Raw genomic sequence first — 115,343 nt, 5'->3', positions numbered from 1 at the left:
TCAAGGCCAAAGAGATGGTGTCTTCAAATAGTTCTTCTTAAATAAACGTAATTATTCAGCATGCATCTACTGGAGGATTGTGTGACAAAATATATCTTCATTACAGGAGGGGTTGTTTCGTCCTTAGGGAAAGGGCTGTCCGCAGCCGCGATCGGAAATCTTCTCAAGGCGAGAGGGCTGACGGTCACTTTTTTGAAGCTTGACCCCTATATCAATGTCGATCCGGGAACGATGAATCCCTATCAACATGGAGAGGTCTTTGTCACAGACGATGGCGCCGAAACCGATTTAGACCTAGGACATTATGAACGATATACCTCCATTACAATGTCAAAAGAGAATAATTATACGACCGGAAAGATCTATTTTAATGTGATCAAGAAGGAGCGGCGCGGGGATTATCTCGGCGGGACAGTTCAGGTCGTCCCGCACATTACCAATGAGATCAAGCATTCCATCACCGCAGTTGCGAAAGGAAATAAAAACAAAGTCGATGTCGTCATCGTTGAAATCGGCGGCACCGTCGGTGATATCGAAAGCCTCCCTTTTCTCGAGGCAATTCGCCAGTTTCCATTTGATGTCGGGAGAGAGAATGTCCTCTACATCCATCTGACCCTAGTCCCCTATATCAAGGCGGCGGATGAATTGAAAACAAAACCTACCCAGCACAGCGTCAATAAAATGAGAGAAATCGGTATACAGCCGGATATCCTTCTCTGCCGAACAGATCGCCCACTCTCCACTGATCTAAAGAAAAAGATTGCCCTCTTCTGCAGTGTTGAGCTCAGTGCGGTGATCACAGCAAGGGATGTTGACAGCATCTACGAGGTTCCTCTTGTATTTCATCAGGAAAAACTTGATGAAACGATCGTTCAAAAGCTGGGTTTGAATACGCCGAGCCCTGACTTAAGACGGTGGAAAAGGATTGTCCGTGTGGTCACAAAGCCAAAAGGCCGGGTTCGCATTGCCTTGGTCGGAAAGTATATTGATCTAAAGGATTCGTATAAGAGTCTCTATGAATCTTTAATCCACGGAGGAATCGGAAATCAGCTTGGCGTCGATATCGATTGGATCGACAGTGAAGCCCTAGAAGGGAAACGAGTCGATCAGACTCTAAAGGACTGTGATGGAGTCCTTGTGGCAAGTGGCTTCGGCCACCGGGGCGTCGAAGGGAAGGTATTGGCCATTCGGTATGCACGGGAGAAAGAGCTTCCCTTCTTTGGAATCTGCCTCGGAATGCAATGTGCTGTTATCGAATTTGCCCGCAATGTTGTGGGTTTGAAAAATGCGAGTAGTGCTGAATTTAATCCTAAGACACCCCATCCCGTGATCGACTTACTTCCGGAACAGCGTCATCTGGTGGATAAAGGGGCGACAATGCGCCTGGGTGCCTATCTGTGTCATATACAAAAAAGGACCCGCGCCTATGGGATATACCGGGAAAGAGCCATCTCGGAAAGGCATCGGCATAGATATGAGTTCAATAATCTATATCGCGATCAGATGGAAAAGGGCGGGATGGTTTTTGGAGGTCTCTCGCCGGACGGAAAGCTAGTCGAAATACTTGAACTTCCAAACCATCCCTGGTTTGTCGCAGTCCAATTTCATCCTGAATTCAAATCGCGTCCCGATGCCCCTCACCCTCTTTTTAAGTCTTTTATCAAGGCGGCAAATCAATTTCTTATTCAACGTCATTCAAATAAAACGGCCGTCAAAAAGACCCGACGGAACAATGAAAGGAAAAAATGACGAACGCGTTCGGTGTTGGTGAAATAAATCTAGGAGATGGGCCGTTCTTCCTTATTGCGGGCCCCTGCGTGATCGAAGATGAAGATCTGGCATTAAAGACGGCGGAAGCCATTGCCCGGATTGCGAAACTTCACCGGATGCCCTATATCTACAAGTCGTCTTACGACAAGGCCAATAGAAGTGCTTTTTCATCTTTTCGAGGTATCGGCATGGATCAGGGTCTCAAGATCCTCCAAAAGGTCAAATCAGAAATCGGCATTCCCGTTCTTTCAGATGTCCATACCGCTGAGGAGGCGACTGTGGCGGCGGAAGTTCTGGACATCCTTCAGATCCCAGCATTTTTATGCCGACAAACCGATCTACTCCTTGCTGCAGGGAAGACCGGGCGGGTGGTTAATGTGAAAAAAGGGCAATTTATGGCTCCCTGGGATATGATTAATGTGGTTGAAAAGTTGGAATCTATCGGGCATAAGAAAATTATGCTGACCGAAAGGGGAAGCACTTTCGGGTATAATAATCTTGTAAGTGACATGCGTTCACTCGTCATCATGAGAGAATCGGGATATCCGGTTATATTTGACGGAACACACAGCGTACAATTGCCGGGAGGGGGTGGAAAAGTTTCATCTGGACAAAGGGAGTTTGTCGCACCACTCTCCAGATCTGCCGTTGCGACGGGATGCGACGGCCTCTTTCTCGAGGTTCATCCGAGACCCGACACGGCCCCATCCGATGGCCCCAACATGGTGGATTACTCGGAGTTAAATATCGTTTTGAAAGATGTACGACGCATTCTCGATGCGCTCATTGAACCCTAACGTAAAACTTTAAGTTTATCTTGTTTTACTTCGGGTATTGGCAAGAGGCGTAACCACAATACAACTTTCAAGTTAAGGATTCGAGTACCGCAGGAACGCTCCCATGAGTAAAAGAGAAGCAACCTCGCATGAGTGAAGAGAAAATGGACATCAGCATAGAAGAAGGCCGACGGGTCATTCGCATCGAGGCAGAAGCCCTTTCCGCCCTTGAAAAGAGGATAGATGGTCACTTCGTTGTCGCGGTTAAGTTCTGCCATGATTGTAAAGGTCGGGTGGTGATCATCGGCATGGGGAAATCGGGACACATCGGCAAGAAAATAAGCGCAACCATGGCGAGTACCGGGACTCCTGCCTTTTTTCTTCATCCCTCTGAGGGAATTCATGGCGATCTTGGAATGATCTCCAGAGATGATGTTGTATTGACTATTTCCAACAGCGGAGAGACAGAAGAGATTCTTCGCATCCTCCCTGCCATTAAACGTCTCGACCTGAAGTTGATCACCATGACGGGCAAGATCGACTCAAGCCTTGCAAAGGCAAGTGATATCGTTCTGGATGTTTCCGTTCGGGAAGAGGCCTGTCCTCTGGGCCTGGCCCCGACGGCAAGTACCACAACGGCCTTGGCCATGGGGGATGCCCTGGCCGTTGCCCTTCTTCAAATGAAGGGCTTCAAAAAGGAAGATTTTGCTTTTTTCCACCCCGGAGGTTCTCTGGGTCGAAATCTTCTTTTAAAAGTTATGGATGTCATGCATACGGGAGAAGAGATTCCGACCGTTCAGGAAACGACACCGATGCGGGAAGTTGTGCTGGAAATGAGTGCAAAGAAGTTGGGAATGACAACCGTTGTCACAGAGAAAGGAACTTTCTCTGGGGTTGTGACCGATGGAGATCTAAGAAGATTGATCAAGGATGTGAATCGTGGGCAGACAGATATATTTTCATTACCTGCCGCACAGGTGATGAATGCGTCCCCAAAGACCATCCTGTCAGAGGCTTTGGCCGCGGAGGCCGTTCACAGAATGGAAATCTTTTCGATTACCTCACTGGTTGCCGTCGATAAAGAAGGTCTTATGAAGGGGGTCGTCCATCTGCATGACCTCCTTAAGAAAGGCGCCGCTTAGATTGAGCAAGGACCTCATCGAAAAGGCAAAACAGATCAAATGCCTCTTGTTGGATGTCGATGGGGTGATGACAAATGGGATGCTCTACTTTGACGAGAACGGGAAGGAAATAAAAGGTTTTTCTATTTATGATGGTTTGGGGATTGCCCGGTGTCGTAATGCCTCTATTCTGGTCGCGATTATCTCAGGACGTCACTCCAAAGTCCTCACGTGGAGAGCGAAAGAGCTCCGGATCGAAGACGTCTATCAGGGGGTTCGTGATAAGGTGAAGGCCTATCAACAAATTGCGAAAAAGTATCAATTAGAAAAAGAATCAGTCGCTTTTATTGGCGATGATCTGATTGATCTACCCTTGCTTCGGCAGGTTGGACTTTCTGTCGCAGTGGCCAATGCCGTTGATGAGGTCAAAAAAAGGGTGGATTGGGTCACTCAGCGCCGGGGAGGAGAGGGCGCCGTGAGAGAAGTCGTCGACTTTATTTTATCTGCGCAGGGTATTCATTGAAAGTCTCAAATAAAATTACACGTTCCATTGTCTTTCTTGCCTTGCTGGCCGTGTCTGGGACAACCAGATTTCTTCCGTGGCGTTTGGGTGTACAGTTTGGCGGGCTGCTGGGAAGAATCGCATTTTATCTGCTTCGCCGAGAGAGAGGACGGTCCCTTGAGGGCTTGCGAATTGCCTTTGGTCGGGACAAATCGGAGAAAGAATTAAATAAGATCGCACGACGGAACTTTCAAAACCTCGGAAAAGGCCTCATTGAGATTCTGAACTTTCGGTATCTGACGCTCCGGCGGATTGAGTCACTCGTTACAATTGAGGGAGAGGAATACCTTAAAGAGGCAAAGTCGAACGGAAAAGGAACGGTCCTCATCACAGGTCATATTGGTAACTGGGAGCTGATGGCAGCGGCCCTGTCGCTCCGGGGCTATCGCCTTCATGTCATCGCGGCCCCGCTTTACGATCCCAGAATTGATGAGTTGATTATTCGCCTTCGTTCGAAGTTCAATATTGAGACGATTAGCCGGGGAAGCCCTTCATCATCCAAGAAGATATTAGGCGTCTTGAGAAAGAAGGAAATCCTTGGATTATTGATTGACCAGGATACACAGGTCAATGGGGTCTTTGTGAATTTCTTCAATCAGAAGGCTTACACGCCCGCGGGCGCCGCGCAACTTGCCTTAAAGAGCGGGGCGGCGACAATCACCTGCTTTGTCACACGGCTACCAAACGATCGCCATAAAATCACGATCAACAAACCGATCACGCTTGTCAGAAGTGATGACAACAAAAAGGATATTGAAGTGAACACCGCGATATTTACAGCGAAGATAGAAGAACATATCAAGCAATACCCTGAGCAATGGGTCTGGATGCACCGGCGCTGGAAAACACAACCTCCGGCAGCCAAAGGATAAAGCATGAACCTTCCAAATTCACTTACAATAACACGGGTTCTCCTGATTCCTTTTTTTATCGGTTTTTTCTATCAAAGTACTCAGCAGAGTTCCCTTATTGCGGCTGGCATATTTTCAATCGCCTCGATCACCGATATACTTGATGGATATTTTGCCAGGCTTAGATCAGAAGTTACGCAATTCGGAAAATTCCTTGATCCCGTCGCGGATAAACTTCTAATTCTTTCAGCGCTGATCCTTCTCGTGGGGGATAATCGGGTTTCAGCCTGGATCGCCATTGTTATTATAGGCCGAGAATTTGCCGTGACCGGATTTCGTGCGATCGCTTCATCTGAGGGAATCGTTATCGCTGCCGAGAATCTGGGGAAATATAAGACCGCCCTTCAAGTTATTGCGATCATTTTATTGATCATCGATTTCACCTCTGAAATATATCATGAAATCGGCCTGTTGCTTCTTCTGGCTTCGATGGTCCTTGCGCTCTATTCTGCCATGCAATATTTCGTTAAGTATGGACGGAGTTTGAATATTTTGAAGGTGAAATGAACACCTGGATTGCGGGATTTGGGATGGCTCTTTCCGCATATCTTGTTGGAGCAATCCCTTTCGGCCTCTTGTTTTCAAGGAGCATAGAAGGTGTCGATCCGCGAGAGAGGGGAAGCGGAAATATTGGCGCAACCAATGTGTTGCGTGTCGTCGGAAAAAGGGCGGCTGCCTTGACTCTCGTATGTGATATCCTGAAGGGGGCGGTTCCGGTTGCGGTGGTCCGGTATTTTGGAATGGGTGAGGAGATTCTTCTCATCGTGTCGCTGGCAGTTGTCCTGGGACATATCTTTCCCATTTATCTTCGGTTTAAGGGAGGGAAAGGCGTTGCAACCGCTTTCGGGATGTTTCTTGCCCTCTCTCCTCAAATTGCATTTATCGCAGCTATCTTCTGGTTGGGCGGTTTCCTCTTGTCGAAATACGCTGCCGTTGCCGCTTTAACAGCTTTTGGCGTGCTCCCCTTCATATCTTTTTTCTTAACAAAGGAACCGATGTTTATCCTGTTTGCATCAAGCATTTCCTTGCTTGTCTGCATCCGACACAAGGATAATATCCGGCGACTGATGAATGGAACTGAAAAAGAGGTGTGACAATTGAAGAACCCCGTCCTAGAAAGGCGAGGATTACACCCGCTATGCGTATTCAGCAGCCCATTCTTTCCCTTCATGGTAGCGTTTCTTGGTGCTCGAATCCCCACGGCTCGACACGTAAGTAGTGGTTTTCGCTCCTCACGCCTTGCCCTTAAGAAAAATAGTGGCATACTGGTTATAGTCAGAAAGAGGTGTAGAAATCAAGATTCAACAACTGAAGTCAAAAACAATCAAAAACCTTGTTAAAGTTCCAATTGCATTGGGCTTCTTGATACTTGCGGCACTTTCTCCAGTTGAGACAACTGCAGCAGACTCGCGTCCCATTAAAGTACTCTTTCAGAAGAACCATCTTGAATCATTAAGAAATGACCGTGGATTGGAGCGATCCGACCTCGCCTCAAAATATCTTATGTATCAGGCCGATGCGGCAATGCGGCAGTCTAATGTGGATGAGGCAATCCGTCTTGGAAAGTCGGCTGTCGAAATATCACCCGAATCTCCCGAACCTCATTTCTTTCTTTCAAGGGCCTACTGGGCCAAGAATAACATGGACATATCAAACGTTCTTTCTCAATACCTTTCAGGGCTACGTCTTGTGCCTCAAGATTTCTGGTCCTTGTTATCTGTCGTGGAAACCGTCATCCTCCTGTTTCTGATCTCATTCCTTTTGAGTGTGGGGATCTTTATATTTTATTCCGCTTATGCCTACGGTGCACTCTGGGTTCACCAGATATCAGAAAGTACAAAGGGGGTTCTTCATCCTGTTTCAGCGGGGTTCATTTTTTTTGTGATACTCATATCCCCCTTCCTTCTTGGAGTCCCGCTCTTGTGGTTTGTTCTTTTTTCCTTTTTACTTTTTTGGAGGTTCTACCTGCGCTCAGAAAAATGGACAGTTGCACTGTTCCTCATCGGTCTGGGGGGATTATCATGGCTCATCCCATTTTCACTAACATTTATTACGGCAAAACATGACCTCCTTTTAAACGAAATGGTCCGGAATTATCAATCTGATTATTTTTGGCTATCACCCTCTTTTGATCAAAAAAATATGGACTGGAAGGGTCTGGCTTTGCTCGCCGCCTATGAGACCCAGGAAAATAACTATAAAAGGGCAAAAGAACTTTATGAGGATGCCCTCACTTCAAATCCCAGGTCATCGATGATTTTAAATAATCTGGGGAATATTTTTTTCTATCAAAAAGAATATGAACAGGCCATCAACTATTACAAACAAGCGATTGAGTATTCTCCAAAACTTGTTTCTTCATACTATAATATCAGTCAAACCTATCGGGAAATGCTTGCATTTGATAAAGGGGAGCGTTTCTATAAAGAAGCCGTAGATATCGATAAGACGTCTGTTAAGCGATTCTCTCAGAGGGCAGCAAGGTATCCGGCATTCCCAGTGATCAACGAGAGATTTTCAGAGACAGATCTCTGGAAAAAGGTTTCAGAAGAGTATAAAGCCGACAGTCAGGAGGCTGAAATAATCTGGCGGGGATGGGCAGGTGATATTCCATTAAAATATGCTCCGCTCATTTCTATTTTTTGGTTTATCGCATTGACCCTGTCCGCCACTATTTTCAAAAATTTTGCTTCAGTCCACCCCTGTGCCTCCTGTCATAAGTCGATCTGCCGTAATTGTCAAGAGAAGATATTCAGCTACTATGTTTGCAAGGGATGCGGCCACCAATTCAGGTCGATCAAGAAAAAAAGCGACTTCATCATTATCGAAAAAGCCGTAAAAAAAATTCCGAGGAAATTCTATCCTTTTTTCCTTCTCCCGGGCGGGGGGCACCTTTCCATCCGAAAATCGGGGAGAGGGGTCATTTTTCTAAGCCTCTTTTTCTTTTTGGCAAGCTACCTAGGGTTAGCTGATTCTTTTTCCCCAATAGCACCCTGGACCCTTGAGGGAGCCAAGTGGGTATGGGTTCCGTTCGGTCTATTTTGCCTTTATCTTGTATCCCTTTATGATCTAAAGCGGTCCTGGAGTAAGCGCTTATGGCCTTAGAAGGAAAAATACAAGAGTTTGAACTCTCTGAAATTTTTCAGATGATTCAACACCAAAAGAAGGAGGGGATTCTTGCGCTCGTGAAAGGAAAGGACGGGGTGCTCGTCCAATTCAAAGAAGGCCGTATTATCAGGGCTTTGGATGCCGAAGAGGAAGACGCCCTTTTGAATCTTCTACTGAAAGCCGAACAAATCAATCTGGAAGACGTGAAGACCGCTCTTGATGAACAAAAAAGAATCAAGCGAACCCTGGCCGAAACCCTGATTTCTCTCGATATCATTTCAGCCAATCAATTAAAGCGGATAACACGTCTTTACACGGAAGATATGGTTTTCCAACTCTTCGAATGGAAAACGGGAAAATACAAGTTTGAAGAGAAAAAAGTCTCGTATACACCCGATCTTGTAGAACCCATGAGCATCGAATTCACTTTGATGGAAGGGGTTCGCCGAGTAGACGAATGGCCGCGCTTCCTCAAGACAATCACTTCTCGCCAGAGTACTTTTGAAGTGACACCGGCCTTTTCAGTAAAAGTGAGCCAGAAATCTGATCAGAAGGCTGATGAAGAGACCTCTTTTTTATCTCTCAAAGATTCCACTTCCGAGGAAGATGGGGGGGAGTCATCATGGCTTCTTACGCAGGTCAGTCATAACCGAAATATCCAGGAAATGATAGATTTGGCAGAAATGGGAGCCTTTTCTGTCTATAAAGGCCTTGTCGATCTTCTATCTCAAGGAAAAATAAAGAAAGTCGTAAACCATGAGGTCAAGGTTGTATCAGGAGCTCGTTCGGTAAAAGATATTGAGCGTCGTCAGCAAATCATGAAGATCGGCGCTGGAGCACTCGTCATTGCATCAATACTCTTCTTGGTGACGCTTTCTTATCCTTCCATCCAGACGACGTTTCTTGGCGCAGATCAATCGATTCAGGAGGTCAGGAAATTAAGGGCCTGGAACGGAATATATTTGATACGCCATCAACTGGAGATCTATCGCTTACGAAAAGGCCATTATCCGACCACACTGCAGGAACTCTTTCGCGAGAAAGAAACGGTAAAGAGGGGAATCGATCCTAGAATATGGCATTATCGCCTTAGTGGTGATCAGGCTGAAAATTACCAAATCGACCCCATGTAGTTTACATAATATACATTATCGGACCCTATAAATGATTGAAGGAATCCAAAAAATAAGAAAAGATATCAGGCTTGTTCTGGCGGGACTCCGGGAAGCGACTGTCACTGTCGCGGACCACGTCAGCAGCCATGTTAAGACCATGAAAACGACGATGGATGCGCGTGATCTCGAAGGGAAAATCAAAAAGGAACAGGCCATTCTTGGCAGAAAGATCTACGAACATCCCGACACAAGCCTCGACACCCTGCACAAAGAGAAGGAAGTTAGAGACCGCGTTGTTGAAATTGAGAAAATGCATAAAAAACTTGAAACCATCGAAGGAAATGTCCCCCCCCTAGAGGCACTTCAAGACTTTGAGCGGCTTCTGATCAGATCTGAATTTGCCATCCAACAGATTATCGTCCCTGAAGAATTCACCGGCACCGGAAAGACTATCCGAGAGTTGGCCTTTCCTTCCCAGATGTTAATCTTCTTCATTAAAAAAAGGGGGAAAACAGAAATTGCTCAAGGAAAAACGGTTATTGGTGCTCGAGATGAGATTACATTCCTCTGTGATAAAGAAAATATAAATAAATACAGGCTTTTCTGGAAGAAAACCTAATCTATATCTTTATATTTTGTGGCACTTGAAATTTCTTCCATCAGTTCCTCTTCTGTAATAACACCCTTCTTAACCAGGACAGTCACCAGCGCCTCAAGATGAGAAACCTCGTCCGGAACATCCGATTTCTTCTTTTTCGAGGTATGGGGCTGGGTCTCAGTGAAGTGTTCTCCCCTGGGAATGGTCTTGGAGGCGATTCGGGCAACAATGATAATGATTATAATCCCGAGAAATACTGCGGTTAATATACCCATTCAATTCCTGTAAAAATAAGGGATCAAAAGGTCATCCATTAGATTTAGGGCCAAAGATTCCTTTGCGCTCCCTTTTGGAATAAAAATTTCAAGCTGTCCTGAACTGTTGATGATCATATTCCCGTTTTCATTTTTCCCTTCGGAATAATTTTCTTTGATTCCGCTAAAAATATGTCCCTTCAATTGGAGCTTGAAATATTTTTTATTTTTAAGCACTTCAAGGCCTAAATTAGTAATGGCATTCCCGAAATGGTCAAAATAAATGATTTTTCCTGTCAGACCGAGTCCTAAGCGCTTCGGAAAGAGTTCATGAATACATTTGTAATCTGAGATCTTCCGACCCAGCTCTTCCGGCTGCCTTCCATTCGCAAGCAAGGCGGCCATCGGTGCGAAATGATCCCGTCCCGCAAAAGTCGGACTTTTCTTAAATTGAAAGACGGCTGTATCCAGGATTTCAAAAACACGACTCCCCTCTCCCTGATAGAGATAGGTCAACACCCCATTGTCCGGAGCGATAAAGAACTGCCCCTCCTTAACGACGATCAGTTTTCTCCGTCGGGTCCCGACCCCTGGATCGACCACGATCAGGTGAATCGTGTTTCGAGGGAAGTTTCGATAGGTTTCTTTAACGATGTAGGCGCCGCTGACAATATCATGGCGGGGGATATCATGTGTAATGTCAATGATACGCGCTTCTGGAACCTGGGACAGCAGGACGCCTTTCAGGCTTCCGACAAAGTAGTCCTGCGTTCCAAAATCAGTCGTTAAAGTGATTGCTGGTCTCTTGTCCCGCGGCTTTACGTTTTCCGGCGACCCGTGATTACTCGAATGCAATTTTGAGTATTTCATATTCGACTGTCTTTACCGGGGTCTTTACCTCGACATAATCTCCGACTCGATGGCCGATCAATGCCCGTCCAACCGGTGACTGAACTGAGATCTGTCCATTCGATAAATCAGCCTCATCCTGACCAACAAGCGTATATTTTTTCTTTTCATCCGTCTCAATCGCAAGAAGGTAGACCGTGACCCCAAAGACCACCTTTTCATTTGAAACTCTGCTGGTATCAATGACCTCTGCGTTCGCCAATTTACTCCCAAGTTCAAGGATCTTTCCTTCGACAAAAGCCTGCTTTTCCTTGGCAGCAGAATATTCCGCGTTCTCGGAAAGATCGCCATGCGCCGCAGCCTCCGCAATCGCAGTAATCACACTCGGGCGTTCCACTTTTTTTAGCCGATCCAATTCTTTCTGCATTTGTTCATGACCTTTTGGGGTCATTGGTACTTTCACATTATCCTCCTGATTCTCGGTAAATATTCCTGATGATATTCTTGAAGTGTTTTCACAGTGAGGACACCTTCTTCACGAAGGGCTTCTATACCACACACTGCGGCTCGGGCACCCGCGATCGTCGTAAAATAAGGCGTGTTATGTTGAAGTATGGTCTGGCGGATAGAATAGGAATCGATCTGAGAGGCCTTATCTCCGACGGTATTAATCACCATGTCGATTTCTCCATTCTTCAGGAAGTCAACGATATGTGGTCTCCCCTCTTTTACTTTCTTGATGGTTTCGACCCTCAGGCCTTTCTTATCCAGGTAGGCTGCCGTACCCCCCGTTGCGGTAAGTTGAAAACCCAATTCGCTGAGCCGCATTGCGATTGGCGCGACGGCAGTCTTATCGTGATCTTTTACGCTGATAAAGACCTTGCCCTTGAGCGGAAGCAGATTATCAACAGCGGCCTCTGCTTTTGCATAAGCCCGACCAAAATCCCGATCGATCCCCATCACCTCACCCGTGGACTTCATCTCCGGGCCTAATATGGAATCAACATTCAGTCTTTTAAACGGAAAGGCCGCTTCTTTCACGGCAACATGTTTCATGGGCTGTTTTCGATCCAGTACGCCTTCTTCACGAAGCTTTCCGCCCAGGATTACCCTTGTGGCGATCTTGGCCAAAGGGAGACCGATCGCCTTACTGACGAAGGGAATGGTTCTGGATCCTCTCGGATTAACCTCCAGAACATAGACTTCTTTGTCTTTGACCGCAAACTGTATATTCATTAAACCGATGACGGAAAGCGCCTTTGCCAATACGGTCGTTTGATGTCGAATGATCTCAATGATTGATGCGTCAAGGGAAAATGGCGGTAAAGAACAGGCGGAGTCGCCCGAATGGACACCGGCCTCCTCAATATGCTCCATAATTCCGGCGACAAAGACATCGCTTCCATCTGAGATGGCATCGACATCAATTTCAACCGCATCTTCCAGGTATTGATCTATTAAGACCGGGTGCTCCGGAGAAACCTTTACCGCATGAGACATATAATACTTTAGACCCGAAGGGTCAAAAACAATCTCCATCGCCCGACCGCCGAGCACATAAGAGGGACGGACCATGACCGGATACCCGATGGCCTCCGCCGCCGCTTCCGCCTCAGAGAGTGTCCGGGCCAGGCCACTTGGTGGTTGTTTAAAACCAACCTCTTCGAGTAATTCTTTAAATCGTTCCCTGTTCTCAGCCCGGTCGATGGCATCCGGCGAGGTTCCCAAGATACGGACCCCCGCTTTTTCCAAGGGAACCGCCAATTTCAAGGGGGTTTGTCCCCCGAACTGAACGACCACCCCGAGCGGTTTTTCCCGCTCAATAATATGGAGGACATCTTCAAAGGTCAAGGGCTCAAAATAGAGCCGATCCGAGGTATCGTAATCCGTACTGACTGTTTCAGGATTGCAGTTGACCATGATACTTTCGTAGCCTATTTCTTTTAAGGCCATCGACGCATGAACACAGCAGTAATCAAATTCAATCCCCTGTCCGATTCGGTTTGGACCGCTCCCCAGGATAATCACTTTCTTGTTTTCAGTCGGTGCCGCTTCACATTCATCGTCATAACTTGAATACAGGTAGGGAGTATGGGCCTCAAACTCGGCCCCACAGGTATCCACCCGCTTATAAACCGGAATGATTCCTTCCTGTCTCCGCCATTTTGAAATCTCTTTTTCAGAAATATCAAGCAACGTACTGATGCGGCGGTCCGAAAAACCGGATTCTTTGGCCAGGCGAATGAGTTCCGGTTTTAGGCCCTCCTTTTTTAAGCGCTCTTCGAGGTGGATGATCTGTTCTATCTGATGGATAAACCAGGGATCGATTCGCGTCAGGGTATGAATTTCTTCAAGCGGCATCCCCAATCGGATCGCATCCCCAATCTGCCAGATGCGATTGAATGTCGGCCTGCTCAAGTGCGCTTTTAAATCAAAACCGTCCCCGTTCATTGACTCGAAATGGGGTTCCATGCTGTCGCGGCGGATTTCCAATGACCGAAGGGCCTTCATCAGGGCCTCCTTAAAATTTCGTCCGATGGCCATGACCTCTCCGACCGATTTCATCTGAAGCGTTAAGACTGGATCGGCCTTTGGAAATTTCTCAAACGCAAACCGGGGAATCTTGACGACCACATAATCGAGCGTGGGTTCAAAGGAGGCCGGCGTGACCCGCGTGATGTCATTTTGAATCTCATCGAGTGTCAGCCCGATGGATAACTTTGCAGCAATCTTGGCAATGGGAAAACCGGTGGCCTTTGAAGCCAGGGCCGAGCTTCTGGAGACCCGCGGATTCATCTCTATCACGCGCATATCGCCATTTTCAGGATTCAGTGTAAATTGTATATTCGACCCTCCGGTTTCGACGCCCACGCCGCGAATCACCCGAATCGCGGCATCCCGCATTTTCTGGAATTCCTTGTCGGTCAAGGTTTGTACAGGAGATACCGTAATAGAATCTCCTGTATGAACCCCCATCGGATCAATATTTTCAATCGAGCAGATAATGACGACATTATCATTCCTGTCTCGCATGAGTTCGAGTTCAAATTCTTTCCATCCGATGACCGATTGCTCGATGAGGACGTCATGAATCGGACTGCTATCCAGTCCCGCCTCGACATATTCCCTGAATTCCTCAAGATTATAGGCCACACTCCCGCCCAGGCCGCCCAGCGTAAAAGACGGCCGGATGATAGCCGGGAACCCCGTCTTTTCAACAATCGCCAGCGCTTCATCCAGGTTCTTGGCGCTTCCGCCTTCGGTGCAGCGCAGACCCGCCTTCTCCACCACTTTTTTAAAAGATTCCCGATGTTCCGCTTGTTTGATCGATTTATAATTTGCACCGATCAGAGTGACCCCGAATTCCTTTAGGATTCCTTCCTCGGTCAAAGAGATGGCCATGTTTAAGGCCGTTTGTCCCCCCATAGTCGGGAGGAGGCAATCGGGACGTTCCCGTTTTATAATCTCCCTCAGAATCTCCACCGTAATCGGTTCGATATAGGTCCGGTCGGCGACCTCCGGGTCTGTCATAATTGATGCGGGATTGCTGTTGACCAGAACCACTTCATATCCTTCTTCCCGAAGCGCTTTGCAAGCCTGAGTTCCGGAATAATCAAATTCGCAGGCCTGTCCAATGACAATCGGACCCGGACCGATGATTAGAATTTTGTGAATGTCAGTTCGCTTTGGCATCTTTGTTTAAGGCATCCATAAATAAAGGAATTTCGGCGATCCCCCGTCCAGGGGATGACCCGCTTGAAATCCAAAAACTGATAAGGGGGGAAAGGGAGGACTCAGACCCGAAAGACTTTTCGACAAAAAACTCCTGGAGTAGATATTGTCCTTGTACTCATGGGGACGGCTATAAACAATAACCTTTGCTTCATCGATCCCGGCTTCTAATTTGGCCAATTCAATGGCCTCATCGAGGTAGGAAATCCGGTCAATCAGGCCAAAGCTTAAGGCCTCATTGGCCGTGAAAATCCGCCCGTCCGCCCGTATCCGTATCTCCTCCGGAGAGAGGCCGGGCCTCCCGATCGAGATAACGTCGAGGAAGCGTGCCTGCATGCTGTCAATAACACCCTGTAAAATTTGTCGTCCTTCAGAAGAGAGGGGCTTTGCCGGAGAACCGAGGTCTTTATTCTTTCCGGACTTTACAGCCTCCGCGCCAACCCCAATCTTTTCCATGAGGCCCTGAAAATTAACATGAACCATAATGACACCGATACTTCCGGTCACTGCAGTGGGGTTCGCAACCACCTTGTCCGCCGCCATAGAGATATAGTAGGCCCCCGATGTTCCGATACTTCCGATGGATGCAATCACCTTGTTCCCTGTTTTCTCTTTATACCGGAGAAGTTCATGATAGATGATATCCGAACCGGTGATGGTACCACCAGGGCTGTTGATCCGCAGGACCACGGCCTTGATCATTTTATTTTCGGAAGCCCGCCGAAGTTCTTCTTTCACGCGTGCGACCATGCTGGGTGTTGAAACCATGCCCTTCCCGGCTTGTGCCGAGATAAAGCCTGAGATGTCGATCAGGAGAACCTTGTTTTCTCCTTTCCCTTCAATCACCTTTTCCTTAAGCGGGGCCGGCTGTGGAAAGAGCGACATCGAGGGTTTATAGATACATCCAGACATCAGAAAAGAAAAGAACACAAAACCGGCAATCTTCGACCCTATTCGTAATCTCTGCTTCGCCTTGAGGTAGAACCGGGTTTCTTTCACTTTATTCTTCATGTGTTCTCCCGGCTTGATAGAGACTGGAAAAATTCCTCAAAGAGATAGGCCGCATCGTGTGGCCCCGGCGAGGCCTCCGGATGATATTGAACGGAAAAAGCCGCGAGGCTTCGATGCCGCATTCCCTCAACGGTATCATCATTCAGGTTAAGGTGAGTCACTTCCACCTCCTGTTCTATCCTGGAAAAATCAATCGCAAAACCATGGTTCTGTGCCGTAATCGCAACCTTCTTTGTTCTCAGATCAATAACCGGCTGATTTCCTCCATGGTGTCCGAATTTTAATTTATACGATCGTCCTCCAAGAGCAAGCCCAAGGAGTTGATGGCCGATACAAATCCCAAAGATCGGCGTTTTTCCAAGAAGCTTCTCAATTTCTTTTACGGCATAGCCGAGCGCTTCCGGATCTCCCGGACCATTTGACAGGAGGACCCCGTCCGGGGACATCGCCAGCACCTGTTTTGCCGAAGTCCCTGCCGGAACAACCGTCACACGACAGCCTGTCCGGGCAAGCATCCTTAGAATATTTCGTTTGATCCCAAAATCGTAGGCGACGACATGGTGCTGAGGCGAGACAAGCGCTTCTCCCTGCCCCCCATTCGTCCATGGGTAGGGCTCGGTACAGCTGACCTCTTGAACAAGATCCCGTCCGATCAGGCCGGGCGCGGCCTTGAGTTTTTTCATAAGGCGATCCGTATCGTTCTCAAGGGTCGAGAGGATGCCCTGCATCGCACCGCCCTTTCGGATTCTCCGTGTCAGGGCACGCGTGTCAATCCGGTCAATGGCGACAACATGATGCCGCTTCAGCATCGTATCAAGCGCTTCCTCTGCGCGCCAATTGCTTGGATAAGCACTGTATTCTTTCACAATCAAACCTTCGAGCCAGGGTCTTTCTGATTCGGCATCTTCAGCATTGACACCGTAATTTCCAATCAGGGGAGTGGTCATGGTAATGAGTTGGCCCTTGTAGGAGGGATCGGTAATAATCTCCTGGTATCCGGTCATGCTGGTGTTGAAAACCACCTCGCCGATAGACTCTCCGTCTGCACCAAAAGACCTCCCGGAAAAGGAGGTCCCATCTTCCAATAATAGTATGGCCTTTTTCATGTCCACTTGTTCTCGATTATCTTCCCCGCAACAATCACGGTCCTGGCCCGTCCCTTCATGTTCCATCCGAGAAAGGGAGAATTCTTGCTCTTTGACTTGATATCGGATACTGATACATGCCATTCCACATTGGGATCGATAATGGTCACATCTGCGATGTCTCCCGGCCCAAGTTGTCCCATCTTTTTTCCCAGAATCCGGGCGGGTTGTACCGTCATTTTCCCGATAAGATCCGGCAGGCTAAGAATCCCCTCTTCCACAAGGCTCAGAGAGATGGAGAGAGCGGTCTCCAGTCCAATGATCCCGAAGGGGGCATGATCGATTTCTCTGTTTTTCTCATCAGGGGCATGAGGGGCGTGATCTGTGGCAATGGCATCAATCGTGCCGTCAGCCAGACCGGCCCGAACCTCTTCTAGATCCTGCCCGGTCGCAAGCGGCGGTTTCATTTTCGCATTGGCATCGAAGCCCATGACCCGCTCATCGGTCAGAACAAGATAATGAGGACAGGTTTCCGCTGTCACTGGGATTCCCCGACGCTTTGCCTCCCGAATCAAGCGCACCGAGCCGGCAGTGCTGATATGGGCAAGATGAATACGTCCCCCGGTCAGTTCGGCAAGGGCAATATCCCGCGCCACCATGACTGTCTCAGAGGCGGCCGGAATTCCCTTCAAACCCAAAGAAGTTGACACGCTGCCTTCAAAGATCACTCCGTCTCCCGTCAGGTTAAGATCTTCACAATGGTCAATGATCGGGACATCAAAAATCTTTGCGTATTCCATCGCGCGGCGCATGACCTCACTGTTCATCACAGGAAGACCGTCGTCAGAGATCGCGACACAGCCGGCGGTAACAAGTTCCCCCATCTCTGCCAGTTCTTCCCCCCGCGACCCCTTTGTGATCGCCCCGATGGGTAGAACATGGACAACGCCCTCCGTTCTGGCCTTTTCCAGGATCAACTCCGTCACCGACTGATTATCATTCACCGGATTCGTATTCGGCATACAACAGATAGTCGTAAATCCCCCCGCTGCCGCTGCTGCTGTTGCCGTCGCAACTGTCTCCTTGTATTCAAATCCCGGTTCTCGTATGTGCGTGTGAAGATCGATCAGGCCGGGAACAACAATCATGCCCTTCGCGTCGATACGATGCATTTCCCTCTTCGCATTTTCTGAGCCATTGCTCTCCCCTTTTTCAGCAGGAGGAAAATTTTCTCGAATCACCCCATTTTCAATCAGAAGATCCCCTATCCCGTCTCTTCCGTGCGCGGGATCAATGATCCTTCCGCCCTGTATCAGTATTTTTGACGGCCGTTCAGACATTTTGACCCCCTGCGAGAAGAAAGAGAAGCGCCATCCGAACAGCAACGCCATTCGTGACTTGTTCCAGGATCATGGAGGAGAGGCCATCGGCGACATCTGAAGTGACTTCGACGCCTCGATTGATTGGGCCCGGGTGCAGAACCAACACCTCCTTGTCCGCGAGAGAGAGCCGGAAACGATTCAGGCCGTAAAGATGCACATATTCCCGCAATGTCGGGAAATAGCTGCATCCCTGCCGTTCCAATTGAAGCCGAAGGAGGATGATGACATCCGCCCCCTGGATGGCCTCATCCATGCGGTAAGAGATGGACACACCCCATTCTTCTATCCTTTTCGGGATCATCGTCGGCGGACCGACCAGTTTGACCTCGGCCCCGAGTTTCTTTAACCCCCGGATATCGGAATGCGCCACACGGCTATGAAGAATGTCACCGACAATCACCACCTTTAAGCCTTTGACCGTCCCCTTTTTTTCCTTGATTGTAAAGAGATCAAGGAGGGCCTGGCTCGGGTGTTCATTCAGGCCGTCCCCGGCATTAATCACGGACGATCTCAAGGAACGGGCCAGAAGCGCAGGCACCCCGGAGGAGGCGTGACGTACGATCATAATATCCGCTTGCATGGCCTCAATATTTCTGGCCGTGTCGATCAGGGACTCCCCTTTGACCATGCTGCTGGATGAGGCCGTAATATTGACAACATCGGCAGAGAGACGCTTGCCCGCCAGTTCAAATGAAGTACGCGTTCGGGTGCTCGGTTCAAAAAAGAGATTTACCACTGTTTTTCCTCGAAGGGCCGGAACTTTTTTAATCTCTCGCTGAGAAACCTCTTTGAAGGATTCGGCCGTTTGAAGGATGAGATCAATCTCCTCCTTCTCCAGGTCCGCGATCGACAAAATATCTTTCCGTTTCAATCCCATCTTACCTACCCTTGATCGCCATTTTCCGACCCTCTTCTCAGAACAACGCGGTCTTCTTCCCCCTTTTCTTCAAGGAGAACCGCAATTTTTTCATCTAAAGACGTCGGGAGGTTCTTTCCGACATAGTCGGCCCGTATCGGGAGTTCCCTGTGACCTCGATCGATCAAAACAGCCAGTTGAATCTCCTTGGGCCGTCCCAGATCAATCAAAGAATCCATAGCAGCCCGGATCGTTCTCCCTGTAAAGAGAACATCGTCCACCAGGACAAGCTTCCTGTCGTTCATATCAAAGGGAATCTCAGTCTTTTTCAGGGCCGGATATTCCTTCCGGGTCGCAAGATCATCGCGGTAGAGGGTAATGTCGAGTTCCCCGACCGGAGGGGAATCCCCTTCTATTTCACTTATTTTTTTTGAAAGACGGCGTGCGAGATAAACCCCGCCCGTCCGTATTCCAACCAGACCGATGCGCTCCGCACCCTTATTTCTCTCAAGAATCTCATGAGATATCCTAGTTAAAGCTCTTGATATTTCAATCTTATTTAGTATTATTACTTCCATTTATAAAGACCCGTCACGGGAAAAATCAGCATAAAAAAACCCTCTCCTGATTTGCTTAAACGGAGAAGGTTTAGGGTTTTGTTCTTGATATTTCATGATTCCCTTCCCAGTCTCACAGGACCAGCTTAAAGGTGTAACGCCATCTTAGTTTGGTTCTAAAGAGATGTCAAGTTTAAAGCATTGAACCCAGGAGTCTACTGCGTTGCTGGAAAATAGTCCAATTTCCCAGATGATTCTCGTTAAAGAGACGGGCTATTCGCCTCTAAGCACCTGAAAACTTGGCCTTATTTTACATTCATCTCCTCACGATCCTATTTCTCCGACAGACTCCTAGTCAGAGCCAAAATCTTTCGCACAACGAAACCCGACGGTACTCTCTCCCCGTTTTGGATGGGCTCCTCCGAAACGCTTTGAGGCGCGAAGATCGTGAGAGCTGTTGTGAAAAGATCCTCCCCGATAAACGAGAACCTGAATAATTCCGGGATCTTCAGGTCCCTTCGGATTTTTAAACGGTGCATCCTTGTAGTAGGACTGATCATACCAGTCTGTCACCCATTCGGAGACATTTCCAGCCATGTCATAGAGACCATAGGGACTTCGGCCCCGTTCGAAACTTCCAACCGGCGCGGAATACTTGTAACCATCTTCCTCTCCAAGGCCATTGGCAAGTGTTGTACTAAAAAGATCGCCCCAAGGCCATTTTCCCCCATTTTCACCCCGAGCGGCCTTTTCCCATTCGGCCTCGGTCGGAAGACGTTTCCTTCCCCATTGGCAATAGGCCGCGGCATTCAGCCAGGTGACGCCGACAACGGGTTGTTTATCCCCCGTCAGAAGACCAATATCATCCTCAAAGACCGGAACAACCGGATCGGGTCTTTTCAACATCTTTGTGAATCGTTTATAATCGGCATTCGTGACCTCATAGAAGTCCATATAAAAGGGGTCAAGATAGATCACACGCTGTGGCTGTTCGTCAAAATCTCCAACATCCCCACCACCCATCGTAAATGATCCGGCGGGGATGAGGACCATCTTACGTGTGTCCCCCCCCACAATCGTCTCAAACGCACTAAAATCCACCTTCTCAATCTCAACGATGATTTCTTCCGGCATTTCGACCTTCTTGGCCGCCTCCCTCGCCCGGCTTGATTTAACCGACTCGACAATCAAAGCAACCGCCATGAGAAAAACCAGAAAAAGTAAAACCCCCAGCATTCCAAGAAGCGCATTTTTACTCATAGAAAACTCAGCCCCCAAAAGATGATCCAATATAACGAAATATGATTACCATTACAAGCAAAGTTCGTTCATTTTCGGTATTATTTTCTAATGTTTGAATAGGGGAAAATTGCGGCTGTAATCTTGAGGGTGCTGAAATAAAGGCTGGAGAGACGTCTCGGTGGGCGATCAAGAACTACTTTAGCTGTTTGACGTATAACTGAAGTTTATCTGAACTGATAAGCCCGCACTGAGGAGCCGGAGGGGCAAGACACGATCCAGCTTCGACCCAGGCAACAAAGACCGAACCCGTAGAGGAAACCGCAAGGGAAGCGTTGATTTTGAACAATAGACTTGCCGTGGTCATATTCAGCTTTCCATCGACCACACTGCGCCAGGTTGATTCGGTGTTGTCCCACAAACGAACAAACAATTCCGGATTGTCTGCGGTCGTATTGGGAAGTTTTACAAACGCGAGGTAGGGGCCGAAGCCTGTTCCGGCTACGGGGGTATTCGCACGAGGAAGAATAACGGCCGTTGGATCAAAGTCGCTTTCAACGAAAGATCCGGCCGGAATAGGACTTGAGTTGACAGGATTAAACCCCAGAAACTCTCCCGCTGTAGTTAAAACATTTCCAAAGAAAAGGGTCAATGAAGTGGCATTTGACGCATCATTCATGATCGTAAATTTCGCGGGTGATCCTACCGTTGCTGGAACGAAGCTGACCGTGTAAATATCCGTTGTGGCGGGATTGGCGCTTTCAAGTGCACTCTTTAGTGCTCCGGCAAGAAGACTCCCTGTCTTGTAGGTCGCCGGTATAATTGTTGCCGTTTGGCCTGTGCCATCATTGAAGAAGAGTGTATTATTAGAACCGTCAATGACAAAGCCCATATTCTCAATACCTGAACTGGTGAAACTTCCACTCGTCTCTTCTCTTCGAACATGCAATCCGCCATTTTCATGCCATGAGACGTAGAGGACCCCATTATTATAAACCAGGGAGGGATCATCAGGTTCTGAGATAATTGTTCCAAAGTTCAAGGTTGTGGCACTTGCAGGAGGGGAACTCCCGACTTCCCACTGCTTCAGGTACAACTCGCAATTGCCTAAAAGACGGCATTCCTTCCATGAAACACTAATCTTCGTCCCATTGATGGCAATCGCGGGGTTTAATCCGTCAGAGTTTGCATCAACGTTGAAGTGGGTTGTGCCGCCCTGATCCCATGCGGGTGGTAGGAGCGTGGTATTGAAATGCTTTACAAAGATATGACTTATTTCTTCAAAACCTGGTCCTGGTACTGTCGGAACGGTAGTAGATTCGGTCCAGACCACATAGGGCGTATTGCTGCCATCAAAGGCAATCGCACTGTCGCTTGCAGATTGGGCGAGGTTAACATTAAGGGGATCGCCAACCGCTTCCCACCCAATGGTCTCTTTTTGGACAATAACTTTGCAATTTTTTCCATCGAGCTCACACTCTGTAAAGCTAAGATAGGCGGTTGGGGTGCCTTCACCGTCAGAAACCACACGGGGTTGTTTCCCTATTTTTCCTGCTGCATTTATCGAGGTTGCCTGGCCGATCCAGCTTGTCCCGTCAAAGGTACTGACAAAGATGTTATCACTCGATATCGCTTCGACCTCTTGCCAGGTCAGATAGGGCTTTGTCCCGACAAGCGTAATTGAGGGATTTAAGGCATTTGCGTTGAGATTGATGTTTAACGTACCACTATTATTCGTTATCACTGGATCACCGAAGGTCTTTGCTGATTTTAGATTAAAGTTTTCATCGACATTGTTTGATAAATCCTTCGCGCGGACTACAAAATCATAAGTTGTCTCCTTTTTCAGGCCGGTCACACCGAAGCTTGTCTGTCCTCCCGTCGTTTCAAAGAGGGTTACTGTTCCACCTGTGGAAGGGAAAGTCGTTAGCGTGCACTCGCCTATTAAATCTGGGGGATTTTCCGACTGACAAATCACATAGCGAAGCTGACTTGGAGGGGTAACATCGTCAGTGGCGGCGGCCCATGAGAGAGAAATCGTACTCGTACTCGTTGCTGTCGCGCTGGTAATCCCCGCGGTGAAACCAGGTGGCGTCTCATCTGGCAATATTCCGACTCTAAAAGACCAGGTTTTATTGGAGACCATCTTGTTCATTGCAAGGTCTTCAACCCCGGTCGTGATCGTAATAGTATGGAGTTTTCCTTGGGTCAGGGTGACCCCGTTTGGCAGTGAAAATGTGGCCGTTTTGGTCAAAGGATTATAAACGAGATCTCCGGTTAGGGGCGTTGGAATGTTTTCCTCGAAAACGATAAAAGTATCTTTTGTTAGAAGTCCTTCTATCATCGCCTCACTAAAGGTGGCGATGATAGAAGAGTTTATGTCAACATTCGTCGCACCGTCTAGCGGCGCAACAGGTAAAACGGTTGGCGGCGTACTGTCTGTGGGTGTCGAACCTGGATTGGTGGATACGGGGGGGGTGTCTTTGCTCTTGCATCCGCTTGCGAGAAATATTGAGAGGAGGACGAGAAATAAAAAGACTGTACGAGGTCGAAACAAGCAGATTTTCATACCGTCTTTACTATCCCAACCGGACTAAAAAGTCAATAAAAAGAGGCTTGAACTGCATTTTATGCTCCATTATCTCCCAGATGAAAGGGAATGGAAGTCTGGGGTCTAAGAATGAAAGAAACGAAGCATAACCTCATAAGAAATGAAAAGTGAGGAGCATTGATAGCATCTTAGGGAAGCGTTGCACCGGCAATGTCACCCGTGGTCTGGCTCAAACCATTTGGATACTGGGTGCAAATATTGATCGTCGTCGTTGTCGAACCAGTAGGACAATCAAACACCTGGGAAAGGCCGCTGAATTTCTCATCCCGGGTAAAGGTTCCGGAAAGGGATTGTTCAAATTTAGCACCCGAGGTCCCTGACTGGTCAGGATCACTTATCAACTGAGACCATGTCACGACTAGCGGATCCAGTGGATCTCCGTCTCCTGTATCAGGAGAGCGTACTGTAAAGCTGGTCGTCAGTTCAAAGACCTGATCTCCCCCACCTGGCCCCGTTAGGGTTCCAATCCCGGCGGCTGGGTTGACACCCGTCACTTGTCGAACTTTTTGAAATGAGGTTGTCGTTGCCTCGGTCGGAAGAATCACCCCGGCCGATGAATTTATCATGAAGGTAAAGTTATTGGTCAAATCAAGACCCAGATGCCCATCCCCTGGGCAGACCACCGCACAACTATCGGCGATAAAAGACATATTACTGTTCACCTTGCCGATGCTGCCATTTCCCGCCACTCCCAGACTGTTGGTGCCCGAGGGGAAAATCTGACCCTGCTGCGTCGCATTGATTCGTATGCTTCCGCAATTCAGCCCATCCAGCACTGCGACTGTACCCGTTAATGGCGCAAAAAAACCGGATGTTCCGGTTCCAGGTGCACATCTTGTGGTAGTAATGTCTGCCGCATTTCCTGTACCGCCCGATGTCCCATCGCTGCCCAAGGCATTGCCCGAAACAATACCGAACATATTATCTGTAATCGCGCCGGGACCCAATAGCGAAAAGATGCCAGGAGGGCCTCCTGAAATACCGACATTGTCCGTTGACAACAAGGCTCCTGAGGTAAGGTCGCATATTCCAGCCACATTATTTCCGTCCTTGCAGGGGTCAAAACCAAGCGTCGGATTCTCAACTCCAGTCGTCGTAGGAACGGCTGTTCGTATATTGGTAAGCTGAGAGTTAAAATTCGCGTCGACAGCGTGGCTGAGCCCGGGCAAAGAAAATGCCCCCAGGACGAACAGAACCGCTATTACATGATGAAGGTTTTTCATCCTCTCATCCTCTCGTTTCCAGCTAAGATTTAGACTACGGGATAACAGTAAAGGTCGTGCTTGTACCGAGCTTACCAGCTTCCGCAAAACTACCTCCCGTGGGATGTTGCGTTGCTTGAAATCCCTGATTTGGCGGGATGGTAAGTGTTGCTGTACCGAGAAAGTAATTAAAACTTCCAGAGGTTGTAAGGACAAATTCACCCCCGGTTCCTCCCATTTCGGCCTGCTTGATTTCGGAAGACCACGTTACTGCCGGTAAGACGGAAAATGTATTTTGTACCGTTCCGGAAAGGACGGATACATCCTGACCCGCAACCCAGGAAGTCACTAAACTAACCGAGGACTCTCTGCCATTTGAGTCCAAGGTCGTCACATCGTCCAAGGTTTGAACGCTGCATATACTGACTTGCCCCACAGGGCCACATGCCTGCCCACCCAAGGGATCCCAGATAAAGGTATTTTCCATTTTAGAAGTATGCCCTGCATCTATGGGGACCCCAGCCCCAGGAAGAGAAACATCCACCGTGATCGTTGAAGACATCAGGCTGGTGAGGATGGCCCCTCTGGTTGGGATAATCTGACCCTGTGTTCCAGGCTCAAAGCGGACATTTCCACAATTGAGTTCACCAAGGCCATCAAGGGTACTGGTCCCTATACTTCCGTTTGCTCCGCACTTCGTTGGGTCAAGTGGCTTCAGCACCTTGCCAAACATATTGTCTGTCACCGCACCCGGTCCTAATTTGACAAAAAGGCCTGGAGTATCATTACCCAATGCATCTTTAATCCCAAGTACATTCGTGCCGCTCAACAAACCGTCATTCAGGGCTGAACCCGCTGCACCCGCATCCACACAACTCAGACCATCACCAGCCACGGCACCGCCGGTTCCACAGGGGTTAAATCCCGGCAGATCATCCCCCGGGCCCACCGTGCGCAGCTCCGTCTGAATGACATTGGTAAAGAAGTCCTGTCCCGGGGCCTGGGCATGAAGTAAAGGACTCGAGACAATCAACAGAGCGACAGCGATTGCCATTCGCCAGAATAGTTCCATGAAAGGCCGACCTACTTGTCTCTTCATGTTCCCCTTTCCTCCCACATTATTGTGGAGGCAACTCAGCCCCGGCTAAAGAACCTGATGTCATACTCTGCCCATCTGGATATTGCGTACAGATATTTCCTACTACGGTTCCAGGGCAGGCAAAGACCTGCGTCGCAGCACCTAAACCATCGGGAACCAGTTCATTATGAATGAAGGTGAAGCCGATGGTTTGGCTGAAGCCCGCACCGCCGCCCGTCATATCCGGGTCCGTTATCGTTGAGGTCATGACCACATTAAACGCTGCCGGCGGAAGGCCCGCAATCGAGGTGTCGGTCGTGGAAAGCGTTTGAAATACTGTTGTAATATCAACAACCTGATCGGCAGGGCCTGGAGCCACTTCAGTTCCAACCACACCTGCCCCAATCTGGGTAACCTGCCGCATTCTCTGGTCAGAACAGATATTCGGCGTTGTGCCACTTCCTCCCGCCAATGCAGCACATGCTATTTGGGTTCCCACAGCAGCGGTGCTACCCGTGGCATTCGGAATCCAGACAAATCGGTTGGTCAAATTCATACCCATATGCCCGGCAAGGAGCGGATTTGAATCAAACGCCAGATCGAAGTTCCCACTCTGAATTGAAGTCAGGGTGTTTGCTGCCGGAAATGATGGAATGACCTGCCCCTGTGCGTCGGGCGTAATGCGGAGAGAGCCGCAGTTCAGTCCTCCGAGAGCAGCATTGGTCAGCTTTCCACATTTACCTGTCGTGATCGGTGTAAGACTCGCATCGGCTCCCGATACGATCCCAAACATATTATCCGTAATGGCACCCGGTCCGGCCTGTTGAAAAGTTGCCGTTAAGTTGGTTAAACTCAGTAGAGAGGTCCCATCAGCATTTAAACATGCCCCCCCCGCATCGCGCGTTGCCGGGAGAAGTCCTCCCCCACTACAAGGATTAAACCCGGGGTTGGTTGCCGCGACACTTCCAGGCGCAACAACCGCACTTCCCAGTCCCGCCCTTTTATCCGTTGATTGCGTACTTGAGAAGAAGTCACTTGTTTGCGCGTAGGCATCTCCCACCGAAAACGCAATGATGCCGAGAGATAAAACCGCTACAGCGATGCCCGACGACACATGCCATGCTTTAGATTTGATTTTGTACACGTCACCCCCCCTAGCTATTTATTTTAGTTCTCAAAACCTCAATGACGTTACTCTGTAAGACAGTATAGCATTCAATACATAATTCACCCGCCAAGGTTCACCATTGTGGTGAGTTTTTTCTCCTCGGGGATCATATCCAGTTCGTGATACTCCGGTTTTACATAAAGAACCTGAGCGAGCAGCCCTTCAATCTCTTCATCACTGCAGCCATTTCTGAGCGCATTTCTGAAATCGACCGCGATTTCAGAAAAAAGACAGGGGCGAATTTGGCCGTTGGCTGTCAGGCGGACGCGGTTGCAGGTATCGCAAAAGTCGTGGCTGACCGCATGGATAAAACCGACAATTCCCGGTGCGCCAGGAATGCGGAAGTTTTCAGCGGGGCCGGTGTTGCCTTCATTCGCACCGTTGATCGGGATCATCTTTCCAGTCAGGGTCTCAATTTCATCGACGACGGCCTGAAAAGGCTTGTAAGCCTTGACCCAGGTATCCCAGTTGGCACAAGGCATATATTCGATGAAGCGGACATGGTAGGGTTTCGTACGGGTGATGTTTACAAAATCGATGGCTTCGTGGTCATTGACCCCCTGCTGAAGGACGACATTAAGCTTTAGCGGGGTAAAACCAACACGCTCGGCCTCTTCAATCCCTTCCCATACCTTGTCGAAGATGTCACGCCGAACGATCTTCGCGAAGGTATCCGGATTGAGAGAGTCGATGCTGATGTTGATGCCCCGCAAACCGGCCTTGAAGAGGTCTGCGGCCATATCCTTCAGGAAGACGGCATTAGTCGTCAGGGCGATTTCTTCGATGCCCGGCACACGGTTGAGGCGATCTATAAATTCAACAACGCCCTTCCGGACCAGCGGTTCGCCCCCCGTAACCCTAATCTTTCGCAAGCCTCTTCGTGCGGCAACGGTAATGATCCGGAGCAACTCGTCATAGGTAAGAAGTTCATCGGTCGGAGTCCAGTCAAGCCCCTCTTCCGGCATGCAATAGACACACCTGAGATTACACCGATCAGTGATAGAAACACGCATGTATGTGATTTCGCGCTGGTAAGCATCGACCAAGGGCTGCATCAGACCTCCTGGATCATCTAGTTATTGGCAGGATCGGACTCATAATTCCTTTAATTTTCATTGATTCTATAAGGATTAAACAAACGTGTCAAGAAAAAAGTACCGCAACAATTCAGCACATCCCCCTTTTTCTCCAAGGCGGCGTTTCATGTGATACTCGAATCCTCGCGTATACACATGCGCTGTGGCTCTGCGTTCCTTGTGCCTTCCCTGAAGGATAGGTCTCGCGAAGCCAAAATCGTGGCATGCTGAATCGTTACAAGACAACAGAAAAAAGGGTCACTAAATTTAGAAATAAAAGCGGAATGCCGCGTTGACCTGGAATCCGTTGAGGTCGAGTTCGAGAGGCCGCCCGGACCCGCGGCCGCAACCTCCGATGTCGTCTCCCGGATCGCAAAAATCAGAAATATTCTGAGAACGGATATTTGCCTCTGTGATCAGATCGCCATTTTCCGGCACCGGCGGAACATTGCCCAGATCTGTGGTCTCAGAAGGCGGCGGCGGGACATCTGAGAAGCCGGAACGAAAATGCCGTCTTACCTTGATGCGCGAGCTGCTTCCGATCACATAGTTCGCATTCACGCCGAAAGAAAACCATTCGGTAACAAAATATTCTCCGCCCACCCCTAACCTGGAGGTAAACGCAACCCCTCTCGCCTCCGTCGAACTTATTGAGGTAAAGACCAGATCCGGGTCGATATCATTCGCGTCGACACGAACAATGGCGTCCATGGTCAGATTGGCGATTGAGATTCCGATGAGTCCGATATTGATAAAGAAACGGCCTTGTTCAGGGTCGTGAAAGAGATCGTATTTCCATCCCAGCCAAATCTGAGTGATTGAGAGATCATAACGCGCCGTTCTAGAAAATTTTCGAGGCGGGAAATCCTGGCGCAGAAAGAGACTGACCGTATCACTTGCCTGTGACTCTCCAGTCCAAAGGGACAAGGTTCCGACCAGTGAAATCCGGGCCTTTGCCTTCCACTCCACCTCGAGGCCGTAGTTGATGTTTCCCGCAATCTCCGGCGTCACAATATTCCGCGCTTCTGCCGGTAGAAGTCGGCTTCTCGGCAGAAGATAATTCGGGTCCTGAAGGATTCCCCTGCCCGGGTCCCCCAGGACCTTATTTAGGCCATCCAGCGAAGGTTGGTAGGTTCCGATCGTATAGGAAACGCTCAAGGTCGACCCTTCCGCCGCAAAGCCAAGCCCGGAAAATCCGACCACTGAAAAGAAAAGGAGAAGTGCCCCCGTCATCAGCAGGGGGTGTTTATAAAAAGTTTTGCTTCGTCTCACGCGGCTCAAACTCCGATCAGGCGATGGCATTCTCAGGCTTTGCTTCAAAAGTTTTTTTTCCAAAAACAAAGTTCGGTTTGAAGACAACGACCAGCGCTGGAAGGATGATCAGGGCACCCAGACAGCTTGTCAACATTGCCAGGGGAACAAGTATCCCTTCCATGTGGAGATAAAACCCACTGAAGGCGAGTAAAGCATACCCGGATGAAACCGCCAGCGCGACAAAGATAATCGCCTTTCCAGAGGTTTGGAGGGTGATGCGGACCGCTTCTTCTATATTCCCCCGTTTTAAATACTCTTCCCGAAATCTGAAGATCAGATAAATCTCGTAATCCGCCCCAATGCCGACCGCCATGGCGGTGATGGCTGCCGTCCCGATGCCAAGCGCCACTCCGGCGAAGCCCATGACGGCAAAATTAATCAGAACGGAGAGCGAAAGGGGGATCAAGACAAAAATCCCGCCCAGGAAGGAACGCCGGACGAAGGCGATAATCAGGAAGGTGATCACTGCGATCTGGATGATATTTTTCGCCTTTCCACGGATGATTTCCTGGTTGAGCGCGACGACGACCGGAGAGCTTCCGGCAACACCCATTTTCACATCAAGCCCTTTAAAATCGGTCTCTTGAAAGCGGTCTATCATGCCGATCATTTTTTCCGCCAAGCGGGTATCGTCACTTTTCAAAAAGACCCAGATCACCGCTTCGTCCTGCTGCGGCCGCATCAGACGCGAAAAATCAGCCGGATTCCCGGAAACGGAATAGAGGAAGAGAAGCTGGGCGATCTCCCCCTGGGAATCCGGAACACGATGATAGGCCGGGTCACCTAGGTTCATGGTCTCATTCATCTGTTTAACATAATCGACATAGGATTCTGTCTTGCCAACCTCTTCCATCTCCTCCATCTGGCGCTGGAGCCGATCAATGGCCATGGCCACCTCCGGGGTTTTGAGCGCCCCTTCTTTCTCTGCCTCCAGAAGAACATAGAAGGTAGAGGTGCCTGCAAACTTTTCGTTGATCGCGCGTTCATCCTTCCGAAGCTGTGTCGATTCAAAAAATTGCGAACGATTGCTGTTGCTCACCTGGACCTTAAGCGTGCCGACAATTGAGATGGCAAAGAAAAGAACCGCTCCGATCAGGATCTTCCACCGTCCCGGTCCGGCAACCTGCGTCGCGATACTCGCCAGGAAACGGTCGAGCAGATCCGGTCGACGGGCAGCGGGGTCTGATCGTGCAGTACTGAGTTTCTTTTCCTTGAGGGAAGGACGGAGGAGAGAGCGAATGGCCGGGATGAAGGTGAGTTCTATGACCAGGGCACTGAGAACGCCAAAGGCCGTGAAGAGACCAAATGCCTGAAATGTTTTTAGCTTGAAGGTGATCAGGGAAGCAAACGCCGCGGTCGTGGTCAGGGCTGCCGTAAACAGGGACGGGCCGATATAGGTCATAGAATCAATGACGGCCTGTTTGACATCACCCAGACGCTCGTACTCTTCATAGTATCTTTTCAGGATCTGTACGGAATGTCCGGCGGCAATGGCCATAATGAGGATGGGCGTCATTGCGTTCCAGGGATCGAGCGGCGTACCGGTCAGCCCCATCAGCCCCATCGCCCAGGCCACGGCCAGTAAAGATGTCAGGAGGGGGACCAGCATTCCCTGCCAGGTCTTGAAGGCGATATAGTGAAGGATGCCGATAATCAAAACCGAGAGCGGAAAGAGAAAGACCAGCATCCGCCAGGAATCGGCCTCAAAATAGGACAGGACAATCGGCATTCCGCCGAGCGTGATCATATGTTCGTCATCCGCATGCAATGCGATGATATCCTGGAGTTGACAATGAATCAGGGAGTCGGCAAGCCAGGCCCCCGGTGTGTTTTTCATCCAGGCGCCGCAGTGTGAGTCTGGATCGCCGCTTTGCCAGTTCCCCCATCCCTCTTCCGCCTTCACCGCCGGCGCTTCCCCTCCCGCGGATGCCCGGGTGGTTTCTGCCGCAACACCCGTTTCTTCGTCCGGATATTCATCTTCTGGAATTTTTTGCGTAAAGTCGACGATGACGGCCGCAGCGCTACCATCTTTTGAAACCAGGCTGTTCAGGAAGAGCGGATTTGAATAGACCCGCTCTTTAAGTTTCGCCAGGCCCTCGGAGGTGGCCGGAACACCCTCGTGCATCAGTTGGGTAATCTCGATCTGATCTTTCGTCCCGACGACATATTTGACCTTTCGGTCGGCGATGCTGACAACATTCTCTTCCTTGATGCCGGGAATTCTTTTGACGGCCTCCGTGATGTCTCGTATCTTCGACAGGGTCGACGAATTGAAGATATCCCCCTTCTTGTTATGAATTCCGATGACCACGATGCGGCTGCCGCCAAAGGACGCCTCAATCTTGTTATTGAGCTGAACATAGGGGTGGTCCTGGGGAAGGATGGCGTTTGGATCAAACATCATCTGGATATTTTTAATCTGAAAAAGGAAGAAAAACGTGATGGCGAGTATCAACGACATCACGATATAGGGATGGCGAACCGTTTTCTCAATAAAGGATTTCATGCGTCACTCAGGTTAAAAGGCATTGTGACAGTCTACTGAAAATAATTAAAAAATCAAGAAAATAGCAACAGAAAAGGGCAGAGGAGGGGGAATTAGAGGGACGATGCAAAAAGGAGGGCCTGACGGCCCTCCTGAGGATGATATGAATCGATGCATCTTTGGGAGCGCACTACCTCCGAACACCGGTTTTAAGTCTTCGTTCAGAAAAATCACTGTCTTTCAGACCGATATTAAGTTCCAGATCGCTCACCTCAAATATGGTGCGATGACCGTTCTGAACGTTGGTCACATGGGTCTTTTTCCAGACATGCAGGTTGTTGAGTATCTGCCAGTCAATTGTCTGCCTCTTGAGAAGCTTCCGGTTGCGGTCATAATAATCGATCTTCAGGATGGTTCCGTCTTCTTTGGAAATCCATGAGATTTTTTTACTGTAGATACTGACCTTCTCTTTTGGAACACTCTCCACGACATAGGTCCGTACGCCGCGATAGGTCTCCTCTTTCAAAAAAAGATGGTCATCCTCATCAATCCGACGTTGCCCCATGTCGCCAAAAGTCAGGTCTGATCCCAGGAAGGCATCATTCTGATCCTGAACCGAGATCCTCCGAACCATCCGAAGGGCGGGAAGATAGAGCCAGAGATCATCCGTTTTGTCCTTCTCGGAATAATCCCATATCAGGAAGGCGACACCGCGAGAATCCGGTGGAAAATCAGTGAGAAGGAGCATCTTGCTGTCAAATCCTCCCTCACTTCTGTAATTTTTCCAATAACGGGTTGCAACGATCTTCTTCTTTGCACCATCCCGTTCTATCAGGTTCAAAATGACAGTATTTTTCTGATCATCCACCCTGTATATGAGATCTTTTGATTGCCGTATAATTTCTGCACCGCTTAGTTTTTTAGCGGGGGTCGTTGGCGATTCTTCTGCCAAAGCAAGGGCGGGGCCATTTCCAGAGAAACCAATTAAGAGAACGGTACTAAGAAGGGTAATTCCTAAGCGACTCATTATTATAATCTCCAATTAAAGTTTTTCGTAAGGCTCCAGTATGCCTGCATTTTTCTTCAGGGCAAGGCCTGAGGAGCGGAGAACCACAGCGTAGTTTCTCTACGCGAGAATCGAGCACCTCAGCAACGCAGCCATGGAGGAAAAGGGAGGCATGCTGGAGCCTTACGGTTTTTCGCCGAGGAGTACCGTGAAAGGACTCGGCGGAGGAAGGTGTATCGGTTTGATCTTTCGAAAACCAACCTCCCTCATCCATTCTGCAACTTCTTTTTCGGAATGCGCCGCGCCGCCCGGGGTATGGATCAGTTGATTCACACCGATCACAGCAGCAAGGAGCGGACCGGTCTTTTCTTTGTTGAGCATCTGGTCCTGAACCAGGATGAGCCCTTTCCGGTCAATCGCGGTATAGGATTTAAGGAGAATTTTCCGGATCACTTCCGGGGATTCCTGATTGAACATCGATGAGAGAAGGACACTGTCATAGCCTTCTCCGAATAAATCTTTCAGGTAATCGCCCGGCCTGCGGGTGATGCGGTGCTCCATTTTAAATGTAGAAAGAATCTCACGGGTAATCTTCAGGGTTTGGGGCAGATCAAAAACAGTGGCAGTGAGGTTCTTGAATTTCTGGCAGAACTTGATGCAAAATGTACCGGGGCCTCCGGCCACATCCAGGAGACTTCTTCTCTTGGAAAGGTCAATCTTTTCGGCGAGGAGTGCCCCCTGGGCTAGGGCGCGGTAATGCATTCCATAGATATATTGTCGAAGCGCCGCCGGTCCCTGATCGTGGGGTTTATCGACAACAGGCCGGCCCGTCTTCACTGCTTTTTCCAGATCTCCCCAGGCATCGTACCAGCCGTCAAACATCGATATAATTCCGCCTTGGTATTTAGGGCTTCCCTGTACCAGGAAAGTTCGGGAAAGTGCCGTATTTCGATATTTTCCAGCCCTCCGGCTTAACAGGCCGAGAGAAACCACGGCCACCAGTAGGATTTCCATTCCCCGCGCATCGGCCTTGCACTCGGCCGCCAGTTCCGCGGCCGTGGCCGCCCTCCCCTTGAGCCGCGTGAAGACATCCATACGCTGTGCCGTATGCAGGATTCTGGACTGCCAATAGGCAGAACTGATACTCATGACCCGCATCGGGTCGAGCGTGTTAGATTCTTTTTTCCCTTTTTGTTTTGCCATTTTCTTATGAGCCATCCGGTTTTTTGGAAAAGGAGATCAGATTGGGCCAACTTGCAGTATAGTCAATTTCTGTGATTGAACAATATCCGACCACCAAGCGTTTATAATTTTCCAGAGGAAGGCCCAGCGCGGCGCTGACAATCATTCGGATCGGGCCGACATGCGTGACAATCAGAATGGTCTGACCCGGGTGGCGAAATAGGAGCAATTGCATGGTGTCATTGACCCTGGCAGAAAAATCGCTCAGGGACTCCGCTCCCGGAGGATGGAAGTTCAGGGGATCATCTCTTAAGGCCTGCCACTCATCAGGCTTATCTTCCCGAATCTTTTTTAAAGTGAGCCCTTCCCATCCCCCGAAATCTCTCTCTTGTAAATCCTTCATGGTCATGAGGTTCAGGGAGCCTCCCTCCGTCGCCGTCTGGGCCGTCTCACGTGTTCTCCGGGAAGGGCTCATATATATTGCAACAAACGGAATGCCTTGCAGGAATTCAACCCAATTTTCTGCCTGCTTTTGGCCGATTTTGTTCAGAGGCGGATCTTCCTTTGAGTCACAATAATACCGGTCGCGGGGATAATCGGTCTCTCCGTGACGAAGCAACACACATCTTGTTGTCATAGGCTTAATCAACCCCTGCCGTGGCTAATCATAGAAGAAGTTCCGAACGGGTATATAACCCCGACTTTCCCCCACTCTTCGAAATAAGGCCGATCCGACCGAAACTGATTCCCTTGTCAATGGCCTTACACATATCATAGATGGTCAGGGCCGTTATGGAAACCGCCGTCATCGCCTCCATCTCGACGCCAGTCTGACCCGAAGTCTTCGCTGTCGCATTGATTTCAATCGCTGCGGAATGCTCTTCCTGTTTGGGGTGAATTTTAAAACTGATATCGACACTGGTGATGAGCAAAGGATGGCACATGGGGATCAAATCAGGGGTCTTCTTGGCTCCCATCACACCTGCCACCTGGGCCACGGCAAGAACATCCCCTTTCGCAATCTTTCCTTCTTCGATCCTCGCCAGGGTCTCCGGCTTCATGAAGACCATACCGGTTGCGACCGCCGTGCGATGTGTCTCCGGTTTTCCCGAGACATCGACCATTCTGGCACGTCCTTCTCTATTAAAATGGGTCAATTCTGAATCGACCATACTGTCCTCCCGAGTCAAATTTTGCTGAGGGTAGCATAGGGGATTTTGACTGTCAATTCCAGGTCTTCACAAGATCGGCTTGCAAAGCTTTTATTAGGTCGTTATAATACGTCATATATGAAGACAAAATCAGGCATTATTGTTCCAGATGCCCTGGATCGGAGGCGCTTCCTTCGATACTCCGGCGCGGGGATTGCGGCGGCACTCTTGCCTGGGAGAGCCGAGGCTGCCAATTTTTTCATGAAGCGTTTTCTTGCGCGTCCTCCGAAAAAGACCTCCTTTATCACCTCTAATGAGGACTTCTACCTCGTTCAATATTCCGGTTTTGAGAAAGTGAATGTCGACACTTGGACCTTGCAGATTAAGGGCAAAGTTCGAAAACCGCTGAGATTGACCTACAACGATATCCTCAAGCGCCCGGCGATGGAAAAGATGGTCACCCTACAGTGCATTGATAATGTGCCTGCCGGAGATCAGATCAGCAACGCCGTCTGGACCGGAGTCACCCTGAAATCGCTGATCGAAGAGGCAATGCCCTTTTCGTCGGTCGTGGATGTGGCCATGTTCGGCGCCGACGACTATTCGGACAGCATCACCCTTGATCGGGCGCTGAACTACGATGTCTTCCTCGCCTATGCCATGAATGGAAAGCAACTGCCCATGAAACATGGTTTTCCGCTTCGCGCCGTCGTCCCCGGAATCTACGGCATTAAAAATGTCAAATGGCTTGAGAGGATTGAACTGCTTAATTATGATTACAAGGGATATTGGCAAAAGAAGAGCTGGAGCGATGATGGAACGGTAAAGGTCACTTCAAGAATAGACGATCCGGGGGATTACAATACCGTGACCGGGGATTATACCCTTCGGGGACTCGCCTGTTCCGGATACAACGGGATTCGCACAGTCGAGTTGACCTTCGATGGCGGGAAAACCTGGGTGCCGACAGACCTGCAACACACCCCTTCTCCCTATTCCTGGGTCTTCTGGGAATACAACTGGAAAAGCCCAAAACCCGGCTCATATCAAATCACCTCACGTGCCGTCGATCACCTTGGACGCGTTCAGAGCGATTTCATCGCCCGCGCCTTCCCCTCCGGAACATCAGGACTGCACTCCGTCATTACCTTTGTTGATTAGTAAGTATCCAGTATACCCACCTTTTCTTCCATGGCTATGGTGCTGTGGTGCTCGAATCCTCACGTATAGACACATACGTTGCGGTTCTGCGCTCCTCGCGCCTTGCCCTGATGGATGGGTCTCACGAAGCCAAAATATAGGCATGCTAAATACTTACGTTGATTAAATCGTTTTTCCCTAGGGAGAAAATCTTAGAGAATAGATTCTTTTCGGATGTGGAGTTCTTTGAGTTGCCGAGAGGTGACAGATGAGGGGGCGTTGGTCATCATGCAGATTCCTTTTTGGGTCTTTGGGAAGGCGATGACCTCCCGGATGGAATCAACACCGGCCAGGATTGCAGCGATTCGGTCGAAACCGAAGGCGATCCCGCCATGCGGCGGTGCGCCATATTGAAAGGCCTCCAGCAAAAATCCAAATTTCAATTCGGCCTCTTCTTTTTTTATCCCGAGGAGGTCGAACATCTTCATTTGAACCTCTCTTTTGTGAATACGAATACTCCCACCGCCGATCTCAACACCGTTCAAGACTAGATCATAGGCCTTCGCCCGTACTTTCGGCGGGTCTGTGGAAAGAAGTTCAAGGTCTTCATCCATTGGGGCTGTAAAAGGATGGTGCCGGGCGACGTATCTCTTTTCGTCCTCATTGTATTCAAGGAGCGGAAAATCGGTGACCCAAAGCGGCTTAAACGCCGTTGGATCGATCAGTTTGAGCTGTTTGCCCAGGACCAGACGAAGACCTCCAAGAACCTGATAAACCACTTCATCATTGTCGGCGCAAAAGAGGAGCAGATCGCCAGGTACCCCTTCGAGCCGCTCACCGATCTCCTTTAACAGTTCCGGCTTGAGAAACTTGGCAATCGGGGCCTCCAACCCTTCTGGTGTCACCTTCATCCAGGCAAGCCCTTTTGCGCCCAGTTCCATTGCCTTTTGGGTCAATACCTCAATCTCTTTCCTTGACAGCTTCGCCAGCCCCCTGGCATTGATCCCCCGCACACTCCCCTTGTTTTCAACCGCCTGACGAAAGACCTTGAAATCGGATTTCAAAACCAAGTCCGAAAGGTCTTTTAATTCGAGGCCGAAGCGAAGATCAGGTTTATCGACGCCGAAACGTTCCATTGCTTCTTTATAGGTAAGCCTCGGGATGGGGGTCTCAATCGTAGTTTCCTTTAGCTCTGAAAAGATGGTCTTGAGGAAATCTTCCATCATTGAAAGAATATCTTCCCGCTCAATGAAGGACATCTCGATATCAATCTGGGTAAATTCCGGCTGCCGGTCAGCCCGCAGATCTTCGTCCCGGAAACAGCGGACAACCTGGTAGTAGCGGTCAAATCCGGCGACCATCAGGATCTGTTTGAACAACTGGGGCGATTGGGGGAGCGCATAAAATTCGCCGCTGTTCATACGGCTCGGAACAAGATAGTCTCTCGCTCCCTCGGGCGTACTCTTTGTGAGGAAAGGGGTTTCGATCTCCAGAAAGTCCCGTTCATCTAGAAAACGACGCACCGTTTTCGACAGGCGATGCCGCAGGATCAGATTTTTCTGTACAGATGGACGGCGCAGATCAAGATAACGGTATTTCAGACGAAGCGCTTCTGAGGGTTCCCCTTCATCTTCTATTGAAAAAGGCGGAGTAAGTGCCGGGTTAAGAATCACAAGGTCATCGGCAAGGATTTCAATCTCCCCGGTCGGAAGATCCTTGTTCTTTGTCCCCTCTGGACGAAGCGCAACCTTCCCTTTAATCTCGATCACAAATTCTGATCGGAGCGTATGGGCCTGCTGATGGATCGCCTCTGAGATCTGCGGATTAAAGACCACTTGGACCAAGCCTTCGCGGTCACGAAGATCAATAAAGGTCAAGCCTCCATGATCCCGGCGGCGGTGGACCCAGCCGTTGAGGACAACCTTTTTATCAATTTGTTTCGCAGTCAGTTGACCGCAATAATGGCTTCGTTTCATGGGGTCGGAGATTAGCACGGCGGGTGAAATGTTGTCAATTGAAAGCCTTGCCAAGAGAGACGAGATTGCGCCCACTGTGCGTGTTCACTTATAATGCACCTGCCTCACTATTTAACATTTGTTCATTAAACAAAACATGCTGTGTGAGTTTCATTTGGAATAGCTATTATTCTCTTGAGTCTTTATGGAAACATCATCCAATCGCAAGATCACCTGGCGTCTTATCATCAACCCTCCCCTAGCCCCTGCGAGAAACATGGCAATTGACGAGGCAATTGCCATCGCCTTTTCTAAAAAAAAAGTCCCTCCGACGCTTCGGCTGTACCAATGGTCAAGACCCACATTTTCGATTGGTTCTTTTCAGACCCTGGACACCCACTGGCTCGACTATTTGAATCGTTTAAATGTGAACATCGTTCGAAGGATGACGGGTGGACAAGGCCTTCTGCATGACCGTGAAATGACCTACTCCGTTATTGCAAGTACAAAAGATCCGCTCTTTTCCGGCGGGATCAAAAGAACTTTTCATTCCATCGCGAAAGGCCTCCTGGCTGGATTACAAGAGATCGGGACGGAGGGAAAGATCCATGGGCCATCACAAGGTCGGCGTCTCGCACGGAAGAAAGACCCTCTTTGTTTTGCGGCAACTTCCGGGTACGAAATTACTGCCCGAGGGAAGAAACTGATCGGGAGCGCCCAACGACGCTGGAAGGCTCATTTTCTTCAACACGGCTCACTCATTCTTGAGGCGTGGATTCCGGGATCGGAAACTTTTCCGAAAGAAGGGCCACGGATGGCTTCGGATAAACAGATCACTCTGGCGGAGCTACTGCCAACCCTCCCTGAGATGGGATCACTGGAACGAGCAATGAAAACAGGATTTGAAACAGCCTTGCAGATTCATTTTGTTTTAGGACAATTGACAACAGAAGAAACAGAATCCACGGAACGGCTCATCAAAGAAAAGTATGGAACGGATCAATGGAATCTTTATCGGAAAACCAGTTCAGGCCATCGCCTGTAAGTGAGAGAACAACTCTTTACTTTGCCAGGCTGGCGCAGAATTCCTTGTAGGCAGCGATGCAGGCCGCATCTCCGTTCGGACAGACCATGCCGACAACTTTCAAAAGGCAATCGTCAGGTCCGGTCACATTTGCGGGAAGATCTTTTGTCGTACTTTTGAGGACGCTTATCTGTTCGGCTTCGGGCGGTGTGTTGACTCGATCGACGACGCTGATCCCATCATCAAGGGACTGATCGACCACGGAAGGAGGTTTGGAGGCCACAGGCAGCGCCTTTCCATCGCGAAAACCTTCCGGGACTTCAAAGAGCCGGGATATTTCTGCTTCAGTCAAGTTTACCTGACTTCCGCCAAGCGATATATTCCGATTCACCGGCACAGGTTTTGGTCCGCCGGGCGGCGCTTGCGGAGGCGGAGAAAGCAACTGAACATCAAAGAAACGCGCACCCGGGGAAGTCCCCTCAGAAGGTCTCTGAATCAGGAAGGGATTTCCGAACATAATGTAGAAAACAACATAGTGGAGGAGGACCGAGTAAAACAGAATTCGGGGAAGTTCCCCCTCTTCTGATGTCCTGTGGCAGGCATAGCGCATCTCCACTCTCCCCGGTCGCTTCATCATAATACAAAGGAGAAAGAACAATTTCAAGGAGTAACTATAGGGAGCTCTGATTAAGTCTGGGTTGAATTTTCAGGAGATCTTATGTTTCGATTTAAGACACAAATCGCAGGGAATAGCCTTTTATTTGGAAGAACCACGCCCCGAAGGCGAGGATTCTTCGACACGAAACGAAAAAGATCTTTAGTCTGTATTCGCTCGCTAACTCCGCACGCTTGCTATGCGTGTTCAAGATTTGCAACACAGAAGCGGTACATTTTTGCCCTGAAAAATCAATTCATGATTTATTCAGTGCTTCCGATATTAGCCACCGGAGAAAAAACTCCACCGCTCTTCTTCAATTGTAATATCGCAATCTCCCGGTCAAAGCGGGTATTCGAAAGCTGACGTTCCGCGTCGAGGAGCGTTGCATTGGCATCCAAAACCTCAAGGCTGGTTCCCAGGCCAACGTCAAACTGACGCGATGCAAGAGAGAAAGTTTCACTCGCAAACCGGACCCTCTCCTTCAAATGCACAACCTCTCCCATCAGGGTCATCAGGTTCAACAGTGACCGGCGGACCTCGACAGAAATCTCATCCTTCAGAAGTTCCTTCCGGAGTTTCCTTTGCCGGGACCTTGACCTTGCCTGCGCCAGTTTCGCATTCCGGAGCATGCCATCAAAAATAGGAATCGACAGCTTGGCAACGGCCCATACATCATCTTGGATCAGGAATGATCCTTGTGGATCCTGATCCCTATATTGATACGAGGCTTCAAGCGAGAGAGAGGGATAAAAACTTCCTTTGGCCACAAGAATGTCTTCTTGGGCAGTATCAATATCGATCGTGCTTTGCTTGAGGTCATAGCGATTCTCTTCAGCGGTCATGAGCCATTCTTCTTCCAATCGATCCGGAAGGGGAATCTCGCCAGGGGCAACCAGATCAAAAGACCCCTCGATCCTCGCCAGAAGAGCTACTTGATCTTTCGCTTCAGAAAAGGTATTTTTTACCCGGACCCGTTTCGCCTTTGCGCCCGATAACTCCGTCTCCGCCTGCAACAAGACCAATTTCGTCGCTTCCCCAACCTGAACGCGTTTTGCTGCACTTCGACGATGCACTTCTAATCGCCTTACTTCTTTTTCTTCGATCCTGACATTATTCTTCGCTTTTAATGCCTCGTAATAAGCCTGTGCAATATTAAAGAGAAGATCCTCTCCCGTCAGGCGAAGACTGAATATCTTTCCTCGTATTCCAAGGTTTGACTTTCGCAAGATTGCCATTGCGCGACCGCCGGAATAAAGCTCTTGGGTCACCGTAACCTGAACATCTTCATTCACTTCAGACCTTAAAAGGAAGGTTCCTGTAGATTTGGACTCCACACGACGTTGATAATTCAGATCTGCCTTTATTGAAGGAAAGAGGGCGCTTCTTGCACGATTTTTCTCATCTTCAGCCTGCATGACATCTTCCTCGGACATCAGGATGAATTCGCTCTTTTCCAAGGCCAAATGATAGGCCTCTTCGAGCGTAACGGTTCGTGCAGCGAAAGCGGGTACTCCTCCGAACTGCAAAACAAAAATACCTCCAATTACCACAATGAACCACGGTATCTCTTTGCCTGTCATTGTCTCCATCCTTTAGGAACCTCTAATTATGTCATGAATTATTTTTTCAGGGCTAAAATGCCCCGCTTCTGTGTTACAAATCTTGAACACGCATAGCGAGCGAATACAGATTAAAGATCTTTTTCGTTTCGTGTCGAAGAATCCTCGCCTTCGGGGCGTGGTTCTTCCAAATAACAGGCTATTCCCTGCGATTCGCGCCTTGAATCGAAACATTTCATCTCCAGAACAATCCAATCCAGACTTAACTAGAGCTTCCTTAAAGTGTTCTCCTATACATCCAGGTTGATAAAAGAAACATCACCAGAGTGAAGCCCCCCAGGAAAGCAAGATCGCCCTGAATGGCATCCCATTGTGCCCCTTTGAAAAGAATTGACTTTAATGCGTGAACGGCATAGGTCTCCGGGTTGTATCGTGTAAACGCACGCAGCCAGGGTGGAAAACTCTCAATCGGATACACTGCACCGCTTGGAAAGAAGAGAATGATATTCAGGAATCCACCAAACAGACCGACAATCCTGGGGTGGTCAACACGCGACATGAGTATACACATCATCCCTAAAAGACCCAGGGCCGTCAGGACAATCACCAGAAGGACAGCAAAAAAAGAAGCCGCGCCGCCCGCTACCGGCAACCCGGTCAGCCAGATTCCAGCACCCAGAACAAAGAGTCCCACAAGTGTTGTGACGAGAACGCCGGAGATCATGATTCCAAGTACGATATCTCTTCTTGTTAGGGGGGTAGAAAGATAGGATTCATGAACCCCGAGGTAGCGGTCCATCACCAGGTTGAAGGCCCCTGTGATCATCGCCCCCATAAAAATGGACATGATGACCGCCCCCGGAACAATCGAAGCATCATAGTCAATTCTCCGGTACAATTCGACAGGAAGAACACGTGGCGCCTTTAAGTCGGCACGAATCGGGACAGAGTCAATCTCCAGAAAAGCGAGCGCCCCTGACACGGCCTGGTTCAGGGCGATTGCAGCCACCGAATCGGTATTGTCAAGGAGCAGGCCGAGCTGAGGACCGGTCCCACGCAAAATGTCTCTTGAAAAATGAGGCGGGATAATCAACGCCCCTTTCAATTTTCCGGATCGAACATCGGCCTCCGCCACCGCCGGATCATATTCAGCAATGACGCGAATGGTTTTCGGGCCGGCCTCAATCGAATAAAGACGGTCCAGCATTCGCCTCGAATATGGGCCATGATCCAGATCGACCACGGCCAGAGGCAAATTTTTGAGTGTCCCCTGAAACGCGTTTCCAATAATAAGGAGATAAACAATCGGGAGCAGGATTGTGGAGAACATGGCCAGGGGGTTCCGAACGAACTTCCTTAAATCCCGCTCAACAAAGGCCCAAACCCGCATCATGTTTAATTCCCCCACCGTCTCGGTAATCCTGCGCCGATCAGATAATTTACTTTTTGCCCGCCTTCCGAGCGAATGGATCGTCCGGTATAGTGGATAAAGACGTCCTCCAGTGTCTGCTGTTTTAATCCCATCGCCAGGACCTTCATTCCACGCACCTGCAGGCTTTTCAATAATATCGGAATAGCTTGCGCTCCATTGTCGGAATAAATATTTAGAATCTCAGGTTCGTTTTTTTTTCCGCCTTGATGACGGATGACTTGATGAACAAAAGGGAGGGATTCTACTTCCCCGATGATCGTTTCAATCTGTTCATTTGTATTTCCCCCCTCGAATGTCACATTAATGATATCATTCCCTGGGATTTCCTTCTTGAGGTTTTCGGGGGTATTCATTGTGATGATCTTCCCGTTGTCAATAATGGCAATACGATCGCAAAGAAGATCTGCTTCATCCATATAATGCGTCGTCAAAAAAACGGTTAATTCCTCTTCCCGGCGAAATTGCTGAAGCAATTCCCACACGACACGACGTGACTGAGGATCAAGACCAATGGTCGGTTCGTCAAGGAAAAGGATTCTGGGATGGTGAATCAATCCTCTCGCGATCTCAAGCCGCCGCCGCATCCCGCCTGAGTAGGTCGCAACCAGATCTCCGGCCCGGGGTGCCAATCCGATTAGGTCCAGGAGCATCCCGATTCGGGCCTTCCTCTCCCTCAGGGGAACTTCATAATATCTCGCGTAGATGTCGAGGTTTTCCCATCCGCTCAGATCAAGATCGGTCGTCATTGCCTGGGAAACCACTCCAATCGCGCGGCGAACCTGATCCGGATTTATGGTAACATTGTGCCCGGCGACAAAGGCTTCCCCTTCTGTTTTCCGAATGAGTCCTGTTAGCATACGGATCAAGGTTGTCTTTCCGGCGCCATTGGGACCCAGCGAACCAAAACACTCCCCCGCCGTCACCTCGAAACTAATATGATCGACGGCGTACAGAGAACCATAACGCTTAACCAATTCCTTAACGACAATCGCGTTTGCCATTATTGCCTGTCCACCTGACGCTCATCCATTGCACCCTTGAAGAATATCCGAACCTTTGCCGTCATGCCTGCTTTCAACAAACCTGTCGGAGAAGCAATCCGAACTTTGATGCGAAATGTTTTAATATCCTGTCTCCCGCGTGTGGTATCACGCTGGGTTGCAAATCCACCGGCCTCGCCGATCTCGGTAACCCTTCCTTCAAAAGATCTTCCCTTCATGGACGAGACCCTAATCTCCGCCCGATTTCCCAGTTGAATTTTTCCAAGCTCTCCTTCATCGAGATCGACACGCGCCCATATCGATTCGGGATCAATAATGGCCAGAATGGTGACGCCCGGTGAGACCATCTCACCCACCTCAAAGGCCCGCAGTGTTACAACACCGGAAATAGGCGTGTAGATCATCCCTTCTTTGACTCTGACCTGAACCAGGCGGAGCTGGGCCTGCCGCTCTGCAAGGTCTGCCTCTGCTGAATGAAGCGCGGTTTTTTCAGCATGGAGCTCTGCCCTGGAAAGATCAAGTAAGGTTTGCACATGGTCAAGGTCGGAAATCGAAACCAATTCTTCTTCTCGAAGGTGGAAAACCCGTTTAAAGTTTCGCTTTGCCTCCTTGAGGTAGACCTTCTCTTTCGCAATTTTTGCCTTTACGTTTAACAACTCCGCCTCACCCCGTCGAACATTCGCCTCCGCCTGCAAGACCTCGGCCTTCATTTCTTCGTCATCCAGTCGTACGACAAGCGTATTGGCCGCAACGTGGTCTCCTTCCTGAACTGGCAATGCCTTGATCCGTTCCGAGATCTTTGCGCTTAAGTGGACCTCCGTTGCTTCGATCAGCCCCACTCTTTCCAGATAATCCAGCTTCTCCGGTGCTTTGTAGAAAGGAACTCCGGCAAAAGCAAAAACCAGTCCTGAAAAAATAATAAATACAAAAAAGAGACGACTTTTCATCATTTTTCGCTTAATTTCGGTGGCAACCTAACATAAAGACTGAATTCCGGATATTTTCGTAAAATGAAGCTTACAGCCCTTTTTGGTCTGATCAGAATTCCCCTAACTTACTAAAGGTTCATCAAAGGATCAAGGCCGATCAAGGTTCCTAATTCCGCGATTGCGGAATTAGGAACCGCCGATTCGTCTGATAATACTGCGTTATCGGCTAACAGCCTACTCACCGCTTCGGTCGTCCTTAATGGCCTCTGTCCTTGTCTTTCAGGCGATTTGGCGGTTTGCCCCAAGATCAATCGTTGATCTTGGAAAGATACAATCTAGCCCAATATCCATCTGGATGTCCATGAATGTTTAAGACTTTATTGGTAATTTATGGTGAATTTATTTGACAATGATCGAATATTCGTTATTATTAGAGAAACATCATCAATCGGAAAATCTTCCGAGCATCCTAGTCTGGGGTTCTGACTGCCAAAGCAATACAATTCTTAAGGGGGTTTTTTTGCGTAATTATTTTATCATCGGCATTTTACTCTTGTTACCTCTCGTCTCCTCCCCTGGAGCGTCTGCCTTTGTCTCTCCGCTTGGAAGCACCACGGCCAGACTTCCGGAAGATTCCTTTGATGAATCCATCATCCCGGATTCGACCATTCTCATCCCATTCACGGCAGCCTCATTTGAGGCTCTGGATAAAACAATTGGGGAAACCCCAGAAGAAACCTCTAATAACCAGCCGGTTCTTCCCGGACCCATCCTTCTAAAACCCTTCACAGATCTTGTCATCGAAGCCTTGCTCAAAGAAATCGAGGCCACAAATAACGAGGAAGCAGACAAAAAGAGTGAACAGACACCCCTTGAGGAACTGGAAGAAATAGATTCACACCCGCCGTCCGATGGATTTCACTCCGAGTCTGGAGAAGAGATCCGAACAGAAGCACCAAAAATTGAACCGCTCCCCACTCCCGTTGTTACCTATGACATTCCAATTATCCAGAACAAGGCTGTCGATAAATACATTCTCCTCTTCCAGACGCGACTCAGAAAGAACTTTGAAAAATGGCTCGTCCGCTCAGGCCGCTATGTTCCCATGATGCGTGAGATCTTACGTGAGCACGACCTCCCTCAGGACCTTGTTTATCTCGCCTTGATTGAAAGTGGTTTTAACCCAAAGGCCTTTTCCCGTGCAAGGGCCTCAGGCCCTTGGCAGTTTATTAGCGCGACGGGGAAAAATTATGGCCTGAGAATTAATCGATGGATCGATGAAAGGCGCGATCCCGTAAAGTCCACGCACGCCGCCGCGAAATATCTCAAGGATCTCTATCGCATGTTCGACACATGGCCCTTGGCAATGGCTTCTTATAATGCGGGTGAAGGACGGATTCGACGGGCGCTCAGAAAGACCCGGACAAAAGATTTCTGGGAGCTCAGAAAAACAAGGCGGATCCACAGGGAAACCCGCAACTACGTTCCAAAATTCATGGCGGCCATCCTGATCGCTAAAGATCCTGAAAAATATGGCTTTCATGTAAAATATGAGGAACCGGTTCCTCACGAAGAGGTGATCATCCGCCAAGTGACTTATCTGAGTTCCATTGCAAAGGCGTCCAATATCTCCCTTAAGGAGCTCAAAACATTCAATCCCGAACTGAAGCGTTCAATCACCCCCCCGAACCTCTCTATTTACCGCCTTAAACTTCCTGTGGGGAGGAAAGAGATCTTTTTGGCAAACTTTTCTCCTGAAAAAGAGAAGAAGGTTGTCATTGGAAAAACCTTCAAGCACCGGGTTCGCAGAGGGGAAACCGTCTCTTCTATCGCACGTAAATATGGCGTCAGCATGCAGGCACTTTTTGTTGCAAATTCCCTTTCGAGACGGGGCTTCATCCGGGCGGGTCAACGTCTTACAATCAGTAATGGATTTGACGATACAGACATCCACCATGTTCGTCGGGGAGAATCGCTCAGCACCATCGCAAGAAAATATCGCGTTTCGCTACGACGTCTTCTTCAAGTCAACCATCTCAGGAAAACCAGCGTGATTCAACCGGGGCAGGCCCTTGTTGTCCCGAATAGAAGTTTTACGACGACCCGTCGAGGACATAAACATCGCATCCGAAGGGGTGAGACGATTAGTTCAATCGCACGAAAATACGCCATAAGAATGAGCCGACTGCTCAAAGCCAACCGGCTGAGAAAAACCAGCATTATCCGGGCCGGACATTATCTTGTCATTCCGTAAGGAACCAACCGACCCGCCTTCACCTCAGGGCTGAGATTATTCTACCGGTCCGTTCTCCGCATCAAGACCTTCACCTTCTACTTTGACTGCTTCTTTTTCAGCCTCATCCCTGACCTCGACTGCGGAAAGATCGTCAGAAGATGAGTCTGTTTCAAAAGATGAAGTCAGCATAATAAACCGGGCTTTGGCTTCTGCGCTCCAGGGAGATTGGGCGAAATCCTCTGAGATCTTTTCGTAGATCTCCTTGGCCTTTTCCTCTGTGCCTTCTTCTTCAAGTGACCGGGCCAACTCAAAACCGGCCTGATCCCGATTCCACGCACTCTCTGATTCGTATAGCGCGCGAAAAGAATCTCTTGCGCTCTGGTGATCCCCTCTTCTTTGTTGAAGATATCCCAGTTTAAGCTGAACAATTGCAACCAGATCTTTTTTTTCTGGATACCTTTGAATAAAAGTACGATACCCTTCTAAAGCCAGATCAAATTCTTCTAATTCAAAGTAGACATTCCCGATCTCGTATTGGGCGATCATTGCGGTTGGAGTGTCCGGATGTTTTCCCAGGATCTCACCATAAAGCTCGACCGACTTCTGATATCGCTCTTTCTGGGTTAAAATTTCGGGGGGATCCTCCCCTTCTTCAATTGGTTCCGGGAGAGGGATAGGATCATGAAGCAGACTGGAAGCTTCGGTTTCTAGTACAGTGGCCTTTTCATCCGAACCCACGGCCATGTATTTTACGGCAAGGAATGCGCCCCCTATGACAACGATAAGGACGATGAAAGAGATGACCCGCTTTAAGTTGGCGGTCACCCAATTAAGCATTGACTCTGACCAGTGGGCGACATACGCCTGTATCGACGCTTCTTTTCTGACCCGGATTTTATAAGACATTTATCGCATTCTCTCCATTTAAAAGCTCGTATCCTATGAGAAACAGGGGGAAGTTGTCAAGGACGGTTCATTTGACAAAGAGAAAGTGGACGTATAAGATCGACTTCACCTGATTGCAGGAACCTCTGAATAAGTCATGAATTGTTTTTTCAGGGCTAATAATGTTCCGCTTCTGCGTTGCAAACCTTGAAAGTAGCGGGCTATTCTCTTCGGTTAGCGCCTTGAATCGAAACATTTCCTCTCCTGAAAAACTCAACCCAGACTTAATCAGAGGTTCCTATATTATACTTATGAATGCCCTCGATCAAGAAGACTTTGGATGAAGAAGATAGGCCTTGCCCTCAAGCCCAATCACCCGCAAGGGGAAGGAACACGTAAAAAACTTGCCGCATGGCTCAAAGAACAAAATAAGGAAGTTTTCTTCATCAATCCTCCCGACCAAAACGCTGGTCCTCTTCCTTCTCTCGACCTGATTATTGTCCTCGGTGGAGACGGGACACTCCTCTCCGTTGCACGCTTGTTCGGGGAGATGAACATCCCGATCCTGGGTGTTAATCTGGGGAGCCTTGGTTTCCTGACGGAGATCACACTTGATGAACTCTATCCCGACCTGGAAAAAATCCTGAAAGATGAGTTTTTACATGATCCACGATTGACCTTGCAGAGCTTCATTCAAAGAAAAGAAGAGCAATACCCGCAACCGACCGTTTTGAATGATATCACCATTCATAAGGGAGCCCTCTCCAACCTGATTAAATTGCGCATCACCATCAATGACCAGTTTGTCACCTCATTGCGTGCCGACGGCCTGATCATCTCCAGCCCGACCGGGTCCACCGCTTACTCGCTCTCTTCGGGCGGGCCGATTGTTCACCCCTCTGTCGATGCTATTGTCTTAACCCCGATTTCGCCACATACCTTGACAAATCGACCGATAGTCGTCCCAAGCTCTGCCAAGATCAATGTTGCCCTGAAGGAACATGAAAAAGGCCCTGTCGTTATGCTCGACGGTCAAGATGTCTTTCCTCTTGAAGGGGAAGATGTAGTTCACATTGAGGCAGGCCGGCAACGAATCAAGCTCATCCGTTCGCCTCACCGAAATTATTACCAGGTCCTCCGGCAGAAATTGAAATGGGGTGACAATTGAGAACGTTCCGATATTTTATTCTTTTATTGATTCTCTTCTTCATTCCCCCTCCGGTGAACGCGCAACAATCCCCTCCTGGGAGTTTTGATCCACGATGGACCGGATGGTCCATCGGCGAGGTCGTTATCCGATCACTAGCCATCGATGGAGATGATGTCTGGATCGGGACATCCAACGGACTCATCCGGTTTAATCAAAAAAAAGAGACCCATCAGATCTTCAATACCCGTGCCGGACTTCTTTCGAATATCATCGTCTCGATCCATCCGGATAAAAAGGGAAATATCTGGGTAGGTACCTATGGGGGTGGTCTTGCCCGATTTGACGGAAAGAACTGGGAACTTTTCACTCCCTATGGGCGCGGGACCAAAGAGTACGGAAGCAGTTGGGCAAACTATCAACCGCGAAACGGCCTTGGAGACCTCTGGGTATACGACCTTCTCTTTGAACCGGACGGAACAATGTGGGTGGCCACGTGGAAGGGAGCGAGCCGCCGTTCAAAAGAGGGTTTTGTCACCTATACCATGGACGACGGATTGGTGGACAAGTGGGTCTACACCGTAGAAAGAGAATCTTCGGGGGTCCTCTGGTTTGGGACAGAAGGAGGGATCAACCGCTTCGATGGAAAAACCTGGCAGGGATGGACGCACAAGGACGGGCTGGGGGCGACGATTACAACAAAAACGCCCGCCCAGCTGAAAGAAGACGACTCCTATGATGACGATGAAGACCATCACCTTCAAGCGGGACGGGAGAATCAGGATCACAACCCAAACTATGTTATCTCTTCCGCAATTGACCCGACTGGCGTCAAGTGGTTCGGAACCTGGGGAGGGGGCCTTTCCCGCTTTGATGGAAAAAAGTTCAAAAACTATACAACCCGTGAAGGCCTTCCTGGAAACATCATCAATGCCATAGAGATCGACAAGAAAGGGATCATGTGGATCGGCACCAACAAAGGGGTGAGCCGCTTCGATGGAAAATCCTTCAAAACCTTCAACCAGAGTAACGGCCTACTTGGAGAGTATGTCTATTCCATTGCCATCGATGATGAAGGCAACAAATGGTTCGGCACCTTCGGCGGCGTCAGCCGTTATAGCGGGCCTTGATCCCTTTCCTACAAATCTTACAATTCCAAAATGAAGAACCATTAAGACTTGACGTGCGGGACGACACCTGTGTATAAGTAAAAAGTTTGTGCCATGAATGTCTTTATCATCCCATTTCTCGATGATGCTCATTGATCTTCATTCGGCTAATTAATATGAGGAACTGACAAATGATTATTGCAGTGCCTAAAGAAATTATTAAGGGTGAAAACCGTGTGGCGGCCACTCCGGATTCTGTTGGGAAAATGATAAAAAAGGGGCTTGAGGTTCGGGTTGAATCTGGCGCCGGTCAGAGTGCTTTTTTTTCGGACAGTGACTATGAAAACGCCGGGGCGAAGATCGTTCCAGACGCCGCTTCTCTCTACGCCGATGCCGACATTGTCATTAAGGTTCAACGGCCCGTTTTTAATGAGACCTGCGGAAAAGAGGAGGCCGACCTAATGAAGGAAGGGGCCGTTCTGATCACAATGCTTCAGCCTCTTTCTCATCCGGAGACCGCTCAGAAATTGGCCTCGAGAAAGGTCAGTGCTTTTTCAATGGATCTTATCCCAAGAATCACACGCGCACAAAGAATGGATGTTTTAAGTTCTATGAGCAGTCTTGCCGGTTACAAGGCCGTTCTGATCGCGGCAGCGAGCTTTGGAAAATTCATCCCGATGATGACCACAGCGGCCGGCACGCTTCCGCCCGCAAAGGTTCTCATTATTGGTGCCGGCGTTGCTGGACTTCAGGCCATTGCAACCGCGAAACGGCTTGGTGCACAAGTCGAGGCCTTTGATACCCGACCCGCCGTAAAAGAACAGGTTCAGAGCCTCGGGGCCACATTTGTCGAGTTGGAATTGGGCGATGGGGAGACGGAAGACCACGGCGGATACGCAAAGGAACTCTCTGCCGAACACCACCAAAAAGAGTTGGCCCTGATTCATGAGCATGTCAAGGGAGCCGATGTTGTGATCACAACCGCCCTCATCCCCGGCAAGAAAGCACCGCTGCTTATCACGGCCGAGATGGTTTCAGATATGAAAAAAGGGTCCGTCATTATCGACCTTGCCGCAGAACTGGGTGGAAATTGCGAGTTGACCCGGGCCGAAGAAGAGGTGCTTGCACACGGCGTGACCATCATCGGGGTTGTGAACCTTCCCGCTTCGCTTCCGATTCATGCAAGCCAGATGTACGCGAAAAACATGACCTACTTTTTTCTTCACCTCTATGTCAACAATGAACTGACAATTAATCTGGATGACGAGATCACTAAAGGCGCACTGGTAACACACCAGGGCAAAATTGTGAACGACGCAGTCAAGGCCTTGGTGAACTAACTTTAGGAGTACAACAGCATGTCTATCGTCTCAATTACCCTCTTTGTTCTGGCAAGCTCTCTCGGTTATGAGCTGATCACCAGGGTGCCGCCGCTTCTGCATACCCCCTTGATGTCCGGGGCCAATGCCATTTCCGGGATCACACTCGTCGGGGCCGTTCTCGCCTCCGGATCAGGAGAAACGAACCTCAGTACAATTCTCGGTCTTCTCGCTGTCATCTTTGCCACGATCAACGCGGTGGGAGGCTTCATGGTCACAAGTCGAATGCTCACCATGTTTAAGCCGAAAAAAAGCGAGGAGAAGTCGTGATTACCCATTTAATCGAAGTTGCTTATCTTCTGGCAGCCGCTTCCTTTATCCTCGGTCTGAAGTTCCTGAGTTCGCCAAAAACGGCGACAAAAGGAATGGCTCTCTCACAGGGCGGAATGTTCCTCGCTGTTGTAGCCACCCTGCTCCACAACGACGTAATCAGTTATGGATTCATTCTGGCCGGAATTGTTATCGGTGCGGCCATCGGGTCCTTGGTTGCCACGAAGATACAGATGACGGATATGCCCCAGATGGTCGCGCTCTTAAATGGTTTCGGCGGGCTTTCTTCTGCGCTTGTCGGTGCTTCGGCATTTTATCATCTCAGCCCAAACATCGACGGTTATACCATGACCACTATTGGGATCACGGTCCTCATCGGTACCGTCACATTGACGGGAAGCGCCATTGCCTTCTTAAAGTTACAAGGATTGATGTCCGGCGCACCCATCGTATTCCCCCTTCAAAACATCGTTAACCTAGTAGTATTTGTCGCTTCCCTTAGTGTTGTGGGTTATCTTATTGTTGTACCCGCCAACCTGATGGTCTTTCTCGTTCTGGTCGGTGTTGCCTTCTTTCTCGGAATCATGGTTGTCATCCCCATCGGGGGGGCCGACATGCCTGTGGTGATTTCCCTCTTGAATTCTTATTCTGGGATTGCGGCTGCAGCAAGCGGGTTTATCCTTTCCAATAACGTCCTCATCATCAGCGGGGCCCTTGTCGGATCGGCGGGAATTATCCTCTCACAATTGATGTGCAAGGCGATGAACCGGTCCTTGAGTAATGTTTTGTTCGGCGCCTTCGGTCAGGTTGAAGCCCCGAAAGAAGCGGTCGTGGCCGCACCCGCTCAGGCAGAGGGCCAGGAAGCACCCAAAGTAATAAGCGGAACCCCTGAAGAAGCGGCCCTTATCTTCAAGAAAGCAAAGTCGGTGATCATTGTTCCTGGATATGGCATGGCCGTCGCCCAGGCGCAACATGCAGTAAAGGATCTTGCCAACATTCTAGAAAAACAGGACACTACGGTAAAATACGCCGTTCATCCAGTGGCAGGTCGGATGCCCGGCCATATGAACGTTCTTTTGGCAGAAGCCAACGTCCCCTATAAGCAATTGATCGACATGGACGATATCAACGACGACTTTGAGGATACCGATATCTCCCTCGTCATCGGGGCGAACGATGTGGTGAATCCCGGAGCAGAAACCGATCCAAACAGCCCGATCGCCGGGATGCCGATTCTGTGGGCCTATAAATCGACGCAGGTCATGGTCTTAAAGAGAAGCATGCGGCCCGGTTTTGCCGGAATCGACAATGAACTCTTCATCCGACCCAACACCATGATGATCTTCGGAGATGCAAAAAGCACCATCCTCAAGATATCCGACGCCCTGAAGTAAGCAACAATCGGGTTCTGATTCCCAGACAGCATCGCCCTTCATCATCACCCTATTCCCTTGACTTTATTTTCTTCGGGACATTAGAATGCCCTATGTCTGTTCAAGATTTTGTCCATCTCCATCTGCATACGGAATATAGCCTACTGGACGGGGCCAACAAGATTACCCCCCTGATTTCAACCGCCAAAGACATGGGGATGTCCGCCGTCTCCATTACCGACCATGGGAACCTCTTCGGGGCAATCGAATTCTACCAGAAGACGACAAAAGCCGGATTGAAGCCGATTATCGGCTGCGAGGTCTACCTTGCACCGCGAAGCCGCTTTGATAAAGAGGGGCACGGGGTCCACGAAGATGACTATGAGCATGTCGGCGGCTCCAATCCCTACTACCATCTGATCCTCCTCGCTGCAAATCATGCCGGATATAAAAACCTGATCAAGCTCATTACCATTGCGAATATTGAGGGATTTTATTATAAGCCCCGGGTGGATAAAGAGATATTACGGAAACATCATGACGGGCTCATCGCACTCTCCGGATGCCTTCGCGGGGAAATCCCCTACCTGCTCACCCGGGGACACGATAAGGAAGCGGTCGAAGCGGCCCACGAATACCAGGAGATCTTTGGGAAAGAAAATTTTTTCATCGAGATTCAGGACAATGGTCTCGACCTTCAAATAGAGGCCAACCGCAAGCTGGTTGCACTTGCCAAACGCTTTAATATCCCGCTTGTCGCGACAAACGACTGCCACTACCTCCATCAGGGCGACGCACGGGCCCATGACGTGATGCTCTGCCTTCAGACCGGCAAGACCGTCAACATGCCGAACCGGATGAAGTTCCAGACCGAACAGCTCTACTTCAAATCCGCGGAGGAGATGACCCGGGCCTTTTCAGAACTCCCCGACGCGGTGACCAATACGGCCCGCATTGCCGATATGGTTGATCTCAAACTGGAATTTGGAAAGTTCCATCTTCCCCACTTTAAAGCGCCTGAAGGCACGACGCGTGAGGCCTACCTGGCCTCACTGGCGCAAGAGGGGCTAGAACACCGCCTTAATCGGATGAACGGAAATGCCGCGACCCTCCGCCTGGTCTATGAGGACCGTCTCAAAAAGGAACTCGACATCCTCAATGTGATGGGATATGCCGGCTACTTTCTTATTGTCTGGGACATCATCAATTATGCTCGCGCATCCAAGATCCCCGTCGGTCCCGGACGCGGATCGGCCGCGGGAAGCCTGGTCGCCTATGCACTCGCCATCACCGATATCGATCCCATCTCAAACGGCTTGATCTTTGAACGGTTCCTCAATCCTGAACGGGTGACCCTTCCGGATATCGACATGGATTTCTGCATGGATCGGCGCGAAGAGGTTCTCCGTTATGTGACTAAAAAATATGGCGTAGAGCATGTCTGCCAAATTATTACCTTTGGAACCATGGCGGCAAAAGGAGCGATCCGCGATGTCGGACGGGTCATGGAGATACCCTATGCCGAAGTGGATCGCCTCGCAAAGCTCATTCCAAACACATTGAATATCACAATTGACGAAGCCCTTGCTCAGGAAAAGAAACTCGGCGAAGCCGCGAAAAATGATGCCAGAATCGCCGACATGATCGCCCTCGCGAAACAACTGGAGGGACTGGCCCGCCATGCCTCAACACATGCGGCGGGTGTTGTCATTTCGGATAAGCCACTGACAGAACATGTCCCGCTCTATCGTGGGAACAAGGGTGAGATCGTCACACAATTTGCCATGGGGGATATTGAGAAAATCGGTCTCGTCAAGTTCGATTTTCTCGGATTAAGAACCCTCACGGTCATCGATCATACGCTCCGCCTGATAAATGAAAGAAAGAGGTCCGGCCCCGGCGACCTCCCCGCCTCCCCCTTACGCCTGGAAGACATCTCTCTGGATGATTCAAAGACATATGCCTTGTTGGGATCAGGAGACACGACGGGCATCTTCCAACTGGAAAGTTCCGGAATGGTAGATCTTCTGATCAAGATGAAACCGGAAACATTTGAAGATATTGTCGCCATCCTTGCCCTTTATCGTCCTGGACCGATCGGGAGCGGAATGGTCGATGATTTCATCAAGAGGAAACAGGGCAAGAAAAAAATCCGCTACGAGATTCCCCAACTCCAAGACATCTTAAAAGAAACCTATGGCGTGATTGTTTATCAGGAACAGGTCATGAAAATTGCCAATGTCGTCGGAGGATTTTCCCTGGGAGAGGCCGACCTGCTACGAAGAGCCATGGGGAAGAAAAAACCGGAAGAAATGGCCGCACAAAAAGTAACCTTTGTAGAACGGGCAACAAAAAAAGGAATTACGTCTTCCAAAGCAGAAAAGATCTTCGATCTGATGGAATTTTTTGCCGGCTATGGATTCAACAAATCACATTCCGCTGCTTACGCGCTCATTACCTTCCAAACGGCCTACTTAAAAATCCATCATCCCGCCGAGTTCATGACGGCGCTCCTCTCTTGTGAAATGGGCAATTCGGATAAAGTAGTTAAATATATTACGGAATGTCGAAAAATGGGAATTGGGATCCTGCCTCCTGATGTCAATGAGAGCAACAAAGATTTTACCGTTGTATCGGAAGGGATCCGCTTCGGTCTGGGCGCGATCAAAAATGTCGGAAGTGGTGCGATCGATTCTGTTCTGGCGGTCCGCAAGGAAGAGGGGCGATTTCCCTCACTCTTCGACTTTTGCCGCAAGATTGATCTTCGAAAAACAAACAAACGCGTGATCGAAGGCTTGATCAAAAGCGGCGCTTTTGATTCAACAAAAGCCAAACGTGCCGCCCTGATGGAACATCTCGAGAAGGCCATTCAAGAGGGCGGACAATATCAACGTGTAAAGGAAACCGGCCAGATGACCTTCTTTGCGGACCAGGCAAAAAACCTTGAATCTGCGGCGGAATCCCCACTTCAACACGTGCAGGAATGGAACGACAGTCAAATTGCAAAACTAGAAAAAGAGGCTCTTGGCTTTTATATTACCTGTCATCCGCTCAAGCGTTTTGAGGCGCTCATGAAAAAGCGCCTTGCCACCCCAACGGAAGCCCTGAAATCACTTGAGGACACCCGCGCTGTACGGTTCTGCGGGATGGTCGTTCAGGAAAAAGTTACCACGACAAGGCGGGGGGACCGAATGGCTTATCTTCGGATTGAGGACTTGAGCGGAAGCGTCGAGGTCATTATTTTTCCTGACCTTTATCAAAAAGCGGCGTCTCTTTTCAAGCAGGATATCCCTTTGCTTTTTGTGGGAACGGTTGACCGCGCTGAAAAAGGGGTTAAAATGAAGGCAACAGCCGTTGTCCCCTTACAAGTAGAGACCCATGTGACCATTGCGCTTTCAGCCGACAAGGTGAGTCCGGGAGAAATTGAACGATTGCATCAAGTTTTGCTCCGTTCCCCTGGATCTCTTCCGGTTTTTCTGAAGATAATGATCCCGGAACCCGGCGGTTCTCCGACAGAGTCGGTTATTGCGATTGATTCAAAGTTTTCAGTAGACGGTTCCGACCAATTGACAAATGAAATCGAAACGTGCTTTGGTGTAGGGGCCGTTCAAGAAGACTGGACTCCTGATGTCAACGCTCAAGCGGAAAGGGTCCAGACTCCGTGATGAGGACATACCTGTGAACGAATACCTAGAGTTTGAAAAACCGATCATTGAAATACAGGAAAAGATCAACCGGCTCCAGGATCTCAGTAAAACAGATTCAAGCCGGACAAAAGAAATACGTAAACTCCAGAAAAAGATGGCAAGCCTTCAAGGGGAAATTTTTTCAAAACTGTCTCCCTGGCAGATCGCCCAGCTGGCCCGGCACCCCAAGCGTCCGAATACTTCAGACTACATCGATATAATCTTTGAGGACTTCATTGAGTTGCATGGAGATCGCCTCTATGGGGATGACAAGTCGATGACAGCCGGACTGGCCCGCCTGGATGGTCACTCTGTTGTCATTATCGGGCACCAGAAAGGAAAAGGCGTCAAGGAGCGTATCACGAGAAACTTCGGAATGCCCCATCCGGAGGGATACCGAAAAGCCCTTAGGGTCATGCAGCTGGCTGAAAAATTCAACAAGCCGATTATTACTTTTATTGACACCCCTGGAGCCTATCCCGGCGTCGGGGCGGAGGAAAGAGGACAATCAGAGGCCATTGCCAGAAATTTAATGGTGATGTCCCAGTTGAATGTTCCGATTATATCAGTCGTGATTGGAGAAGGGGGAAGCGGAGGAGCACTTGCCGTTTCTGTTGCCGACAAGATCATCATGCTCGAATATGCCATCTATTCGGTGATCTCTCCCGAAGGCTGTGCGGCCATTCTATGGAATGATGCCACCAAGACCGAGGATGCTGCCGAGGCCCTTAAAATGACGGCCAAAGACCTTCTCCGCCTCGGAATCATTGAAACGATTATTCCTGAACCGCCTGGCGGCGCACACCATGATCCGGAAAAGACCGCTTCCCTGATATCAAAAACCCTGTGTAACCTGCTCACCAAACTCGATGCCATCCCGGCTGAGGAAAGATTGGAGCAACGCTACCACCGCATTCGGAATATCGGCGCTTATACGGAAGAAACGAAAGCGCAGTGATGGCACGCTCGGGGAGTTCCAACTTAGGGAAGCTCTGATTAAGTCTGAGTTGAGTCTTTCAGGAGATAAAATGTTTCGATTCAAGGCCTAAATCGAAGAGAATTGCCCGCTATTTTCAAGATTTTCAACGCAAAATCGAAACATTTTGCCCTGAAAAAACAATTCATGACTTATTCAGATGTTCCTTAGGCCCGATGCTGCTTGCTCCTCGGTCACATAGCTGAACGGTGCTCCCTTGTTATGCCCTGCCTCGGACTCAAAGCAGGGGCTCCTAATCGTACAGGCTATTTCGGAACAAACCCTAAGCGCGGTTCGGGACTTCTTCGATATTTTCAACTTCCTCAGCGGCTTCAATAGAAGTGCTAAGCACCTCCCCTTCTTGACCACCCTGATGACCTTCACCCTGCCCTGCCTCCGCGTGGTCGGTCATATTGCCATTCCCATGAACAATAGAGTCCAGAAGAACCTCCCCTTCTCCCGTCGCCTCAGCCACTTCTGAGAATTCTTTCAGTGTGGGAAGACCGGAAAGACTGGCCAAGCCGAAATACTCTAAAAACTGACGTGTCGTTCCATACATCATTGGGCGGCCCGCAGCCTCTTTCCTGCCGACAATCTTGATCAGTTTCCTTTCCATCAAGGTCTTTAATACCCCGGCCGCATCAACCCCACGAACCATCTCAATCTCACCACGGGTAACGGGTTGTTTGTATGCCACAATCGCAAGGGTTTCCAGGCCGGGCCTTGAGAGGCGGGATGCCGTTCTGATTTTTTCCATCTCCTTGATCCAGGGGGCCATTTCAGGGCGTGTCACCAGCTGGTATCCAGCGGCAACCTCGGCCAATCGTATCCCCCGATTCGATTGATCATACTCCCCTTGAAGCGTTTCAATCACAACGAGAAGCCGCTTCTTATCAACACCCTTGATGACATCCCGAAGACGGTCAACTGAGAGAGGGTCGCCGGAGACGAAGAATAACGCTTCGACGATCGGTTTTAGTTCATGCTCTTCCATCAGTTCCAGTCTCTATTAATAAGGTAACTATTCAGCATACCCATCTAAGCCTCCATGGCTGCGTTTCTGTGGTGCTCGAATCCCCACGTAGCGAGACATACGCTGCAGTTCTGAGCTCCTAGCGCCTTGCCCTGAAGCCTTTCCTAGTCATGCTGAACAGTTACCAGGTTTTTTGTTTTCATCAGTCGAAGCGGTCCACAGACTTCTCCCTGCAGGATACGAATTAATCCCAGACGTATCACCTCAAGGAGGGCAACAAAAGTGACAATGACGACCCGGCGGGTCATCATTTCCAGAGCAAGCTCTTCAAAAAGTAGGCTATCGACAGAACCAATCCGCTCAAGCAGAAACTGCATCTGTTCCTTCACCGAAAGTGTGTCGGGAGAGATTTCCAGGATCGATTCATCCTTTGTCCGGGACAAGACAGATTGAAACGCGTCAAAAAGTTCATACAAGCTCACATCGACCAGGGAAACATCATCAGAGGGAAGATCCAATGAGGGTACAGGCTCACGCCGATAGATGTCCCGCCATTCCGCCTCTCGATTTTCCAGGTTCGATGCCGCATCTTTGAATCGTTTATATTCCAGGAGACGCCAAATCAACTCCTGGCGCGGATCGACTTCCTCCCCCTCCTCCTCAAGATCAGACAGTGGAAGAAGCATTTTAGATTTTATGTGGATCAGGGTAGCGGCCATGACCAAAAACTCTCCCGCGATGGAGAGATTGAGGGCCTTCATTAAATCAAGCGCTTCTATGTATTGCTTCGTGATCAGTGCAATGGGAATATCATAAAGGTTAATCTCGTTCTTCTTGATGAGATGAAGAAGGAGTTCCAAGGGGCCTTCGAAGGTTCCAACCTTCACCTCATAGAACTCTTCAAGGGATTCTTTAACTTTCATGACGACTCCAGATCGGGAATACTTAATCACGTTTTATATCAGTAAAAATAGGGATAATCAAGCAAATAATCAACAGGTAGTAGAGGAGAGGGTCCTTACACTCTATATGCAGTGTTCAGTGATGGCGGAAGGATTCTTCAACTCAAGAAGAGAAAATCACTCTAATTTGTATTCGCGCTCTATGCGGTTCAACAGACTGTCAGAGAAGTTTGGGAAGCAATACCTCTGCTTCTGAGAGATCTTCTTCCCGAACCAGAAGTTTCGCCCCGGATGGGGCGGGAACGGCCCCTGGACCGAAGATGCCGATATCATCAGATTGAATGAGGAAGGGGATCTCCACCTTAGCCAATATCTCTCCTGCCATTTCTGCTTCCAACCTTGAAGGAAAAACCGACAGTCTGATAAATTTCCCTTTCCCCAAGTGTTCACCTCCGAAGGTCCTGCTCTCTTAAAATCGATCAGACATTGATGCATTTATAGACATATAACGCGTAAATTGTCCATAATATTCTAAGCCAAACCCTACTTTGACCCACAAAATAAACGATATAAAAGGAATCCTACCCATAGGCGTACTCAAAAGAAATGCTATACCAATATCGAAACAAAAACATTTTACCAGCAATCAATCTCCGATTTTGGAGGCCGTTTTCCTTGTATTCAAGTATCTAATCCGATATAATCAACATCAATTTTTTAAACAGGGAGTTGAATGATTATGCCAAGAGTCACATTTCAATCTGAAGGGATGACGGGGACGGTGGAACGCGGGAAAAGCCTTCTCGACGCTGCCGAAAGTATGGGGATCGAATTGCGCCATGACTGCGGTGGATTTGCAACCTGCAGCACCTGTCGTATCCTCATTTTGGATGGCGTTTCGAGCCTGACAGAAGTCGATTTGGATGAAGAAAATATGCTCGAAGAAGCGGAATTGACGGCACCTTTCCGTCTCTCCTGTCAGGCCAAGATCCTTGGGGATGTCACGGTACGGATCCCTGAAGCTGAGATGGCTTGGAGCAAGCAATCACTCGAAATACTTGATCAAAACCCTGTCAAATACCGTGCTTTCATCCGGCTCCTCGTCGAGGACAAGGCCCGGAGTCAAAAATTAACCGCCATCCTTCCCGAGACGGCAATGACACTTGTTGAGGAAGCAAAAAAAGCGGTGGATGAGGCGACCGATGACCCCGTAGCCCTTTCCGCTTTGGTAAAACAGGTCTGCGATGTGGCATAACGTCTCCCGAAGGCCTTCTTCCGGCTGGAAGAATAAGGCGAACCCCTTTTCACAAGCGCTTCGTTATCCTTAGATAGACCGGGAGCAGTTTTGAGCGAACCCTCGTTACTAAAGCGGCTGGATACCTGGATACCTCTCAGCCGTTTGACCTATCGTATTCCAGCACATGGCCGCTCTCTTCTCTGTTCACTCGGCGGCATTGTCTTTTTTGGTTTTCTTTTGATGATTGCCACAGGCATCATCCTGCTGCAATTCTATAACCCCCTCCCTGATCAAGCCTATGAGAGTCTTGAAAAGATACAACAAATCGGTTTTCTCAGTTACATTCGCGCCCTCCACTACTGGATTGCCCAAGGCGTCCTGATTGCTCTGATCGTCCACCTTAGCCGCGTCTTCATTGTCGGTGCCTATAAAACCCCCAGACAGGTCACCTGGTGGCTCGGGGTCGCATTATTTGCAACCATGCTGATGGGGTCCTATTTTTCAGGGACGGTCCTGAAATGGGATGCGGAAGGGGCCGATGCCCTGGCCCACTACCAGGAGTCTCTTCGCTTTCTCGGCCCTCTGGGCGCGATTATGACGGATGCGCTTCCGGGCAGCAGCTCGATGAATCTCCGGATATTCGCCTCTCACATCACCGTTTTTCCCATCCTGATTATCTTTTTGATCATCGCCCATTTTATGCTTATCCGGACCTTTAATCTATCACCCACCCCTTGGGACAAGTGGTCAAATCAGCCACAAATCCCGAAGGAAGAGATGAAGGGAAAGTTTGATGAACACGCGCGGACGATCGCCATTTTTTCCTTCGTTTATTATGGTTTCCTAGCTGTGGTTGCCTTATTCGCCCGTGCCCCGCTTGGTCCGGCTCCCAGCCCCACTCATGATCCACTGAAACCTCCCTGGCCCTTCCTTTGGATGTACGGTTTCGAAAATGTTTGGGGCGTCGTCGCCGTTCTTTTTGCATCGGGTGCCCTCTTCGGCTTCCTTGCCCTTATCCCGCTCATTGACCGTAAACAGGACCGAAGCTTTGCCGCTCGGAAAAAAATATTAACGCTTGGAGGAATTGTTGCCTTCCTGGTGGTTGCACTCACGATTCATGGGTGGATTACACCGGCCCAAGAACATACACACGGGCACGGCGAAGCAGCCCATGAAGATGATGGCCATGCCCATGACGAGGAAGAAGAGCACGGTCACGATGAAGAAGAAGACCGTCCTCATAATGAAGAGGAAGAGGAAGAGCACGGTCACGACGAAAATAAGACCGATCAGACGGATGATGAGTGGGAAGGATTCTAATGCATTCCAAACCACCAATCTCAAACATGAGAGGGAGTTCTAAAGGAAAAATGAGAAAAACAACAAATTTATTCCACTGCCGTCAAGCACCTCCTGAGAAGAACGGCTTTTCTGGACAAAGATGGTGGATCATGCTGCTTGCTCCAGTCCTTCTTGCTACCCTCTTCCATTCCCCTCTTCTCGCTGCCGGCGGTGAGATCAAAATACCGGAAGGGGTTGAGCTTTTCGAGAATGAAGGACAGGATCATGTCGAGGATGGCGTTCACATCTTTTATAAAACAGATCCTCCAACATCCGGTACGCACGCAGGTCGCTGGCTTCCCGCAAGTGTTTACGGACTTGGCGAAGCCAAGACGGAACTTCTTGTTCATAATCTGGAACACGGAAATATCGTCATCTATTTCGATCGTTCGGTCCTTTCTAAGTCGGATCTGAAACCCCTTTTTACGCTTGCTAAAAAACACATCGGACAGTGGGATGGCATCCTTCTTGTCGAGCGGAATGATAAAGAACATCCCATGATCCTGACCGCCTGGCGAGCGATGCTTCGCCTAAGCAAGGTAGACATGAAAAGGATCTCTAGCTTCGTGGATACCTTTCGAGGCAGAGGTCCGGAAAATCGGGTACGGTAGGCCTTCTCGGGACAATATAGGGGAACGTGCCTGGGGTCGCGTCAAACGTCAAAATTCTCTATCACTCAACATTGACAACCCTGTTTATCTCGGTGTATCATCTCTGAAAATAAGTAGATAAGTCCTTGATATTATGTGGGGCTGTAGCTCAGCTGGGAGAGCACAAGGCTGGCAGTCTTGGGGTCCGGGGTTCGATCCCCCGCAGCTCCACCAATATTTTGAAGAACCCGCCCCCATGGGGGCGAGGATTGTACTTACAGTGCGTGTTCAGTAGCTTCTGACTCCCCCGTCAATCCGCTTGTTTCTGGTGTCAGGGCCTTGATGTCCTTCTTATTCTAAAAGGGAGAAGCACCTGCCTCCCAACACCATTTTCTTGAAGTTTCGGTATGTTTATTTGCGTTCATGTTCTCTCAACACACTTGATCGTGAACACACTTCGAGACAATGAAGTTTCTTACCGTGGAGAAACCACGGTATCCCCTTCGCAGACAACTCTGCTGACTATTCTGAAGAGGAAACGGCCTCGGGTCTGAAGAAGGTCTGACATGAAAATACTTATTGCTGATGACAATGTAGATTCAAGAGTTGCCCTAAAGGCAATGCTGGAGCATACGGGCTACCACGTTGAAGTGGCAACCCATGGCGAGGAAGCCCTTGAAATGGCAGAAACCGCTCCTCCCGGTATGATCATTTCTGACATTCTGAGTCCTGAAATGGATGGATTTCGCCTTTTCAAAGAAATAAAGTCTAATCCAATATTAAGAAAAATCCCTTTTCTTTTCTATGTATCAAGAGACCTGGACCCAAAGAACAAACAGTTGGCCCTTTCTCTGGGAGCAGTCGGCTATCTTACTAAACCGATGCAAACAACGGCCTTTCTTAAGGTGATTCATGCGTACATACAGGAAGATCAAAAAGGAGAATTGGCAAGCCCCGAAGACAAGGAGCTTCACCTCTCTGCAATCGCGATGAAACACACCACGGAAGGAATCATGGTAAGCGATACAGACGGTTATATTCAGACCATCAATAATGCATTTACAAAGATCACTCAGTACACACGCGATGACATCATCGGGAAGAACATGAGGACATTATTTTCAAGGAACTCGGAACCCGATTTTTACGAGAGAATGTGGGCCGACTTGCAACAGAACGCCTCTTTCCAGGCAGAAATCTCTGCCCAACGAAAAAGTGGTGTGTCCTATGTGGAATGGCTCAACATCAGCGCGATCAAGGATAAAACAGGGGAAACGGTTCAGTATGTCGCTATCTTCAGCGACATCACCGAGCGAAAAAAAATGGAGGAGCGACTACTCCAAGTTCAAAAAACTGAAACCATCAGCCAACTGGCGGGTGGAATCGCGCACGAATTTAATAATCTTTTAACACCCATCATTGGGTATATCGATATCTTGAGAGAACAGACCTCAGATCTACCCAAAATCCAGAGTAACCTTTCCATTATTCAGAAGGCTGCGCAACACGCGGCCGGATTAACAAAAAGCTTACTCTCATTCAGCCATCAGCCCCCCCCCAACCCTCGAGCCAAAATCCCTCTTAGACCTTACTCTAGACCTTGAACCCCTGCTGCGCCAGACCATTGATCGGAAAATAGAGATCACTGTTGCATCGTCTGATGATTTGTGGCCTGTTCTCATTGACGCAGGCCAGATACATCAGGTCATCATGAACCTGTGCAAAAATACAAGTGATATTTTTCTAAATGTCATTCTTAAAAGGAATAACTTTCACCCTCTGATTCAAATCAAACTAAAAAATATCCACCTGGATCAAAGATCCTTAAAAGCCCACTCTAACGCAAAGGTCGGAGATTTCGTGTGCCTCTCTCTCTCCGATAATGGCCCTGGTATCGATGCATCTGACCTACCTCATCTTTTTGAACCTTTTTTTAATACAAAGGATGCTGTCTTGGGACCAGGTCTTGGTTTGGCCTCCAGCCACGGGATTATTGAACGGCACAGTGGATGGATCGAGGTTAAAGTAGCCAAGGGTTGTGGAACAACCTTTGAGGTCTACCTGCCACGCTCCGGACGTCCTGTGTCAGAGGGGGTACTTCAAGAGGATAAGGGTCAGCCTGACCTCGCCGTGACTATCATGATTGTAGATGAGGACGAGTCCATACGGACTCTGTGGACGGAGGTTATGGGAAACAGTGGGTACAGGGTACTGGCCGCCACCGACGGAGATCAGGCGAGGGAGATCTTCAAGAAGGAAGGTGGATCAGTCAGGGTTGTCATACTCGACCTGAAAATGCCCGGTCAATCGGGATGGGAGGTTCTCGCGAATCTTCGCCTTCTTGATCCCGAACTGAAGGCAATCATCTCCACCGGCCATATTACTCCATCTCTATCGGGAACAACCGCATTGCAACCATTTACGGTTCTCCCAAAACCTTTCAGACCTGCTGAAATGGTAAGAGCGGTTCGGGAAATTCTAGAAGTAGACAAGAGACATAAACCCAACCGCAGGAATCATGGTATCCCTAATATTGCGGGAGATGAGCGCCGAAGTGGAAACAAAAGAAGGCAGATAGAAGAATTCCGGAATACCTAATATTTCATCATCAGAGCTTCGTTAGGATCCTTTGATTAAGTCTGGGTTGAGTTTTCCAGGAGATAAAAGGTTTCGATTCAAGGCACAAATCACAGAGGATGGTTCTCGCGAAGCCATAGCCCGCTATTGTCAAGATTTGCAACGCAAATTCGGGGCGTTTTTGCCCTGAAAAGAAATACATGACTTATTCAGAGGTTCCCTTACTATAGGCCACAACACTTTCTGGAGTTATTTTCCCAGAATGCTGGCTTCATTCTTTGGAGTAAGGCTTAGGCGCCTCAACGAGGAATTATATTGAACTTTGACGTAATCCTCCTTATGAGCACCCCCATCCAATACCCTTTTTAAACCATTAAACATTTCAATAGATACCGCATATGAAACCATATTATCAGGAAGTGTGATCACTTTTTTGTCTTTCCAGTTGATATATTTGTTTGAAACGACCTCTTCCTCATCCTCCGACTTAATACTCCTCCATTCAGTATAAGCCAAGTGTCCTTCGAATAAGTTTTCTTTATTTTCCTTCCCATCCCTCAGCATTTCAACGGTAATAAGATCAGGAGATACCATAATATTGATATTAGGCTTTCCCTCTTCACCAAGGCGTGTCACAATAAATTCCGCAGAGCCCGGATCAAATTTCCAGCCATTTTCCGTAGCATGGCTAAATGTCCTTCTAATATCCTGACGGCCGCCGCTCCGAAGTGACCAAAGCGGCCCATTCCCGCTTCGCCGCTCCACACTGGTAATCATTTTTTTTATTTTCACGGAATATCGAGCCAGGTTCTTCGGCATAATATATACAATAAGAGAATATTCTACAGGAACATTCTCTTTCGTAAACCCCAGGGTATACCAAATCTTCTTTTGTTTATATACCGTTAGTGTTAATTCCTTATGTATGACTTTGAAGGAATGAGGCTGAAATAACTCCGTGGGAATTGAAAAAACCAACTCATCCGCTTCATTGAGTGAAGGAAGTATCTGCTTTCCATCAAGAACAATGTGCGAATCATGGTAATTTAAATGCTGACCCTTTACCGTAAGGACAAATTCAGCCGTTTTGGGATGAACAACATGATAACCGGGTAGAGACGAGAACACCCTCGGGCTGTTCGATTTAACAAACAAGGGATTAAGGGTGTCTCTCATAGATTGTGTCAATTCAAGGTCATGGTCGGGTTTCCTTCCAAGCCCCTTCAATAAGCGCTTTAAGTTATTATTTATTTTTTCTAATAAGGCATCCTCTTCTGGATCAAGATCACGAGGAGGATCAGATTTTTCCTCCCCATAGATCTCCCTGAGATGGTCTATAAGAAGACGAGTCTGTCCGGCGGCCTCCATTGGAACCGCTCTCCCCTTCTTTCCGGCTTTCTCGATAATTTTCCTGGAAAGTTCATAGAGTTGATCCAGGTCGACTGAAACAAGCGTGTCTTTTGATGCCGATTGCACGGCCTGAACCCCTGGAGTCAACAGGAAAAACAGAGCGAAGAAGAGTCCTGCTTTTAACCAGAGAATTAGCCCCGTCTTTCGTACGTAAGGTCTTTTCATTTTTAGTCCCACGCTCAACCTTGAATAACTTGGGCGTTCTTATGAATAAGTTTGGTTGCTTCTTTGCAGTCAACCGGCTTCGAAAAGAAATATCCCTGCCCATACTCACAGTCCAATAACCTCAACTGCTTCAATTGTTCCTCCCTCTCGATCCCTTCTACGATTACTTCCATTTTAAAGTTATGGGCCAACGCGACAATCATCTTGATCAGTTCAAGGTTTCCACCCTGATCGCCTATTCGAGAGGTAAAGGAGCGATCAATCTTTAGCGCATTAAAAGGAAAGCGGTGAAGATAACTCAGAGAAGAATATCCTGTCCCAAAATCATCGATATCAAGCTGAATGTCGATCCGGCGCAATTCAGTAAGCATGGCATTTACCTCTTCTGCATCATCCATAAGGAGGCTTTCTGTAATTTCGAGTCTCAGACTCCTTGCACCCAGACTGGTTTCACCCAGAATTTGTTTGACCTTATCCACAAAGTTCGGCTGCAAAAACTGTTTGCTCGAAAGGTTCACACTGATCTCAAACGGCTCGTCCTCCGGAAACTTCTGATGCCATTCATGCATCTGTCGACAGGCTTCATGGAGGACAAAGTGCCCAATGGGAACAATGAGGCGCGTTTCTTCTGCGAGGGGAATGAAGTCGTCGGGTAAGATAAGCCCTCGCTTCGGATGATTCCATCGGACTAGTGCTTCGAAACCGATTATTTTTGAAGAGGACAGAGAAACAATCGGCTGATAATAAAGCTCAAATTCTTTCTGTCCTACTGCTCTGCGCAAATCAGTCTCAAGCTGTTGAAGCGCCACAGCACGATTATGCATTGTCTTATCAAAGATTTCATGTCTCGATTTTCCAAGTGACTTGGCCCGATACATCGCGATATCCGCATCACGTAGGATATCCTCCGGTTGATCGTATCCAATGGAACTCAGGGCTATCCCAATACTGACGGTAATGAATATCTCATGACCCTCCACAGTAAAAGGCAATTCCAGTTCCTTATGAATCCGTTCTGAAACTCTTCTCGCAAACATGAGATCGCCCACATCTTCAAGAAGAATAGCGAGTTCGTCGCCCCCGAGACGAGCAACCGTATCTCCGGGACGAAGACATCGTTCCATTCGTCGTGCAATGGCAATAAGAAGCCGGTCACCTACCGCATGTCCCAGACTGTCGTTGATGACCTTAAACCGATCAAGATCAAGGAAAAGAACCGCGAACAAATAATCCTTCCGTGCTTTGGCCAGCTTGATCGAACGTTTCAGACGACTGATCAGCAGAGAGCGATTCGGCAGACTGGTCAGCGCGTCGTGAAAGGCTTTATTACGCAACTGTTCTTCCATTTCTTTGCGGTCAGTAATATCACGGATCACCCCGGTAAAAAGTTTTCCATGATTCAAGCAGACTTCACTTACGGCAAGTTCAATCGGAAATTTTGACCCATCCTTTTTCTGACCACTCACTTCACGTCTGGCACCGACAACACCTCTTTCTTCACTGTCAAGATAATGAGGGAGGTTTTTACTTTGTTCTTTTCGGTAGGGGCCTGGAATCAGAAGATTCACGCTTTCTCCGAGAACTTCTTCTGACTTATAACCAAATATTTTTTCCGCAGCCGGATTAAACAACTCTACCATTCCCTTATCATTTGTAATTATAATCCCATCCAGAGTCGTACTCACAATATTCCTAATTTGAATATCGCTTTCCTGGAGTGCTGTTTCAACCACTCTATGTTTTACAGCAATGCGAGCAAGGAGTATCGCGCCAATCATCAAGAACAGGGAAAAAATGATGTAAAACAAGACGAGCTTTCGTAAAAAAAGATTTGAGGGAGCATCCAGGACCTCTTTTGGTACAAAGGAAAGAATCTTCCAGACAACGGAGTGGGCATTTCCGGGACTTGCTCCAGACAAAACTGTTTTCCTGAATCCGCTGATCGCTCCCTGGACTTCCACCAGCGGATAGATTGCCGCAAAGGTCACAAGATCCCCGTCCTCATAGAACTGTCCGGAGTCGGCCTCTGAAACCCCTTCCCATATTACGGACAATACCCCCTGACCCGTCCCACTGGCCCCTTCAATTCCTGCTTCGGTTCCCAGATCAAGACCATCCCGCATGAGAAGCATAGACTGGACCAAGCTGTGAGAGCGGCCTTCCGTCAGGAGTGAAACCAGGTTTGACCCTTGATAGTCGAAAACAAGGCTACCGAGTTTCCGGTTCTGGGAATTGAAGAACGGAATCCCCATACGAATAGAAATACCCGAAGAGGATCTGCCCTCTTCTCCTTCTAACCTGAGGGGAAGTGTCATGAAGTATATCTCGTTCCGGCTGAGGGATTGGAAACCGCTTAATCCGTCCTCTTTTCCTACTGACTTCAGGAGATCCCGAGGTACCATATGTGACTTTCCGTTGATAGAAACAACCTTTGAAATTTCCATTCCTTCATCGGTGATCAGTCGGACCTGATTGTAACGTTCTCTTCGCTTAAGGAAGGTGTGGAGATCATCCGTCATCATGTTCAGTTGATCCGCATCTTCCCTCTCTAATGCCTGTTTGACCCTGGGATCATCAGTGAACACCATCAGATCTGACATAATCGACTTCAGTTCGCTCTCGATCTTCTCTTTTTGGCGCTCAAGATGACGGCCCGCGTTCGACTCAAAGATAAACCGAACATTTCTGATATCTGTAAAGTAGAAAAGTGCGACAATTCCACCCGCAAGAACAAACAAAGGCATAAAAATGGTCAGAAACCACCGCAATAAGGCCCAATTCCTTGTGGTGTACTTTGTCTTCATGGCTTGATCTATTTGCATCGCTTTATAGAGTGACTTAGAGTGAGGAGAGCGCTACGCCAAAATCCGTACCACCCTGTTCGGAATGAAAAATAGTCTACCACTTTACCCTTCGCTTGTATAGTCAAGAGCCTCTTCCAATACAAGATGAGTCTGAAGCAAAGCCTCACTGTTCATAATGGAAAGATGCTGACCTTTGTGAACGACACACAATTGAAAACCATTGAACAGATCCGGCAATTTCTAAACGGCAGTGAGGCCGTCACCTTCTCGATTCAAATGACAAAGGATCGGAACGGATGGATTGAGACAATGCGATTGATTAGCCTGGTACTCAAAGGATTCGTCAACGTGAATGTACGATTTATGGGAACCAGACTATGAACATCTGGCGGGAATCTCGGTAGCCCATCTTTATAAGCTTCGTACTCATGGGCGTTATGATCAAAAGCGACATTGAGATCGAGAAAACCTCTTTAAACAAATTAACGCGCAGGAAACGGCATAAGGAGAGATTTCCCAAGAGAAAATCTTTAACAAGTCCCGTTCTTCCGGAGAAAATCTCACCCCCCATTGCTTCATTTCACACGCATTCCTGGATTAGAACATCTGGTTAAGCTCCACCGGATATATCAAGACTGAGTGATTTCGTGCCACGAATTTAACATGATGGAAGCGGCCGTTGAGGCGGTGGCGGATATTGCATCACAGCTATATTGAACGAGGGTATCCGGAGAGTCCAGTCTCAGCCTGACCTGCTCCTCAGCGCCATCATCCGAGGTATTGGCCGCGAGCAGGGACCCGATGATCGTCGTCGTGGTATCGCCCCCACTGTCGTCCCTCAATCGGAACCGACTGCTTCCCGTTACGATGATCACCCCGTGCCATTCGAAATCTGAATCAAATTTTATTTCTGCACGTTTCATCGCATCATCGGCGTTGATGATCAATATGCCATAGCCCTTAACATCTCCATCAAATGTCGTACGAATATCATTCCCTGTCATGTTGATCGTGGTTATTTGAGGGTCATCTTTAGTTCCCCAGAGATTTACTCCGGGGAAGACATTTCCGTCATTATCATCATTCAGGTGATATACTCGGTCAGCATATTGTGCCATGTCCGCAGACATGTCCTGAATCATCGTCGGCGTCATATCGGCAGCCCGGAGTTGTATGTCCGGACTTCCTGTCACATTTATGGAATTATCTATCTCTATTTCTTCAAAGCTGGTCATGTTGTCTACGGCAACTCCCGCTTTATTTTGGGCGCACGTATTATCCGGATCAGGATCAACTAACTCTTCCGGAATAGTAATAGGTTCGCCCGTAATTGCATCATTGTAGGAGCGCAAGCCGTCCGGAAGATTTCCTTTAACCACGGATCCCCCCCTGAATCGGATACGGCTGAAGTTACCAACCGCTCCAAGCGAATAATTGATGGGAAGAATGGCAAGCGGGTCGTAGACCTCCGCTTCAATGGTCCGTGTATAGCCGTTTGGATAGGTCGCCTGAGAGGTCAGAAAGACCGAGTTCTGAGGGGCTGCAATATCTCTACTGTTTGTATTAGTGACTCTGACCGTGTAACTAATCCCGTTAAAATCGTTCACGGAGAGCCAGGGCTGATTCGCGAGCAATGCGGCTGTGAAGCCTACACCCTTAATGGCCCGACGGGCATGCTGAATACCGCTCTCGGCCGCAAAAAGCACCTCTTTCGCGATACGTTCGTTCCCCCCCAATTTGACCTCCGTCGACGAGGTCCGAATCGACACAAGCCCGATTACCGTCACCATAACCAACATCACCAGGGTAATCATCATGATGATTCCTCTTTCATTACGAGGAACATGCTTCAGTGTTTCTTTAAATTGTTTCAATTCTTTATTCTGGTCTTGCATGATCCGGCCCTCCAATATCGTATTATGTTAACTATAATCCCTCGTGATTGTTGTTATATTTCCGCAAATATCCGTCGCAGTGACGCTCAAGGTGTGGCTCAGGTCGACCAGATCTGGATTGGCCAGAATGTTGTAAGATCCCGTATAGATATCAGTTACCTGAATTGTCATTGTGGTCGGGGGGATGCCCAGCCTTCCTGTCACCTTGAAGGTCACCTTCTGAATGCCGTTCGTTGAAGAGTTTGCAAAAACAGTCACGGAATTCGTCTGTGCAGACTCCGGGTTGGGGATCGCTCCAGCAAGAAGTGTCGGCGGTTGGAAAAGAAGTGTGGGAGGGGTCGCGTCACATTGGGCGTAAGTGTATGCTCCCACTTCCGGCAAGATATCGTAGTTCCCATCCGTATCGAAGATCTCCAGATAATACCAGACCCGACCTGCGCTCAGAAGAAACGGAATAGTTCCTGTCCATGAACCAGTCCCATCAGCCGACATCCCCAAGCTCAAGATAGCCGAGTTCGCATAACTGGAAGTCCCGCCCGGTACGGATGGACGTAAGGGAGGCAAGGGAAGAGGCGTCTCGGTAAATGGGCGAATGGCATAATGTATCTTTGCAGAAGACACAGAATAAGCAGGATTGCCGGTCAAATCTCTTACCAAGGTCGAGAATCCGACGACTTTACCCGCTGCGACACTCTTATCTGTCAGGACCAGGATGCTGGGAGCGGTACTGACTGAAGGTTGATCCAGAAAAGTTGAATTTGTGACAATCCTGGGACCCTCAGATATCGTCATATTCGGCACAGGGCTCTGGCAGACAAACGAGGCATCCAACACATCTTTTGTCACAAAGAAGCTCTTTGACGTGATATCCGATGTGAATTTCTTTCCCCGCATATCCACTGTCGCGTCGATAGCGCCGTTAGCTGTTGTAAAGGTCAGCCGGAAGACCGCCTTCCCTCCATTTTTAGCCACGAGGGGGCCATTATTGAAGGTAAGGAGCGAGCCGCTCGCGATATCAATAGGAACAATCGTATCTTCATAGAGCACGTCGAGTACCTCAAGCGGATTGAGAACCTGCTCCACTTTCTGAATATAGGCCTCGAAATTATTCCAACTCAGTTGCATCTGAGTCATCTCTAAATCTTTATCCGGATGGGTATTGATCACTTCCAACTCCACAATGTGATGGTAGTCGTCTCCTGTGGAGATCCTTGTTTTTATCACGAACGCACTATTGACCTGAACACCTCCCGTCATGATGGTCAGGGAGATTGTATTTTCAGCCGTATACTGCTCGCCGTCAACGGCCCTGATCTTGAAGTTGTACTCCCCGGAACAGAGCAAGCCCGTATCGAGATCAACAGTCGTCAGGGGATAGAAGGGGAAGTGGTAATAACCATCCCCGCTTCGAGGAGCGGGGACTGACGACACACCCTTTCCATATGCAATATCCGCCGGGATATTGCTTTGGTCTCCCGTCGTATTGATGAAGAAATCCACCTTGGCCCCTATGGAAGGAATCGTATACTCGGGAGGATTACTGTAATCAAAACCCTGCCGATCAAAATTACTTGAATCCGGAGTGCAATCGAGGGGGTCGACCACCCAGGTAATATAACGGCTATTCGGGACAAAATCCGGATCACTTGTGGCATTCGGATCGCTTCCAACGACCGTTCTACCGGAGAGGTAGTCAATTTGTGTTCCTGTTGGAGTCAGCCCTGGATAGATCTTATGGCCGCCTCGAATCATTCCGGTGAGCGTCGTCCATTGGATCTTGGGAGCACAGGCCGCAGTTGAAATACTACTGACAAGACTATCCGTGAAGTCACCGCAATCTCCGGCGGCATCAAATGTTTTGAGCATGACTTCATAGACGGTATTCGAGGCCAGTCCGTTGAAGATCACCTTCCCTGTGGCCGGAAGCGTCATCACGGTCAAGTCAATTGCGGAATGTGTCAACCACGTCCCGCTTGTTTTTAGCTTGTAGTAAACCTTCAGGAGAACAGGGGTGCTGGCTAAAGCAAGATCAACGGGCTTCGGGACCTTCCAGTCCAGGATGAGGGTTGAGGTGTCATCCCCGGCAACCAGTTGGGAAATGACAGGGGTAACAGGGGCCCTGTTGTTGTCTGGCGGAGTTACTTTCAGGGCTACCGAAGCAGCACTGGCCTCACCACAGGTATTGACAGCCTTCACCTTATAAAAGTATACCTCACAGGCCACGACCGTCGTATCGAGAAAAGATGTGAATGTCGTCGTCGTTTCACCTGCAATCTGATTTCCACCCGCCTGTGTACCCGAAATCCAATCAACCGGAGTAAAGTTTTCGTCCGAGCCACGGTAGACGCGATAACCCTGCAGGTTCAGTTGAGAGGCCCCGCTCACCGAGAGGGTCACAGGAGACCAATGGAGTCCCACCTGTGTGACGCTCATTTCAATCAAAGGGGAATTTAATCCAGCCGGGGCCATGGGTGCGACCCCGGCATCCGGCGTCGCTGCAAAGGAGAGCTTTACCTCAGGCAGTGTGCTTGCGGGTGGTGCACACCTACTCACATTCCCGAAAGAGTCAAAGCTCTCCACAATGATGTTATAGGTTGCATCACTGTTCAGACCGGTCAGTATGGCGGTCACTGGGCAGGTCGGACTACAGAGGACATCCATTGACCCATAGTCGCTATTTCCCCCGGAAGCCGGAGGCGTTGGAGGGATTTTGTCAATTACATCCGTGCTGTAGTAAATACGTAATCCGGCGATGTCATTTGTAATACTGGGATTGGTCCAGTCTACCTTAAGCTGTCCGCACATGCCGACAATTCCAGCCGCACTGGTCGTTGTTGGACAGAGTGGCGGATCGGTATCCCCGTTCGAGGCATTAAAATTCCTGAGGACAACATCGGATCTGGCTTTTCTCACTCGATACTCGCCATCGGGATGGTTCTTACGTTTCGGGTCGGGACTGTCCGTACGGCCAGTAAGTTCTACGTAGACCCTTCTCACCGAAGAGGGCCCGGTCGATCCCGAAGTATTGACCTCAACTTTGGTGGAATTTGTGCCGTCGGTGGGATGTTTTCCATAAAACATGAAGGTGATATTCGTAATATTTTCGGAAAAGGGCTCGAATTGTGGGGTATTCAATCCCATGCCATCATCATATTTACGCATCAACCAGGGGTGTAAACAGGGGTTCTCGGTACAGCTGATCGCATATGTCACCTTCTCGAGAGTGCCATTGTCATCAAAATCTCCTTGGATCGTCACCTCATCGGTCTGATTGTTCTCATCCATGATAATGCTTTTTTGAGAAACCGAGCCGAGTATCCCCGTGACAGGAGAACCAAAACGGTACCCGGCAGAACGGAGTTCCCGCGTGATCTGCTCGATAGATACGCGCACATTCTGCTGCATTGACGAGACATCTTCTGTCACGATCGCATGGTCGTTGAAATTAATAAAAACGCGATAGACACCGCCAAGGACGACTCCGACCATTGTGAGGGCAACCATCATCTCTATCAGAGTAAATCCCATTCTATTAAAAAGTCCCGCCGGATTTTGACCGGAATTTCGGACGAGCGCTTTATTTTTATAGACCATGCGACACCCCTTTCCTTTATTTGGTTAAAATTGTAGCCAGGCGAACCTTATGAGGTCGTCCCCTTCCATCAACCCAGGAGACGATCGATTCCAGTTTCATTGCCGAGGTAAGGATCGCTCCATCCACCACGGGATCAAGTTCCACCGTCCAGATTCTGTTGTAGACCCTATTATCAATAGTCGCCAGGAGAACATAGGTCCAGATATCGTCACCTGCAACAAGATCTCCACACGGGTAGTCGTCGGGACAGGCATTGACCCCATTATCGACAGGCGTCACATCAACCAATACAACATTCAATTCATTCGTTACATCCTGCTCCCCCATGATGGGAGGAGGAATCTGATCAAGAACGGTATAAGTCTCATTTTTCATTTCTTCGATCTTGTCTGTAGCCAGACTTGTCGCGATAGAGATCTGCTGAGAAAAGGCATTGCCTCGGATCGATGTGGCGATCATTCCCAGGGTGCCCAGAAGCCCCAGAGAAAGAATGACCATTGCAATCATGACCTCTATCAAGGTAAATCCGTTTATTCTCCCTAGCTTTTCCATATCCCCCCCGTCCAACGATAAACCTTTACGCGGCCACTGGTCCCCAACACTGTAATGCAATAAACCTCCCCTTGTGTATTGGTCAGATAAATCTCACCGTTTTCCGGAGAAATAGAAGCGCCCTTCATCGACCGACCCATGGCATCCAGGCGAATATTATTGTCTTCAAAGTCAACCGGATCAGTCGGAGCACCAAGGGGCAAGACGCCAGGGGGCTTGCTATCTACCCCGCCGACGCCAAAACTGACGCCGATATATTCTTCAGCAAGATCAACACTCATAATGACGGGTCCAGTGATACTATCTTCACGGATCGTATACCTTGTTCCGGTTGTAGGAAAAACAACGAAAATTAATTTATTTCTGGAAATTGCCTCCGATCTTGCCAGCCGGATATCAGAGGACAATGCCCTTGTCGCACTCCTCAGCCGAATACGCAGGAGTGACTCCTTGAAGGAGGGAACCGCCAAGGATACCACGATCCCGATCAGGGCAACAGCCACCATTAACTCCGTGAGCGTAAAACCCTTTTGATTCATTGCATTCTTGAACCATAACCGATCCATCTTCTGTCTCATAATCGTTTTCCCCATGAACCTTTGATACGCATACCGGAACTCATGCAAGTCTCGATCCACGGAAATACAGAAAATTACAATTCTTATTTTTTTTATTCTTAACAAGGAGTTGTGATTTCTATTGAGTGAAGTTGGGAGAGAGAGAGTACTAGACTACACATCTAAATTGGGTAATGCTTTCCATGTTCCCTTGAGCAATACGATGGGCGGAAGGCCATGATAGATTGCAGAGTTGAAGGAATGATTGTACCAAACTTCCAGGCGTGTCGCACCCGCCCCCGTAAAACCGAGTTCAGAAAAAACTGCGCCATAAACCGAGAAAGATCCTTCCAGATTGATCTTTCCCTTCACATAAAGGAGGCCATCCATGTTTACATTCGACAGAGTGACCGCCTGCCGGGGAGAGTCAGGATCAGGCCAGGGAGGTGAAGCCACCGCGATAGATTTTCCCGGCTGCCCTCCCTGAATCGTAATATCACCAGAGAAATAAAAGTAACCCTTATAAGTCCCTTCCCCCATTATAATGGGAGCCGCGCTGCTTTCCGCGTCAACATCGATCCAAGCCAGTCTGTACTCAGATGAAGCAGGATGAAAAACATTGTCAAATGTCCCTTTATCGACACCGTTTTGCACCAGAGTACCACTGGGGGAGACGATATAATAATCACCATACTGCATGATCATCTTTTTCAAATCATTCAAATCGAAGGAATCAAGCGATACAGGATTATCCTCGTGAAGATTCATCTGGTCGTCTGGATATGAGGACTCAAAAATCTGGTCTTTAACATGAATCTCCAGCCAGTGATCTTCATTGCCTGGACCTTCCACGTAAGGCATCTGGTTTGGCGGGTTGCTTAACGGATTGACAATTTCGTCTGGAATCCTTGTAAGGCCCGGATCCCCGGTTCCTAATCTAGCCTGACCCGTATATCGAATTTCTCCCCAGTGAACCCAGACCGGAGAGGAAACGTTCGGATAACCCAAACCTTGGACTCCTGCGGTAATAGGACGCATCGCACTCCTCGTTATATCAACCCTCACTCTCTTGACCGATCCCTTTGTACTGACGGATTTCACTTCGATCGTGCAAAGACTATCCGGGCGCTCTGATCTATAAAAACGGATATCGACAATTTTTCCCATATCAACTATTTCAGAGAAGGGGATCGAGGGCGGAGGATCGTCAAAATAAGAGGGAGGAACGCGGTAATCATAAGGGGTGTTTTCGCTATTCGTTACCGTACAAGCCCTCGTCGGTAACTGCTGGAAAAAATCAGGATCAGGTGAGCGCTCCGGGTAGGCAGACCATCCGAGAACCAGATCCACACCGGATTCGGTCAGGTAGGTTGATGCCAGTTCATGTTCGACATAATTTGATATCAGAAATTCCGTAGAAGAGACATTAAACGCAAGAATCCCAATGCCCGTGACCAGACTCAACATCATGACAGCAATAAACAGCGCGGTTCCCCTCTGGTTTGCGGCAGCACCGCCCCCGGATGGAACCTTTTTCCACACGCGGGATGTCTTTTCAACCCATTTTTTCATTTACATATTTTTCATCCAGACCTCTGAAACAAACTGCCGGGTCCGGTAACCGCCATTAGAATCGTAATGCAGCTCTTTCTGCTCCGTTCGCACACGTACCGTCACTTTTACCTTCATAATCTGCTCTCTCTCAGCAAGGGTTGTGAGTGGGACAACCAACAAATTTCCACCTGCATCATAATAATCAAACTGAAGAGATTCGATATTTGAAGCAACCTCATGGAGCCCGCTCCCGCTATCACGGAACAAAGTATAAGGTTGCCTCGAGGTTCCACACGAGTCGATTCCGCTGAAACCAACCCACTCATATTTTATGTGTTCATCGACATCCTTCCCTGCTTGACTATTGTCGATATGAGAATTTTCATTCAAATCAGCGACATAATGAAAAACAGCCGAAGTCGCCTCAAAGATCCGCTCGGCGGGGTATTTTATTTTTGCACCACACCTGATCCTTCGCTCCTTCGTGTTCTTCGGTGGGATCTCACCAAAAACTCGTCCGGTCGGGTCGTAACCGGCCTGCCTGACCTCTCTGGAAATCAGACCGACTGCGACACGACCCTGTTGCTGCATCTCCGCAATCATACGCTGTGCTTCATAATTCTGGTAAAAAGAGGTAAAGAGCTGATAGAAAGACCCGGTGAGGACCAGCATGATGGCCATTGCAAAAATCAGCTCTATAAGAGTGGCCCCGCGTTGGGATCTTCGCATCAACGTCCCTTCTAAAAAAACTTCAGACTCTTTATGGAGATAAGGCGGTCCCGATCCTGACTGTTTTTCCATAAAACCTCAACACTGATCACCCAGATATTTGGATCGCCTTCGCTCTTTCGGATGGACCAGCGCCTGTTCATTCCCTCAGGAGAATCTTCTTCATTCAGAATGGGAAAAGGAGTCATCACGCGAAGCGCATCCATCTTTCTTTGAGCCAATTGAGATGCAAGGGTGGTCTTGTTCCCTGTTTCGAGCGACGTGAATCCCGATCCGAACAATCCGACCAGCGCCAGGAGGCCGACTGAAAGTACCATTAATGCGATCATCACCTCCAGAAGCGAGAAACCGCTTTCTTTCTTATTCCCACTCATCACCGCTCCACTTGTAGAGCCTGACCCGCCCCGTCATATTGACTGTAATCGCCATCGTTTCCCTCTGGGGAGAGTCATTCGTTATATAAATGCTTCCGCCAAGACCTGCATAGGTCCCATTAGGCTGAAACTTAACCTCGTTATCCGTGAAACTGACCCCGTCTACAGGAGGCGTCCCATCTCTGTCCTTCGGGATTTTATGAATCTCATCCGAGGCACCAAAAAGGATCATCTGCGGGAGGGTCTGTTCGCCATACCCTGGAAGATCATATTGCCGGGAATCAGGGCTGAATTGGATGGAAAGCGTCTTCCCTTCTGTAATCGCTTTCTGTCGGATTAATCTTAACTGGGAAACGATCTTATGACTCGTACGGCGCAGGCTTCGCCGGGAGGTCTGCGCCGTAAAACTCGGGACACTCAAAACAACCAGGATTCCAGAGACAACCAGCACCACCATGAGTTCAACAAAAGTGTATCCTGTATTCGAAAGAAATCTGGAAGCAAAGCGCAAAAACATACATTACTACCCGTTGCATAAAAATATCGATATAAAGAAAAAAGATTAACGCCTCTCTATACCATACTCCTTAATCTTCGTCAATAATGTTTTGTAACTGACTTGGAGTCTTTCCGCCGCACGGGTTTTATTTCCTCCGGTCTCTTTTAGAATTTTACGAATCATTCTTGACTCAACCAGAGACCGTGCAGAATCGCTGACCCCCTGCAAAGTGCCCTCCAATGGGATGTCCGGAATGGTGTATTTCGCCTTTTCTCTTGTTTTCAAGCCAAGGTGTGAAGGATGAATCTTGTTCCCATCGCTCAGGATGATCGCCCGTTCGATACAATTCTGCAACTCCCTGACATTGCCCTTCCATAGATGCCCCTTCAAAAGGTCCATCGCTTCCGGGGTAAAATCAATAATATCTTTATTCATTTCCTTGGAATAGTGTGAAATAAAATGGCTTGCCAGAATCGGGATATCTTCTCTTCGATCCCGGAGGGGGGGGATCACAATCGGAAAGACATTCAGACGAAAGAAAAGATCCTCTCTGAATCTTTTCTCCTGGATCAATTTCGGAAGGACCTGATTGGTCGCCGCAACAATGCGCGCGTCAATTTTTACATTTGTCGTACCGCCAACCCGCATCAATTCACCTGCCTCCAGAACCCGAAGTAACTTTGACTGAAGAGAAAGATCCATCTCACCAATTTCATCCAGGAACACGGTTCCCTTGTCCGCCAATTCAAATTTCCCGATTTTTTTTCCGATCGCCCCCGTGAAGGCGCCTCGCTCATGGCCAAAAAACTCACTCTCCAGAAGATCATGGGGAATTGCCGCGCAATTAATCGCGACAAAGGCATTGTCTTTCCTTGGACTCAGCATATGAACGGCACGTGCAAAAAGCTCTTTCCCTGTACCGCTTTCACCCATAAGGAGTACCGTTGTTTTTCCTTGGGCCACCTTTTGTATCTGCTCCAAGACCTTGGCCATTGGCGGACTCTTGCCGATAATCCGGGGAAAACCCAATTGGCTTGAAAAAATCTCTTTTAAAATTATATTTTCAGTGACCAGTCTCTTTTTCTCCAGGGCTTTCTCGATCTGAAGGAGTAAATGGTCCGGATCAAAAGGCTTGGAGATAAAATCATAGGCGCCAGCCTTTACGGCCTTCACGGCAACTTCGATACTCCCATAAGCAGTCATCACAATTACCGGGATGAAGGCACTCTTCGCCTTTACTTCGTGAAGGACCTCCAGACCGCTTTGGTAGGGGAGTTTGAGATCCGTCACAACAAAGTCCATCTTTTTCTCGCGAACCATCGAGATTCCTTCTCGGCCATCCTTGGCCCAAATGACCTTGTAACCGGCATCGGTCAAGGCCTGTGACAACATCTTGGCCAAACTCTCCCGGTCCTCAACGATTAATATCGTTTCCATTCCGACTCCTTCTATGTCCCCGTGCTGGAAGGACGGGAATTGCGTCCGCTATACCTGAAAATCTGATCGTGGTTGAAGGGGAAGAATGACACGAAAAGTCGTCCCTTTCCCTTCCATACTTCCAACTGATAAATGACCGCCATGAGAAAGAATAATCTTATGGACAAGAGAGAGACCCACTCCTGTTCCCTTCTCTTTCGTCGTAAAAAATGGAAGGAAGATTTTATCAAGATTCTCCTTGGGTATGCCTGGACCATTGTCCGAAAACTCCACCTGAATCATACCGGCAGGCCTTGTCAATACGCGAAGTCGGATTTCCCCATCCGCTTCCAGCGCTTCCAGCGCATTTCGAAGCAGGTTTGAAAAGGCCCTATTAATGAGAACAGGGTCTAATCTGATCTCCGGAACCACCATTGGGAATGAAGTCACCCAACGTATATTCGGATATTTCCGGGTCACGATGAACTCCTGCATCAAATCCTTCAGCAGAGGAATCATGGCCACCGGCACAGGATGAATCTCTGCCCTCTTTCCATAAGAAAGCAACTCCGTAATAAGACGTTCCATGGAAGAAAGTTCATCAGTGATCGCCTTGATCATCTCCTGTTTCGCATCTGCCGGTGCGAATTTTTTTGACAAAAGCCGGGAAAAACCAAGAATGGTCCCCATATAGTTTCTAAACTCATGCGCGATCCATGCAGACATTTCACCCATCACGGCCAAACGTTTTTTCAATTCAATCTGTTCCTGGAGCATTTTCATTTCGGTTAAATCGGTAAAGACCAGGGTCGCACCGATAATTTTATCCTTCCGGTCCCGGATAAGAGAGGTATTCAGTCCCAACCAAATCCTGTCCTTGTCCAGGCGTTCCACTTCACACTCTTCACGATGAATCTCTCTCTCTTTTTTCAGGGTCTCTTCCAGGAAGGATGTAATCTTCTGATTCTCACCAAAAAGCTCTAAATAGGTTTTTCCCATAACCGTTTCAGAAGGAACATTCAATATCGTAGAGGCGGACGAATTAAAAGTCATAATTTTTTTTTCTCGATTAAAGGTCAGAACCCCGCTCGTTACACTTTGCAAGATATTTTCATTGTAACTTTCGACGCTTTCGGCATATTCCTCGGCCTTTCCTTTTTCTAGTTCCAGGGACTCCTCTTTTTGCTTTAATTGCCGAATAAGACCCTCAAAGGTATCGATAACAAACCCGGTCTCGCCCGTCGCTCTGGCTGAATCCATTCTGCGGGGGACGGGACTTCGCCATAAAAAATGGAAAAGGGAGTAAACCAGGACCGCGCCTCCCAAAACCCCGAAAACCTTTATAAAGAGAAGTAACCCGTTTGATTTTTTCTCTCGATCCAAGCGAATCGGAATCACCAAACGTAGGAGCTGTTTATTTTCCAGGGGAACCCACAGGATGCGACCCCGCTTCTCCTTCTTTTCATGGAGGAAGGGTTCCAGGACGATTCCACCCTCAAGGGCTGTTTTCCAATATTTATTCTGGTGTTCCTCCGGGATCATTTCCTTCCCGGAAACCTCTCTTCTGGAATCTGCCACAATCATTCCATCCGGATCAATCAAGGTAAGCTGAACAATATTTTTCTCGACTGCAAGCGAATGAAGGAAAAAAACATCAGGCTCCTCCTCAGTTCTCTCCCGCCGCAAGGATGCACGAACCGATTCGCCAAAGAGCTTTAGGCGCTCCTGCTCATTTTTATCGAGTGCTCTGAGTGTGGTTCTAAGTTCTAATGAAAAATAAACAAGAAGGAGAATCAATAAGGAAAATAGAAAAATAGAGAGAAAAAGTACAAAAAAACGAATTTCTAAGACACCTCGTTTTCGAAGAACCACCTGCGCTCCATTATCTTGTCATACGTTGCAAAGAGAGGACCTGGAACCCTACTTACAATCTTCCAAATTGAAGGTACCACCCCAATATCTCGTTCCCCCAAAAAAGGGAGACCAGTGCCCCAAGAACAAGAAAGGGACCAAAAGGAATCGGTTCAGAACGATTCCGCCCCTTGAGTAAAATAAGAAGAAGACCACTCACAGCACCGCTTAAGGCCGCGAGGAAGATCGTCAGGAGTACCCCCTTCCACCCAATGAAGGCCCCCAGCATCGCAATGAGTTTAATATCGCCCCCCCCCATCCCCTCTTTCTTCAGTATAACGACCGATAAAATAGCAATCAGGTAGAAAATTCCCCCGCCAACGACCAGCCCTGCAAAGGAACGAAAGGGGCCCAGTGGAAGAATAGTTGATCCGGCGATCAGACCCAGGACCATCCCGGGGAGTGTGATCACATCGGGAATGATCTGGTGAGAAAGGTCAATAAAAGTCACGACCACCAGGGAAGAAAAAAGAAGGGAATAAACCAGGGTTTTCCAGAAAAACCCAAACTCATAAAAAATAAAAATATAGCCGAGTCCATGGAGCAGTTCGACCAAGGGGTATTGCCAGGAAATAGGAAGGTCGCAAAACCTGCATTTCCCCCTCAAGAGAATAAAACTTAAAACAGGGATATTATCATAAGGTTTCACGGGTTTGCTACATGCAGGACAATGAGAGGAGGGGAAAACAATCGATTCTTCTCTTGGCAAACGATAGATGCAGACATTGAGAAAGCTTCCGATCAATAGCCCAACAATGAAGACAATGATGAATGCAGATGGTAGCGAGAGGATAGATATCTCCATAGAGGGATAGGATACCACAAGAAAAAGGGTCCATCAATAAAAAGAGATAAAAAACAAGCTTTTATGAGTCCGGAGGGTGACTCAAATTGTAACGCTTTAGGAACCCCTGATTAAGTCTGGGTTAAGTTTTTCGGGAGACAGAATGTTTCGGTTCAAGACGTAAATCGCAGAGGATGGTTCTCGCGAAGCAATAGCCTGCTATTTTCAAGATTTGCAACGCAGAAGGGGGACATTCTTGCCCTGAAACAACAATTCATGACTTATTCAGAGGTTCCTTTAGCGTGCACTCTTTGGCTTCGCGAGACCATTCCTTCAAGGCAAAGCCCGAGGAGCACAGCACAACTGCAAGGTATTTGTCCATCCGAAGGGTTCAAGGTTCACAGCAACACTGCCCAACACAACAATCAGGGAGAAAATAAGGCTGAGTTGAAGAGTGGCCCTCAATTTAAAAATATGCATCGTTTCTTGACATGATTACGAAAAGAAAATAGGATATAGGCTATGATGAGTGCAAGATCCACAAAGATGGAAATAAGATGAAAATAGCTGTGATTGGCGGCGGGAGTTGGGGAACAGCATTGGCCCGCTTACTCTCCCGTAAAGGCCATGATATTGTTCTCTGGGTTCACGAAAAAGAAGTGCTTGAATCCATCCGCTCTGCGAGAGAAAATAAAATATACCTTCCCGGGGTTACCCTTCCGGAGACCCTGCGGGCGAGTACAAATATGGAAGAGGTCCTCATCGGGGCCAAGTGGGTCCTCTTTGTCGTTCCATCACATGTCTCACGCGAAGTTCTCACACGAATGTCCCCCTATCTTACCCCCGAGATTCCGATTATTAGCGCGACAAAAGGAATTGAACAGAAAAGCCTCCTGCTTATTTCTGAAGTCATTCAGGAAGTGACTCAACGGAAGAATACAGATCGGATCGCGGTATTGTCCGGTCCCAGCTTTGCGAAAGAGCTTGTATTGGAACATCCCACCGCCGTTTCCTTAGCTGCAAGTGATGCTCGATTGGCAGCCCGCGTTCAGACCGCTTTTTCGACAAATTTCTTTAAACTCTTTCATAGCCCGGATTTAATCGGTGTTCAGTTGGGGGGCGCCCTCAAAAATGTAATCGCACTGGCTGCAGGTGGCTCGGATGGATTGGGATTCGGATATAACACCAAGGCCGTCCTCATGACGCGCGGCCTTTCTGAAATTGCCCTGCTCGGCGTCGCGATGGGAGCCGACAGCACGACATTTTATGGCCTCTCCGGGATTGGAGATCTCTTCCTCACTTGCAGTGGGGGGCACTCTCGTAACCGAAGTGTCGGCCAGCAGATTGGAAACGGTGTCTCCCTTCCTGAAATTCAGAAAAAAATGAAAATGGTCGCCGAAGGAATCTACACCACTGAATCCGCCTTTGCGCTTTCGAAGAAACACCAGATTGAAATGCCGATCGTTCGCGAAATATATCATGTCTTGTTTAAAGAAAAATCACCTCGGGAAGCGGTTAACGACCTGATGGACATGGCTCGAGGTGAGGAATTCCCTTAGGAAGTTCTGATTAAGTCTGGCTTGAGTTTTTCAGGAGATCTTATGTTTCGATTCAAGGCGAAAATCTTGAGAATAGCCCGCTATTCTCAAGATTTTCAACGCAGAAGCGCGATATTTTTGCCCTGAAAAAATAATCCATGACCTATTCAGAACTTCCCTTACTAGTTGAGAACAGAGTCCGATGGACCGGAAGCGTTTGAAAAGCATATTAACGGATGTCAAAATGGGTGCGATCACTTTGGATCACGCCCTTGATCAATTGAAATCTTTTCCCTATGAAGCAATCGGGTTTGCGACCCTTGACCATCACCGGAGCATTAGGCAGGGCTTCCCGGAGGTGATCTACTGCCCTGGAAAAACCGACGCCCAAGTCATCACACTCCTTCACCGCCTGTCCGAAAAACAATGCCCAACCCTCGCGACTAGGGTCTCACCCGCACTTTCCGATGCTCTTCAAAAGGAATTCCCTGAGGGAAAATACAATGCGCTCGCAAAAACCATTGTACTCAAAAGCGATCTCATTCCCCAAAAAACAGGCAAGATAGCCATTGTGACCGCCGGGACCACTGATCTCCCTGTGGCCGAAGAAGCAAGGGTCACCTCTGAGCTTTTCGGATATTCGCTCACACCATACAATGATATCGGCATCGCCGGCCTTCACCGGCTTCTGGATCAGATCGAAAAAATAGACAAAGCCGATGTCATTATTGTCATCGCAGGGATGGAAGGCGCTCTGCCCGGTGTCATTGGAGGACTCGTAGGAAAACCGGTCATCGCTGTTCCGACAAGCACAGGTTATGGGACTGCAATGAAGGGCCTCTCAGCGCTTCTCACCATGTTGAACTCCTGTGCGGCCGGCCTCGCCGTCGTGAATATCGACAACGGTTTCGGAGCCGCTTCTTTGGCCCACCGCATCCTGTCAAACCGGTAATTTTTCTATAGAAAGCTCTGATTAAGTCTGGGTTGAGTTTTTCAGGAAATAAGATGTTTCGATTCAAGGCACAAATCGCAGAGGATGGTTCTCGCGAAGCCATAGCCCGCTATTTGGAAGAAACACTCCCCGAAAGATCCGGATTCTTCGACCCGAAATAAAAAAGGACCTTTTGTCGTTATTCACTCGCTAACTCCGTGCGCTCGCTGTGCGTGTTCAAGATTTGCAACATAGAAGCGGGACATTTTTGCCTTGAAAAAACAATTTATGACTTATTCAGGCCTTTCTATACACACACCCCTGGATAAAACCTTGGGAACAAGCAATCAACAGCTCCATTATATCGAACTGGGATCAGGCCCACCTCTTCTCTTGATCCACGGACTCTTCGATTCCCTGGAAAGTTGGCAGAAACTCATCCCCCTTCTCTCTGATCACTTCAAAATCTATGCAATCGATCTTCCCGGCTTCGGAAAAAGTCCTCTGCCGACTTCCTGGACAAGGAGCATCTACGGGATGATCCAGTCGGCCGTGGCCTTTCTTGAAGAGAAAGAGGGCAGACCGGTCTCATTACTTGGAAACTCTATGGGAGGGGGAATTGCACTGGGCATCGCCGAAGCGCTGCCAGAAAGGATTGATCGGATCGTCTTATTGAATCCATACGGCCTTCCCAGTCTTCCCATCGCCGCCAAGGGGGCTCAGGGACGCATCAGGGGAAGGATACTCCCCTATCTTCTACGGCCATCGGCATTACGGCGTTGTGCCAAAGGCATTTTGAAACGCTCCCTTTATAACCCGGACCTTGTAAGCGGTCCAATGATCGAAAGAGTCATCCAGCCGTTTTCATCGATTCAGCAACGGAAAAATCTCTTCCGATTTCTAAAGGGGATTTCTTCCGAGGAAATTCAATCCATTGATGACCGACTTCCCACGATCGCTCAAGCGGTCTTGATCCTTTGGGGAGAAAAAGATGGATGGCTATCAGACGCACATTGGGAACGACTCCTGGACCGGCTCCGGGATGGGAAAGTGATCAAGATCCCGGATTGCGGACACCTCCCTCATCTGGAAAAGCCGAAAGAAGTCGCCGAAGCAATCATCCAGTTTCTTAGAAACACAGACTGAGTCGATTGGAGGGCGTTCAATCCGCTAATCGTAGAATTTCTCGAAATGAATTGCTTTCTTTGAGAGTCCTTTTTCAAGGAGGGTAGTTCTGATCTCTTTTATCATCGCCATGTTTCCACAGAGATAGGCCTCCAGGTTCTCAACAGACTGGATCGCGTCCTGGATGCGATGTGTGACCCGGCCCCGAAGCCCGGCCCACCGGGAAGAAGCCTGGGACAATGTGAGCTTGTATTGAAAAGATGGATGCTCCCGGGCCAAGGCCTCAAACGCCTCCTGATAATAGCAGTCTTCCTCCCTCCTCAACCCCCAGAGGAGTGTCATCGGACGGGTACTTCCGCTTCTGAGAAGATGAACGATCATGGACTTGATTGGGACAATCCCGGTCCCGGTCGCCACAAAGAGAAGCGATGTTGGATCATTCCCCTTGAGGGTAAAGAACCCGAGGGGGTAGATGAAAGGAACCGTCTCCCCAACCTTCAGGAAATGGAGATAGGTTGATCCCGGACCGTCAGGGACAAGATTGGCGCAAAGCTTGATCACATCCTGCTCCTCAGGCGGTGAGACAATAGAATACGGCCGATTATTGAGACGTTGATGTCCGTCCCTGGTTTCGGTAACCTCGATTGCGATGTATTGACCCGCTTTAAAGTCCAGCTTCGGCGGATCGATCAATTTCAGAGAGATCTCTTTAACATCGGCAGTGAGCTTTTTTACTTCAATGACCTCAGAAAGGCATTTTCTAGCCAGCATGACGCTTCCTTTGAAGTTCCACAGATTGATCGGTCGGATGGGTGAAATGCCTCGGTGAGCGATAGGTGTTCATTTGGGTGGGACACTTTCACCGATATCTTCATTGGAGGATTCTTTCAATTCGCGCATCTGATTGAGGATCTTTTTTTTGTCTTCATCTATTTGATGAATCCGTCGGCATTCACGTTTTCGTTCAACCTCGATGAAGGAACGTCCTTTCATCCAATGATCAAGACATTTTTTCCCCAATAAGTGATAGGCCTCAAAAAGTTCCTGATCAATTTTTTCCAGGCGGTACCGAAGGCGAACCAGTTCCACCTCTTCAAATGAACGTTCAACAACCGACGTACCGGCTGTTTGCAGACGCTTCATCCCGCGAGCGACATCTTTTTTCCAGGATTTCCGGGAGAGGAGACGCCTTCCCAGTTTTAACCATGCGTTCAGCGCCTCATTCACAGAGAACGTGGTTCTCGTCTCTTCCTTGTCTGAACCTGACTCTTCCATCTATAAAGTTCCCTCAAATAATCATCAGGCTGTTGTCAACCACTCCAGTTTACCATGCCACTTTCTTTCCATAAAAGAACGAATCGGAAGACTTTCCGCGTCTTCAAGTTGTGGATGCCGATCAAGCCATTCAAAGGCATCTTTTCGGGCCGCCTCCAGGATCTTAACATCCCGGATAAGATTTGCAACCCGCAAAGCCGGTATTCCCGACTGGCGGGTCCCAAAAAATTCCCCCGGTCCGCGAATCTCCAAATCAACCTCGGCAATCTTAAAACCATCCGTGCTTCCGACCATTGCTGCAAGGCGCCTCTTTCCCTCTTTTGACAGAGGAAATGCGGCAACCATCAAACAATAGGATTGTTCGCTACCCCTTCCGACCCGACCGCGAAGCTGGTGAAGCTGTGCCAGCCCAAAGCGCTCAACATGCTCAATCAACATAATCGTGGCATTTGGAACGTCAATTCCCACCTCAACAATAGTTGTTGCAATCAAGAGATCGATCTTTCCTTCCTTAAAATCACGCATGATCCACTCTTTCTCATCTCTTTTCAAGCGTCCATGCAATAACCCGATCCTTCGATCTTTAAAGATCTCTTTTTTTAGCTCATCATACAGTTCAGTTGCGGCCCTCAGGTCCACTTTCTCAGACTCTACCACCAGGGGGCAGACAACATACCCTTGCCTCCCCTTATTAAGTTCTTCCTCAAGCAGTTTGTATGCCCGATCGCGCTTTTTCCCGTAAAACAAAGACGTCAAAATGGGAGAACGACCCGGCGGAAGTTCATCGATCACGGAAATATTTAGATCACCGTAGAGCGTCATTCCCAAAGTCCGGGGAATCGGGGTCGCGGTCATAATCAGCATGTCGGGCAGTACGCCCTTTTGTCTTAGTTTTGCCCTTTGTAAAACGCCAAACTTATGTTGTTCATCAACAACCGTTAACCCAAGTTTTTTAAAGTGGATGCCGTCCTGAATCAGGGCATGTGTTCCAATGACCAGATCAGATTCACCCGATTCGATTTGATGCAGGACCGCAGTTTTCTCCTTCTTTTTCATGTCACTGGTCAGTAAAACAACCGTTTTTCCCAATTTCTCAAGGTATTTCTTTAGTGTCTGTAAATGCTGTTCAGCGAGTATCTCTGTAGGAGCCATCAAAGCGGCCTGATATCCATGGTCAATGGCAAGCAGAATCGCCATCAGCGCGACGATGGTCTTTCCCGAGCCGACATCTCCCTGTATCAGCCGGTTCATGGGTTTGATATAGGCCATATCTTTCTTGATCTGAGACAATACACGCTCCTGTGCCCCGGTCAGCCTAAAAGGGATCAGGTTGAGAAGTTCCGTCAATAAAGGGCTCGGTCTGCTGAATGCAATTCCGCACTCCTCTTCAGCGCGCATTTTTTTCCGGAGGGCCAGACCGGTCTGAAGCAGAAAAAATTCATCAAAAGAAAGGCGCTTGTGCGGAGGACTCTCCCCCGAGTTAAAAAGGGCGACGTCCCATTCACCAGAAGGGAAATGCAGGTTGGTGATGGCCTTCGAAAGGGGGAGAAACTTGTATTTCTTGATGAGTCCCGGCGGGAGCATCTCGGGAAGCAATCTCATGTAGCGGTTTAACGTTCCCATCATCAAAGACCGAATCTGCCTGCTGCTCAGACCTTTGGTCTCGTGATAAATCGGCACAATACGCCCTGTATGGATTTGAGGTTCATTTTCATCCAGTTTTTCATATTGTGGTGACGCCATTTCAAGACGTCCCCCCGAATAGACATTTACCTTGGTCCGTCCGCTTAACATCACCTTGTCCCCAACCTTGAAGTATTCTTTCAGGTAGGCTTGATTAAACCACTTCGCATGCAAGAGCCCAGTACCATCCGAGAAGGCAACATCAACAATCTTCATTCTTTTACGAGGTGTATCCACCAGAGAAACGGCCTTCACCTCTGCCAGAATGGCCTGCTCCTCCCCAGGGATAAGGGAAGCTATTTTTTTTAAAGCGGTACGGTCTTCATAGCGGAAAGGAAAAAAGTACAGCAGGTCCTCAAGTGTCTCAATCTCCAGTTTTTTGAGCAGCATGGCCCTTACCGGTCCGACACCTTTCACATATTGAATCGGGGTCTCCCAGGGAAAAATGCCTTCACGCTGCACGGGTCCATTTTTCTTTGCTGCTTGAAACATATTTTCTTCTCAAGTTCCCTAAACAAAAAACCGTTCAATAATCTAAGAACGGACACTTGCACACGCACATCGAACGATTAAAATAAAGTCGTTTTTCCTCTCGAGGTGGAGAAGCCTCGCCGCTCTTCGGCGGGGTTCTTCAATACCTAATTTTTCTTGTTCTTAAAGGGGATTTATGGTAGCATGCCATCTGAATTGTTTCAACTTGAACGGCACTATTGCGTAGTAGCTCTACAAAGGAAGGAAAAGTTCAATGGCAAGAGTTTGTGACATTTGCGAAAAAAGGCGACAAGTGGGAAATTCAGTCAGCCACGCAAACAACAGGACAAAGCGCGTCTTCCAGCCAAACCTTCAAACGGTTCGTGCCCTCGTGGGCAAGAGCGTGAAGCGGCTCCGCGTGTGCACATCCTGCATCAAATCCGGGAAAGTGGTCAAGGCCAGATAAGAGGCCGATCTCGGCCTCCATCCACCCCCTCCTTAGTGAAAATAGTATGTCAGTCCTCCGCTGATCACATAATCAGGGGACTCGCTCGTCATACCAACTCCACCCGAAGCGTCTAAAAAGATATCCAAATCCGCCTCATATGAAAATCCACCCGCAAAAACCAGCGTCTCGTTGGGTGCGGCATCATCTACCTCTGAACTGCCACTCAATTCAGCAAAGAGGACAGAATTAGAGTCCCAGAAACCACGTTCAATTCCCAGAGAATATCGGACCTGGTCCTCCCTGTCTTCAAAGGCCGGGTTCCCGATAAGAATATAGCCAAAATTAACATGGACCATCGTCAGGTCGAACTCTTTACTGGCAAGTGCCCATATTCCCACATCCGCTTCCCCGGTTGCTTCGGGGCGAAAAAACGCCAGCTTTCCTGCGGATGGAAATTTGATCACAAGCATCCCTGCAAGAGAGAGCGGATTCGCAATCCTCCCCTTTAGGAAACGGACCTTTGTTTTCAATAAAACATCCCCGATATGCTCCAGATGATCGCCCTTGTCTTCAAAGAAGAGATAAGGAAGTTCAAAGTCTATCTCTAAGTTTTGAATCAAGCCATATCGCAATGAGGTATTGAAGGTTATCCCCCGGGTGCCGGCTGAATAGCGATTCGCGACAATACCCGTCTCCAGACGATAGGCCCCTCGATCAACAGGAATTGCACTCTCCGTAGCAAGAAAAGGACGTTGGGCAAGGGTCAAAGCAGGGAGGGATACAAAAAAGAGAAATACCGCCAGGGAGATCCATTCGGGAGTGGTCTTTTTTCTGATTGCGAGAGTCACGTCCGCATTTTACGTAGCATCAATCCCTTTGTCAAGCAATTCAGGGTCTACCAAGGCAAAGGATTGTTCAAACCAACGAGGGAGTCAACCTCCTATTTTATTCTCTCCCGGAACCGGACTTCAGGTCGATCATCTCCGCTGCATGGCGTAATGTGATCGGCGTAATCGTCACCCCCCCAAGCATTCTTGCCAATTCCGTCACCCGTTCTTCCTTCGATAATTCCTTCACCGAGGTTGCGACTCGCTCGCCCTGACTTCCTTTCTCAACAAAATAGTGATGGTCCGCCATACATGCAATCTGAGCAAGGTGTGTTATGCAAAATACCTGATGCCCTTCTGAAAGCCTGGAGAGCCGACGCCCAACGCGTTCCGCAACTGCGCCGCCAATGCCAGCATCGATCTCGTCGAAAACCAGAGTCGGAACAGGATCAACTTCAGCGAGAACCACTTTAAGCGCAAGCATAATCCGGGACAGTTCTCCCCCAGAAGCAATTTTTGTGATGCCTTGAGGAATCTCTCCAGGCTGGGCAATCAGAAACTCAACCCGCTCATTTCCCGTCTCGGAAAGGGGAATTTCCTTTAAAGAAACATTGAATAGCGTTTTTTCCATCCCCAACAAGCCCAATTCTTGCTGTACCTTCTTTTCCAAGGCCTCTTTTACTTTCGCCCTTCTTCGTGAGAGGAAAGCTGCCTGTACACTTAAATTGTCCTCCATTTCATTCAATTGCGCGTCAACATCCCTGAGGCGTTCCTCGACCGTCAAGAGACGATTCAAGTCCTCATCAAGACCTTCCTGATAAGCAAGAATTTCTTCAATTGAGGAAAGACCATATTTTTTCTTCATCCTCTGGATCAGATACAGGCGTTCTCTCACCTCCTGCAAGCGCTCCGGATGATGTTCTACATGCTCCAGACGGTCTCGCAAGGAAATTGCCAGTTCCTTCAGTTGAATCTTTGAAGTTTCCACGAGTTCCATCTCAGAAGAAGCATCTTCCGTCGCATCATGCAAACCCTGAACGGCCCGTTCTACCTCATCCAATAGGTTGAAGACACCACCTTCCTCTGAAAGCCGAGCATAAGCCTGTTCTGACAATGACACAATTCCCGACCCATTCTTCAGGAGCCTCTCCTCTCTCTCTAAAGATTTTTCTTCATCCGGATCAAGCTTCGCGCCTCTGATCTCTAAGAGTTGGTGCTCAATGAAAGATGCCTGTCGTTTCCCTTCAAGCGCTCTCTCCTCCAGAGCGGTCCTCTCCTGGCGGAGAAAAACCCAGTCCCGATAAGAGGATTTATAACGAGAACGTTCTTCAAGAATTTGACAGAAACAGTCTAGGAGAAAAAGGTGATGGTTGGTATCGGCGAGGTTATGGTTTTCCTGTTGTCCATGAATTTCAACAGATTTTTGACCGATCTGCTTTAAAGAAGAGAGGTTTGAAAGGGAACCATTGAGATAAACTCGGTTTTTCCCGGATCGGGACAAGACTCTTTTGAGAATAAAATAATCGACTGGATCGTCAGTAGGAGAGGAGTGCGGGGGTGGATCAAAACGGGCTTCCAGGGTCGCCTCGTTCACACCCTGGCGGATGGCTTCGCTCGTAAACCTTCCCCCTAGAATAAGCGCGAGCGCTTCAACAAGTATTGATTTTCCGGTTCCCGTTTCACCGGTAATGACATTTAATCCCCCATCAAAACAAAGAGAGACTTCATCAATAATTGCATAGTCCTTGATTCGAAGTTCTCTAAGCATACTCTTTAAATATCAGTCACTATTCAGTACATCCCTCTTTGGCTTCGTGAGACCCATTCCTCCATGGCGGCGTTGCTGTGGTGCTCAAATCCTCGCGTATACAACATACGCTGTGGTTCTGCGCTCCTCACGCCTTGCCCTGAAGAAAATAGTAGAATGTGAATAGTTATAAATATCAATTAGTTTGATATAATAGCCTCAATCTTTTCTTTAAATTTATTCTTTGATGCGGCGCCAACCATTTTATCGACCAGCTTACCTTCTTTAAAAAAGAGGAGCGAGGGAATTCCCATAATCTGGTACTGGCTGGATATATCCGGACTTTCATCCGTATTCAGTTTGCAGACCTTCAGGCGTCCGCTATACTCTACTGCCAATTCGTCGATCACAGGCGCGATCATCTTGCATGGACCGCACCATGAGGCCCAAAAATCAACCATAACAGCCCCGGAATGCTTCAAAACCTCTTCTTCCCAACTTTTACTCGTGACATCTACTGTATTCCCCATCATATCTCCTTAAGTAAATTTCTCATCAGGCCCGCAGCAATTGGAGGTCATTTTATAGAGATCGAAGACCGAAGTCAATCGTCAACAAACTGAAAGAGAGCAAAAACAAAGAGGCCCCCCCGGAATATTACGGGGGGGCCTCCAGAGCGAAAGATCTTTCTTCTCAACCACGATCTCCGAACTCTTTTCTTACATCATACCGCCCATGCCGCCCATACCACCCATGCCGCCACCGCCTGGCATCGGAGGCATGTCCGATTTTTCTTCCGGAAGATCAGCAACCATCACTTCAGTGGTCAGCATCAGGCCGGCAACGCTTCCGGCATTCTGCAGGGCCGTTCGCGTGACCTTGGTCGGATCAATAATCCCGGCCTTGATCAGATCAACATAGGTACCCGATCCTGCATCATAACCGAATGCACCCTCACCCTTCTTGACCCGCTCAACAACCACGGAGGCCTCCGCACCGGCGTTCTCGGCAATTTGACGAATAGGCTCTTCAATCGCCCTTCGCACAATATCACCACCAACCTTTTGGTCTCCGGTGAGCTTCAATTTATCAAGTGTGGGAATACAACGGATTAACGCAACACCGCCACCGGCGACAACACCCTCCTCAACCGCCGCTTTCGTGGCGTGAAGCGCATCCTCAACCCGTGCCTTCTTCTCTTTCATCTCAACCTCTGTTGCAGCACCAACATTGATCACGGCAACACCTCCAACAAGCTTGGCCAATCGTTCCTGAAGCTTCTCCTGGTCATAGTCAGAGGTGGTCTCCTCAATTTGAGCCTTGATCTGTTTCACCCGGCCCTGAATCTTGGAAGTCTCACCGGCACCTTCGATAATCGTTGTGTTGTCCTTGTCGATGGTCACCCGTTTTGCCCGGCCCAAGTCGGAAGCCTTAACATTTTCCAACTTCAGACCAAGGTCTTCAGAGATCACCTGCCCACCGGTCAAGATGGCGATATCTTCGAGCATCGCTTTTCTCCGGTCACCAAAACCCGGGGCTTTGACGGCCGCAACATTAAGCGTACCGCGAAGCTTGTTGATCACCAATGTCGCCAGGGCTTCTCCTTCGATGTCTTCAGCAATAATCAGAAGAGGTTTTCCCGCTTTGGCCACCTGCTCAAGAACCGGAAGCAGATCCTTCATCGACGAAACCTTTTTCTCATTGATCAGGATATAAACATCTTCAAGCCCGACCTCCATCCTCTCCGAATCGGTTACAAAATACGGAGAAAGATATCCGCGATCAAATTGCATCCCTTCGACAACATCAAGTGAGGTATCCATGCTCTTGGCCTCTTCGACGGTGATGACACCATCTTTTCCGACCTTTTCCATCGCCTCGGCAATAATATCGCCGATGGTCTCGTCATTATTTGCCGAGATGGTTCCAATCTGGGCGATTTCTTTCTTTGTCTGACATGGCTTGGAACTCTTTTCAAGGTCTACAGTGACCGCTAAGATCGCCTTATCAATCCCTCTTTTGAGATCCATTGGATTTGCACCCGCCGACAGATTTTTGACCCCTTCTCTGTAAATCGCCTGGGCCAGCACGGTCGCCGTTGTCGTACCATCTCCGGCAATATCCGAAGTCTTGCTGGAGACCTCTTTCACCAACTGGGCACCCATATTCTCATATGGGTCTTTGAGCTCGACCTCTTTCGCAACGGTCACACCATCCTTCGTGATCGTCGGGGCGCCAAACTTCTTGTCGATCACCGCATTCCGACCCTTCGGACCGAGCGTTGCCTTCACTGCATTGCTCAGCTGATTCACACCTCTCAAAATAGACGCGCGAGCGTCATCACCAAACTTTATCTGCTTTGCCATTCATTCCTCCTTCTAAAGCGCGTTGAACCTGCTAATGTTGCTCTAACCAATAATCCCCAGGATATCCTCTTCTTTCAGAATAAGATAATCCTGATCATCCAATTTAATCTTGCTACCGGAATATTTATCAAAGAGAATCGTATTTCCAATCTTCACCTCTTTGACCTCGCTTCCGATTGCCTCAATGTTCCCTTGCTGCGGTTTTTCTTTTGCGGCATCAGGGATATACAAGCCACTGGACGTCTTTTCGGGCTCATCAGAATAACTCACAAAGACCCTATCCTTAAGTGGTTTAAATTTCACCGATGATTTTGTAGCTCCTGACATATTTCTCCTCCTGGAAGCAGATTTGTTTGAACAAAGACTCACTTTGTTCTTTCTATCTATAAGTCTTGAAAAAATTCAACCCCGATTTAGACACCTTTACCTAAACTATAGGGCTCATTTTGGCACTCTCACCTATCGAGTGCTAATATCTTATATAATAACGAGAACCGCCAAATCAAGTCCCTATTATTATTTTTATTTTATATTTAATTAAAAACAAGTAATTCCAATAAGTTACGTTAAATAATTCCTGATATTTTTGTGCCGATTCAGAAGAAGTGGATTTGATTTAGGGCAAGGCGTGACAATCCAGTTCACGTATTCATAGTGAAAGGACATTTTAGATCCATGAGCGATCAGGGCTATTTACTTGAAAAGACCGTCTACCGCTCTCGATCGAATATTGCCATGGAAGTTTAGAGGGACGGGCTGATTTGTTCGCTATTTTTTCACAGACAATCTGGAATCTATTCCCTTAAATATTTTCCAGCTTTTCAATAGATCAACCGCTTTTTTCAATTGCTGATCTTCTTGCTCAATCCGGAGATCTGATCCGCTTGTTTTTTCAGCAGGTGGGATTAAAACAGGTTCTTCCGGTTGTGATTCACTTTCCAAATGCCTTTCCAGATCTTTTTCACGAATAATCTGCCTGTCTTTTATCTCGCTGATTTCGGCCGGCACGACGACAATATCCGGATCAATCCCCCGGTTCTGGATGGAACGTCCCTTCGGAGTGTAGTACTTTGCTGTTGTGAGGCGCAGGGCAGAACCATCCGACAAGGGTAAAATTGTTTGGACCGACCCCTTTCCAAAGGTCGGCGTCCCCAATATCACAGCACGTTTCCAGTCCTGTAAGGCACCCGATACAATCTCTGAAGCACTTGCACTTCCTTCGTTGACCAGGATAATTAAGGGCATTTCTCCGATCGAATTGGTTCGGCTCGACTTGTATTCATCTTTCCTGCCATCTCGAGACTTGATTGAAACAATTATTTTCCCGCTGTCCAGAAATTGTTCCGAGACATCCACGGCCGAATTCAGCAGGCCGCCCGGGTTATTCCGGAGATCCAGTATAAGGGAGTGAATATTCGCCTCCTTTAACTTGGAAATGGCCGTCCGCAAATCATTGGATGTCTTTTCCTGAAACTGTGTAATCCGAATATAACCGATCCCGGGCTCAAGGACTTTCGACTTCACACTTTTGATCAAAATCACCGCCCGGATTAGTGGAAAAATAAGCGGATCCGGCTTCGTATCCCGTTCAATCGTCAGGACCACTTCCGTTCCCTTCGGCCCCCGCATTCTGGAAACAGCATCAAGCAGGGTGGTTTCTTTCGTAAATTCATAATCATCTACTTTAAGAATAATATCTCCGGCTTTAATCCCGGCTACATCGGCAGGCGTCCCCTCAATCGGGGCAACCACAACCAAGCGGTTCTCCTTGATACCAATTTGAAGCCCGAGTCCTCCAAACTCTCCTCTTGTATCCACCTGCATTTCTTTATATATCGTCGGCGGCATAAACGTCGAATGGGCATCCAGAGTATTCAGCATACCTTTGATCGCACCGTAAATGAGTTCTTTGTTATCGATCGGCTCTACATAATTCCTTTGAAGTGCGGAAAGAACTTCGGTGAAGACCTTCAGTTCTTCATAATCATCCGTTTCTGCCGAAACATTTGTTTCAAGTCCCTTCCCCGCCATAAAGCTCACACCGAAAATTCCGATGATGGCCATAAAAAGAAGCGTGGTTCCGACCCTCTCTTTAAATTTCATTGTTCATTCCTCCCTCAGCCTTCATTCCGCCGTTTCAAAGGCATGCGACGAGCCTTCAAACTCCATTCTGATACAAAATACAGTCACCGTCAAGAGTCTGAAGAAAACTCCTCAAAAAGATCGACAAAACCTACAGGAACCTACCTCCTCTTCCGAAGCCATTTCAGAGGATTCATCGGTTTACCTTGATGCCTTATTTCCAAATAAAGTTTATTTCCCCGTGAAAGTCCCGTCCCCCCAATCTCTCCTATCACCCGATCCTTTCGGGCCTGTTCACCCACCGAAACCAACAGTTTTGATAAATGTGCATAGATGGAGTAATAATTTTCACCATGATCGACAATAATAACGATCCCATAACCGCGGAACCAATCGGCGTAAATAATGACCCCATCAAATATTGCCCGGACCTCTTCCCCCTTCGATCCTTCAATTTCAATGCCCTTACGATATATCATTGTATCAAATCTTGGATGTTTTTGACGGCCAAAACGGCTGACAACGCGCCCACCGTTCGGCCAGTTCAACTGACCCTTCTTCCGCGAAAACCTCCTTGAAGGGCGATTCTTAAAATTCTTCTGCTTAAGCTTAAGCGCCTCAATCATCCCCTGAAGTTCCCGAGAGGATTGATTCAGTTCGGTGATGGCCTTTTCATACGAGGCCCGTTCGGTCTGAACACGTGATAACAATCGACTTTTTTTCTTCCGCTCTGATCGAATAAGAGAGATTTGCTGACCAAGGGCCTCCTTATCCTGAATAAGATGCTCCTTGGCTTGGGATAAACTCCGGTTATTCTCATCGAGGTCGGCCCTTTTTTTCTTAAACTCAGAAAGAAGTTCCCCTTCTTTTTTGGCAATTGTTTTTAAGTAATAAAGCCTCCTTAAAAAATCAGTGTAATCCTCAGCGGCAAACAAAATTTTGAGCTTTCCGTTTTGCCGTTGTTGATAAATTGCGCTAAGATGTGTCGCAATTCCCTTTCTCATTTCTTGGACATCTTGTTCTAAATGGTCACTCTTGTGAGTGAGACTCACAATTTGCGTGTCCTTCTCTTTGATCTTCAACTCCAGCAGACCGCTTTTCCTTTGATGGCTACGATAACGCTGATCGATCTTCTGTAATCTGGAGAGAATTGACTTTTCCCGCCTTTTCGCAGCGCGCGTCTTCTTCTGTTTCCCCTTGATCTTTTTTTTTATCTGATTCAGTTCATTCTTTTCCCTATCAATCTTCTTGTCCAATCCGGGCGATTGTTCAGCCCCGATCACAACAATTGTTTTGACCAGAAACGCCCCAAGAACCATGAGACTAAAGACAACCTTATTCAGCTTATTTCTTTTGAGGTTCACTCTTCGCCTGAAGTCTGAGAAGTTGATTTAATGAAACAAGGCTGCCAATGCCGCCGAACATTCCCCCGGCGACGATCAAACCCACCAGCATACTCACGGGCAGAAAGCGGATATCTTGAAAATGTCCGATCACTCCTCCCAATGACTGAAGGTGTACCTTGGAAAAACTGTACAAACTAAAAAGGATGAGTGTGGCCAAGCCCCCCCCGACAAGACCCATCATAGATCCCTCCATGAAAAAAGGGATCTTGATAAAGCGGTGGGTGGCCCCGATCAACTTCATAATCTCGATCTCTTCCCTCCGATTATAAAAGTGAAGACGGATCGTATTGGCAACAATGGTCATGACGGCAACCGCAAGGAAGCCACCGATACCAAGACCGACAATCTTCATAAAATTCAAAAAAGCGTTCAGGGTTTGAAATAACTCAGAGCCATAATGTATCTCATCCACGCCGGGCAAAGACTTAAAGTATTTGATCATGTTTTGGATCTCTACGGGATCCTGATGATTGGCCTTTACACGAATCTCGAAAGATGCCGGAAGGGGGTTCTCTCCAAGACTTTTCAGGAGGGGTTGATCCTGAAAATAGGCCTTGAATAGTTCAAGGGCCTTCTCTTTAGAAATGTAGTCAAAGGATGCGATACGGTCATCATCGGAAAGCGCTTCCTCAATCTTTTTAATTTTACCATCACCAATAGCGTTATTGATATAAATACTAAACTGGACATTCTCACGCATCGTCCCAATAAATCCCTGAAAATTATAATAAAAAAGTAGAAAAAGACCGAACAGCATGAGGGTGAGACTGAGTGAAATCAGGGAGAGTAAGGCCATGGTCCGATTAAGCTTGATGTTTTCAAGTGCCGCATCAAAAAAATAAAGCAGGCGTTTCATTCGGGAATGCCATCAAAAACAATCTTACCCTTATCGAGGACCAGGACCCGCTTGGCTGCTTTGGACAACAAACGGCGGTCATGGGTTGCAACAACGATTGTTGTTCCGGTTGTATGAATACCTTTTAGGAGATCAACAATATCATTCGAGAGCTCATCATCCAGGTTGCCGGTGGGCTCATCAGCAAGCAATAATCTTGGGCGATTCACCAGGGCTCGAGCGATCGCAACCCGCTGCTTCTCCCCTCCAGATAAAAAGGGGGGACGCTGCCCATGACGATGCTCAATTCGAACCTGTTTTAGAACTTCATGGACTCTTTTCCTGATCTCGAGTCGAGACGCACCCATTATTTCCATTGGGAGAGCGACATTTTCAAATACCGTTTTTCGCTGAATCAATTTATAATCCTGAAAGATAAACCCCATTTTTCGTCTTATAAAAGGGATCTCTCTTTCCTTGAGGCGAGAAATGTTTTTTCCGCCGATCAGGATTTGTCCTTCATCAGAACGTTCTTCACAAAAAATCAGCTTCAGCAATGATGTTTTTCCCGCACCACTTGCGCCGACCAAAAAAATAAAATCCCCTTTATTGATCTTTAAATTGATATCCTCAAGTGCCGGATGCGTTCTGCCATAGTATTTATAGATATGAAACATCTGGATCATTTTCTATTCCGGATCTGACATGAGTCCCCCTGAGAACACGCAGAGTAAGCGTAATCCCCGTACTTCCGGCGAGGCTGGCGAGCGAATAGGATAAAGGAACCTCTGATCAAGTCATGGATTATTTTTTCAGGGCAAAAATGTCTCGCTTCCATGGGGCGAGGTTCTTCAAAACCCCTGACATAACCACCAATGAACCCTTAGACTCTCGAGAATGATACGGCGGGCTCTGCGCAGAATAGAGGCAGTCTCAGCAGACCGGGATCTCGCAATCAGGGCTCTCTGCCCAAGATCGGCGATTGGATCTTGGGGGAAAGCGCATAAGTCGCCTGAAAGACAAGGCCAGAGGCCATAAGCGCGAGCGAGACGTACTCACCTGTACGGTGAGGAGTCCGTTGGCCGATAACTCAGGCGAATGGGTCTCGCGCCAGCCATCGTCGGTTTCTAATTTCGCTATCGCGGAATTAGGGCTCTGACACTAGTTATCATTCTCATCTTTACTTGAAATGTAATCAAGAATCAAATCATCCAAACTCTTCTTCCCGGTCGTTTCCTTCCCCACCGGTTTAGGTAAGGAATCCTCCTTCTTGGCCTTGACTTTGACCTTGATTTCTTCCGTCTTCGGGGCGGGCTTTTCAGGAGGACTCTGAACATCTTTCTTGCGCCGATTTATGCCCTCAGCACGCACAATTAATCCGGATGTCAGATCACGGATCATCCCCTTATGTTGTTCCCGCATGAGTTCCTGAACCGCATCCTTCGGAGAATCGGGTTGAAGAACTTTACCATAGTCCGTTCTCTTGGACGCGTATATCGCACCGGCCTTAAACAACAGCGTTGTAATCACAGGACTGTTTTCACCGCCATCCTCCGTTTGAATATGGAAGATTTCTCCCTTATATTTAATATCTGTGTTGATTCCGCTTATCATCATATCGTGCTTTCCAAGAAATCAAAGGCATTTCGGAAAAGATCCACCTTGTATCTTCCTGCACAGGCCACAACTGCAACAACGTCAAAACGACAGTCACAGGGCCTTACCTTTTTATGGCGGAGGTAACCCAAGGCAACCCGGCTCAACTTCGTTTGTTTTCTCAGGTCGACTGCATCTTGAGGAAGGCCAAAACGAGTTCCCGACCGTGCTTTCACTTCAATAAAAACCAATGTGTTCCCCTCACGCGCAATAATGTCAATCTCTCCTGACTTCGTCCGATAATTCCGCACCAAAAGACGATACCCATGTTCTAACAAATACTGCGCCGCAATATCTTCGCCCTCCTTACCGGTCACAGAATGACACCACGAAATGTCTTTCTGTGAAGAGAGCAAGGCCCCCACTCTCTAATCATTTTTAGATGCGTTGCGGTTCCATACCCCTTGTGAATATTGAACTTGTATTCCGGAAATACTTCGTGGTACTTGCACATCAGCCGATCTCTCGTCACCTTCGCGATCACGGATGCAGCGGCGATACTGACGGAAAGACGGTCTCCATGAATAATCCCCTTTTGATCCCGCCCAAAATCCGGGAGGGTCAATGCATCAATCAAAAGGTAGTCCGGCTCCAATTGCATCTGTGCCACACTCTTCTGCATGGCCCGAATCGTTGCCTGTAATATATTGATCTCATCAATCGTATCGTTATTGACAATACCGACACCGATTGAGGTGGCCTCCCGATTGATCTGTTCAAAGAGGACCTCCCGTTTCCCCGGACTTAGCTTTTTTGAATCGCGGATTCCAGGCAACAAACATCCTGGAGGGAGAATAACGGCAGCGGCGACAACCGGCCCGGCCAGAGGGCCGCGACCCGCCTCGTCAATCCCGCAAACATTGCGAAACCCGAGTGAGGTAAGCGCCCTCTCAAAAAACCCCATTGAAAATAACCAGTGCTCTATGACGGACCTATCTAAAACCGCGTTTAAAACCACCTTAAGGGACCATACAAATCACTCAGAATACACCATCCTGAGTGATGATGCGCCAAAAGGGAAGACTTCTTTACTTGGAGGACTTGGAAGGTCTTACCCTCTCTTTTTCCCGGAGCCGTGCAGCACGGCCTGTCCTCTGGCGCAAATAATAGAGCTTCGCACGCCGGACTGCACCGACCCTGATCACTTCGACCTTGGCGATCCAGGGAGAATGAACCGGAAAAATCCTTTCTACCGCAACATTGTAGGCAACCTTTCTGACGGTAAAGGTCTCACGGTTTCGCGTCCCTTTTCTGCGAATCACAACACCTTCAAATATCTGAATCCGTTCCTTTTCGCCTTCCTTAATCTTTACATGAACACGAACCGTATTTCCAACATTAAACTGCGGAACGCTCTCCTTCAACATGCCTTGCTCCAACCGTGCTATCCGATCCATGATCCCTTTCTCCTTAATTGAATAATTGCCAACATAATTCTTGCGCTATGAACCCTGATCGGTCCGTTCCACTTTCAGTGTTTCTTTACCGTTCTCATCGGAATTCCCATCCGAAAAACGACTGATCCACGCCATTTCCGATTCGCTGAGGGTGGCTTCTGCCAATAAGTCCGGTCTATTTTTCATCGTATTGATCAGTGACTGTTCCTTTCGCCAGGCCCGAATCGCAGCATGATTTCCGGAAGAGAGTACCCTGGGAACCCGCATTCCTCTGAATTCCGAAGGTCGCGTGTATTGGGGATATTCGAGAAGAGAAGACGAAAATGATTCCTCTACAACGGAGCGCGGATCTCCCAGCACGCCTGGAACAAGTCTGGCGGAAGCATCAATAATAATCATTGTCGCGACTTCTCCTCCGGTGAGGACGAAGTCGCCGACCGATACTTCCTCAAGGGGCAGCCCTTCTTTCACCCGTGCATCGATTCCCTCGTAATGACCGCAAATAAAAACAAAACGACGCGTTTCTTTCGAGAAGGATTCAGCCATCCTCTGGTCAAAACGCTTTCCCTGCGGTGAGGGCATAATCACCCGGATCTCACCGCTCTCTTTTCGGATTGCGTCCACAGCAGCATAAATCGGTTCCGGTTTCAAAACCATCCCGGGACCCCCACCATAGGGCGTATCGTCCGTCATACGATGCTTATCTGCCGTAAAATCCCTTAACTGGTGGACCCGAATCTCCAATAGCTGGCGTTCCTGCGCCCGCTTTAAGATGCTTTCCTGAAAAACAGGCAACACCATTTCCGGGAATAAGGTCAGGATGTCACAACGCATCATTCGATGAGTCCTTCAACAGGAATAATAACCATCCTGTTCTCTGCTAAATCAACCGACTTTACAAATTTTCGAAGGGCCGGGATCAGCACTTCACGCTTTCCGGATCTAACCGCATAGACATCATTGCTTCCCGTCTCGTAAATCTCTTCCAATATGCCCAGGCGGGTGCCGTCTTCCAAGACCACTTCCAGACCAGTCAATTCGCTGTGATAATAACTCCCCTCCGGCAGGGGAAGCCTTTCCTCCTCCGGAATCTGGATGAAGGCCCCTTTCAAAAATTCCACTTTCTCAATGGAAGTCAATCCGGAAAAGCTGAGGTAAACATAACGCCCATACCTTACCCGATCGATTCGAATCGCTTGATGCCGACCTTCTGAGGTTTCGACAATCACATCGGTCAAATGGTCAAAGCGATTCGGGATATCGGTCAGCGAAAAGATCTTAAGTTCTCCGCGCAGTCCGACCGGACCTAGAATTTTTCCGATTGTGATGTATGCCCTCGACAATCTATTCCAGGATTTCGAGAACGCATCTCTTGCCGATCTTGGTGCCTGCAGCATTCAAAATGGTCCTCATCGCCCTGGCCGTCCTCCCCTGTTTTCCGATCACCTTCCCCAAGTCTTCCTGCGCGACGCGAAGTTCAATAATCGTCGTCTTTTCACCTTCGGTTTCTCTCACGGCTACATTTTCAGGCCTGTCTACAAGTGACTTTGCAATGTATTCGATCAGCTCTCTCATCGTCATCATCCCCATATACTGTGTATGACATTCTCGGCCACGATTGAGAATTTCCAACAGGACAACTTCTTTTTGATGTTGAACGTGTCCCCTATGCGTTCGACTCCTTTAATTTTTTAAACAATTGCACCTTACTGAATATCGACTTCACCGTATCAGAGACCGTGGCACCCTTTTTCAGCCAATGGATCGCCTTTTCTTCCTTGACCTGTATCTTGGCTTCGGCCCCCAATGGATCGTAAGTCCCCAGAATTTCGATAAACTTCCCGTCTCTCGGCGCCTCAGAATCCGCGACCACTATCCGGTAAAAAGGCCGCTTATGTCTTCCCATTCGAGTCAATCTAATCCGTACTGCCATGCACTACCCCCTTATTATTATCATTTAAACATTCAGCCGGATCAATATCCGGACATCGTTCCATACCATTCAGCATGCCCGTATTTTTTTTATGGCAAGGCGCGGGGAGCGCAGAACCCGGAGCGTATGGTTTATACGTGAGGATTCGAGCACCACAGCAACGCCGCCATGGAGAAAAAGACGGGCATGCATCATCCAAAGGGCGACATCATTTGCCCTAGCCCCTTCATCTTACCGGAAGTCATCCGCTTCAACATCTTCTTTGCCTGATAAAACTGCTTAAGAAGACGATTGATATCCTGAACAGAGGTCCCGCTTCCTCTTGAGATTCTTTTCCTTCTGTTCCCATTGATAATACTCGGAACGCGTCTCTCTTTATGGGTCATCGATGAAATAATGGCTTCCACATGCTTCATCTCTTTTTCCATCTTACTCTGGTCAGGAAGAGATTTCATATTCTTCGCACCCGGAATCATCTCCATTATCTTTCCCATGCCCCCGATCTTCTTCATCTGCTTGACTTGTTGTGCAAAGTCCTCAAGCGTAAACTCTTCCTTCCGGATCTTTTTCTCGAGGATTTCGGCCTGTTCTTTGGTATAACTCTCTTCGGCCAATTCGACCAAAGAAAGAACATCGCCCATCCCGAGGATACGAGAAGCCATTCTGTCCGGGTGAAAGGGTTCAAGATCCTCCAGTTTTTCTCCGGTCCCGATAAACTTAATCGGCGCGCCCGTCACAGACCGAATGGACAGGAGGGCCCCGCCCCGCGCATCGCCTTCCGTCTTTGTTAAAATAATCCCGGTTAGGCCAAGATCCTGATGAAATTTCTGGGCGACATTCACGGCAATTTGACCAGTCATTGCATCGGCCACAAATAGAATTTCATCCGGGGAGATGCCGGACTTCATCTGAACCAACTCCGCCATCAAGGCCTCGTCAACCTGCAATCGGCCCGCCGTATCGAAGATCACCACATCGAAACCTTCAGTTTTGCCTCGTACGGCCCCTTTTTTCATCACGGCGACAGGGTTCTTTTCAGCCCCCGGTTCCATAACCGGAATATCCAATCCCTTTCCAAGCGTTTGCAGTTGGGACACTGCGGCAAGGCGCTGTAAATCTCCCGCGACCAAGAGCACCCGCTTTCCTTCCCGCTTAAAGCGCCGTGCCAATTTCCCGGCAGTGGTCGTTTTTCCAGAGCCCTGAAGCCCGACCAGCATGATCAATGTCGGAGGCTGCGAAGAAAGGGCGATGGTCTCCCCCTTTCCTCCCATCAGGCGGGAAAGCTCTTCCCATACAATCTTGACCACCTGCTGTCCAGGGGCCAAGCCCTCAAGAATTTCTTTTCCGACCGCTTTTTCGCGAATCCATTCGATAAACGATTTGGCCACCTTAAAATGGACATCCGCCTCCAGCAAGGCAAGGCGGACTTCCCTTAGGGCCTCATCGATGTTCTTCTCGGTTAAAAGACCTCGTCCCCGGATCTTTTTGAAGACCGCATCAAGCTTTTTTGTCAAATTTTCCAACATGATAGAGCAAAAACCTCAAGACAAAAAAATCCTCTTAATTCTAAAGCAGTCCCATTTTGAAGTCAAGATATTTAAAATAGACGAAGTGGCTCAAAGAAGAGGGTTCGGGGGGGGGGGATCCATTCGGGGACATAAATTAATGTAAAACTGTCTTGCTAACACGTTGAGCTAACCCGCAAGCCAACGATGCAGCCCGAAGGCCACAAAGTGTAAACGAGTCGGGTTGAGCGCCGTGTTAGGGCATTTCCACACCCACTATCGATTCTTCAATCTTCATCCCATACCATCTGTTTTTTATCAATTCTTGTATTGAAGATATTATTAGATTTGATCCGTATTGAATTAAATTAAAAGTTACAGATAAATCTTCATCTATCCTATTGTCTATATGTTGCTGAACTCATTGGATGGTGTATTTGATAGCCACCATGCACTATTGCACAACGGAGATCGTATAGTTTTCTTAAAGTCTTTTTTAATATTCTTTGATCATATCCATCAAATTTCAATAATGAAGATATTCGCTGATATAGGTTAGTAAATCCTTCACCGACTTTAGTTTTATATAACGCCTCCAGCGCATGAAATATCCATATTATTGTTGTTACATCTCCATCCAGACGACACATATGGAACAATGAAAACAATGCTCTTTCTAATGAAGATTCTGCCTTCTGCTTTATACCCAAGTCTAGAACCTTAAACCATTCCAATACGTCTTTTAAGGACAAGGTGGAAATATTGGGCTTCTTTCCGTTTAGAGATGAGTAATATCCTATTTCAAAGTTATGGCTAGATAGCTTAAAATGATTACTGTCATCAGATGATTTAGAACAAATTTTTATATTTAGGCAATCACATGAACCGGGGACAGAAAAATTCATGATAGAAAAAAAGTCGTAATATATACCTTTCAGCAAAAAATCGTGGATACCATCCACACTTAGTTAATTCGTTACTCCCATTTATGACAACAGAACAGGGCACATCAGAAAACTTCTGATAGGAATTCTTGTATACCAGGCCTCTAAATCCCCCTCTTCTTCCAACACCCGGTGAAATCCAATATTTAGTTCCGCATGTTCCTTGACCCGATCTAATACTTCCTTCCAATCAACGCTAATATTTACATGACAGTTTGAATGGAAATAATTTCTATTTCTTAATAATTCTACAGCATTTTCCCAAACAGCTATATCAAGTGAATCAATGTCTTTCCAAGATTCATTTTGGCTGGATCTGGTTATGTTACCAGGTGAAAATATAGTTTGTGTTCCATGAACTTGCGTAGCCCTAACATTATACTAGGCGCCCTATTAGCCTTATAAGTTTACGCCTTTTTTCAGGGATATTAAATTTAGTCCGAAAAGTCAAATAGATAGGAGCTCATCAGGATACAACAAGCAATCAAAGGTGGCTTCTGCTGAATAAGATAACAATCTCAGATCATCAGGTCAGAATAGATCCAATCGGATTTTCCTTGTCTTTTCCATGTTTTCACACCTGATTGCCCATGAGCTCCGAACTTATAGACTTCCAGTCATATAGCCTACCTCCAACCTATAGCAGATTGAAGGGACAGACAATGGAAACAGCATCAATCCCCAGGATGAGATTACGGGGTGAAGAAAATCCTTTTCAAGAACCCCCTTTTTGCCTTATAATCCTTTGTTAATGCTCAAAACCACAGTATAGTGACAGTTGGATCAACATCCCCTCCTGGAAAGGGCACTTTTCTTACATTAAAGGCTGCGTCCTGAAACAACGTCAATAAGACAGGAATTCTCAATCGAATGAGTCAAAACGTTTTTAAAAAACATGCAATGGGCCTTCCCCCGAAACAGGGGCTCTATGACCCCCGTTATGAAAAAGACGGCTGCGGCATTGGATTCGTGGTCAATATCAAGGGGGTCCGCACACAGGATATTATCAAAAAGGGATTCGAGATACTTGAGAACCTTGCGCATCGGGGGGCCGCCGGCTGCGATCCCTGCACCGGTGACGGGGCCGGGATCTTGCTTCAGATTCCACATGCCTTTTTAGACAGAGCAACTTCCGGAATCGGTATTCATCTTCCTCCCGCGGGCGCGTACGGGATCGGCATGGTCTTCCTTCCATCCGACCCCTCAGACCGCCACGCGTGTGAGCAGCTCTTCGAAAAGACAATTATAGATGAGGGTCAACGCGTTTTAGGGTGGCGTGACGTCCCGACCCAAGAAAAGCATCTCGGCGAGCTTGCCCGGAAAACACTGCCGGCAATCCGACAGGTCTTCATCGCGCGGGATGTCCTCGACGAGAAGGCCTTCGAACGAAAACTCTATGTCATTCGCCGGCGGATGGAAAACGCCGTGCGCGCCTCGGCCATTGAAGAAAAATCTTTGTTCTACATCGTCAGTCTTTCCTGTCAAACCATCGTCTATAAAGGACTCCTCCTCCCGGAGCAGGTCCCGCTCTTCTATCCGGACCTCTCTGACAAGGAAACCGTCAGCGCCCTGGCCCTCGTCCACTCCCGCTTCTCGACCAATACCTTCCCGACCTGGCCCCTCGCGCATCCCTACCGCTATGTCTGCCACAACGGGGAGATCAATACCTTAAAGGGAAATGTCAATTGGATCCGGGCGCGACAAGGACGTTTTCACTCCAAACTTTTTGGAGACGACGACCTGGAAAAGCTCTTTCCGATTATCTATGAAGATCAGAGCGATTCGGCCTGTTTCGACAACGCACTCGAATTTCTCGTCATGGGAGGACGATCTCTCCCCCATGCCATGATGATGTTGATTCCGGAGGCCTGGGCCGGCGACCCGCATATGGATCACGACCGGAGAGGATTTTATGAATATCACGCCGCCATGATGGAGCCATGGGATGGACCGGCCGCCGTTGCATTTACAGATGGCAAAGTCATCGGCGCAACCCTCGACCGAAACGGCCTTCGACCTGCACGCTACCTGGTCACGCAAGACGATCTGGCCGTCCTCTCTTCTGAAGCCGGCGTCCTCTCCTTCAAGCCCGAAGAAATCCGAGCCAAGGGCCGCTTACAACCCGGCAAGATGTTCCTGGTCGACACCGAACAGGGCCGCATTATTGACGATGAGGAAATCAAGTCACAGATCGCTTCTCAGAAACCCTATCGCGAATGGGTTGCTTCAAACCGGATCAGCGTCAGCGAACTTCCGGAGCCCCTGAATCTCCTTCAACCGGACCATGCCACCTTACGACAACGACAGCAAACCTTCGCCTACACGATTGAAGACCTGAAGATGCTCATGATTCCCATGGCCGTCACCGGGGAAGAACCCACCGGCTCGATGGGAGATGACACCCCGCTGGCCGTTTTATCAGACGCGCCCCAACTCCTCTTTAAATACTTTAAACAGCTCTTTGCGCAGGTCACCAATCCGCCGATTGATCCCATCCGGGAACACCTGGTCATGTCCCTGATCACGACGATCGGCCCCAAGGCGAACCTTCTCGGAGAGACCCCGGAACACGCGAGGCGGATCAAGGTCCAACAACCGATCTTAACCAACGCAGACATCGAAAAAATCCGGCAGATCTCCGATGGACACTTCAGAACAATCACGCTCAAGATGCTCTTCCTGGCCGCCAAAGGTCCCAAAGAGATGGTTGTTGCCCTCGATAAACTCTGTGAACAGGCCACGGAAGCCATCCAAGCCGGATATAAATTTATCATCCTGAGCGATTGCGGAATCAATGAGGAGTGGGCCCCGATCCCCTCTCTTCTGGCCGTCTCTGCGGTTCATCATCATCTCATACGAACCTCATTGAGAACAGAGGTCGGCCTGATTGTGGAAACCGGTGAGGCCAGAGAGATCTCGCACTTCGCCCTCTTGATTGGATACGGTGCCGGAACCGTCAATCCCTATCTGGCCTTCGAGACATTGACGGATATGGCACGGGAAGCTTATTTCCCAGAAGCCATTGATGAAGAAACAGCGGAAGTAAAATATATCAAGGCCATTAACAAAGGGCTCCTGAAAATATTCTCAAAAATGGGAATCTCCACCGTCCAGAGCTATTGCGGGGCCCAAATCTATGAGGCCATCGGGCTCGATACAGAAACAATCGACCGCTACTTTGCCGGAACCGCCTCCAGAATCTCTGGAATCGGAATAGAGACCATTGCCGAAGAGTCGCTTCGCCGCCATAAGTTGGCCTATCATACCTACCAGCCAGTGCGCCAGCTCGACTTTGGCGGGGAATATCATTATCGAAATCAGGGAGAACGTCACAACTGGAATCCTGAAACCATTGCCAGCCTGCAACACGCGTCTCAGACGAACAGTTATGCCACTTATAAGGAATTCAGCCGCATCGTCGATGATCAATCGAAGCGACGTTCCAATATTCGGGGCCTTCTTGAATTTAAAGAGACAAACCCCATCCCCATCGACGAGGTGGAACCGGCCTCTGAAATCGTAAAACGCTTCACAACCGGGGCAATGTCCTACGGGGCGATCAGCAAAGAGAGCCACGAGACCCTCGCCATCGCGATGAATCGTATGGGGGGCCGCAGTAATACCGGAGAAGGCGGAGAAGACCCGGAGCGGTTCAAAGATGACCGCAACAGCGCGATTAAACAGGTGGCTTCCGGACGCTTCGGCGTTACCACGCATTACCTCGTCAATGCCAAAGAGCTGCAAATCAAGATGGCCCAGGGGGCAAAACCGGGTGAAGGGGGGCAGCTTCCGGGTCATAAGATTGATGAGGTCATTGCGGGCCTGCGTTTTTCGACCCCTGGCGTTACGCTGATCTCGCCGCCGCCTCACCACGATATTTATTCTATTGAAGACCTGGCACAACTTATATATGACTTGAAAAATGTCAATCCGAAGGCGATGGTGAGTGTCAAGCTGGTGGCCGAGGTCGGGGTTGGTACCGTGGCCGCCGGTGTCTCGAAGGCGCATGCCGACCTTATCCTCATTGCAGGGGGTTCCGGAGGAACCGGCGCCGCTGCCCTCTCCTCGATTAAACATGCCGGCCTACCCTGGGAACTCGGACTGGCAGAAACCCAACAGACGCTTGTTTTGAATGATCTTCGCGGCAGGACGCGGATTCAGGTGGATGGGCAGTTCAAGACCGGACGAGATGTCATCATCGGCGCCCTCTTGGGTGGAGAAGAATATGGCTTCTCAACCGCACCCTTGATCGTTGAAGGATGTATCATGATGCGCAAGTGTCATCTCAATACCTGTCCCGTCGGTATTGCCACACAAGACCCTGTCCTGAGAAAGAAGTACAAGGGACAAGCCGATCATGTGGTCAATTACTTTTTCTTTGTCGCAGAAGAGGTCCGGGAATGGATGGCGCGTCTCGGGTTTCGGAAAATAGAAGAGATGGTCGGCCGCAGCGACCTTCTCCGCTCAAAAAAAGTCATCGACCACTGGAAAGGACGTGGAATTGACCTGAGCGCCATCCTCTATCGCCCCGATGTCCCTGATCATGTTGCCCGATACTGCATACAGAAACAGGACCACGGACTTGAAAAGGCCCTCGATCATCAACTACTCAAAATCGCCCGGCCCGCACTCGAACGGAAAGAAAAAGTCCGTGCCGAACTTCCCATCCGAAATGTCCATCGAACCGTTGGGACTATTCTTTCTGGAGAAATCGCCCGCCGTTACGGCCCCGCGGGACTTCCAGAAGACACCATTCAATTCAAGTTTACGGGGTCCGCCGGTCAAAGCTTCGGGGCCTTCTGCGTAAAGGGTCTCACGCTTACACTCGAAGGAGAGGCCAACGATTATGTCGGAAAGGGACTCTCAGGCGGGAAACTCATCGTCACTCCCCCGGCAGCCTCGATTTTCCCCAAGGAAGAGACGATTCTCATTGGAAACACCGTTCTATACGGGGCGACCGGCGGCGAGGCCTATTTTTATGGCATGGCCGGAGAACGCTTTGCCGTTCGAAATAGCGGGGCAACCACTGTCATCGAAGGGATAGGAGATCATGGCTGTGAATATATGACCGGAGGGGTTGTTGTTGTTCTGGGAAAAACCGGGCGAAATTTCGCCGCGGGCATGAGCGGGGGCGTCGCATTTGTTCTGAATGAAGACCATACTTTTGAACGGCAATGCAACTTAAGCCTCGTCGAACTGGAACCGGTCAGAAATATTGCGGACAAGACTCTCTTGAAAGAAACGATCAAAAAATATGAACAATATACAAAAAGTAAAAGAGCAAAGCACATTTTAGAACAATGGGAGATGATACTCCCCCATTTTATCAAAGTAATTTCCGTTGAATATAAAAAAGTTCTGGAGCAACGGAAGGCACAAAAAGCAAAGGAGGCCGCCGGGCGTGGGTGATCTAAAAGGCTTCCTAAAACTTCGTCGGAAAGGACCCAAGCGACGGCCCGTTTCGAAACGCATCAAAGACTGGAAAGAAATATACCTCCCGGTTCTTGATAGCACCCTCAAGGACCAGGGCGCGCGATGCATGGATTGCGGAATCCCCTTTTGCCAGGGAGGAACCGGCTGTCCGGTTCAGAACATGATTCCAGACTGGAATGACCTTGTCTTCCGGGGGCGCTGGAAAGACGCGCTGAAGGCCCTTCACACCACCAATAATTTCCCCGAGTTTACCGGGCGGCTTTGCCCTGCCCCCTGTGAATCCGCCTGTGTTCTCGATATTATTGATGACCCTGTTTCCATACGGGTCATCGAATGGAATATTGTAGATAAAGGTTTTTCAGAAGGATGGATCACCCCGATCGCACCTGAACGGGAAACAGGGAAGAAAATTGCCATCATCGGCTCCGGCCCCGCCGGCCTTGCCGCCGCCCAGCAGCTTCGCCGGAACGGCCACGCCGTGACCGTCTTTGAAAAGGACGATCGGATCGGAGGGCTCCTTCGATACGGCATTCCTGAGTTTAAGATGGAGAAGGCCGTTCTCGACCGCCGTCTTGCACAGATGATCAAGGAAGGTGTCATTTTCAAGACCAATTCCAATATTGGAAAGGACCTCTCCACCGACAGGCTTATGCAAGAATTTGACGCGGTCTGTCTTACAATCGGAGCCATGGAAGCGCGCGATCTTCCAATCCCCGGCCGGGATCTGAACGGAGTCCACTTCGCTATGGATTTTTTAACACAGCAGAACAAGCGGCTCGCAGGTGACACCATTGACCCCATCCAAAGCATTACCGCCAAAGACAAAAGTGTAATCATTATCGGTGGTGGAGATACCGGAGCAGACTGCCTTGGGACCTCCCATCGTCAAGGAGCAAAAGAGATTTATCAATTCGAACTCCTCCCGAAACCGCCGCCTCAGAGATCAGACAAAACGCCCTGGCCCCTCTGGCCTATGCAGCTCCGGACCTCCCCTGCCCATGAGGAAGGAGGAAAAAGAGAGTGGTCTGTTTCGACCTTGAAATTCACGGGAAAGAATGGGAACGTTGAGCAGCTCCACGCCGTCCGTGTAGAAATGACAAAAGATAGCAAGACCGGGCGCGCACAATTTAAAGAAATCTCTAGTAGCACATTTGAACTTCAGGCCGACTTGGTTCTTCTCGCTATGGGCTTTACCGGCCCGGTGAAAGAGGGTCTCCTATTCGATCTTGGCGTTGAACTTTCTTCGCGAGGAACAGTCACCGTCGATGAGAACCACATGACCAATATCGACGGCGTCTTCGCAGCAGGAGATGTAAAACTTGGGGCGTCTCTCATTGTCTGGGCCATCCGGGAAGGGCGTGACGCCGCCAAAGGAATTGAACACTATCTTCAGATGCGCCCTGCCGGGCGAACTAAGTCAAGAAAGATCCAGTCGTAAGAAATCTGAAAAACCACATTTCTATCATGCCCGTGCAAACGGGAAGATAGCCTTTCCATGTAGTTACCCTTTCACCTATATTTCCATTGCTCACGGCAAGGCCGTTCATTGGCACACACACCCCCCTCTTTTGGCGGGATTGACAGGGTTTAAGCGCAATGCTATAAAAACTTTACTATTTCAAGTCCTAACCGTAATAAAAACTCCTGGATTTACTTTCGAGAGTGCAGGTTAATGGATCCCAACTTAGATAAACCCCCGGTTTTCACCCTTCCTTTACGTTATTTTACGCTAAGAAGCCTTAAAAGATTTCGCCTTTCTATTGGTGGATTGGCAGGTCTAATCTCCTCGTCAAAGATGCCTCTTTTGGCAGTCAGTCCGAACAACCTTTTGTTGCGGAGTGTTGAGTTATAACTGAAAGTGGTGTATTGAGTACTTGAAAAAAAGCGGCGTATCTGGTTGATTTGAAACTGCGAATGA

The 115,343-nt window shown here is 48.6% G+C and carries 98 protein-coding genes and 1 tRNA gene (1 of these 99 running past the window's edge); 34 read left to right on the top strand and 65 right to left on the bottom strand.

Going from position 1 to position 115,343, the window contains the following annotated elements; translation table 11 throughout:
* The 11 genes from kdsB to EYQ01_04985 all read left to right on the top strand — a co-directional run.
* Positions 1-41 carry the end of a 3-deoxy-manno-octulosonate cytidylyltransferase gene (gene kdsB / locus EYQ01_05035; protein HIE65168.1) on the top strand. The gene continues 751 nt to the left of window position 1, outside the view, so only the last 41 of its 792 coding nucleotides appear in the window; its start codon lies beyond the left edge, outside the window; its stop codon occupies positions 39-41.
* Positions 42-81: 40 nt separating this feature from the next.
* A complete protein-coding gene (locus EYQ01_05030) occupies positions 82-1,749 on the top strand; it encodes a CTP synthase (protein HIE65167.1) in 1,668 nt (555 codons plus the stop codon).
* Positions 1,746-2,567, top strand: a complete 822-nt coding sequence (locus tag EYQ01_05025) for a 3-deoxy-8-phosphooctulonate synthase (protein HIE65166.1) — start codon at positions 1,746-1,748, stop codon at positions 2,565-2,567. Before EYQ01_05030 ends, EYQ01_05025 begins: the two co-directional genes overlap by 4 nt.
* A gap of 149 nt (positions 2,568-2,716) precedes the next feature.
* The gene (locus EYQ01_05020; GenBank protein ID HIE65165.1) at positions 2,717-3,688 is read left to right on the top strand and encodes a KpsF/GutQ family sugar-phosphate isomerase; all 972 of its coding nucleotides are present in this window, start codon (positions 2,717-2,719) and stop codon (positions 3,686-3,688) included.
* Positions 3,660-4,190, top strand: coding sequence for a 3-deoxy-D-manno-octulosonate 8-phosphate phosphatase (locus EYQ01_05015; protein HIE65164.1), 531 nt, complete (start codon positions 3,660-3,662; stop codon positions 4,188-4,190). The genes EYQ01_05020 and EYQ01_05015 overlap by 29 nt, the downstream gene beginning before the upstream one ends.
* The gene (locus tag EYQ01_05010) at positions 4,109-5,101 is read left to right on the top strand and encodes a hypothetical protein (protein ID HIE65163.1); all 993 of its coding nucleotides are present in this window, start codon (positions 4,109-4,111) and stop codon (positions 5,099-5,101) included. The genes EYQ01_05015 and EYQ01_05010 overlap by 82 nt, the downstream gene beginning before the upstream one ends.
* Before the next feature lie 3 nt (positions 5,102-5,104).
* Positions 5,105-5,647 (top strand): CDP-diacylglycerol--glycerol-3-phosphate 3-phosphatidyltransferase, encoded by a 543-nt coding sequence (gene pgsA / locus EYQ01_05005; protein ID HIE65162.1) that lies wholly within the window; start codon positions 5,105-5,107, stop codon positions 5,645-5,647.
* The gene (plsY, locus tag EYQ01_05000; protein HIE65161.1) at positions 5,644-6,234 is read left to right on the top strand and encodes a glycerol-3-phosphate 1-O-acyltransferase PlsY; all 591 of its coding nucleotides are present in this window, start codon (positions 5,644-5,646) and stop codon (positions 6,232-6,234) included. Before pgsA ends, plsY begins: the two co-directional genes overlap by 4 nt.
* Before the next feature lie 259 nt (positions 6,235-6,493).
* Entirely contained in the window at positions 6,494-8,245 is a 1,752-nt protein-coding gene (locus EYQ01_04995; protein HIE65160.1) for a tetratricopeptide repeat protein, read from the top strand.
* The gene (locus EYQ01_04990) at positions 8,236-9,381 is read left to right on the top strand and encodes a DUF4388 domain-containing protein (protein HIE65159.1); all 1,146 of its coding nucleotides are present in this window, start codon (positions 8,236-8,238) and stop codon (positions 9,379-9,381) included. Before EYQ01_04995 ends, EYQ01_04990 begins: the two co-directional genes overlap by 10 nt.
* Positions 9,382-9,412: 31 nt before the next feature.
* A complete protein-coding gene (locus tag EYQ01_04985) occupies positions 9,413-9,982 on the top strand; it encodes a hypothetical protein (GenBank protein ID HIE65158.1) in 570 nt (189 codons plus the stop codon).
* Here EYQ01_04985 and EYQ01_04980 read toward each other — a convergent pair.
* The 21 genes from EYQ01_04980 to moaC all read right to left on the bottom strand — a co-directional run bounded on the left by EYQ01_04980 (position 9,979) and on the right by moaC (position 35,220).
* Positions 9,979-10,236, bottom strand: a complete 258-nt coding sequence (locus EYQ01_04980; GenBank protein HIE65157.1) for a hypothetical protein — start codon at positions 10,234-10,236, stop codon at positions 9,979-9,981. The two genes, EYQ01_04985 and EYQ01_04980, sit on opposite strands and share 4 nt — an antisense overlap.
* On the bottom strand, positions 10,237-11,085 hold the full coding sequence (locus EYQ01_04975; protein HIE65156.1) for a hypothetical protein: 849 nt from the start codon (positions 11,083-11,085) through the stop codon (positions 10,237-10,239).
* Positions 11,057-11,515 (bottom strand): transcription elongation factor GreA, encoded by a 459-nt coding sequence (gene greA / locus EYQ01_04970; GenBank protein HIE65155.1) that lies wholly within the window; start codon positions 11,513-11,515, stop codon positions 11,057-11,059. The genes EYQ01_04975 and greA overlap by 29 nt, the downstream gene beginning before the upstream one ends.
* A gap of 8 nt (positions 11,516-11,523) precedes the next feature.
* A complete protein-coding gene (gene carB / locus EYQ01_04965; protein HIE65154.1) occupies positions 11,524-14,757 on the bottom strand; it encodes a carbamoyl-phosphate synthase large subunit in 3,234 nt (1,077 codons plus the stop codon).
* 6 nt (positions 14,758-14,763) lie between these two features.
* Positions 14,764-15,708, bottom strand: a complete 945-nt coding sequence (gene sppA / locus EYQ01_04960; GenBank protein ID HIE65153.1) for a signal peptide peptidase SppA — start codon at positions 15,706-15,708, stop codon at positions 14,764-14,766.
* A gap of 95 nt (positions 15,709-15,803) precedes the next feature.
* A complete protein-coding gene (carA, locus tag EYQ01_04955) occupies positions 15,804-16,913 on the bottom strand; it encodes a glutamine-hydrolyzing carbamoyl-phosphate synthase small subunit (protein ID HIE65152.1) in 1,110 nt (369 codons plus the stop codon).
* Entirely contained in the window at positions 16,910-18,232 is a 1,323-nt protein-coding gene (locus EYQ01_04950; GenBank protein ID HIE65151.1) for a dihydroorotase, read from the bottom strand. Before EYQ01_04950 ends, carA begins: the two co-directional genes overlap by 4 nt.
* Positions 18,225-19,151, bottom strand: coding sequence for an aspartate carbamoyltransferase catalytic subunit (locus EYQ01_04945; GenBank protein ID HIE65150.1), 927 nt, complete (start codon positions 19,149-19,151; stop codon positions 18,225-18,227). Before EYQ01_04945 ends, EYQ01_04950 begins: the two co-directional genes overlap by 8 nt.
* Before the next feature lie 5 nt (positions 19,152-19,156).
* Positions 19,157-19,708 carry a bifunctional pyr operon transcriptional regulator/uracil phosphoribosyltransferase PyrR gene (pyrR, locus tag EYQ01_04940; GenBank protein ID HIE65149.1) on the bottom strand — a complete coding sequence of 184 codons (552 nt, stop codon included), beginning with the start codon at positions 19,706-19,708 and terminating at the stop codon, positions 19,157-19,159.
* A gap of 330 nt (positions 19,709-20,038) precedes the next feature.
* Complete coding sequence (locus tag EYQ01_04935; GenBank protein HIE65148.1) at positions 20,039-20,947, bottom strand: formylglycine-generating enzyme family protein; 909 nt, start codon at positions 20,945-20,947, stop codon at positions 20,039-20,041.
* Between the two features lie 175 nt (positions 20,948-21,122).
* Positions 21,123-23,495: a hypothetical protein gene (locus tag EYQ01_04930; protein HIE65147.1), complete on the bottom strand. Its 2,373-nt coding sequence runs from the start codon at positions 23,493-23,495 to the stop codon at positions 21,123-21,125.
* Between the two features lie 170 nt (positions 23,496-23,665).
* Complete coding sequence (locus EYQ01_04925; GenBank protein HIE65146.1) at positions 23,666-24,760, bottom strand: hypothetical protein; 1,095 nt, start codon at positions 24,758-24,760, stop codon at positions 23,666-23,668.
* A gap of 34 nt (positions 24,761-24,794) precedes the next feature.
* Positions 24,795-25,838 (bottom strand): hypothetical protein, encoded by a 1,044-nt coding sequence (locus tag EYQ01_04920; GenBank protein HIE65145.1) that lies wholly within the window; start codon positions 25,836-25,838, stop codon positions 24,795-24,797.
* A 19-nt stretch (positions 25,839-25,857) separates the two neighbouring features.
* Positions 25,858-26,961, bottom strand: coding sequence for a hypothetical protein (locus EYQ01_04915; protein HIE65144.1), 1,104 nt, complete (start codon positions 26,959-26,961; stop codon positions 25,858-25,860).
* An 83-nt stretch (positions 26,962-27,044) separates the two neighbouring features.
* Positions 27,045-28,040 carry a GTP 3',8-cyclase MoaA gene (moaA, locus tag EYQ01_04910; GenBank protein ID HIE65143.1) on the bottom strand — a complete coding sequence of 332 codons (996 nt, stop codon included), beginning with the start codon at positions 28,038-28,040 and terminating at the stop codon, positions 27,045-27,047.
* 288 nt (positions 28,041-28,328) lie between these two features.
* On the bottom strand, positions 28,329-29,333 hold the full coding sequence (locus tag EYQ01_04905; GenBank protein HIE65142.1) for a hypothetical protein: 1,005 nt from the start codon (positions 29,331-29,333) through the stop codon (positions 28,329-28,331).
* 16 nt (positions 29,334-29,349) lie between these two features.
* The gene (locus EYQ01_04900; GenBank protein HIE65141.1) at positions 29,350-31,881 is read right to left on the bottom strand and encodes a hypothetical protein; all 2,532 of its coding nucleotides are present in this window, start codon (positions 31,879-31,881) and stop codon (positions 29,350-29,352) included.
* Positions 31,882-32,050: 169 nt separating this feature from the next.
* Entirely contained in the window at positions 32,051-32,887 is an 837-nt protein-coding gene (locus EYQ01_04895) for an outer membrane lipoprotein-sorting protein (protein HIE65140.1), read from the bottom strand.
* A gap of 162 nt (positions 32,888-33,049) precedes the next feature.
* A complete protein-coding gene (locus EYQ01_04890) occupies positions 33,050-34,084 on the bottom strand; it encodes a hypothetical protein (GenBank protein ID HIE65139.1) in 1,035 nt (344 codons plus the stop codon).
* Positions 34,074-34,685 carry a histidine phosphatase family protein gene (locus EYQ01_04885; protein ID HIE65138.1) on the bottom strand — a complete coding sequence of 204 codons (612 nt, stop codon included), beginning with the start codon at positions 34,683-34,685 and terminating at the stop codon, positions 34,074-34,076. The genes EYQ01_04890 and EYQ01_04885 overlap by 11 nt, the downstream gene beginning before the upstream one ends.
* A 28-nt stretch (positions 34,686-34,713) precedes the next feature.
* The gene (moaC, locus tag EYQ01_04880; GenBank protein ID HIE65137.1) at positions 34,714-35,220 is read right to left on the bottom strand and encodes a cyclic pyranopterin monophosphate synthase MoaC; all 507 of its coding nucleotides are present in this window, start codon (positions 35,218-35,220) and stop codon (positions 34,714-34,716) included.
* Positions 35,221-35,337: 117 nt separating this feature from the next.
* On the opposite strand from moaC, the gene EYQ01_04875 reads away from it, so the two are divergent.
* A complete protein-coding gene (locus EYQ01_04875) occupies positions 35,338-36,360 on the top strand; it encodes an oxidoreductase (protein ID HIE65136.1) in 1,023 nt (340 codons plus the stop codon).
* 191 nt (positions 36,361-36,551) lie between these two features.
* On the opposite strand, the gene aspS is transcribed toward EYQ01_04875, so the two are convergent.
* A complete protein-coding gene (gene aspS / locus EYQ01_04870; GenBank protein ID HIE65135.1) occupies positions 36,552-38,315 on the bottom strand; it encodes an aspartate--tRNA ligase in 1,764 nt (587 codons plus the stop codon).
* Positions 38,316-38,499: 184 nt separating this feature from the next.
* On the opposite strand from aspS, the gene EYQ01_04865 reads away from it, so the two are divergent.
* Positions 38,500-39,339, top strand: a complete 840-nt coding sequence (locus tag EYQ01_04865) for a lipoate--protein ligase family protein (protein ID HIE65134.1) — start codon at positions 38,500-38,502, stop codon at positions 39,337-39,339.
* Positions 39,340-39,355: 16 nt separating this feature from the next.
* On the opposite strand, the gene EYQ01_04860 is transcribed toward EYQ01_04865, so the two are convergent.
* The 5 genes from EYQ01_04860 to EYQ01_04840 all read right to left on the bottom strand — a co-directional run bounded on the left by EYQ01_04860 (position 39,356) and on the right by EYQ01_04840 (position 44,918).
* A complete protein-coding gene (locus EYQ01_04860) occupies positions 39,356-39,955 on the bottom strand; it encodes a hypothetical protein (protein ID HIE65133.1) in 600 nt (199 codons plus the stop codon).
* Positions 39,956-40,236: 281 nt separating this feature from the next.
* A complete protein-coding gene (locus EYQ01_04855) occupies positions 40,237-41,565 on the bottom strand; it encodes a TolC family protein (protein HIE65132.1) in 1,329 nt (442 codons plus the stop codon).
* Positions 41,566-41,812: 247 nt separating this feature from the next.
* Entirely contained in the window at positions 41,813-42,928 is a 1,116-nt protein-coding gene (locus EYQ01_04850; protein HIE65131.1) for an ABC transporter permease, read from the bottom strand.
* A gap of 2 nt (positions 42,929-42,930) precedes the next feature.
* Positions 42,931-43,968: an ATP-binding cassette domain-containing protein gene (locus EYQ01_04845; protein HIE65130.1), complete on the bottom strand. Its 1,038-nt coding sequence runs from the start codon at positions 43,966-43,968 to the stop codon at positions 42,931-42,933.
* The gene (locus EYQ01_04840) at positions 43,968-44,918 is read right to left on the bottom strand and encodes an efflux RND transporter periplasmic adaptor subunit (GenBank protein HIE65129.1); all 951 of its coding nucleotides are present in this window, start codon (positions 44,916-44,918) and stop codon (positions 43,968-43,970) included. The genes EYQ01_04845 and EYQ01_04840 overlap by 1 nt, the downstream gene beginning before the upstream one ends.
* Positions 44,919-45,306: 388 nt before the next feature.
* On the opposite strand from EYQ01_04840, the gene EYQ01_04835 reads away from it, so the two are divergent.
* Positions 45,307-47,151: a LysM peptidoglycan-binding domain-containing protein gene (locus EYQ01_04835; protein ID HIE65128.1), complete on the top strand. Its 1,845-nt coding sequence runs from the start codon at positions 45,307-45,309 to the stop codon at positions 47,149-47,151.
* 36 nt (positions 47,152-47,187) lie between these two features.
* Here the strand turns inward: EYQ01_04835 and EYQ01_04830 are convergent, their stop codons facing one another.
* The gene (locus tag EYQ01_04830; protein ID HIE65127.1) at positions 47,188-48,039 is read right to left on the bottom strand and encodes a tetratricopeptide repeat protein; all 852 of its coding nucleotides are present in this window, start codon (positions 48,037-48,039) and stop codon (positions 47,188-47,190) included.
* Positions 48,040-48,358: 319 nt separating this feature from the next.
* Here EYQ01_04830 and EYQ01_04825 point away from each other — a divergent pair, with 319 nt between their 5' ends.
* From EYQ01_04825 to EYQ01_04795, 7 genes are all read left to right on the top strand, one after another.
* The gene (locus tag EYQ01_04825) at positions 48,359-49,186 is read left to right on the top strand and encodes an NAD(+) kinase (protein HIE65126.1); all 828 of its coding nucleotides are present in this window, start codon (positions 48,359-48,361) and stop codon (positions 49,184-49,186) included.
* Entirely contained in the window at positions 49,183-50,295 is a 1,113-nt protein-coding gene (locus tag EYQ01_04820; GenBank protein ID HIE65125.1) for a hypothetical protein, read from the top strand. Before EYQ01_04825 ends, EYQ01_04820 begins: the two co-directional genes overlap by 4 nt.
* Positions 50,296-50,465: 170 nt before the next feature.
* Positions 50,466-51,614 (top strand): Re/Si-specific NAD(P)(+) transhydrogenase subunit alpha, encoded by a 1,149-nt coding sequence (locus tag EYQ01_04815; protein ID HIE65124.1) that lies wholly within the window; start codon positions 50,466-50,468, stop codon positions 51,612-51,614.
* A gap of 18 nt (positions 51,615-51,632) precedes the next feature.
* A complete protein-coding gene (locus EYQ01_04810) occupies positions 51,633-51,923 on the top strand; it encodes an NAD(P) transhydrogenase subunit alpha (GenBank protein HIE65123.1) in 291 nt (96 codons plus the stop codon).
* Complete coding sequence (locus EYQ01_04805; protein HIE65122.1) at positions 51,920-53,317, top strand: NAD(P)(+) transhydrogenase (Re/Si-specific) subunit beta; 1,398 nt, start codon at positions 51,920-51,922, stop codon at positions 53,315-53,317. Before EYQ01_04810 ends, EYQ01_04805 begins: the two co-directional genes overlap by 4 nt.
* A gap of 92 nt (positions 53,318-53,409) precedes the next feature.
* Complete coding sequence (locus tag EYQ01_04800; GenBank protein HIE65121.1) at positions 53,410-56,961, top strand: DNA polymerase III subunit alpha; 3,552 nt, start codon at positions 53,410-53,412, stop codon at positions 56,959-56,961.
* The gene (locus tag EYQ01_04795; protein HIE65120.1) at positions 56,924-57,940 is read left to right on the top strand and encodes an acetyl-CoA carboxylase carboxyltransferase subunit alpha; all 1,017 of its coding nucleotides are present in this window, start codon (positions 56,924-56,926) and stop codon (positions 57,938-57,940) included. Before EYQ01_04800 ends, EYQ01_04795 begins: the two co-directional genes overlap by 38 nt.
* Before the next feature lie 301 nt (positions 57,941-58,241).
* Here the strand turns inward: EYQ01_04795 and scpB are convergent, their stop codons facing one another.
* Both scpB and EYQ01_04785 read right to left on the bottom strand, forming a co-directional pair.
* Positions 58,242-58,952 carry an SMC-Scp complex subunit ScpB gene (gene scpB, locus EYQ01_04790; GenBank protein HIE65119.1) on the bottom strand — a complete coding sequence of 237 codons (711 nt, stop codon included), beginning with the start codon at positions 58,950-58,952 and terminating at the stop codon, positions 58,242-58,244.
* A gap of 143 nt (positions 58,953-59,095) precedes the next feature.
* A complete protein-coding gene (locus EYQ01_04785; protein ID HIE65118.1) occupies positions 59,096-59,854 on the bottom strand; it encodes a segregation/condensation protein A in 759 nt (252 codons plus the stop codon).
* A gap of 718 nt (positions 59,855-60,572) precedes the next feature.
* On the opposite strand from EYQ01_04785, the gene EYQ01_04780 reads away from it, so the two are divergent.
* The 6 genes from EYQ01_04780 (at position 60,573) to EYQ01_04755 (ending at position 65,599) form a co-directional block, all read left to right on the top strand.
* Positions 60,573-61,088: a (2Fe-2S)-binding protein gene (locus EYQ01_04780; protein ID HIE65117.1), complete on the top strand. Its 516-nt coding sequence runs from the start codon at positions 60,573-60,575 to the stop codon at positions 61,086-61,088.
* A 90-nt stretch (positions 61,089-61,178) separates the two neighbouring features.
* A complete protein-coding gene (locus EYQ01_04775; protein HIE65116.1) occupies positions 61,179-62,390 on the top strand; it encodes a cytochrome bc complex cytochrome b subunit in 1,212 nt (403 codons plus the stop codon).
* Complete coding sequence (locus EYQ01_04770) at positions 62,390-63,022, top strand: DUF3105 domain-containing protein (protein ID HIE65115.1); 633 nt, start codon at positions 62,390-62,392, stop codon at positions 63,020-63,022. Before EYQ01_04775 ends, EYQ01_04770 begins: the two co-directional genes overlap by 1 nt.
* A 137-nt stretch (positions 63,023-63,159) precedes the next feature.
* Positions 63,160-63,235 (top strand) — tRNA-Ala (locus tag EYQ01_04765).
* Positions 63,236-63,567: 332 nt separating this feature from the next.
* The gene (locus tag EYQ01_04760; GenBank protein HIE65114.1) at positions 63,568-64,605 is read left to right on the top strand and encodes a hybrid sensor histidine kinase/response regulator; all 1,038 of its coding nucleotides are present in this window, start codon (positions 63,568-63,570) and stop codon (positions 64,603-64,605) included.
* 106 nt (positions 64,606-64,711) lie between these two features.
* A complete protein-coding gene (locus EYQ01_04755) occupies positions 64,712-65,599 on the top strand; it encodes a response regulator (GenBank protein HIE65113.1) in 888 nt (295 codons plus the stop codon).
* 228 nt (positions 65,600-65,827) lie between these two features.
* Here EYQ01_04755 and EYQ01_04750 read toward each other — a convergent pair whose 3' ends face one another.
* Together EYQ01_04750 and EYQ01_04745 are read right to left on the bottom strand one after the other, a co-directional pair.
* The gene (locus EYQ01_04750; protein ID HIE65112.1) at positions 65,828-67,153 is read right to left on the bottom strand and encodes a hypothetical protein; all 1,326 of its coding nucleotides are present in this window, start codon (positions 67,151-67,153) and stop codon (positions 65,828-65,830) included.
* 14 nt (positions 67,154-67,167) lie between these two features.
* Positions 67,168-69,975 carry an EAL domain-containing protein gene (locus tag EYQ01_04745; GenBank protein HIE65111.1) on the bottom strand — a complete coding sequence of 936 codons (2,808 nt, stop codon included), beginning with the start codon at positions 69,973-69,975 and terminating at the stop codon, positions 67,168-67,170.
* A gap of 126 nt (positions 69,976-70,101) precedes the next feature.
* Between EYQ01_04745 and EYQ01_04740 the strand changes: the two genes are divergently transcribed.
* Entirely contained in the window at positions 70,102-70,338 is a 237-nt protein-coding gene (locus tag EYQ01_04740; protein HIE65110.1) for a hypothetical protein, read from the top strand.
* A gap of 248 nt (positions 70,339-70,586) precedes the next feature.
* Here EYQ01_04740 and EYQ01_04735 read toward each other — a convergent pair whose 3' ends face one another.
* From EYQ01_04735 to EYQ01_04685, 11 genes are all read right to left on the bottom strand, one after another.
* Positions 70,587-71,852: a hypothetical protein gene (locus EYQ01_04735; GenBank protein ID HIE65109.1), complete on the bottom strand. Its 1,266-nt coding sequence runs from the start codon at positions 71,850-71,852 to the stop codon at positions 70,587-70,589.
* Positions 71,853-71,879: 27 nt separating this feature from the next.
* The gene (locus tag EYQ01_04730; protein ID HIE65108.1) at positions 71,880-75,446 is read right to left on the bottom strand and encodes a prepilin-type N-terminal cleavage/methylation domain-containing protein; all 3,567 of its coding nucleotides are present in this window, start codon (positions 75,444-75,446) and stop codon (positions 71,880-71,882) included.
* A gap of 16 nt (positions 75,447-75,462) precedes the next feature.
* Positions 75,463-75,999: a prepilin-type N-terminal cleavage/methylation domain-containing protein gene (locus tag EYQ01_04725; GenBank protein HIE65107.1), complete on the bottom strand. Its 537-nt coding sequence runs from the start codon at positions 75,997-75,999 to the stop codon at positions 75,463-75,465.
* Positions 75,987-76,592 (bottom strand): prepilin-type N-terminal cleavage/methylation domain-containing protein, encoded by a 606-nt coding sequence (locus EYQ01_04720; GenBank protein HIE65106.1) that lies wholly within the window; start codon positions 76,590-76,592, stop codon positions 75,987-75,989. Before EYQ01_04720 ends, EYQ01_04725 begins: the two co-directional genes overlap by 13 nt.
* A 138-nt stretch (positions 76,593-76,730) precedes the next feature.
* The gene (locus EYQ01_04715) at positions 76,731-78,128 is read right to left on the bottom strand and encodes a hypothetical protein (protein HIE65105.1); all 1,398 of its coding nucleotides are present in this window, start codon (positions 78,126-78,128) and stop codon (positions 76,731-76,733) included.
* The gene (locus EYQ01_04710) at positions 78,129-78,911 is read right to left on the bottom strand and encodes a hypothetical protein (GenBank protein HIE65104.1); all 783 of its coding nucleotides are present in this window, start codon (positions 78,909-78,911) and stop codon (positions 78,129-78,131) included.
* Positions 78,851-79,213 (bottom strand): prepilin-type N-terminal cleavage/methylation domain-containing protein, encoded by a 363-nt coding sequence (locus tag EYQ01_04705; protein ID HIE65103.1) that lies wholly within the window; start codon positions 79,211-79,213, stop codon positions 78,851-78,853. Before EYQ01_04705 ends, EYQ01_04710 begins: the two co-directional genes overlap by 61 nt.
* Positions 79,200-79,730 carry a prepilin-type N-terminal cleavage/methylation domain-containing protein gene (locus tag EYQ01_04700; GenBank protein HIE65102.1) on the bottom strand — a complete coding sequence of 177 codons (531 nt, stop codon included), beginning with the start codon at positions 79,728-79,730 and terminating at the stop codon, positions 79,200-79,202. The genes EYQ01_04705 and EYQ01_04700 overlap by 14 nt, the downstream gene beginning before the upstream one ends.
* 45 nt (positions 79,731-79,775) lie before the next feature.
* Positions 79,776-81,149 (bottom strand): sigma-54-dependent Fis family transcriptional regulator, encoded by a 1,374-nt coding sequence (locus EYQ01_04695; protein HIE65101.1) that lies wholly within the window; start codon positions 81,147-81,149, stop codon positions 79,776-79,778.
* 48 nt (positions 81,150-81,197) lie between these two features.
* Positions 81,198-83,000, bottom strand: a complete 1,803-nt coding sequence (locus EYQ01_04690) for a PAS domain S-box protein (GenBank protein HIE65100.1) — start codon at positions 82,998-83,000, stop codon at positions 81,198-81,200.
* A gap of 52 nt (positions 83,001-83,052) precedes the next feature.
* A complete protein-coding gene (locus EYQ01_04685; protein HIE65099.1) occupies positions 83,053-83,844 on the bottom strand; it encodes a prepilin peptidase in 792 nt (263 codons plus the stop codon).
* 536 nt (positions 83,845-84,380) lie between these two features.
* On the opposite strand from EYQ01_04685, the gene EYQ01_04680 reads away from it, so the two are divergent.
* From EYQ01_04680 to EYQ01_04670, 3 genes are all read left to right on the top strand, one after another.
* Positions 84,381-85,382: an NAD(P)-dependent glycerol-3-phosphate dehydrogenase gene (locus tag EYQ01_04680; protein HIE65098.1), complete on the top strand. Its 1,002-nt coding sequence runs from the start codon at positions 84,381-84,383 to the stop codon at positions 85,380-85,382.
* A 181-nt stretch (positions 85,383-85,563) separates the two neighbouring features.
* Positions 85,564-86,313: a nickel pincer cofactor biosynthesis protein LarB gene (larB, locus tag EYQ01_04675; GenBank protein HIE65097.1), complete on the top strand. Its 750-nt coding sequence runs from the start codon at positions 85,564-85,566 to the stop codon at positions 86,311-86,313.
* A gap of 267 nt (positions 86,314-86,580) precedes the next feature.
* Positions 86,581-87,438 (top strand): alpha/beta hydrolase, encoded by an 858-nt coding sequence (locus tag EYQ01_04670; protein HIE65096.1) that lies wholly within the window; start codon positions 86,581-86,583, stop codon positions 87,436-87,438.
* Positions 87,439-87,462: 24 nt separating this feature from the next.
* Here EYQ01_04670 and EYQ01_04665 read toward each other — a convergent pair whose 3' ends face one another.
* The 3 genes from EYQ01_04665 to recG form a co-directional block, all read right to left on the bottom strand.
* A complete protein-coding gene (locus tag EYQ01_04665; protein ID HIE65095.1) occupies positions 87,463-88,188 on the bottom strand; it encodes a hypothetical protein in 726 nt (241 codons plus the stop codon).
* Between the two features lie 69 nt (positions 88,189-88,257).
* A complete protein-coding gene (locus EYQ01_04660; protein ID HIE65094.1) occupies positions 88,258-88,692 on the bottom strand; it encodes a hypothetical protein in 435 nt (144 codons plus the stop codon).
* A 24-nt stretch (positions 88,693-88,716) separates the two neighbouring features.
* Positions 88,717-90,867 (bottom strand): ATP-dependent DNA helicase RecG, encoded by a 2,151-nt coding sequence (gene recG, locus EYQ01_04655; GenBank protein ID HIE65093.1) that lies wholly within the window; start codon positions 90,865-90,867, stop codon positions 88,717-88,719.
* 253 nt (positions 90,868-91,120) lie between these two features.
* On the opposite strand from recG, the gene rpmB reads away from it, so the two are divergent.
* Positions 91,121-91,312, top strand: a complete 192-nt coding sequence (rpmB, locus tag EYQ01_04650; protein ID HIE65092.1) for a 50S ribosomal protein L28 — start codon at positions 91,121-91,123, stop codon at positions 91,310-91,312.
* A 32-nt stretch (positions 91,313-91,344) separates the two neighbouring features.
* On the opposite strand, the gene EYQ01_04645 is transcribed toward rpmB, so the two are convergent.
* The 19 genes from EYQ01_04645 to EYQ01_04555 form a co-directional block, all read right to left on the bottom strand.
* Positions 91,345-92,142, bottom strand: a complete 798-nt coding sequence (locus EYQ01_04645) for a hypothetical protein (protein ID HIE65091.1) — start codon at positions 92,140-92,142, stop codon at positions 91,345-91,347.
* A 97-nt stretch (positions 92,143-92,239) separates the two neighbouring features.
* Positions 92,240-93,889, bottom strand: a complete 1,650-nt coding sequence (gene recN, locus EYQ01_04640; protein HIE65090.1) for a DNA repair protein RecN — start codon at positions 93,887-93,889, stop codon at positions 92,240-92,242.
* Between the two features lie 179 nt (positions 93,890-94,068).
* Positions 94,069-94,398 (bottom strand): thioredoxin, encoded by a 330-nt coding sequence (gene trxA / locus EYQ01_04635; GenBank protein ID HIE65089.1) that lies wholly within the window; start codon positions 94,396-94,398, stop codon positions 94,069-94,071.
* Between the two features lie 189 nt (positions 94,399-94,587).
* Complete coding sequence (gene groL, locus EYQ01_04630; protein HIE65088.1) at positions 94,588-96,234, bottom strand: chaperonin GroEL; 1,647 nt, start codon at positions 96,232-96,234, stop codon at positions 94,588-94,590.
* 42 nt (positions 96,235-96,276) lie between these two features.
* Positions 96,277-96,537 carry a co-chaperone GroES gene (locus EYQ01_04625; GenBank protein ID HIE65087.1) on the bottom strand — a complete coding sequence of 87 codons (261 nt, stop codon included), beginning with the start codon at positions 96,535-96,537 and terminating at the stop codon, positions 96,277-96,279.
* 465 nt (positions 96,538-97,002) lie between these two features.
* On the bottom strand, positions 97,003-98,337 hold the full coding sequence (locus EYQ01_04620) for a S41 family peptidase (GenBank protein HIE65086.1): 1,335 nt from the start codon (positions 98,335-98,337) through the stop codon (positions 97,003-97,005).
* A gap of 140 nt (positions 98,338-98,477) precedes the next feature.
* A complete protein-coding gene (locus EYQ01_04615; GenBank protein HIE65085.1) occupies positions 98,478-99,680 on the bottom strand; it encodes a hypothetical protein in 1,203 nt (400 codons plus the stop codon).
* Positions 99,661-100,578, bottom strand: a complete 918-nt coding sequence (locus EYQ01_04610; GenBank protein HIE65084.1) for an ABC transporter permease — start codon at positions 100,576-100,578, stop codon at positions 99,661-99,663. Before EYQ01_04610 ends, EYQ01_04615 begins: the two co-directional genes overlap by 20 nt.
* Complete coding sequence (gene ftsE, locus EYQ01_04605; protein ID HIE65083.1) at positions 100,575-101,243, bottom strand: cell division ATP-binding protein FtsE; 669 nt, start codon at positions 101,241-101,243, stop codon at positions 100,575-100,577. The genes EYQ01_04610 and ftsE overlap by 4 nt, the downstream gene beginning before the upstream one ends.
* Positions 101,244-101,718: 475 nt before the next feature.
* Positions 101,719-102,174, bottom strand: a complete 456-nt coding sequence (locus EYQ01_04600) for a hypothetical protein (GenBank protein HIE65082.1) — start codon at positions 102,172-102,174, stop codon at positions 101,719-101,721.
* Entirely contained in the window at positions 102,171-102,530 is a 360-nt protein-coding gene (locus EYQ01_04595; GenBank protein ID HIE65081.1) for a YraN family protein, read from the bottom strand. Before EYQ01_04595 ends, EYQ01_04600 begins: the two co-directional genes overlap by 4 nt.
* Complete coding sequence (locus EYQ01_04590) at positions 102,527-103,117, bottom strand: ribonuclease HII (GenBank protein HIE65080.1); 591 nt, start codon at positions 103,115-103,117, stop codon at positions 102,527-102,529. The genes EYQ01_04595 and EYQ01_04590 overlap by 4 nt, the downstream gene beginning before the upstream one ends.
* Positions 103,118-103,241: 124 nt before the next feature.
* Positions 103,242-103,610, bottom strand: coding sequence for a 50S ribosomal protein L19 (locus EYQ01_04585; GenBank protein ID HIE65079.1), 369 nt, complete (start codon positions 103,608-103,610; stop codon positions 103,242-103,244).
* A 45-nt stretch (positions 103,611-103,655) separates the two neighbouring features.
* Positions 103,656-104,444: a tRNA (guanosine(37)-N1)-methyltransferase TrmD gene (gene trmD, locus EYQ01_04580; protein ID HIE65078.1), complete on the bottom strand. Its 789-nt coding sequence runs from the start codon at positions 104,442-104,444 to the stop codon at positions 103,656-103,658.
* On the bottom strand, positions 104,444-105,007 hold the full coding sequence (gene rimM, locus EYQ01_04575; protein HIE65077.1) for a 16S rRNA processing protein RimM: 564 nt from the start codon (positions 105,005-105,007) through the stop codon (positions 104,444-104,446). Before rimM ends, trmD begins: the two co-directional genes overlap by 1 nt.
* Positions 104,955-105,191 (bottom strand): KH domain-containing protein, encoded by a 237-nt coding sequence (locus EYQ01_04570; protein HIE65076.1) that lies wholly within the window; start codon positions 105,189-105,191, stop codon positions 104,955-104,957. Before EYQ01_04570 ends, rimM begins: the two co-directional genes overlap by 53 nt.
* 85 nt (positions 105,192-105,276) lie before the next feature.
* Entirely contained in the window at positions 105,277-105,543 is a 267-nt protein-coding gene (rpsP, locus tag EYQ01_04565; GenBank protein ID HIE65075.1) for a 30S ribosomal protein S16, read from the bottom strand.
* A gap of 191 nt (positions 105,544-105,734) precedes the next feature.
* Positions 105,735-107,072 (bottom strand): signal recognition particle protein, encoded by a 1,338-nt coding sequence (locus EYQ01_04560; GenBank protein HIE65074.1) that lies wholly within the window; start codon positions 107,070-107,072, stop codon positions 105,735-105,737.
* Positions 107,073-107,446: 374 nt separating this feature from the next.
* Positions 107,447-107,953, bottom strand: coding sequence for a hypothetical protein (locus tag EYQ01_04555; GenBank protein HIE65073.1), 507 nt, complete (start codon positions 107,951-107,953; stop codon positions 107,447-107,449).
* Positions 107,954-108,892: 939 nt separating this feature from the next.
* Here EYQ01_04555 and gltB point away from each other — a divergent pair.
* Entirely contained in the window at positions 108,893-113,401 is a 4,509-nt protein-coding gene (gltB, locus tag EYQ01_04550; protein ID HIE65072.1) for a glutamate synthase large subunit, read from the top strand.
* On the top strand, positions 113,394-114,863 hold the full coding sequence (locus EYQ01_04545; GenBank protein ID HIE65071.1) for a glutamate synthase subunit beta: 1,470 nt from the start codon (positions 113,394-113,396) through the stop codon (positions 114,861-114,863). Before gltB ends, EYQ01_04545 begins: the two co-directional genes overlap by 8 nt.
* Positions 114,864-115,343: the final 480 nt, after the last annotated feature.

This window comes from Candidatus Manganitrophaceae bacterium (assembly GCA_012960925.1).
Lineage (GTDB): Bacteria > Nitrospirota > Nitrospiria > SBBL01 > JAADHI01 > DUAG01.
This window is presented reverse-complemented; position numbering and strand designations above follow the sequence as displayed.

Coding starts and splice junctions, on each gene's coding strand:
- EYQ01_04770 (HIE65115.1), top strand. CDS start 62,390: ATGCATTCCAAACCACCAATCTCAAACATGAGAGGGAGTTCTAAAGGA.
- sppA (HIE65153.1), bottom strand. CDS start 15,708: ATGTCTGGATGTATCTATAAACCCTCGATGTCGCTCTTTCCACAGCCG.
- EYQ01_04780 (HIE65117.1), top strand. CDS start 60,573: ATGCCAAGAGTCACATTTCAATCTGAAGGGATGACGGGGACGGTGGAA.
- EYQ01_04855 (HIE65132.1), bottom strand. CDS start 41,565: ATGGAGACAATGACAGGCAAAGAGATACCGTGGTTCATTGTGGTAATT.
- EYQ01_04920 (HIE65145.1), bottom strand. CDS start 25,838: ATGAAGAGACAAGTAGGTCGGCCTTTCATGGAACTATTCTGGCGAATG.
- EYQ01_04600 (HIE65082.1), bottom strand. CDS start 102,174: ATGATGATAAGCGGAATCAACACAGATATTAAATATAAGGGAGAAATC.
- EYQ01_04755 (HIE65113.1), top strand. CDS start 64,712: ATGAACCTGTGCAAAAATACAAGTGATATTTTTCTAAATGTCATTCTT.
- EYQ01_04720 (HIE65106.1), bottom strand. CDS start 76,592: ATGGGGAAAACGATTATGAGACAGAAGATGGATCGGTTATGGTTCAAG.
- EYQ01_04985 (HIE65158.1), top strand. CDS start 9,413: ATGATTGAAGGAATCCAAAAAATAAGAAAAGATATCAGGCTTGTTCTG.
- EYQ01_04735 (HIE65109.1), bottom strand. CDS start 71,852: ATGCAAGACCAGAATAAAGAATTGAAACAATTTAAAGAAACACTGAAG.
- EYQ01_04730 (HIE65108.1), bottom strand. CDS start 75,446: ATGGTCTATAAAAATAAAGCGCTCGTCCGAAATTCCGGTCAAAATCCG.
- EYQ01_04925 (HIE65146.1), bottom strand. CDS start 24,760: ATGAAAAACCTTCATCATGTAATAGCGGTTCTGTTCGTCCTGGGGGCA.
- recN (HIE65090.1), bottom strand. CDS start 93,889: ATGCTTAGAGAACTTCGAATCAAGGACTATGCAATTATTGATGAAGTC.
- EYQ01_04875 (HIE65136.1), top strand. CDS start 35,338: ATGAAGACAAAATCAGGCATTATTGTTCCAGATGCCCTGGATCGGAGG.
- EYQ01_04700 (HIE65102.1), bottom strand. CDS start 79,730: ATGTTTTTGCGCTTTGCTTCCAGATTTCTTTCGAATACAGGATACACT.
- EYQ01_04785 (HIE65118.1), bottom strand. CDS start 59,854: ATGAAAGTTAAAGAATCCCTTGAAGAGTTCTATGAGGTGAAGGTTGGA.
- EYQ01_04670 (HIE65096.1), top strand. CDS start 86,581: ATGACTTATTCAGGCCTTTCTATACACACACCCCTGGATAAAACCTTG.
- EYQ01_04590 (HIE65080.1), bottom strand. CDS start 103,117: ATGGGGTTTTTTGAGAGGGCGCTTACCTCACTCGGGTTTCGCAATGTT.
- groL (HIE65088.1), bottom strand. CDS start 96,234: ATGGCAAAGCAGATAAAGTTTGGTGATGACGCTCGCGCGTCTATTTTG.
- EYQ01_04800 (HIE65121.1), top strand. CDS start 53,410: ATGTCTGTTCAAGATTTTGTCCATCTCCATCTGCATACGGAATATAGC.
- EYQ01_04695 (HIE65101.1), bottom strand. CDS start 81,149: ATGGAAACGATATTAATCGTTGAGGACCGGGAGAGTTTGGCCAAGATG.
- EYQ01_04885 (HIE65138.1), bottom strand. CDS start 34,685: ATGACAACAAGATGTGTGTTGCTTCGTCACGGAGAGACCGATTATCCC.
- recG (HIE65093.1), bottom strand. CDS start 90,867: ATGTTTCAAGCAGCAAAGAAAAATGGACCCGTGCAGCGTGAAGGCATT.
- EYQ01_04745 (HIE65111.1), bottom strand. CDS start 69,975: ATGCAAATAGATCAAGCCATGAAGACAAAGTACACCACAAGGAATTGG.
- EYQ01_04740 (HIE65110.1), top strand. CDS start 70,102: ATGAGTCTGAAGCAAAGCCTCACTGTTCATAATGGAAAGATGCTGACC.
- EYQ01_04610 (HIE65084.1), bottom strand. CDS start 100,578: ATGAAACGCCTGCTTTATTTTTTTGATGCGGCACTTGAAAACATCAAG.
- EYQ01_04945 (HIE65150.1), bottom strand. CDS start 19,151: ATGGGATTGAAACGGAAAGATATTTTGTCGATCGCGGACCTGGAGAAG.
- EYQ01_04835 (HIE65128.1), top strand. CDS start 45,307: ATGATCGAATATTCGTTATTATTAGAGAAACATCATCAATCGGAAAAT.
- EYQ01_04750 (HIE65112.1), bottom strand. CDS start 67,153: ATGAAAAGACCTTACGTACGAAAGACGGGGCTAATTCTCTGGTTAAAA.
- EYQ01_04570 (HIE65076.1), bottom strand. CDS start 105,191: ATGACGATGAGAGAGCTGATCGAATACATTGCAAAGTCACTTGTAGAC.
- aspS (HIE65135.1), bottom strand. CDS start 38,315: ATGAAACGAAGCCATTATTGCGGTCAACTGACTGCGAAACAAATTGAT.
- EYQ01_04810 (HIE65123.1), top strand. CDS start 51,633: ATGTCTATCGTCTCAATTACCCTCTTTGTTCTGGCAAGCTCTCTCGGT.
- EYQ01_04845 (HIE65130.1), bottom strand. CDS start 43,968: ATGGCAAACGCGATTGTCGTTAAGGAATTGGTTAAGCGTTATGGTTCT.
- EYQ01_04825 (HIE65126.1), top strand. CDS start 48,359: ATGAAGAAGATAGGCCTTGCCCTCAAGCCCAATCACCCGCAAGGGGAA.
- EYQ01_04900 (HIE65141.1), bottom strand. CDS start 31,881: ATGAAATCCTTTATTGAGAAAACGGTTCGCCATCCCTATATCGTGATG.
- EYQ01_04890 (HIE65139.1), bottom strand. CDS start 34,084: ATGGCTCATAAGAAAATGGCAAAACAAAAAGGGAAAAAAGAATCTAAC.
- greA (HIE65155.1), bottom strand. CDS start 11,515: ATGACCCCAAAAGGTCATGAACAAATGCAGAAAGAATTGGATCGGCTA.
- EYQ01_04850 (HIE65131.1), bottom strand. CDS start 42,928: ATGATGCGGGTTTGGGCCTTTGTTGAGCGGGATTTAAGGAAGTTCGTT.
- EYQ01_04990 (HIE65159.1), top strand. CDS start 8,236: ATGGCCTTAGAAGGAAAAATACAAGAGTTTGAACTCTCTGAAATTTTT.
- EYQ01_04975 (HIE65156.1), bottom strand. CDS start 11,085: ATGAAATACTCAAAATTGCATTCGAGTAATCACGGGTCGCCGGAAAAC.
- rimM (HIE65077.1), bottom strand. CDS start 105,007: ATGCTGCAGGCACCAAGATCGGCAAGAGATGCGTTCTCGAAATCCTGG.
- pgsA (HIE65162.1), top strand. CDS start 5,105: ATGAACCTTCCAAATTCACTTACAATAACACGGGTTCTCCTGATTCCT.
- EYQ01_04715 (HIE65105.1), bottom strand. CDS start 78,128: ATGAAAAAATGGGTTGAAAAGACATCCCGCGTGTGGAAAAAGGTTCCA.
- EYQ01_04935 (HIE65148.1), bottom strand. CDS start 20,947: ATGAGTAAAAATGCGCTTCTTGGAATGCTGGGGGTTTTACTTTTTCTG.
- gltB (HIE65072.1), top strand. CDS start 108,893: ATGGGCCTTCCCCCGAAACAGGGGCTCTATGACCCCCGTTATGAAAAA.
- EYQ01_04815 (HIE65124.1), top strand. CDS start 50,466: ATGATTATTGCAGTGCCTAAAGAAATTATTAAGGGTGAAAACCGTGTG.
- EYQ01_04680 (HIE65098.1), top strand. CDS start 84,381: ATGAAAATAGCTGTGATTGGCGGCGGGAGTTGGGGAACAGCATTGGCC.
- moaA (HIE65143.1), bottom strand. CDS start 28,040: ATGCAGCCCTTGGTCGATGCTTACCAGCGCGAAATCACATACATGCGT.
- ftsE (HIE65083.1), bottom strand. CDS start 101,243: ATGATCCAGATGTTTCATATCTATAAATACTATGGCAGAACGCATCCG.
- EYQ01_04860 (HIE65133.1), bottom strand. CDS start 39,955: ATGATGAAGCGACCGGGGAGAGTGGAGATGCGCTATGCCTGCCACAGG.
- EYQ01_04895 (HIE65140.1), bottom strand. CDS start 32,887: ATGAGTCGCTTAGGAATTACCCTTCTTAGTACCGTTCTCTTAATTGGT.
- EYQ01_04585 (HIE65079.1), bottom strand. CDS start 103,610: ATGGATCGGATAGCACGGTTGGAGCAAGGCATGTTGAAGGAGAGCGTT.
- EYQ01_04665 (HIE65095.1), bottom strand. CDS start 88,188: ATGCTGGCTAGAAAATGCCTTTCTGAGGTCATTGAAGTAAAAAAGCTC.
- EYQ01_04710 (HIE65104.1), bottom strand. CDS start 78,911: ATGGAAAAACAGTCAGGATCGGGACCGCCTTATCTCCATAAAGAGTCT.
- plsY (HIE65161.1), top strand. CDS start 5,644: ATGAACACCTGGATTGCGGGATTTGGGATGGCTCTTTCCGCATATCTT.
- rpmB (HIE65092.1), top strand. CDS start 91,121: ATGGCAAGAGTTTGTGACATTTGCGAAAAAAGGCGACAAGTGGGAAAT.
- EYQ01_04760 (HIE65114.1), top strand. CDS start 63,568: ATGAAAATACTTATTGCTGATGACAATGTAGATTCAAGAGTTGCCCTA.
- scpB (HIE65119.1), bottom strand. CDS start 58,952: ATGGAAGAGCATGAACTAAAACCGATCGTCGAAGCGTTATTCTTCGTC.
- EYQ01_05025 (HIE65166.1), top strand. CDS start 1,746: ATGACGAACGCGTTCGGTGTTGGTGAAATAAATCTAGGAGATGGGCCG.
- EYQ01_04950 (HIE65151.1), bottom strand. CDS start 18,232: ATGTCTGAACGGCCGTCAAAAATACTGATACAGGGCGGAAGGATCATT.
- EYQ01_04830 (HIE65127.1), bottom strand. CDS start 48,039: ATGTCTTATAAAATCCGGGTCAGAAAAGAAGCGTCGATACAGGCGTAT.
- EYQ01_04555 (HIE65073.1), bottom strand. CDS start 107,953: ATGAATTTTTCTGTCCCCGGTTCATGTGATTGCCTAAATATAAAAATT.
- EYQ01_04930 (HIE65147.1), bottom strand. CDS start 23,495: ATGAAAATCTGCTTGTTTCGACCTCGTACAGTCTTTTTATTTCTCGTC.
- carA (HIE65152.1), bottom strand. CDS start 16,913: ATGAAAAAGGCCATACTATTATTGGAAGATGGGACCTCCTTTTCCGGG.
- EYQ01_04980 (HIE65157.1), bottom strand. CDS start 10,236: ATGGGTATATTAACCGCAGTATTTCTCGGGATTATAATCATTATCATT.
- moaC (HIE65137.1), bottom strand. CDS start 35,220: ATGGTCGATTCAGAATTGACCCATTTTAATAGAGAAGGACGTGCCAGA.
- carB (HIE65154.1), bottom strand. CDS start 14,757: ATGCCAAAGCGAACTGACATTCACAAAATTCTAATCATCGGTCCGGGT.
- EYQ01_04725 (HIE65107.1), bottom strand. CDS start 75,999: ATGGAAAAGCTAGGGAGAATAAACGGATTTACCTTGATAGAGGTCATG.
- rpsP (HIE65075.1), bottom strand. CDS start 105,543: ATGGCAGTACGGATTAGATTGACTCGAATGGGAAGACATAAGCGGCCT.
- trmD (HIE65078.1), bottom strand. CDS start 104,444: ATGCGTTGTGACATCCTGACCTTATTCCCGGAAATGGTGTTGCCTGTT.
- EYQ01_04685 (HIE65099.1), bottom strand. CDS start 83,844: ATGGAGATATCTATCCTCTCGCTACCATCTGCATTCATCATTGTCTTC.
- larB (HIE65097.1), top strand. CDS start 85,564: ATGGACCGGAAGCGTTTGAAAAGCATATTAACGGATGTCAAAATGGGT.
- EYQ01_04795 (HIE65120.1), top strand. CDS start 56,924: ATGTCAACGCTCAAGCGGAAAGGGTCCAGACTCCGTGATGAGGACATA.
- EYQ01_05015 (HIE65164.1), top strand. CDS start 3,660: ATGACCTCCTTAAGAAAGGCGCCGCTTAGATTGAGCAAGGACCTCATC.
- EYQ01_04620 (HIE65086.1), bottom strand. CDS start 98,337: ATGAAATTTAAAGAGAGGGTCGGAACCACGCTTCTTTTTATGGCCATC.
- EYQ01_04705 (HIE65103.1), bottom strand. CDS start 79,213: ATGAGTGGGAATAAGAAAGAAAGCGGTTTCTCGCTTCTGGAGGTGATG.
- trxA (HIE65089.1), bottom strand. CDS start 94,398: ATGGGGAATACAGTAGATGTCACGAGTAAAAGTTGGGAAGAAGAGGTT.
- EYQ01_04840 (HIE65129.1), bottom strand. CDS start 44,918: ATGATGAAAAGTCGTCTCTTTTTTGTATTTATTATTTTTTCAGGACTG.
- pyrR (HIE65149.1), bottom strand. CDS start 19,708: ATGGAAGTAATAATACTAAATAAGATTGAAATATCAAGAGCTTTAACT.
- EYQ01_04865 (HIE65134.1), top strand. CDS start 38,500: ATGGAAACATCATCCAATCGCAAGATCACCTGGCGTCTTATCATCAAC.
- EYQ01_04660 (HIE65094.1), bottom strand. CDS start 88,692: ATGGAAGAGTCAGGTTCAGACAAGGAAGAGACGAGAACCACGTTCTCT.